The organism is Sedimentibacter sp. (genome assembly GCF_032080165.1).
GTDB lineage: Bacteria > Bacillota > Clostridia > Tissierellales > Sedimentibacteraceae > Sedimentibacter.
The window spans coordinates 305,540-414,149 of record NZ_DAMASY010000002.1 but is presented as its reverse complement, the minus strand read 5'-3'; the positions used below and the strand labels follow the sequence as shown (position 1 = coordinate 414,149).

The window sequence follows — 108,610 nt, the reverse complement described above, 5'->3', positions numbered from 1 at the left end:
TATTGACCTAGTTTTCGATGAGCCAGCTGACCTATTTTTAGATTAGCATAAACAGCTGTCAAACTTTACTAATAGTAAATAAATAAAATAAAAATTAAATTTAAATATTAACATCAAACCTCTGAGTAAATAACGATACTAAGTCAAGTATTGCATAAACCATGCCAACGAGAACACGAAAGATTTTAAAAGAGGGCACTTTCCTAACATTTTGAACGCATAAACGGTTTAAAAAAAAATAATAAAGGAAACAAATGCGATTCAAAATAGGAAAGTGAAGGTATAGTTAGTTCCTAACTATATTTAATTAAAATGGGGGAAGTCCCCCAAACCCCCTATAAAGAGCCAAGGTAAGCTTAACACTTCGACAAATTTAAACAGAGCTCCATCCGCTTCAAATAGATTATCAAATGTATTTAAAGGTTAACATTATTGTTACGTTACGATTACGCTGGGTTATCAGCCTGAGACCCGGAACGAATTTTTAAACTTTTAAAAGGAAAGATTAGGCGGAAAGCAAACAGCCATCCACCTTATTAATTTAATAAGATACGTTTCATACATTCTTGTAAAAATCAAGCTTTCGCTTAAATGCTTTTCTAAATCGTTTTATAAGACCTCTATACTCAACTGTAAATGGTTCATAAGCTTCATCAAATGAATTGTCCAGAATAACCTTATCCTTCAGATAAGAATCATCATAAGAAGTCATTATATGCTTTTTACGGAAATAAATAGATTGTTTGACAAGTCTCGGGCTTAATTGTCCTATATCTTCACCAACTAACTTACCGACGTTTTCTATCTCATAGTATTCTGTTATCTTGTTAAATAGTAATTTTCTTTCTATCCACATGAAGGAATCTGTAACATCACGTAAATAAGGTATTATACGGTGTGGGGATTGAGTAACATAATAAAGATTAATACCAAGATGTCGAGAACCATTATATTTTTTAAGTTCATCTTTATCAACAGATTTCCAATCCATATTAAAGAAATCAAGCCAAGCTTCATCAAAAATAAGAACAGAACCGGGCTCGAAATGCCCTGAAAGAAATCTATCTTTATCCATAACAAAAGTACGAACTTGAACCTTTTTAAAAAACCTTTTCGGATCTAAACTACGTACATAAGTCTTAATAGGATAACTACTATAAACTTTATAACCTGCTTTTAAATATCTAATCGCCAAACTTGTAGCATATTGATTCTTCCCGGAGCCGGGAAGTCCACATATACATTTAATCATTTTTTACAATCTCCTTTCACAAAGAAACATCCTTCCGGCTAAAGCTCGGAAGGATGTTCAAACTTATTATCTTCCTAAGAAACCGCGAGCCATGTGAACAACTATTGCAACAAACGATATTCCAAAGGTTAATAATAGTATGGGTTGACTTACAAACATTCCTATAACATCAGCGAAATAACCTGTTACAGCTGTAAATATAGAACCCATATCAGCCAATAAAGATGTTAACGTCATTTCTTCCATTCTCCTTTTCTCCTTAGATTTTATTTATTATTCAACTTGGAAACCAAGTTCAATACAAACATAAACATTTCATATATAAATTTAACTGTAAAAAGAGCGAGAATTATTGCAGCAACATATTCTAACATTACAAACTCTTCAGGAACTTGTCCTACCAACATACGAACTAAATCTAATGCCATTGACTAAATTCTCCTTTCAATTTTATGAACTGCAAAATCACATATATAGAACATAATAGCAACATAACATCAATTGTATTCTGCATCCTATCAAGACGTCCCATGACAGATATAGCGCTCTGTGATGTAGTTTCTACCAAAATTTCCTCATTTAATTTCTTAAACTGTTGATTTAAGTTATATGAATTAATCTGTATTTCTTCAAGAATATGAGTATAATCAATCTCATTTATTATTATTTCTTCCATCTACTTAATACCTTCTTTCTTAATCCAAAATACCGCCTATTTACATCCTTAACTGCTATATTCCTTTCAATCCTAAAGAACCTATATACAAAACTGTAAACAACTTGTACTATTAAAAATGTAACAAACAAACCGAGCAAAGACACATTAGTGTCTAAAACCTTTATATAGCGCAGACTATTTATAAAATTAACTATTTGCTGTATGTAAAATATTATAACTTCAATCATTTTCATCACTGCCTTTGTTTTTTTCCAAATAATCTAATTTAATTTTGCATGTATGACACACATCTGTATCAAATTCATAACATGTACAACCTAAAAATTTACAATAAACATTATAATCACTTAATCTTTCCATAATATCACCGACCTAACGCAAACTTTATAACAGCCACAGCAAAGCCAAATATTATTAATGCATACAATTCGGGGACACCTCGGAACATTAAAGCAATAGGTTCAATTAACAGGTACAAAAAAGACTTAATATTTTCAACAACATTTGAAATATCCGGTATAGTAATATCTCCAATAGTAGTACCTTGTCCCATATTCCAATCAGGAAGATTACCGCCTATTTCCTCATTGAGACCAGACCTATCATCTAAACCATCACCATCTTCGTCAACAAAATCAACTAAATTGTGATATGTAAATACTTCTGAAGTTAATTTTTCTCCTGTTTTTTTATTAGTCATTGTAAAGTATATCTGCTGATTTTCCGCTAAAGGAACTGAATAATTAGCTTTCATGTAACCTTGTATATACTTATTTTGTCCAATCTTTGTATTCCAAAAATCGTTAGAAATTACATTTAAACCCTTAATCGTATCCGAATGTGGTTCTATTATCCAATCAGACATCACCATAAATTCATTCTCTTCAAGATGAAACTGATATCCAACAGTTATAGCCCATTGATTATAGCTACCACTTTGCACAAATCCATTGCGTGGTTGACTTATAAACAACCTATCATCATAAGGAAACTCCGGGTCAACTGCATCCGGAAATACAATAGTTTGTCCACCTAAATCCCGAATAGGTATAGTGTTTTCTAAAATTTGAAAAGTAGAATTATGCCGAATAACACCAGCTATATTAGTTTGACAAACAATTGGTTCTTTTAAATTTAAAGCTTGACGTATTTGAGCAGTACTGTATTGTCTATCAACATAACTTATACGTGTATAAACACGTGGAATCAGTACAGTCCTATCTATAGGATTACCGCCATTGTCATAAGTTGTAATATAACTATTAACTCTATCTGCACCCCATAAATTATAGTTATTAACAGTATCACCGCTGAAATAATCAACGACTTCTTCCATATACTTAAATTCGCTATCTTCTTTAATGTAAGCCCAAACGTCATGTTCGGTTCTGTCCGGTCCTTGCAAATACAAAATATGCATATAGTATGGGTTTTCAGGTTCAGGTCCGTCGTTATAAACAATTGCATGAACATTTTGCAAACTGAACAAACAAACTAACATCAATACTATAAAAATAGTTTTTTTCACAATATCACCCCACTTAAAAAGGCATAGAAACTATGCCTTATTTTTTAATTTCAGGATACAACGTTTGAACTTCCGAAAGATAAGCCAAATCCTTTAATTTTAGAAGTATTTTACCTTGTGCATCTGATTTCATTTCAAAATCTGCCTCATACAATCCGGGCACTTTAATTATCTGTTTTCCTTTTTCAAGAGAAATAGAACTTTTTGAAAATCTAATGCCACGCTCATCATTTCCTACAACAGGAGACAAGTTATCAGTCAGCAAATAATGAATGCTAATTCCTTCATTATAGCCTGTCTTTGAATCATTCTCCATACGGTAACCCTTTACAAACGTTACAATCACATTTTGTTTCATAATTAATTCTCCTTTTATTTTTATTTTAATTCTCTATAAAATAAGCAATTTTTAAGCTTATCGTAATCATTTTGCTTTATGTCACTATTACAGATTAGTTTTTTATACCCTTCTTGTATTTTGCATGCCATGAAGTGAGAGCAGGGGGGACACTTTGTATTAATTAAAATTTTTATATCGTTACCACTCATATTTTACCTCCATAAATTGTGAAGCTTTAAATTGCGATATTTGCGATTTTTGACCTTAAATGGTATAATGTATCATTAATTTTATTTTAATAAGCCAAATAAAGAAAATAAAGGGTATATTAGTCTTATAGGACTAATATAATAATATAGTCTCATGGGACTATTGTCAAGAGAAAAAAGAAAGGAGGTAATTTTGTGTACAAGGAATTAAGAGAAAAACATAATCTTTCGCAATTAGATTTCGCCAACAAAATAGGAGTACAACAATCAGCAATAAGCAAAGTCGAACGAGGAGAAACAAAACCAAACTTCGACAGTCTAAAAGGAATATACAAAGTATTCGGAATTAAAGAAGTTGAAGAAATTCTAAAAAAAGAAGATTAAAAACCTTGTCGCAAAATAGTAATAGACGTTGAAAAATAAAATAAAAAAAACCTCTTGTAAATTCGCAAGAGGTAAACATATTTTATGTCGCAAAATAACTATTTTGCGACATATTCTCCAATAAACAAGGCGCAGATGGTCCAAATCGGCTCTGTTATTGAATTTGTGTGACTTTTAGCTTTTTTTCATCAATTGCAAAAATATTTTTTTATACTTAATAATTTTATTGCTTTTATTAACCTCATGTGTGATAAAAAAATTTAATATAAATATATTTAATTTTTTATATACCATTATATTAATTATTTTATAACTGGATTATTCCTAAAATTTAATAAATAGTATTAAACCTGCACTAACTTAAAATAATAATTATCTTCAAAAATTGCGAGGCTTTAAAATGCGTTTTAACGAAAGTTATTTTAATCTTTGACCCAATATACCTTGTAATATTTTGTAAAATTTTATAATTCTATACATATTAGCTTAACAGATATATTTATTAAAAAATATAGTACATTTTGATGATGTTCATGATATAGATTTCAAATGGAGATTTTTCACCGGCAGCCAAATATAAATTACATATTTTCTGTTTTGAAATGCTTCGTTTTATTCTAAGTGACGAACGCCGGAATTAAAATTAACAAAGGATAAACCCAATCGACCATATTTAAAAATAGCTTGTCTTTTTTTACAAATTTATATATAATTTATTAAGAAGATTTTGCGACATTTTATACTAAGGAGAAAATTGTGACTATAAATTATAATGACCTCTGCCCTGCTCCGCTTAGTGATTTTTTGGAGTATTCATTATCCATCAAAGGCAGATCAGAAAAAACTGTAAGTGAATATTATCTTGACCTTAGAACATTTTATAGATTTTTGGTAATTAGGTTTAAGCTATCCCCTAAGGTTAAGGATTTTGAAAATACTGATATTAACCTCGTCTCCCTTGATACGTTGAAAAAAATTAAAATAATGGACCTTCATTCCTTTATTGCGTATATAGATAGAGAAAGAAATAATTCAAATAGAACCAAAGCTCGTAAAATCGCCTGTTTGCGTTCGTTTTTCAAATATTTATACTCAATTGTTAAACTGATCCCTGAAAATCCTGCTTTGGATTTAGAAACTCCAAAGAAAAGCAGTCGTCTTCCCGTTGCATTAACTTTAAGCGAATCAAAAAATTTATTAACATCAATTTCCGGCTCTAATGAAAAACGTGATTATGCAATAATTACATTATTTTTAAATTGTGGTCTTCGTTTATCAGAACTTATAGGTATAAATATAGATAAAATCAAGGGTGATACACTAACCGTTGTTGGAAAAGGGAATAAGGAACGAACTATATATTTAAATGATGTTTGTGTAAAGGCAATTGAAGAATATTTGGAGGTTCGTCCGGATGCAAAGCCGGGTCATGAAAATGCTCTTTTTATCAGCAACAGAAAAACACGTTTTACTCAAAAAGGTGTGCAGCATATGGTTGATAAGTATTTAAAAGAGTCTGGCTTATCCGTAAGGAATTATTCGCCTCATAAGCTTCGCCATACTGCAGCAACATTGATGTATCAATATGGTCATGTGGATATACGTGCTCTGCAAGAAATTTTAGGACATGAAAGTGTTTCAACCACACAGATATACACACATATTGACAAGGAGCAGCTGCGTGATGCCGTTAAACAAAATCCATTAAATATTGAAGAGTCAGAAGCATAAAAAATTATGTAGATTCAATGAAATCATGGAATCTACATAATTTTATTATTGTCTTTCTTTTCTTATTTTTTGCAATTTTTTGAGAGCCTTTTTTGACCCTCTTGCAATATCCTTTTCTAACTTTCTATCTGCAAAGCTTGTAAATAATGAATTCAAATCATAACCTTCAGGATACAGTTCGGCTGCTTTGAATTCCAATTTTATTTGTCTTATATTCGCTTCAATAAATTTATTATCAGATAAAACCGTTACATTATTATATTCGTTTTTGGGTTTGTAAATTAACCCACTTTTTTTGTACTCTGTTAAATATACTTTATCGCCAATTTCAAAATTATCATTTTCAAATAAAGTATTTTCTATACTTATTTGTTCAGTTCTGATTTTATTTTTATTTACAGAAGTATAATTGTAATCCTTATTATTAATATAAAGCTCTGCCCTTTGTATCACATTTTCATCAATACCCATTTTTTTAGAAATCCATAATGCATTGCTCTTTCCTGATTCTCCAATTGATAATTTATATAATGGTTCCAAAGTATCACTGTTAAAAAGCATTGCAGCATTTTGAAAATCATTGTGTCTTAATGAAAAGTTCTTAATTTCTCCGTAATGTGTAGTTGCAATAGTTATAGCACCCCTGTGATATACTTCTTCTAATATTGAAATAGCTAATGCAGCACCTTCATTAGGTTCAGTTCCGCTTCCGATTTCATCAAAAAGTAAAAGAGTTGATTTATTTGCATTTCTAATTATTTCAGCAATATTTTTTATGTGAGAAGAAAATGTACTCAATGCATTTTCAATGCTTTGATCATCGCCTATATCTACAAAAATGTTACTAAATACTGAAATAACACTTCCTTTTTCACATGGCACATGAAAACCTGATTGCACGGCTAATGTAAATAACCCAACAGCTTTTAACACAACAGTCTTACCGCCGGCATTAGGCCCTGTTATAATAAGTGTTCTGAAATCCTTTCCTACGGAAAAGTTTAAAGGTACAACTTTCGCTTTTAGCAATGGATGTCGTCCATTTATTATGTTTATATAACCATAATCATTAATATCCGGAGAAATGCCTCCTATTGATATGCTGTATTTAGCTTTGGCTAAAATCATATCATATAAACCTATAACTTCTACATTCGTTTTAAATTCATTTATATACTCGCGAACTAAACCAGTTAAATAACACAAAATTTGATATTCTTCATTTGACTCTTCTACCTTTAGTTCCATAAGTTCGGATGTCAATTTACTCACTATAGATGGTTCAATAAAAACAGTTGATCCAGTAGATGAAGTATCCACTAAAGTTCCATCAACCTGATTTTTGTAGGATGACTTAATTGGTATAGTATATCTGCCATTTCTTTTTGTTATAAAAAAATCTTGAATAAAAGTTTTGATGCTTGATGATTTTAAAAATCCTTCTAATTTTTCTTCTATTTTAATTTCTGTGTTTTCAATGAGTCTTCTAATCCTTTTTAACTCCTTTGTTGCATTAGAGTCGATAATATTATTATGAATTGATTTATTGATTTCTTCTTCAACATTTTCAAGTTCTTTTATTGAACAACTGTAACTCATTAATATTGGAGCATGAAATTCTTTATCTTTCATGTAAAATTTTATTTTTCTGCATCCTCTTAGAAAATCAGAAACATTTCTTAATTGTTCTGGGTTGAGTATAGCTTCTTTTTCTATATTTATAATAATATTATCGATATTGACTATACCTTGTAATGGAACAATACTGCTTTCGAGCAAGAATTTTCCTTCTGATGTTTCAAGAAGCCTATTTTTTACAGTTTGAATATTTGAAGAAGGCAATAGTTTATCAATCATATTCTTGCCAAGATTGCTTACACAAAAATCTTTTACAATATTTTTTAATTCTTCAAATTGTAATTTAGTTAAAGTTGTATTATTCATTTTCGTTCCTCTCTTATTTAAATTTAAATAAGCTATGGAAGACATAGGTAGATTTATATAGTTGCACAAAAATAGCTGCGGATATTATCTCCACAGCTATAAATTTTCTTAATAAGGAAATATACATTATATAATATAATGCATTATAGTTTTGTGTGATTGTATCTTCCATAGACAATGATAATAAGCAAAATCAATCAAGCGTGACATTTTCGTTATCACAGCCTAAATGCTTATTATATATTAATTTAATCTATTGGTCAGATACACTCTCTAACATAAAAATCTCCTAACAATTACTTAAAATCTACCATTAATTTTATTATATTAATTGCAATGATAAATGTCAAGAAAAACTCTCTTTAATATGTGTTCATTCCACAGTCAAAGGAACTTTGATTACATCTCCAGGATAAATTGAAGCATTATGAATATTATTTGCTTTAGAAATTTCATATATAACTTGCCTTATTTCTCTATTGTCTGCGTAATCAGAAGCTATGGACCATAGAGTGTCCCCTTCTTTTACATTTATGTATTTAAACTGAGGTATGTCTTTGGAGTATGCATTTATAGTTAAAGTTGAAGCAAAAATTATAATGCTAATAAATAATACTGACATAAAAACAAATCTTTTAAAACGGCTAATATTAGTTATTCTGTATTTATTAAATATTATCATAATCCACCTCGAACAAATTTTCTGTTTTCATTTTAACAGAACATTAGTTCGATGTCAACAAGTTTTTGCAAAAAATTCAAACAAATGTTTGATTTATTTTTAGATGTATGTTAAAATATAGAAAAACTAAAAGAGGTGAACCAATGAAATATGATGGCTTAAGTGATAAGCAAATTAAAATACTAAAGTACATAAAAAATGAATTGACTCTCAGAGGTTATCCTCCATCAATCCGTGAAATCTGCCAGGCTGTCGGGTTAAGCTCTACTTCTTCGGTACATGCCCATATTAATACATTAGAAGAAAAAGGATACATAAAAAAAGGAAATAATAAAAGAAGAGCGCTCGAATTGATCGATGTTGATGACATATGCAGCAGTATGCCTAAAAAGGAAATTATAAATGTTCCTATTATAGGAACCGTTACTGCAGGAGAGCCGATTTTAGCAGTTGAAAATGTTGATGATACTCTGCCTATTTCAATAGATTTTGTTGGTAATAAGGAATCTTATGTATTAAAAGTTAAAGGCGAAAGTATGATTGAGGCCGGAATATTAGATGGTGATTATGTGATTGTTAACTCTCAGAATACAGCAAAAAACGGAGATTATGTTGTTGCTTTAATAGATGATGAAGCTACAGTTAAAACTTTTTATAAGGAAAAGGATCATATTCGATTACAGCCTGAGAATAAATTATTAGATCCTATCTTAGTAAAAAATCCGTATATATTAGGTGTTGTAAAAGCTGTTGTTCGAAAATATTAATATAATATTTAATATTCATTTATTGTATAATTAAGATATAACATTCATAAGATAAAGAATAGGTAGTCGGCTGAGCATGACTGACCTAAATCGTAAATTTAAATCAGTATGTAATTACTCTGCGCCACAGGGTAATTACTTAGCATTATGGATATATCCACGAGGATATGTCCTTTTTTATTATTTAATAAACTATCTTAGATAGATTATGTTTTATTTATAACATTAAAAATAGACAAGCTTTAAGAATAAATAATAAATTAAATCAGTTATTAGAAGCAGCATTAAAGTATCCAATTGAACAGGATGTATATGATAGTCATATTCATTCTTTATTAACCTTATCGGAGCTATTAGAACAGTATCAACAGCAATATTTTTCTTTACAGAATCACATATCTGAATCCATTTGCCATAGAAAGGATTACAACATATTATTTTCTATACCAAGGTATAGGAGACAATTTAGCTGCAACTATATTGTCTGAAATAGGAGATATACATAAATTTGATTCTGCAAAGAAGTTAATTGCATTTGCTGGAATAGAACCAAGCGTTTATCAATCTGGAAAGTTTAAATCATCACAGAATAAGATTAGTAAACGAGGATCCCATTATCTTCGTAGAGCACTATATATTGCTGTTTCTGCCCAATTAAGAAAAAGTAGTCGATGTGATGAATTTCGTGATTATTACTATAAAAAGAAGTCAGAAGGAAAACACCATAACGTTGCAATGATCGCATGTTCAAATAAACTTCTAAGAATGATATATGCTTTATTAACAAAACAAGAATATTATCATCAACAATAGATATAAAAAAATTTTTCAAATCTATCCTTGATATATTCTTTTTTAGTTTATAAAAAACAATATAAATTTAATCTTATATTTGCTCACTATAATTAGTAATCAACAAATTGGAATTTGTTGATATATTACACTTTCCGCACAGGTCTGATATACTTCCAATACCGTGTGCAATCATGATAGAAATAAAACACTCTGCCAGGGGTAGTATCGAGACAATAACCAGTAGCAGAATAATCAAATTCTTTCATTGCCTTTTCGATTTTTTCCTCCACGCTGCTGTTTTCTGTCTCAAAATCGAATGGTCCATGTTCAAAAACAATATATTCCGCTTCTGGAACATCAATCATACGCATTTGTGAGGGCGCTTCACCATCATAATCAAGCGGTAGACGTACACCATAACATTCCGCAAGTGGAATTCCCCAACTACAGATTCTACCAGTAGGTTCATTTATAAATGCCATAATTTGACCGCTGCCGCTATTCGCTTCACTTCCACCTACATCATCTAATTTCCCCTTGATACTATCCAGTAACCCACAAATTGTTTCACAATCCTGTCCTGGAACGAGATTCTGCTTTTGCCAGAAGTCCCAATACCCAATACTCTCATAGTTCTTAATATGCAAAAACTTATGTGTGGGAATCGTAATAAAATAAGTCTTTACATCCTCTGCTGATTTTAACATACCAGTTCCTCCAATTCCTAAAAGATAGCAGTCAAAGGGCCTTATTATTGTACGAAGCACGACTGGTATAGGATTTTGACGGTATTCACTTGGAGTAATACCATATGTTTCCTTGAACGCACGAGTAAAAGCTTCATGTGAAGAAAAACCATAATTCAAAGCAATGTCTAAAATACCATATTCGGTGTCCCGAACTTGTTTCAGTGCAAAAGCCAACCTTCTATAACGCAGATAATCTCTAAATTGCATACCCGAGATTTCTTTAAACTTTCTCGAAATATAGAATTCCGAATAGACCAACTTATGCGCAAGATACTTTAAGGTCAATGCTTCGTCATTTTGCTTTTTAATGCAACCGTCTATCTCATCAACAATTTTTTGAACATTCTTGTACCACTCGTACATCGTTACACCTTCTTTCAACTGCCATGTAATAATTATAAAGAACTGGAAAATAGGTTGCTTGATTTCACTTGCGAAAGATAACCAAATTCCTATTTATCAGTGCGAAATATATATTATTCCTTATTTCATAGCAAAATACAATTTCGAATCATTTTAATGTTATTATATCATAAATATGGAATGACTTACTATTATATTTTATCAACACAATAGTAAGTCTACAATTTAAAAATATTATTTAATTCTTCTAAATTCATGGTTTTTTGATTGATATACCTTATTATAGAACTAATAATAATAATATAGGATCCATAGTATTATATTAAACTATCTATCCTATATTTATTATACTATATTTAAATTAATGTTAGTGCTTCAAATGTAGACATAGGCCTCACCTCCTTTGAAAGAGTTTTACCTCTTTTCAATAGGATGGTCAGCCATACCCTGTTCTACCTATTCGTTAATATTTTACTATCTCAATTTTCATAATATTTAACTCTTGATGGGAGCTTCCTCAGCAACAATATTCCAGCTTATTCCGTATTTATCAGTAAGTCCCGCATGGAATGAGCTGTAAAATGTTTCGGTTGGCGGCAGTGTGATATGAGCATCAATACTTAATAGATCAAAGATTTTTTGTGCCTCTTTTGCTGAAGGTACTTTTGCAGTTAATTTAATCATGTTACCTTTAGTTACGGGTTCTGCTATTTCATCTGCAAACCAAAAAACTGTATCACAAATATTCATCTTGGCATGCAAAATCCAGTTCTTCAAGTTTGCCGGCGGTGCAGTAACACCCTCCGGTACATAATCCCCATATAACTGTGACATCAGAATGTTACTATTAAAAGCGGTCTTGTAGAACTCCAATGCCTCACTGCAATTTCCTGCAAATGTAATATAAGGTGTAACCATCTTGTTACCTCCGGCTATTTTAATTTTTATGAATTTACAATAAATTAATCTTATTTCTTATATCTTCAAATTCCATCATTTTTTCCAATGACAGCATTACTCCCAATTTAGCGTGATCATAGAATAATCCGCCTTGAATATAGGCAATGTATGGTGGTCTCATTGGAGCATCGGCACTGAGCTCTATGGATGAGCCGGATACGAAAGCGCCTGAAGCCATTATTACTTCATTGGTATATCCGGGCATATCCCATGGCACCGGTGATACGTGTGCATCTACCGGAGATGAAGCTTGAATTGCTTCGCAAATTTTAATAACCATATCCTTGTTGTTAAATTTTATCGCTTGTATAATGTCACTTCTGTTGTCTTCTATGGTTGGCGTAATTTCAAAACCGAGAGAATTGAAAACTCCTCCAAAGAGTAATGCACCCTTTAATGCTTCCGAAACTATGTGGGGAGCAAAAAATAATCCCTGCAATGTATTTCTTGTAGTTCCGTATGTAAGTCCTATTTCCTTCCCTACTCCCGGAGCCGTCAGACGGTTTGCAATTCTGTCTATTATAACCTTCTTCCCTGCTACGTAGCCGCCGGATAGGGCAATTCCGCCACCTGGATTTTTAATTAATGAGCCGACAACAACGTCTGCACCAATATCTGATGGTTCAATTTCTTCTATAAATTCTCCGTAGCAATTGTCGACCATTATATAAATATCAGGATAGACTTCTCTTATTTTTTCTATTGCATTTCTGATTTTAGATAATGAAAGAGCAGGTCTGAAGCTGTAGCCGGTTGAACGTTGAATCATTAACAGTTTTGTATTGGTAGTAACCGCTTTTACTGCATTTTCCCAATCTATGTCGTTGTCCATCAGAGGTACTTCCTTATAAAGAACACCCATCTCTTTTAAATTGCAAGGCTCATTTCCTTCCTCTCCAAGGACTGTAAGCATTGTGTCATATGGACGTCCTGATATTGCTATAACTTCATCTCCATGCTTTAGCAGCGCCGATAATGTAAGATATAAAGCATGTGTTCCTGAAGCAATGGATGGTCTTACTAACGCATCCTCTGTATGAAAAACAGATGCGAAAATTTTTTCTGCCTTTTCTCTTCCCGTATCATCGTATCCATATCCGGTATTCCAATAAAAGTGAGTATAATCAAGCTTGTGCTCCTGCATGGCACTTATCACCTTATATTGATTATATTCTCTGACTTTATCGATTCTTTCAAAATGTTTTTCTTTAATTTCCTTTTCAATATTTGTTACATAATTAAAAACAGTTCTGCTGATGCCAAACTGTTTACATAATATATCTTCTGTTGACATTTATTACTCCCCTGCTGTTTCGTTATTAAATAATCTTACCTGTTTAAAAGGCAGAATAGATGTAATGGCATGTTTGTATACTAATTGTTGTCCTTTATCTGTTTCGATGAATACAACATAATTATCAAAACCGATAACAGTTCCCGTAAGCTTGTAGCCATTATTTAAGAAAATTGTAATTGTTATTTTTTCTCTTCTAACGTTGTTTAAAAAAGAATCCTGCAAATTAATGTTATTCATTTTTTATCCTCCCCTTTTAAATTAAAGTTTTTAAATATTCAAAAATATTGTCTACAGTTGTGTCAATATCCTTTACATCTTTTACATCAAACCATTTTACTTTTTCATCTCTTAGAAACCAAGTATACTGACGTTTAGCAAACCTTCTGGTATTTCGTTTCAGAATACTGATTGATTCGTCCAAGCTTATGTTTCCGTCAAGATAATCAATGATTTCCTTGTAGCCAATCCCCTTCATGGAAACTAAATCTTTGTTATAACCCTTATTCAGTAATGATTTAATTTCTTCTACAAGTCCTTCATCAATCATTTTATCGACTCTTTGATTTATTCTTTCATAAAGCTGCTTTCTGTCCATACTAAGCCCAATCAGAATACAATCATATTTTTTGCTTGGTTTTCTTATATCGGTGTTGATTTCAGAAAATTTAAAACCGGTTATATCATAGAATTCCAATGCGCGTATAACTCTTTTTACGTTGTTTTTATGTATTTTTTCAGCTGCTTCAGGGTCAATTTTCTGAAGTTTTTCATAAAGTTTATCTTCTCCGTGTTCTTTATGATAATAGGTATAGTACTCTCTGATTTTTTCATTCGATTTTGCATTTCCGAAATCCAAATCATAGATGAGTGAATTTACATAAAGCCCGCTTCCGCCGACTATAATAGGAATTTTATCGTTTAAAAGCAAATTATCGATTATTTCTTCAGCTTTAATTTTAAAATCCGATACCGAGTAGTTTTCATTCGGATCTATAAGATCAATCATATGATGCTCGATACCGTTTTTTTCGCCATCTGTAATCTTTGCTGTTCCTATGTCCATATCTTTATAAATCTGCATAGAATCAGCGGATACTACCTCAGTTTTAAGTTTTTTTGCAAGTTCTACCGAAACATAAGTTTTTCCGACTGCGGTAGGACCTACAATAACGACTATTTTATTACTCATTTATTTTTCCTTTATTAATTTTGTATTCTTTCAAACATTTTTTCTATTTCATACTTAGTCATTTTAATTATGACGGGTCTTCCATGAGGGCATGTATATGGATTTTCTGCTTTGCTAAGGTCATTTAGCAAAGCTTTTACTTCCAATAAATGCAGCTTATCTCCTGCTTTAACGGATTTTACACATGCGTTTTTTATTATTTTATCCAATTCCAGGTTTATATTACTTGTATTTTTCAATGAATCAAGAATCGTATAAAAAATGTTCCTAATGTTTGAGTTCTTAAAAATAGATGGTATGCTATTTATCAGTATAGCATTAATTCCAAAATTTTCAATAAAAAAACCTAAATCCTTAAAAATTTCTGCATTGCTCATTGCTGTATGGTAATCATCATAGGATAAATTGATTACTTCAGGTACAATCATTTCCTGCAGCAGTATTTCTTTATTATTATATTGATTTAAAAATTTTTCGTAATTAATTCTTTCGTGGGCAGCGTGCTGGTCAATCATATACATTTCTGTCTTTTCAATATTTTCACATATTATATATGTATCCATCAGGATACCTGCTACCGAAAGCTCCGGAAGCTTATTTTCTTGTATAGCTTCTTCTTTTATATCAGCTTTAACTTCATTTTTATTTTCAATTAAAATGTCCGTATCCTTATTTTTATCAATTACTTCATCAAATATATTGACTTTCTCATTGTTAATATTAATTTCTGTTATTTTAATATTTGAATAATTTTCATTATTATAATCAAATATATCTTTTTTAGCATTGATCTTGCTATCGTTTTTCTCAAAAATCGCCAAGGAATTATTTTTGCTCATATCATTAGTGTAGTCATGAACTATTGTTTCCTTTTTGATTTCTTTCATTATATTGTTTGAATTAAGCGCTGAATAAACAGCTCTTTTAACTTCATTTAATATATTATCCTCATTTTGAAACCTTACCTCGGTTTTAGCGGGATGAACATTAACATCCACCAAGGATGGATTTATTTCTATTTTGAGAAAACAAGCAGGATATTTATTTTTTGGAAGCAATGTGTTGTATGCCGCTTCTATAAAATAGTTGATTCTTTTGTGTTTGATTACCCTTGAATTCACAAATACAATTTGCTGCTTTCTGTTGCCTCTGTAATAATTTAAATTAGTAGTATAACCGGTAATTATAATTCCGTTGTTTTCATAATCAACCTTTAATAAAGAATTATACAGAGCTCTTTCATATAAGCTTGATATTGTATTTAAAAAGTTATTTGTCTTAGGTGTTCTGAATATTACATTACCGTTATTTACATATTTAAAAGATATATTTTCCTTGCTGAGAGCCAATGAAACAACAATTTCATTAATATTACCGCTTTCGGATGCATCGCTTTTCAGGAACTTTTTTCTTGCAGGAACATTAAAAAATAAATCAGTTACAGTTATGATTGTACCGACGGGGCATCCTATATCCTCTTTTAATACAATTTCACCGCCTGTCAATGTTATTTTCGTTCCGTAGCTGTCATCGGCAGTACGTGTAATAAGCTCAACATGAGAAACTGAAGCTATACTTGCCAAAGCTTCGCCCCTGAAACCTAAGGTATATAATGAATTCAAATCGTCGGAGGTGGATATTTTACTGGTACAATGTCTTTTAAATGCATCCTCTACCTCATCTTTTTCTATACCTTTACCATTATCGGTTATTCGTATTAAGCTTTTACCACCATTTTTAATTTCAACAGTGATTTCGTCCGCTCCTGCATCAATTGAATTTTCAACCAATTCCTTTACAATTGATTTAGGACTTTCAATAACTTCACCTGCTGCTATTTTATTTATGGTTTCATAGTCCAACAAATGTATCTTAGCCATAATTTACCTTCTTAAATATGTCTTGCTTTATCAATTAATTCATTTAACAGTGTAAATGCCTTAACCGGTGTAATATTGTTAATATCTATATTTTTAATACTATCGGTCAATTCCTTGTAGTCTTTATTTTTACTGTTTTCAACAGGGTCCTCATTGAACAAAGATACCTGGAAATTGTCTGTTATTCTGTCTTTTTTCTTTTTGGCGAAAGGTTTATTTATGTCGCTTTCATCTAACTGAATAAGTATTTCCTTAGCCCTTGCTATAACTTCGTTTGGAAGTCCGGCTAAATTAGCTACCTGTATACCATAGCTTCTGTCCACGCTGCCTTCAGCAATTTTTCTTAAAAATATAATTTTATCATCAATTTCTTTTATCAGTATGCGATAATTTTTTACGCTTTTTAGTTTGCTTTCAAGTTCTGACAATTCATGGTAGTGCGTAGCAAACAATGTCTTTGACTTGATTTTTTTAGTTATATATTCCACGACACTCCATGCAATGCTTAATCCGTCATAGGTGCTTGTACCTCTTCCGATTTCGTCAAGAATCAATAAACTGTTTTCGGTAGCATTGTTTAAAATATTTGAAACCTCGCTCATTTCAACCATGAAGGTGCTTTGTCCCTGAGATAAATCATCGGAAGCTCCGACACGGGTAAATATTTTATCAAGTACGCATATTTCAGCCTCTTTAGCGGGTATAAAGCTTCCTATGTGCGATAGGAGTGCTATTAATGCAACCTGTCTCATATATGTTGATTTACCCGCCATGTTAGGTCCGGTTATGATTGACATCCTATGTTCCTTGTTGTCTATGTAGGTGTCGTTCGGAACAAACATTTCGTTTTTCATTATTTTTTCGATAACAGGATGTCGCCCTTCGGTTATTTTGATATAACCCTTAGAGTTCATGGAAGGTCTTGTATAGTTATTTTTAACTGCCGCAATGCTAAGCGAATTTAAAACGTCAATTACCGCAATGTTGTATGCAGTTTCCTGAATCCGATTAACCTGTTCCTTTATTTGATGCCTGATTTTCAGAAACAATTCATATTCAAGCTTAATCATCAGCTCATCTGCATTCAGTATTTTTGCTTCCATTTCCTTTAATTCAGGTGTCACATATCTTTCGCAGTTAGCTAATGTTTGCTTTCTTATGTAATAGTCGGGAACTAAGTTTAAATAGGATTTTGTAACTTCAAGATAATAGCCGAAGACCTTCGTATACCCTATTTTTAAATTTTTAATGCCTGTTTCTTCCCTTTCCTTGCCTTGAAGCTCTGAAATCCAATTTTTACCGTGTATAGTTATTTCTCTGATTTCATCAAGTTCAGTATCGTATCCGGATTTTATTATTCCGCCCTCTTTAATCGCGATTGGAGGTTCTTCAACTATTGAATTATCGATTAACTCATAGATATCATTCAAAGTATCCAGGCGTTCATATATATTTTTGAACAGCTGTGATGAGAGCTCGGATATTTCAATTTTTAAATCGGGCAATCCATATACTGATTGTTTCAGAGCGTTTAAATCTCTTCCGTTGCAATTGCCGTAAACAATTCTGCTTATGAGTCGTTCAATATCGTAAATGCTTTTTAAGCTTTCCTTAATGTTGTTAGATATCATAACATTATTATAAAGCTCTTCTACCGCATCTAAACGGTTATTTATATTATTTATGTTTTTTAAGGGCTCCTCAATCCATTTTTTAAGCAATCTTCCGCCCATTGCGGTCTGTGTATAATCCAATACATTGTAAAGAGTACCTTGTCCCTTTTTACCGCGTACCGTTTCAATAAGTTCAAGATTTTTTCTCGTACTTGAATCTAAATATAAGTACTCTCCCATGTTGTAAAAGTGGAGCTTGTTAATATGTTCAAGTGATGTTTTTTGTGTTTGGTTTAAATAATTAATCAATATGGCTAAGGAAAAAACCGCATTATTGTTGTCTGCCATACCGAAGCTGTCTAAAGAAACTACATTGAAGTGCTTTAATATAATTGATTTACATTCTGAGTAGCTTGGAGTGTTAACTACTGTTATCATAGAATCAATAAAATCATTTTCTGTCAGAGCATTTGAAATAACTTCTGAAGGATTTATTTTACTGATTTCTTCTTTAAGTAAACTGTATTTATTTTCATTGCTGATATCAAAATCGCTTAGTGAAATATTTTCTGTTACGTACAAATCCCCTGTAGAAATATCGACATAAGATAAGCCAAAACCCTTGTCGATATATATACAAGCTAAATAATTATTGCTTTTTTCATCAAGCATATTTTGATCTATTATAGTTCCGGGTGTTATAACCCTTACAACGTCGCGCTTAACTATACCTTTAGCTACCGAGGGGTCTTCTAATTGCTCGCATATTGCTACCTTATAGCCATTTTCAATTAATCTTGAAATATAACTGTCAACAGCATGAAAAGGAACTCCGCACATAGGAGCTCTTTCTTCCTGTCCGCAATCTCTGCCTGTCAGGGCGATTTCTAAAACCTTTGAAGCAGTAATCGCATCTTCAAAAAACATTTCATAAAAATCACCGAGACGATATAAAAGTATACAGTCTTTATATTGTTCCTTAATACCAAGGTATTGTTCCATCATAGGTGTATATTTAGCCATTAAAAAACCCCCTGTAACGATTGAATAGCAATTGTTCGTCCATTGCTAAATTATTGTCTGTCTATTGTAGTTGCCCTTCCATATGGAATGTTTTTACGTTTGTTATTTTTACATTAACTATTTTTCCTATTAAATCTTCACTTCCCGAAAAATGAACTAATCTGAAATGCTCAGTCCTTCCGGTTAAATAATTATCACTTGTTTTGCTTACGGATTCAACCAAGACAGGATAAACCTTACCTATGCATTCACTGTTTCTTCCTAAAACTATAGGATATAAAACATCCAATAATCTGTTGAAACGGTCATGTTTTATTTCATCAGTAACCTGATTATCCATTTCAGCTGCCTTAGTACCTTCTCTGACCGAATAAAGGAAGGTAAAAGCAGAATCATACTGCACATTTTTGACAATATCAACTGTTTCTAAGAAATCTTCTTCCGTTTCTCCGGGGAAACCCACAATAATATCTGTTGTAATTGCAACATCGGGTATTTCCTTCTTTAACTTATTTACAAGTCCCAAATAATGTTCTTTAGTATATTTACGGTTCATTCTTTTTAAAACGTCATTGCTTCCGGCTTGTACCGGCAGGTGTATATGGTTACAAACCTTGTGACATTCCTTTATTGCCATTATTAAGTCATCTGTCAAATCCTTGGGATGTGATGTCATGAAACGTATACGTTCTATCCCGTCTATTTTATTTAATTCATACAGCAATTTTGCGAAGGTAGTTTCATTTTCAAGATTGCCTCCGTAAGAATTAACATTTTGACCTAAAAGGGTTATTTCTTTACAGCCGTCATCTGCCAATAGCTTTACTTCATTGATTATTTCATTTGGTTCCCTGCTCTTTTCTCTTCCTCTGACGTAAGGAACTACGCAATAGGTACAGAAGTTGTTGCAGCCGTAAGTTATATTAACCAATGCCTTATATTTGAACTTACGCATTTTTGGCATGTTTTCGTATATTAATTCCGAATTATCTATTATATCAATACCTTTTGTCTTGTTTATTTCAACATCATAAATTAAGCCCGGAAGCTCCTGAATTGTGTTAGTTCCAAAAATAATGTCAACAAAAGAAAATGATTTTAACAGCTTCTGTCTTATTTCTTCCTTTTGCATCATACAGCCGCAAACTGCTACTAACATATCCGGCTTATTTCTTTTTAAGCCCTTAACTTCTCCAAGCTTTCCAAACACCTTAAGCTCTGCGTTTTCTCTTATGAGGCACGTGTTGAATATTACCAAATCAGCATTTTTCTCATCATCCGTTTCCTCATATCCGATTGAAGTAAGCATACCTCCTATTTTTTCCGAATCATGCTCGTTCATCTGGCATCCGTATGTCAATATGTGATAGGTTCTCTTCCTGCCGTTCATAATAAAATATTGCTCGTTGTTGTTTCTTAATTCTATAATTCTATCGCTTACTAAATTTGTATTTGCAGCGTTTTTTATTTCTGTATTTTTCATTTTAACCAACTTTCTATATCTGATATATCCCGAATATTATATCATTTTATAACTTCTTGTTCAATAATTATTTAAAATCCTGATATGTTGCAATTTTTATCCGTTTATATATAATAAAAATAGCTTTTATTTTTCCATTATATATTGTAAAATATCATGGTAGTACGGATTAAGCATAAGAAAGGATAATCATGAATAACATAGATTTAATTAACAAAAGAAGAATTTTTGGTATAATATCGCATCCCGATGCCGGTAAAACTACCTTGACTGAAAAGCTACTTTTGCATGGCGGTGCAATACGAGAAGCAGGAACCGTAAGAGCAAGAAAAAACTCCAAATTTGCCAAATCAGACTGGATGGAAATAGAAAAGCAGCGTGGAATTTCTGTAACATCTTCTGTTATGCAATTTGAATATAATGACAAGGTTATATCTATAATGGATACGCCCGGTCATAATGACTTTGGTGAAGATACCTATCGTATTTTAACATCAGTTGACAGTGCGGTAATGGTTATAGATGCAGCTAAGGGTATCGAGGCGCAAACAAAAAAATTGTTTCAGGTTTGCAGCATGAGAGGAATTCCCATATTTACATTTATAAATAAGCTTGACCGGGAAGCTAAAGATCCCCTTGAGTCAATGCAGGAGTTAGAAGATGTATTAGGACTTCCGTCAGTTGCAGTAACGTGGCCCATCGGTTGCGGAAAAGAATTTGAAGGTATATATGACAGGTTAAAAAATACAGTATATTTATTTAAGAAAAAAGAACAAATATACCTTGGGGAAGAAAAAATTCAATCTCCAAAGCTTGATGGTGTTCTAAGCCAGTCAAATTTAGAAAATTTAAGATATGCAATGGAGCTTCTTGACGGAGCCGGAAATGAATTTGATCTGGAATTAATAAAGCAAGGTAAATTATCCCCTGTATTTTTCGGCTCAGCACTTGCAGATTTTGGAGTAACTGAATTTTTAGAGCATTTCCTTCAGATATCCCCTCCTCCGTCAAAAAGAAAAACTACAACAGGATATGTTAATCCAACGGATGAGGAATTTACTGGATTTATATTTAAAATTCAAGCTAACATGGATCCTAACCATCGTGACCGCCTTGCATTTTTAAGAATATGCTCAGGTACATTCGTCAGAGGCATGAACGTAACATTATCAAGAAACGGAAAGCAAATGAAGCTTAGTCAATCCACACACCTTATGGCCAATGAAAGAGAAACGGTTGATACTGCCTATGCCGGAGATGTAATAGGTATATACGATTCGGGTAATTTTCAAATCGGTGATTCATTAACCAACAGTAAGGAAAGAGTGTTTTTTGAACCATTGCCTACCTTCCCTCCTGAATTGTTTTGCAGGGTAAGTGCTAAGAATTCTTTAAAGGGTAAGAACTTCCAAAAAGGAGTTGAACAATTAGCTCAGGAAGGTGCTATTCAGGTTTACAAAAATGAATATAACGAGGTTGTTCTTGGAGCTGTCGGTGTATTGCAATTTGAAGTATTTGAATATAGATTAGTAAACGAATACAATACTGATATTCGTATGGAGAGCATTGATTTTTCAGTAGCAAGATGGGTAAAAACAGATGATCCGGAAAGCTTAAAAAAATATCAGAATTCAAGATGCATGCTTGTTTACGATCATTACGAAAGACCTGTATTATTGTTTACAAATGCATATGCTTTAAAAAGCTTCCAGGAAAGAAATGAGGATATAGTATTAGTAGAAGCGCTTGACGTAATAGATGAAATAGGTCGCTGAAAATTTTTTCAGCAACCTATATTGGTGATAAAGTCATCAATCTAAACCGGGTAATCCGGTTTTTTTTATTGTATATTATACAATAAACCCCCGGCTATGCCGGGGGAACCAAAACGCTTTAGCTTCAAGTAGAAAAAGAAAACCTCCAATGTTAAAATAATGTAGGTTTGCCAACCACATTACAACAGAGGAGGATTCAATTGGATAAGAATACTTTATCACATACAACATGGGAATGCAAATATCATGTGATATTTGCGCCAAAATACAGACGACAAGTAATATACGGAAAAATTAAACAAGACGTAGGAAAAATATTACGAGATTTATGTGAAAGAAAAGGAATAGAAATAATTGAAGCTGAGTTATGTAAAGATCATATACATATGCTTGTGAGGATACCACCAAAATATAGCGTATCAGAAATAATGGGATATTTGAAGGGAAAAAGTTCCTTAATGATATTCGATAGACATGCAAATCTAAAATATAAATATGGGAATAGGCATTTTTGGTGTAGAGGATACTATGTAGATACAGTAGGAAAAAATGCAAAAAAAATTGAGGAATACATAAGAAATCAGCTCCAAGAAGACATAGCAAATGATCAAATAAGTTTGAAAGAATATATGGACCCGTTTACGGGTGAGCAGGTGAAGAAAAGCAAATAACCAACCGCTTTAGCGGTAGCAAGTAAATATATGCGGTTGGCAAATTATTCAGTGAGCCTTAAGGCTCAAGCAGGTAACATGCCCTTATAGGGCTAAAGCAAACCACCGGCTGAGCCGGTGGTCATGATTGTTTGCACTTACAGTATAATCGTCTGCTTATACTGTAGCTTTTGTACGGCCAAACAGAAATTGCATATACTTAAACAATACATATATTGTAATTGCCACAGCTATAATTTCCTGAAATTTAACTAAATAAATCAGCCAACTCACAGGAGCGTCGGTTTTTAATAAATATCCGTTTGTAAGTTTCATTGCTATACCGCTTATAATCAGGGGGAATGTAAATCCTGAAAAGCTTGGGTAAAACTTTAGTTTAATCAGCTTAGTCAGCATTATAATTGCGGCTGCATACATCACTAATGATATTGTCAATAACGAATAAATTATAAATAGGCTTTTAGTTTCAAATGAATTCATGTAGGCAGCTAATAATAAGCTTGATGGTGCTGCAAAAATAATTAAGGTCGGTTTTATCGGCTCAGGCATTTCTTTTATTATTACTACCCTATATATAACAACAGGAAGTAATATTACATAACTTATAAGTCCGAACCAAAATGATATTTGACCTATGATGTTCATTTTAAATGCAGGCGCAGTAACTCCTGCTACAGCAATACCTACATACACAATAAACCATGAAGGCATAATTTGCTTTATGTTGAATTTTAGAGTGTATTTTAAACTAAACCACAAAATGTAGATTAAATGAAGTATGACACCTGCAATCCACATATAAAAAGCCAAATCAGCAATTATAGGTTTTAAATATACCGATAAAAGCATTGTAGCCATAAAAAATGCGGGAAATACACTTGCAACTGCGGGGTTGTCTAAATTTTCCTTAAAGTTATCAGGAAATTTTATAATTTTAATAATTAATAAAACATAAAAAACAGCTGAGGTAATTCCAAATAAGCTTCTTAGAATCTCCCCATAAGATTGAATAAGGTTACCGGCGGAAGCCAGTCCTAAAACAAGCCCTGCAACAGGTACGGGATATTTTCTTAGTATTTGATCCATAGTTGTCTCCATATTAAAATTTTAGCTTACTCATTATAATATATACATCTTATATAATCAATTTATTAAGTATTGGAATTTACTATTGTTACTCTCTTAACGATTAGAATTTACAATAATGATACCTTTGAAAAAAGCTGTTTGTACATGCTATAATGAATAATACTTTAGTTTCGGAGGACTGTAATGACATTAGTTAATACTATGGAATATAACAAGGTAGAGCTTTTAGATAAGGTTCAGTCGGATGCTGAAAAACTGTTTAGAAGCGGGACATATTTTTGCAGCGAAGCTGTATTACAAACAATAAATGAACTTTTAGGTAAACCATATGATGAAAGTATTGTAAAATTAGCAAGCGGATTTCCTATAGGCATGGGGAAAGCTCAATGCTTGTGCGGTGCAGTATCAGGCGGTCAAATGGCCTTAGGTATAGTTTACGGAAGAGTTGAAGGCGAGCCGATGCAGGATAAGATGTTTGAAATATCAAAAAAACTCCATGATTATATAATAAATGAATACAAATCAACATGCTGCAGGGTTATAACTAAAAAATGGCAGGGTGATGATTTTAAAAGCCCTGAAAGAAAAGAACATTGTATTACAATTACAGGAATGGTTGCAAGATGGGTTGCAAATGAATTGATTCAAGATAATAAAGTTAAGGTTAAATAAGCGACTGACACCAAATTAAAAATTTGGTGTCAGTCACTTATACTGTAAGTGCAATCACAAAGGTTCTCATATATTTGAGAACCTTTGATTTTTAAGCTAATAAATCATCTGATGACTGTAGCAGCTTATTGCTCCATTTGCCGCATCTGTCACCGAAATAACCTATAACCGCATTATTTTCATAAATTTTAACTACCTCGCACTTATTAGGGCAGCCTTCACATTCAAAGCTTTTTGAAATTATATTACTGTTTGCAAGTTCTAATCCTCTGAAATTTGTTTTTCCTGATTTTCTTGCTGCTTTTTTAGCTATAATAGCAGCACCTATGGCACCCATCATATTAAAATGCTCAGGCACATAAATTTCAAACCCTAATGCATTTTCAAAAGCTGCTTTCATCCCCTTATTTGCTGCTACTCCACCCTGAAATAAAACCTTCGGTAAAATTGTCTTGCCTTTTCCTATGTTGTTTAGATAATTTCTTACCAATGCATCGCAAAGACCTCTGATTATTTCAGATTGGTTGTATCCAAGCTGCTGCTTGTGAATCATATCTGATTCTGCAAAAACGGCACACCTGCCGGCAATTCTCACTGTACTTTTTGCCTTAAGAGCGTAGTCGCCAAATTTTTCAATAGGAATCTCCAATCTTTCTGCCTGTCTGTCTAAAAAGGAACCGGTGCCTGCGGCACATACCGTATTCATGGCAAAATCAGATACTATCCCGTTATTGAGAATTATTATTTTTGAATCCTGCCCTCCTATTTCAATTATTGTTCTTACATCCTTATAAAATTCCAATGCTGCTGTTGCATGAGCCGTTATTTCATTTTTTGCCGCATCTCCTCCGATTATAGCGGAAGCTATCATTCTTCCGCTTCCTGTCGTTCCTGCAGCTGAAATTTCAGATTGATCGTATTTGTTTTTTAAAATCTTAAACCCATCTTGAACTGCCTTAATGGGATTTCCCTTTGTTCTTAAATAAATTTTTTCTTTTACTGTCATGTATTCATCTAACAATACAAGATCTGTACTTACTGATCCTACATCAACCCCTAAATAATACACTTTCTTTTCTCCTTTCAAGCAAGTCTATAAATGCTTCAATTCTTGTAATGTAACCTGCTTCCCCGGTCATATCATCTACCACCAGTGACATAACAGGAAAATCAAAATCCTTTGAAATGGTTGGAAGAATTGATTTTGATACTATTTCGGGCATACAGCCCATTGGAAATATTTGAATTGCTCCATCGTAACCTTCCTTGGATGCAGTCACCGCTTCACCTACACATTCAATAGCATGACCGCCTATTTGAAGAGGTAAATACTTTTTGGAATTCCTTCGTATGGTTAAAGAGTTAATTTTCAAGGGACTCAATAATGCATTTTTTACCCACCAGCTTGGAGTAAGACCTCTATGAGAAGAAACACCGTATTCCATTAATTTATCCTCTATGGAAAAATTCGTATATGGCTCAATAACAGTGTATATTTCTCCTATAATGGCGATTTTTAAAGGATTCTTATTTATATCAATGTGTACGTGCTTAATTTTTTCTTTATATTCCATCAGCAAATTAATCATTTCTTTTGGAGTCTTGCATTTTAATGCTTCTTCTTTACACTCATTTAATATATGTTTGCAGTCATTATTATTTTTTTCATATCCTGCAAACATATGAGCAGCTTCTTCTATTTCATCTATCAACTTTATAACTCTTAAACTATTGTTTAAAGCTTGAAGCTTTTCAACTGTTCTTTTATTGCTTTTTGAAGAAATTTGATTAATTCTCTTATATAATTCTTTTATTCCTATATCCTTTGGATAATCGATAACGATGAAGTTTAAATCATATCCCATGTTTTTCATTAAATTCATTTGAAGTTCGCAATACTCCCCGAATCTGCAGGGACCACAGCTGCCAACAATAATTACGGTATCTGCGCCTTCTTGAATTGCCTGAACATAGTTCCCTATCATCAATTTAAATGGGAGGCATATTTCTTCAGGAGAATGCAATGTACCAATATCAAGCGCTTCTTTATTATTTTTTGGTGGTATTACATAATCGATTTCAAGGCCGTCTAACAGAGCTTTTGCTGCTAAATATACATTACCCATGTGTGGAAATGTTACTTTCATTCTTAATTCTCCTTTCAAGCATGTCAGTAAATGCTTCTATTCTTGTGTCTATACCGGCTTCCCCGGTATGTTCGTCAACTTTCAGGGTTAAAAACGGAAAGCTTCCAACTTTGTCTTTTATTAACTCGATAATTACAGAATCTATACCACAGTTAAATGACGATATGTATATAATTCCGTCAACATTTTTTTCCTTTGCAGCATTTACGGCAAAACCGTAATTTTCTCTTGCATAAGTCCAAAATGGGCGTTTATATAAATTGTTAATTTCTAAGCTTATTAAAAATTCCTGTGTAAACTCCATAGTTTCTACACCCACACCTAATTTGTTCAGCTTATTTACTAAATTCATATTGACAAAATTATCGTATATGTTGTATGGATGCCCTACTAATGCAATTTTAATATCATATTCCTCGTTCAAAATTCCGGAGGTGTAGTTTAATTGTTCATCATAGGCTTTTAAAAATGCGTGCTTGATTTTAAAGTTATTGCCTGTAACTTTTTTCCCCGCAGATTTTGCCCAATGATAAAGCTTATTTTTAGTAAAAGCATAAATCGGTTCTGTTACAGCTAATGGCATATTATCTATACTGTTTAACACCATCTCCGGAAGTCCGCAAAACTTCGGACATATATACTCATTTTTTTTAAGCTGCATTATGCGGGGAATAACAATAAGATCACATTTGTCCTTTAAAACTGCTGCATGACCATGAAAAATTTTTATTGGAAGACATGCTTCGTCGACAGCATATTTTACTCCTAAATCTAGGATTTTTTTGTTTGTATCCTCTGACACAACTACATCTGCACCTAATTCTTTAAAAAAAGTAAATAAAAAAGGATGATATTTGTAATATAACAACCCTTTTGGAATTCCTACCTTCATAAACCCTCCATAATAAGTAGTAGAATGTATCAAATTTATTTGCTCGCTTCCGCTCGCATAAATTTGGCATTCCTTGCATTTGACCTACCATCCATTTCAACTGCGCTATCGCTTGTTAAAATGGGGTTAGGGCATAAAAAATATCACAAATTATATTATCTCCCATAATTTGTGATATTATTCCCCAATTACCATATATTAATAATCTTTGTTAATCTTGTAGCCATGAATAGTTTTGTTTTAAATATAATAGTATGTCTTCTATGTTTATCGTATCGGCAATTTTCATAGATTCTTCATTTGTTATTTTTATTTCATTTTCATTAATCTTTAACATTGTAAATAATAATTTATTAAGTGTTGTCGCTAATTTGTCGTATGTCATTTTAATTTCCTTTTCTTTCATACTATGAATTAACTCTGCTTCAGCGCCAACTGCTACTATTACAGCTAAATTAAGCTGATATTTAGTTATTGGAACATTGTAATCTTTTATTATGTTATAACAAATATCAACGGTCTTTGCAATTTTAATTTTTGTTAAGGTACGATACATCATCATTTCGTATAACATATCGCTAAAATATTGTTTTGAATTCATAGTTCTTATAAATAAAATGTTTAATGTTGCATAGTATGTAAGTCCGTTAATTTTATCTTTATAATTACAATCTAAATAATTTTTTATACCTGTTAATATATCTGAAAACATTTCAAGAATTATATCTTCTTTTTGCTTATAATAGTAATGCAAAAGTCCTTTATTAATAGATGATGTACTTGCTATTTCTCTGGTTGTTGTCTTGCTGTAACCATTATCTTTAAATAGTATAAATGAGTTCTTCAGAATATTTTCTTTTTGAATAAATGCACGGTTCATTTTAATCACCATCCGATTAATTTTAGTAAAAAAATGAATTTAGTTACGTCAATTATTATACAATAATAATGCAAACGCAACAATACTAAATTGCAGACAATCATAGCAGAAATTAAAAATAAAAAATAGGACAATCCTTAAGATTATCCTATAATAATTTTTTTGTTATTTATTAAGCAGGTTTCTTAATCTTGGGAACAATATATTATTTTCTAAATGAATGTGCTGGAATATGTCGGACTCTAACTCATGAAACTTTTGATATGTTAGGTCAAATGTTTCGCAGCCACCTTCAGGCATAGTAAAATCGTTTGTTATTTTTCTTAATTCTTTTAGAATGTCTCCCGAATTAGTATGCTCTGATTCCAATTCGTTAATAATATCAACTGCCTTTTTTAAGTCATTTTGTGAATTTGATTTTTCATATTCTTTAATAGCAGGATACTGAATAGTTTCTTCTTTTGTTAAGTGATCCTCTAATTCCATCTTCAATGTGTTAAACAATTTATGAACCTTTGAAAGCTCAGGATAATGAGGTCCGTGAACTCTTAAAATTGTAGTTGAAAGTTTACTGATTTTAGGTAGTTCTGACCATAAATAAGCATGATGCTTATTTAAAATCTGTTCTATTATTTCACTCGTTGAAGCTTCCACCCAGTTTTTATCTTTTGCATTTGCCTCATAGTTTTCATACTCAGAATTAATTTTATTCAGCAATTCTGATTCATTAATATTTTGTTCATTTATTGCTTCACTAAGAGGTCTGTTTCCTCCACAGCAAAAGTCTACCTTATATTCTTTAAATATATCTGCGGCCTTTGGAAACGCATTAACTATTTCACCTATTTTTTGTGTACTATTAAATTTATTCATCATATACCTCCATTTATTTGCTTTAATTTATTATGTTTAAATTATACAAATATATAAATGGAATTTATATGATTTAAATCAAATTTAAAAATTAGTTGCCGTGAAATTCAATAACTTTCATTAATTATTTTATTTAAATATTTATTACAAACTCTTTTTTTATTTTTGTGCTTTGCCTGTAATGTGCTCTATGTTTATTTTATATACATTCGCCGCATCTTTTGCTTTATTTATATAATCTTTTCCTTCTTCTATAAACTTATTGGAGTATTTTTTTATAAATTCAAATAATGCTTCTTCCTTTTCTTGCTTACTTACTTCTGTAGCTTTTCCAAATAAAATAACACTTTTATAATTTGTATCAAATTTGTCCGGTAACAACTCAACATCAGAATATACACAAAAAGAAACTTTATCACAGCTTTTAATATTATCAAGCTTTTGTCCTTTTTTTGCACTGTGAAAATATATGCTGTCATTGTAATATACATAGTTTAACGGAACACCGTAAGGATAACCGTTTTCGCATATTGTAGACAGAACACCAATTTCATTATTTTTTATTATTTCGATACTTTCTTCCATGGTTAACTGTTTATCTTTTCTTCTCATTTCTCTGAACATTTTTGTACTCCTTTAATTAATTTGTGAAAGCCGGATTATTGCTCTGCAAAAAAAAAACCTTAAAAAACCTTAATTAATTTTCATCTAAGATAGCAATCGCTCTAACAGGAGCGCCATCAGAATTTTCAAATTTTAAAGGAAGAGCACAGAATGTAAATAACTCCTGACCAACTTTTTCTAAATTTGTTAAGTTTTCAATAACTACAATGTCACTTTCTGCGAATAGCTTTCGGTGAATTGATAAATTTGCGTCTGAAATAGGATCAATACCGATTACATCCAGTCCAACGCCCTTTTTATTGCTTTTGATTAAATATTCTGCAACATCGTATGTAATATAAGGATATTCTCCAAAATATGTATTTGTACCCCAATACTTATCCCAACCGGTATAAAATAAAATGAAATCCGCTTTATCTGCTTTATCTCTAATATTTTCAATATATTTAAAAGTAATTTGCTGTCCTTCTACTAAATCACTACAATTAATGACCAATCCTTGTCCAACAAAATGTTCAACCGGAAATGAATCTAAAGTTGTTCTATGTGCAAATAAATGAGCAGGAGGATCCATATGAGTGCCTGTATGAGAAAACATTGTTAATAAAGTTTCTTTGAAACCATCTTTTGCATACGTATTTGCAACTTTTAGTTTAGGCCTTTCAGTGCCGGGATAAACCGGCATATCAACTGAAATTGTATGCGTTAAATCAATTATTTTCATAATAAACTGTCACTTCCTTATTTAATTTTTTTATTTGGAAATGAAAAGAACCGTACTCTAAAGTTTTAAAGTTGCTAAGACTGTTAAGTTAATTTCATTTCAAGTGTATTTGCTCTGAATCCTAAGGATTTATAAAATTCTATGGTGTTGGTATTTTCAATAGCTACTGTTATATTGATAGATTTACAACCATTATTTTTCAACCAATTTATGTGGCTTTCCATTAATTTTCTGCCTATTCCGTTATTTCGTTCATTTGCATCTACGTGCAGAGTATGTGTTTCTCCATTTGTTCCTTCATAGGTTGAAATACAATAACCTGATAATTTCCCATTGTTTTCTGCTATTGAAATTTTAATATGCTCTTTATCATATATACCAAAGGAATTTATTCTTTCTTCAAAAACCAAATCAGTATACAAAAATCCAAAATACTCAGAAATATTTTCATGATATTTTTTGTTCTTTTCCCATAATTCTTTAATAATTGAAACCTGATTAAATGGTATATCATTAATAATAATCATAAAAGCCCCCTGTTGTATCTCAGTAAATTAATTGGAAACAAAAAGAATCGTCCTCATCAAGTAGTTAATCAGCTTCTAATGGAATATAATAATCTAAAATTATATTTCCATTTTCATCAGGTGTAGTAAACCTTGGACAATTATATAACTCCATACACCATTTCATATTGTCGCATTTGTACCCATTTTCTATAAGTGCTTGCTCTGTCTGCGAATGGGCTGTTGAACAAACATCAGGTGTATTTTTACCTTTAATCCACCCAATCGCCACGTTTGTTTCTTGTATATCTGTACAATAATAACCTTTCGGCACATCTACTCCATTTTTCATGAGCATACCTATTACATATGAAAAATCTCCATCACCTTTGTCCCAATCAAGCATAACTCCAACATAATCTTTGTCATAAATAAAATCATCCTGTTTTTCAAGTGGCAAAAATATGTCATCTGCAAAACATTTAGCCCAGAAAGCAGGTATACGATTTTCTCCTTGCATATGTAAAGCCATATTGTACCTAAGTTCTTTTCCTACTAATTTAAGCTTCGGTAATCTTTTAACTTCAAGTTTTATAAGGTCTCCCATTTTACCCTCCTAATTCCTTTTTTTAATATTGTACCATGTTATTCAATAATAAAAAATATATATTAGAAAAAATTTACAGTAGATTAATTGGAAACAAAAAGGACCGTTCTAATAAAAAATTACACTTCATTACTATTTTAAAATTTATTTATAAATTTTGTAGTCCTTCAAAAAGTTCATTATAGGATTTATTATTTTTGCATCTGCCATATGAAAAAGCTTTAATTTCTCCAAATTCTAAAAGAAAACACTTTGCTAATTCCTCAACTGTTTGTTCCAATGCCATATAAAATTGAGTATAAGCAAATTCATACTCTGGAGTATCTTCTTTGAAATTCGCAGTAATTAAAGATTCAGTTACCTGATCAAGAGGATACATTTTTAAATGAAATAATTCATGAACTATTACTTCTTCAAGATTTTCATGTTTAGGATTAACTATATTAATTAGAACAATTGCTTTTTTATCATCACAATCAATTTTCAAATCACCTGTTTTTACCCAATTAGGATCAGTTATGAATTCAAGCTTAACATCCCAATATGAAAATACCCGCAATTTCTTGCACCAATAATCAAATAATTCCATTAATTTTTCACTATCAATCATTTTTAGTCCCCCTAACTATTTAGCATCTTTTGTACCCATTTACCCTGCTAATTCACTTGTTGAATAATATTATACCATATTATTCAATATAAAAAAATATGTATTTGAAAAGGTTTGCGGTAATAAGTTAGAAACAACAAGAAATGGTTTTCTTTCAGTATCTTCTATGATATAAAAAACCCGCTAAAGAAGCGGGTCTTGCGTTATAAAGCAATGAAATATATTTATTTTTCTATTACTGCCTGAACTAATTTAATGCATTCTAAAACGTCTGATTTGTTGAAAATTTCTCCCGAAGTGTGTAAATTCCTTGTGGGTATGGAAATAGCACCGCTTGGGACGCCTTCTCTTGATAAGTGAATCGGTCCTGCATCAGTACCGCCATGTTCAAGAACCTCATACTGATATTTAATATTTTTTTCTATGGCTAATTCAGTTAATAAATTTTTAACTTCCGGATGAGTAATAACGGATTTATCCATTATTTTAATTGCAGCGCCCTCTCCAAGCTTAATATCCATTTTTGTGCCGTTTTCGGTATCTCCGGTATCTGTTACATCAACAGCTATAGCTAAATCGGGGTTAATTTGATAAGCGGCTGTTTTCGCTCCTCTGCATCCTACTTCTTCTTGTACGGAAAATACATAATAAACATCATTATCGGTTGAAGGATGATTTTTAAGAGATTCTATAAGTATGTAGCAGCCGATTCTGTCATCTGCAGCTTTGCAAATTACGCAGTCTTCTGTTTCATAGTACTCTGATTTAAATACGCACATATCTCCGGTTTTAAAGTTATTTTTTGCAAAATCCTTAGAGGTTGAAGCAACATCAAGGAACAGTTTATTCATAGTTACTTTTTCTTTATCCTTGATTTCCTCGCTGCAGATAACACCCTCTAAGCAATTGTCAAATACCATTCTAAGTCCTAATATTTCCTTTGGATTAACTCCTCCTACGTTAGAAAATCTAAGGAATCCTTTTTCGTCAACGTGAGTTATAATTAAGCCGATTTGATCCATGTGAGCTGAGAATAATATTTTTTTACCGTTACCTTTTTTTCTTACTATTAAATTTCCTAAAGCGTCTACGTTTATTTCATCTGCATATTCTTTTATTTCATTTACAATTAATTCTCTTACATTATTTTCTCTGCCTGACGGAGAAAAACAATCTGATAATTTTCTCATTAATTCACTGTTATAATTCATTTTATTCCCCTTTCTGATTATCTAATACAACTAATTTAGCTAATTGAACAACGCTGTTATAATCATTTATGCTTGCAACATTTACCGATGAGTGAATATATCTGCATGGAATGGATATAGCTACAACCTTGGAGCCGTTCTTTGCTTTATGAATCGGCCCTGCATCATTACCGCCTGCAGATGATTTTCTTAACTGATAAGGTATATTATTTTCTAATGCGATTTTTTCTACTTTTCGAACCTCATCTATATCATAAAGCGTGGAACTGTCCATAAGGGAAATTGTCGCTCCCTTGCCTATTGAAGTTACTTTTGAGTGATCTTTTACTTCGGGCATATCTGCAGAAACTGTACCTTCCAACACTATACTGAAATCAGGGTCTAAGCTGTATGCTGCAGTTTGCGCCCCTCTGCATCCAACTTCCTCCATAACGGTGAATACTCCATAAAAATCTGCATCCAATTTCATGTTTAAAAGCTCTAACAAAGCGCTGCAGCCGGCACGGTCATCCAATGCCTTTGCTTTTATTAAATCTTCTCCGAATTCTACATAATCGCTTTTAAACGTTATATAATCGCCTATGTTAACAAGCTTTTCGGTTTCCGATTTTGAATCTGTACCTATATCTATATATAGCTTATCAATAGGGATTGATTTTTCTCTTTCGTCATGCTTCATTAAATGAACGGCTTTTGAACCGATGACTCCGGTAATTTTATTTTCGCCGATAATCACAACCTTTGAATTTAAAACTCTTTGGTCTATACCACCGACTGCCTGGAATTTAATAAAACCGTCGGAATCAATGTGCGATACGATTAAGCCTACTTCATCCATATGAGCGGCTACCATTATAGTTTTGTTTTTTTTGCCTTTATTGTGTGCTATAACATTGCCAAGTTTATCAACATAAAAATCGCAATCTATTTCTTTTAATTTATTTTTTATATAATTTCTTACTTCATATTCATTTCCTGATACGCCGGAAAGTTCAGTTAATTCTTTTAAAAACATAATATTTCCTCCAAATCAGAATTATCAAGTTCATTGATGAATCGGGCTATTGCCTTGCCTGTAGTTTCCACATCCTTTAAACTTATTGTTTCTACGGATGTATGCATATATCTTAATGGGATTGACAATAAAATACAAGGAACGCCTTCTCTGTTTATTTGAATACCTTCTGTATCGGTGCCTGTTGCAGCCGGTGCTACTTCATATTGGAAAGAGTAATTATAATTATTACAAACCTCAATAAATTTCTTTGTAAGCTTTGGATTTAATCTTCCTCCTATACAAACAGCAGGACCTTTTCCAAGCTGTGGTGCATCTGAAGGCATTTCAGGAGCTTTTCCATGAGTAACATCTAATGCAATAGCTATATCCGGATTTATTTTATAGCTTGCAGTAATGGCTCCCCTGTATCCTGTTTCTTCTTGTACTGAGGCAGTATAATATATATTACTTTTATGAGATAATTTTTTTAATTCTTTGGCTGCTTTTAGCATAACAGCTACGCAAGCCCTGTCATCAAAGGCCTTTGCGGTTATAAAATCACCCTGTAATGATACCAATTCTCTTTTTACGGTTGCAATATCTCCTACTCTTATTAATTTTTCAAGTATTTCTTTTGGATAACCTGTATCTATGTACAGTTCATTTAATTTTAATGTTTTATCTCTGTCTTCAGCGGGTGTCACGTGTGGCGGCTTGATTCCTATTATTCCAGACACGTTTTCTTTGCCGTAAATAATTACATCTTGAGCAACTAAGGAAGCAGAATTTATTCCTCCGACCTGAGTAAAGCTTAAGAAGCCGTCATCCAATATTTTAGTTATCATTAAGCCGATTTCATCTATGTGTGCTGAAAGCATTATTTTGGTATTACTTGTTCCGTTGGATTTAAATATGTAGCTTCCGATCTTGTCCTTTTCATATGTATCCGTATATGGTTCGAAATATTTAATTAATTTGTCGCCGTTAATATGCTCAAAACCGGAAACAAATTGTGTCTGGCATATGTCAATTAAAAATTCCTTTAGCATTTTACCCTCCATAACTATAAATTTACTTTCTAATTAGTAATTGAAAAACATAGAGAAAAAGCAATTGTTTGCGACTTAAATCAATCGCTCATCAATTGCTTATCTATCGCTAATTAACCGCTAATCTGTTGTATTAACTTACTTTAACAAATCCTCAAGAGCATCACCTATAGATTCGCCGATAGTAAAGTTTGTTTTTTCCGGCGTATAAGATGCCACATTATCATTATTTGTAGATTCATCGCCTTTATCTTCCAATATAAATGTCAAGCTTAGAGTTTTGCCCTTATTATCAATTCCAAGTACTTTAGCATCCTTTACTTCGCCAACTTTAACTACTTGTGCAGGTGTTCTTAATTTTTCTGTTGATACCCTTGCTATCGGAATAAAGCTGTCAATGTTTCCATTAACGTTCACATGTACTCCGTCTAATAAAATACGAGTAATTTCAACAGATATTACATCATCTTTTTTGATGTTTTTAGTATAAACGTCAAAAGGATGTTCAGTTAATTGTTTTAATCCCAAGCTTACTTTTCTGTCTTTTCTAGTAATATTTAAGATCTTAGCAGTTACCTCCTGACCTTCCTGTAATACATCTGTTACTTTTTCAGTTCTGGCCCAGTCAAGATCCTTAATATGAAGAAGGCATTCTATTCCGTCTATATCAACGAAAGCGCCAAAATCTACGATTCTTGTAACCTTGCCGGTTACTACATCACCTTTTTGATGCTTATCTAAAAATAATGACCAAGGACTTTTTATTGTTGCTTTGTAGCTAAGTGAAAGCTTTTTATTTTCTTTATCTATACTTTTTACCTTTACACTTATTTTGTCGCCTGTCTTAAGAACTTCAGAAGGATGTTTAATTCTTGTCCATGCGATTTCATTAATGTGAAGCAATCCATCTATACCGTTAATTTCAACAAATGCACCGTAATCCTGGATATTTTTAACTACACCTTCATATATTTCGCCTTCTTTGATATTTTCCCAGACTTCTTTATCTTTTATTTCTTTTTCTATTTTTTCAACAGCTCTTGATGTTAAAACTAATTGTCTTCTTCCTTTGTTGTTTTTAGTTTCTAATACATTTACTTTCAGTATTTTACCAACGTATTCTGACGTATCAACATTTCTTTTTATAGAAATTTGATTTCTTGGAATAAATCCTTTAATTCCTTTTACTTTTCCGTAAATACCGTATTGTGAAGCTTCAATTATAGTTGTTTCTATTACGGTATTTTCGTTTTTCATTTTTTCAAGCTCATTCCAGATTTTATTTTCTTCTAATGGTTTTCTTGTTAATACTACATTTCCGTCCTGGTCTGATACTCTCAGTACCTGAGCTTCAATTTCGTCTCCTTCTTTTACCATTTTCGTTAAATCTGTAACCTCTGATAAGGAATATTCGTCTCTCGTAATAATTCCGTCTGATTTATAATTGATGTTTACAGAAATGGCTTCAGGATTTACATATATAACGGTTCCTTTAACTCTTTCACCAGTTCTGATATAAGATACTCCACCATAGTTTTCAAGCAATTCGTGCATAGAACCCACGTTCTCTTGCTCGTTTTTTTCAACCTGTTCATTCATGTTGTTATTTAGGTTTTCCAACATATTAATAACCTCCTCAATTATCCTGTCAGGAGCTGATGCTCCTGCGGATACTCCCACAATAGTATTTTTATCAATATAGTTATAAGGTATTTCCTTATAATTTTCAATTAAGAATGTGTCAGGGCAGATTTTTTTACTAAGTTCATACAATTTTTTTGTATTTGAACTGGTCCTGCTGCCTACAATAAGCATTACATCACATTTTGAAGCAAGCTCAACGATCGCTTCCTGCCTTTTTCTTGTTGCATTACATATGGTATTATGTATTTCAATATTTAAGTATTTTTTTTCTTCTATCAAATCAACAATCTTTTGAAATTCTTCGGTGTTAAATGTTGTTTGTGATACAAGACAATACTTTTTACTAAAATCAATTTCAATATTTAAAAATTCTTCTGCGGTGCTTATTACTGTTGCTTCATTGTTGCACCACCCTAATATTCCAAGAACCTCCGGGTGATTTTTGTCACCGGTAATTATTATATTGTATCCGTTATTTTTAGATTCTTCAACTATTTTATGTATATTTTTGACTTTTACACATGTAGCATCAATAAAATCAACATTTTTTTCATTTAATTCATCAATAATTTGCTTTCCTACTCCGTGAGCTCTGATTAATAATCTTGCGTCATTTTTATCCGGTATATTATAAACTATTTCTAAACCCTTATTGCTTAATTCTTCGATGACATCTTTATTATGTATTATTTCACCATAGCTGTAAAGCTTTTTTTCATTATCAAGTGTTTTATTTGCCTTATCTACGGCTATTTTTACACCTGAGCAGAAACCGTTATATTCAGAAATGATAATTTTCATATTATTACCTGTCTTCCAATTTGTAAATATTTCTTAATATTTCTTTGCCTATTTCAACATATTTCTCAGTACTTGCTTTTCCGTCAAAATTTTCGAAATAATTTATTTCTTCGCCGAAAAATATTTCAATTTTGCCTCTGAATTTATATGTTCCTTTTATATAAAAAGGTAAAATATTAACCTTCGCTTTATTTGCGATAAGAGCTATCCCCGGCTTAGCATTGTCTTCATTATATTTGAGAACTCTTGTTCCCTCAGGGAAAATTCCAAGCACCTTTTTTTGATTAAGCACATGTAAAGAACTTTTAATAGCTGATAAGGATATTCCATGTCTGTCAACCGGGAAAGCCCCCAAGCTTTTAAAAATAAATCTCAAAAACTTATTTTCAAATAATTCTTTTTTACCCATAAAGTGAATTTGACGTTTTGAAGAAACGGCTAATATAACAGGGTCAATCATTGATATATGATTACCGCAAGCAATTAAGCCGTCTTTTGTGCCATTAATTCTTTCAGCGTTGTGTACTTTTAAATCAAATACGATAAATACTAAAAATTTAAGTATAGCAACTATTATTTTATAAAACATTACGTCCTCCGATGATGTCAGCTAACTTATTTACTGTTTCTTCTAAACTCATATCTGAGGTATCTATTAAAATAGCATCATCAGCTATCTTTAAAGGAGAAATTTTTCTTGAAGAGTCCTGTTCGTCACGTTTTTTTATATCTGTAAGAATATTTTCAAAAACGACGTCCTTGTTGCTTGCAACTAACTGATTATATCTTCTGACAGCTCGTACTTCTTCAGAAGCCGTAACAAAAAACTTATAATCGGCATTCGGAAAAACAACAGTACCTATGTCTCTTCCGTCTAATATTACATTTTTATTTTCTGCAATTTTTCTTTGTAAATCAACCATTTTATTTCGAACGTTACCTAAAGCCGATATTTTGGAAGCATTAATAGATACTATTTCATCCCTTATTAAACATTCCACATTTTGACCGTCTAAATAAATATTATTGTCATAATAATCTACTGTCGTTAAATTAAGCATTTCATTGATTTTATCAGAATTTTCTTCATTTATATCAATTTTGTTTATGTATGCCTTATATGCTAAAGCTCGATACATTGCACCGGTATCGATATATTCAAAGTTAAGTTTATTGCTCAGTAATTTTGCAACAGTACTTTTACCTGCTCCCGATGGACCGTCTATTGCAATTATCATATTTTTATTCCTCACATACTATTGAAATTAACACTTTATTATTATATATTAAATTGCAGAATATAACAACAAGTTTTTTGTGTACGACAAAGGGGGACAAAGAACCATCCCCCTAAAGTTTTCGTTATTCATTTTGGTAAATGCTATGGTTATCCCAAAGCTGTTCAAGCTTATTGTAGTATTCAACTATGTCGTCTTTTTCCTGAAGACCTATGTTTATAATCAAATTGTTTATTAAGCTGAGAGGTACAACTAATGAATCAATAAATGAAACTATATTGCTTTTTGCCAAAAGTGAAATATCAGCAAGATTATAAACCGGCGAGGACTCTGTATCGGTGATTGCAACAATTTTAGCATTGCGTCCCTTGATGAACTTCGTTGCTTCAATAGTTGTTTTTGAATATCTCGGATAGCTTATAACAATCAAAACATCTGTTTCTTTAATACGAATAATTTCCTCATAAAGGGAATTTACACCACTGTTATTTAAAACTTTAACGTTATCAAGTATTACATCGAGATAAAACCCAAGGTAATTAGACAATGTTGATGAAGTTCTGAGGCCAAGTATGTATACCTTATTAGCGTTCATGATTAAATCCGTTGCCTTATCAAGCTCTTTGGTGTCTATCGTTTCATACAAGCTTCGCAAAGTATTCATTTCGTTTTTAAGTATCCTTTTATGAAGCTTGTCTTTATCATTGACAATATCACTGTCTAAACTTATTCTTTGGACTGTCGTCAGCTTGTTTTTAATTAATACTTGAAGGGCTTTTTGTAATTCAGGGAAACCTGAATATCCAATGGTACTTGCAAATCGCACTACTGTTGATTCACTGACATCAACGGTTTCCCCTATTTTAGCGGCAGTCATAAATGCTGCTTTATCATAGTGGTCAATTATAAATTGAGCTATTTGCTTTTGTCCCTTGCTGAATTTATAGTAATTACTGTTTATTAAGTTGATTAAATCATTGCTGTTACTCATAAAATCATCCTTTTATTAATTTAATACCCTCTTCAAAAGCATCTAAGTTTTTATTAACGGTAACGGGAGGAACTCTGTGTGTAATTGAATTAATCATTACATCCTTACTGATAACATCCTCACCGATGAGTGCATATAATGCACCTACAGAAATTATATTAGAAACCATGCTTGTTCCTAACTTGCTTTGAGCCGTTTCTAATATAGGCAGCTTATAAATTTTATAATCAGCATCCATATTAACATTAACACATTCATCGACTATAAGTATACCATTTTTATTTAAAGTTGCAACATATTTATCATAAGAACTTTGTGTTAGACATAATAAAATGTTTGGTGTAACTACTTTTGGAAAGTTTATTTCGTTTTTACTGATGATAACTTCTGCCTTGCTGGCCCCTCCACGAGCTTCAGGACCGTAGGATTGAGTTTGAATGGCATTAATTCCTTGTTCTATTGCAGCATCAGCCAAAATTATGGCTGCAAGTATAATTCCCTGACCTCCGGAACCGCTTAATCTAATTTCTATTTTATTAAACAAACTAATCCCTCCTTAACTCTTTGAATTTATCAACAATTACCTGATAGCTTTCAGTGTATTCAGGTTTTGGTTCATTGAAAAATTCGCCGATTAAAATTTTATTTTCGCCTTTTTCAGGATTTTTTTCAACAACCTTTAAATCTACACAATTATCTTTAAAGAAGTTATGCATATTAAAGGCATTACCTTTTTTGTTCTTTCTTCCGTAATATGTCGGACATAGACTTAAGCCTTCTATAAAAGAGAAACCTTTATTTTGTAATCCTTTTTCAACAAGCTTTTGCATTAAAGGTGTATGATAAGCGGTTGCCCTTCCGACAAAGGTTGAACCCGCTCCCTTTGCCAATTTACATAAGTCAAACGGAACATCAATATTTCCGAATGGGGCAGTAGTGGCAAAATCAGCGGTTGGTGTTGTCGGAGAATATTGTCCTCCTGTCATACCATATATATTGTTATTAAATACGATTGTTGTAATGTCTATGTTCCTTCTGGCAGCATGAATTAAATGATTACCGCCTATTGCAGAGCTGTCGCCGTCTCCCATGATTACAATAACGTGAAGTTTGGGATTTGCCATCTTAATTCCGGTGGCAAAAGCAAGGGCACGACCGTGAGTTGTATGCAGAGTATTAAAATCCATGTATCCTGGCGCTCTTGAAGAACATCCTATACCTGAAACTACAACGACGTCATCTTTATTCAGTCCTAATTTATCTATAGCTCTGACTACAGCATTCATCAATGTTCCGTGACCGCATCCGGGACACCATATGTGAGTTAATTTTTCTACTCTGTAATATTTTTGTGTAATGTCGCTGCAATTCATTATTTTTTACCTCCTGTTACGGCATCAATAATTTCCTGTGGAGTAATCAATTCTCCGTTTACTTTATTAATTTTGTTAACTGTACAGTTCTTGCATGCAGCTCTTTCAACTTCTAAGCTATATTGACCCAAATTCATCTCAGCAACATATATTTCTTTTACTTTTTCTGAAACGCTTTTAATCTGTTTTTCTATGAACGGCCAAATGGTTATAGGTCTGAACATTCCTATTTTAATACCTTTTTCACGCATTTCATCCACTGCACTTTTTGCAGATCTTGATACTCCGCCGTAAGCAACAATTGCTATTTCGGCATCCTCCAATTTATATTCATCATAATAAGATATATCGTCTATATTTTTTTCTATCTTGTCTACTATTCTTTGTATAAGCTTACTTGAAATTTCATTGTTATTAGTCGGAAAGCCGTCTTCGCCGTGGGTTAATCCGGTTACGTGATAGCGGTAACCTTCTCCGAAGGATGCCATTTTAGGTATCATGTCTTCATCAGGCTTGTATGCCACATATTCTTCGGAACTGCAAGTAGGTTTTTTTCTGTCTAATATTTCAATTTCTGATAAATTTTTAAATTTTAACTTTTCTCTCATGTGGCCTACGGTTTCATCCATTAGCATAACAACCGGTGTTCTGTATTTTTCTGCTATATTAAATGCTTTTATCGTATATTCGTAAGTTTCCTGTACTGAGTTTGGAGTTAATGCAACTGCAGGATGGTCTCCGTGAGTTCCCCACTTTGCCTGCATAACATCACCCTGTGCAGGTGAAGTAGGCATGCCTGTAGAGGGACCACCTCTTTGTACGTTTACAATAACGCAAGGTATTTCAGCAATTGCCGCATATCCGATATTTTCCTGCATTAATGAAAATCCCGGTCCGCTTGTAGCAGTCATTGATTTTAAGCCGGCAAGTGAACCTCCGATAATTGCTGCTATACTTGCTATTTCATCTTCCATTTGTATAAATTTGCCGCCTATTATAGGTAATTTTTGAGCGGATATTTCAGCTATTTCAGTTGATGGTGTAATGGGATATCCTGCATAAAATCTCATGCCTGCCGCTAATGCTCCTTCAACACATGCTTCATTTCCTTGAATTAGTTTATAAATATTATTATTGCTCATTTTCTTTTCCTCCTGCTGTAATCCAAATAGCGTTATCTGGACATCGTAGCTCGCATTGACCGCAAAAAATGCATTTTTCCGGATAAGCAATTATGCATTTATCATTTTCGATTATTAATGTCTTTGTAGGACAAAAGCCTACACATACTCCACAGCCCTTGCACCAGTCCATATTTTGCAGAAGCACTTTATTATCATTTTTATTAGACATATAACATCCTCCTCTATTCCACTCCCTATCCTTATGATACCACAAAAAAAAAGCTTTGCAAGAAATATTTCAACAAATTGATTATTTGCAGGAATGAATTCATTATATGCAAAAACAATAAAAGAAAACGTATTACTTTAATAATAATTGTATGTAAAACAATAAAAATGCAGGACAGTTTTTTAACCTATCATGCATTTTTTTCTACGATGAAAATTTCTGGAGGACTGTTTGCTTTATTAATTAAGCTGATGTGAAGCACATTGTATTCAGAATTGTTTAAGTCAGTTAAAAATTCAGAGATTTTCGTATATTCCTCTCCTGTGTCGTGAGTAATATATGCGGTTATGTATATCCTTCCGTTTGTATTTAATAAGGAGAGCATGCTATTAATTGCAGCAACCGTCGTATCTCCGTCAGTTCTTATTTTTTTATCAGATTGCGGCAGATATCCTAAATTAAATATGCATACATCAAGAGAAGAAATATATTTATTGATAAACTCGTGGGAGTCGTTAATAATTTTGTAGTTGACGTAGTCCAAGCTTCTTTTCAATAAGTCATTTGTTCGTTCAATTGCCTCTTTTTGTATATCGAAACCAATAACATGACCCGTCTTGCCTGCCACATTACATAAAAACAATGTATCAAATCCATTACCGCAGGTTGCATCAACTAAATTTAAATTGTCCTGACCCATGTAGCTCAGCTTGATTAATGTATGAATAAAAGAAACTATTTTTCCGTACTTATCATTCATTAATTTTATTACCCCTTTTTAAGAAAATTAATTTCGTTATTGCTTAAATATGCCCATTCACCTGACTTCAGATTTGCTAAATTTATCTCACCAAATGATATTCTCTTTAAGGACAAAACAGGATGACCAACTGCGTCCATCATTTTTCTGACTTGTCTGTTTTTCCCCTCATAGATACTTATTTGTACAGTCGATTTATTATCTTTAAGCTCAATTAATTTCGCTTTTGCCGGGGATGTTTTATAATCCTCTATATGTACGCCGGTTCTAAGCTTTTGCAAGCTTTCTTCACTGACTTGTCCCCTGACGTCTGCTATATAGGTTTTATAAATGTGGTACTTTGGATGCATAAGCTTGTTTGCAAGCTCTCCGTCGTTAGTTAATAATAAAAGTCCTGAGGTATTGAAATCAAGCCGACCTATAGGATAAATCCTTTCTTTTACATTAATTAAATCCAAGACGGTCTTCCGTCCAAATTGGTCCTTAACCGTAGTTATATAACCTGTGGGCTTATTAAGTTTAATATAGACAAACTCATTTTTTTCGGTAATTCGTTTGTCGTTAACAGTGACAATATCCTTATCAGGATCGATTTTAGTACCAAGCTCGTTTATTGTTACACCGTTTACTTTAACATGACCGTTTAAAATCAATTCCTCTGCTTTGCGCCTTGAGGTTATTCCGCAGCTTGCAATATATTTTTGTAATCTTTCCAAATTAAACTCCTGTATATTTTTTCTGCTTACATTATATTATATATTGTTATTTACTGCAAATAAGAAAAAAACTTAGTAATTACTTACTAAGCTTCCGGTATGAATTAATTCATCACCTATATAAACTCTAAATGTACCGCATATGTTAGTTCGCCGATTATTTATAATGTGTGGAACGGTAATTTCGCTTTCGAGTCTTATTTTTTCTTTTTCTTCATCGGTTAGTATATAACTGAAGCTTCGGTCGATAAAGACAGGTGTTCCGTCCGTTGTCCTGCCTGCAAATTGTCCTTGTTCAACTATTTGATAGCTTTTATAATTTTCAAATGCCCAGTCAAATATTTTATAGCAGTCCTGAAACCAATTGTTATCGTTAAGTACAACTGCAATAATTTCAGTACCATCCTTTTCTGCAGATGCAACCAAGCACCGCCCTGCTGCTTTGGTATAACCAATTTTAATGCCGGTTCCGTATTCGTATTCATAAACTACTTTATTTTTGTTATAAAGATAAGTATTTAGGCTGTCTGCCTTATATTTCTCCGCAGAGGTAATTTCTTTGAATAGTTCATTTTTTATTGCATGGCTGCTGATTACCGCTAAATCATATGCAGTTGAATAATGATTATCGCTGCTTAATCCGTGAGGATTTACAAAATTACTGTTAAATGCGCCTAATTCTCTTGCCTTTGTGTTCATCATTTCGATGAATCCGCCATCATTTTTACTTCCTGCAAATTCTGCCAAGGTTTGTGCAGCATCGTTACCTGAACGCAGCATTGTACCATATAACAAATCTATAATTGATACCTTTTGATTTGGTTTTAAGTATATGCTTGAACCTTCTATTCCCACACAAGAAGACGGAACTTCAATTTTCTTATTGTAATCCTCTATATTTTCAATAGCTAAAATTGTTGTCATTATTTTTGTTGTACTTGCTATAGGTAATTTCATATTCGGATTTCTTGAACCTATAATTCGTCCTGATTTTGCATCCACCACTATGTATGACTGAGCGTAAACCTCAGGTATTGCTTCTGCTTTATAAATAAAGCTGCTATATAATAAAAAGCATGATACTAATAATAAAATTTTAAATCTCTTATAAATCACAATCTCTTTTCTCCCTTATTTCCTTTATGAATGCCATTATATTTAATATTGAAGACGTAATATCACCTGCAGTTGTTTCATTGTTAATATTTATTGTTCTCACGTCTTTATTATTTGTTTCATAAATCAGAATTTGCGGATTCAACTGTAAATTAACGTAAGCAGCTCCTGCAAAGGGCTTAAGGTCGACACTTCTGAATTTCTTGTCAATATCACTTCCTCCTATTACAAAATTCATATTAAGTTTGGAAATGGCAAGATAATTAGTATTATCATAGGTAATCTTGCTGCTTATAAGTTTTTCATTTTCAGTCAGATTATTGATATTATCTAAGGTTGTTTTTATAATGCTTTCAATATCGTTACTCATGGTATCCCCTTTCAAAGTTATATTTACATAATAAGTATGCCCTGAATTCAGGAGAAATATAACTAAATCATTGAACGGCGAGCAAGACCTTATTGAATTCATATTCGAAGCAAAGGTCTTTTGATTATTTTATTGACTATTGTAAATTCAATAGCAAAGGATGATAAATTATCGAAGCATTCGGGATAAATAAATATGTTGTTAATTATAAAAAATTTTCTGATCTTAGCTAATTTCTTTAAATAAGGAAAATATTTTTTTGTCTTGAAATCTTCGTATCTCTTTGAAAATTTACTTATAAAATCAAGGTAATAAATTTTTTTGTCTAATGTATATATTTTTTTTAAAATACTTAAACTTATATACAATCTCAAATAAGAGTAGGTCAAATTTATTTTGCATCCTATCCTAAGATTGAAATAAATAAAAAATAGTCCCCCAACTATAATTAAAATTATCCATATTCCCATTAAAACAAATAAAAGCAACGGTTGCTACGTTGCTTTTTCCTCCTCGGACTCAATATTTAAGCTTGGAAGCTCCTTTATGGAATTCAAGCCGAAATGTCTCAAAAATTCGTCAGTAGTAGCGTATAAGGTTGGTCTTCCCGGTTTATCCAGTTTGCCGACTTCCTTTATAAGCTCTTTGTCTAATAAACCCTTAACTACATTTGAGCATTTAACTCCACGAATTAATTCTATTTCAACTCTTGTTACCGGCTGCTTGTAAGCAATTATAGACAAGGTTTCCATGGCCGCGGTAGACAGGCTTTTGTTAACCGTCGTTTGAAGCAGATTTTGAATATACATATAGTTTTCTTTTTTCGTAGCTATTTGATATGAGTTGCCAAATCTTTGTATGATTAAGCCGCTATCCTTGTTATTAACCGAATGTTCAATCATTTCATCCAATATATCGGAAATATTTCTTTCCGGAGTATCTAATATTTTTGAAATTTCGCTTAGACCTAACGGTTCTCCCCATGCAAAAAGTAAGCTTTCCAAAACACTTTTAATGTTCATTTTCGTCTCCTATGAAAGTATAATTATGTCGCTGTATGTATCGTCTTGAAATATTTTAATGCCGTGCTTGTTTGAAAGCTCTAAAACTGCCAAAAATGTCGTTATAACATATTCCTTGGTTATTTGTTCAACTTCCTTAAATGTCGAAAATAATGATACACGGCCGTGAGTTTTAAGCTTTTTCAACAATGAATCAACACAATCTTTAACACTGTAATTTTCTCTGTAAACCTTAAGCTTTTCTTCGTCTACTACTTTCAAATTTTGATTTTTCAAAAGCGACATAAAAATATTGTACAACTCATAAATATTTAACTCATTTAATGAAAGCTGCTCAACCTTTACGTCCGAAGTTATTGCTAACTCTTCTCTTGGCTTAGAATAATAATAACTGCTTTCATCTTCATATTTTTTAAGTTTATCAGAAGCTTCCTTAAACAATTTATATTCCAAAAGTTTATTTATTAGATCTGTTCTTGGATCCTCTTCCTTTTCCTTTTGAGGAAGCAGCATTTGTGATTTAATTTCAATTAACGTTGAAGCCATCAAAATAAATTCACTTGCTACATTCATGTTAAACTGCATCATTTGGTTTAAATATTCTATATATTGATCTGTAATTTCCGATATGGGTATATCGTAAATATCAATTTCTTTTATTTCAATCAAATGATAAAGTAAATCAAAGGGTCCTTGAAATACGTTTAAACTTACGGAATAATCCATTGTTCAACCTCAGTTACTTAATATAATTTTTTAAAAAATTCTTGTGGTAAAATTTAAATAACCCTTCTTTTTCAATGTTTTTTTCAGGATAAAGCTCATATTCACCAAGTAGTTGACCATCCTTGTAGAGAATTGCTTTTCCTATTGCTACATCTTGATTTAATGGGGCTTTTAATTTTTCATCTATTACATATTCTAAATTAAAATCCTCTGCCTTGCAATTACTTTCTGTAAAATAATTTATATTTTCTTTGCTTACTACATTAAATGTTTCTTCCTTTCCGCAGTAAACCGGAGAAGTTGTTACTAATTCGCCCTTTTTATGAAACAATATATTTTTGAAGTTTGCAAAGCCCTCGTTTAACAGCTTGGTAGTTTCATTAAATCTGACCTTGGTATTGTCGCAGCCTAAAACAACTGCTATAAGTGTTGTATCATTTCTTCTTGCCGATGCTGATAAACAATATTTTGCTTCTGTTGTATAACCTGTCTTACCTCCTAAAAGACCTTCATAATTATTTATCAATCTGTTTGTATTAACCAATACTTGTTCTGAATCCTTTTCCTTGCCTACATATACGGAATCCATCCATGTTAACAGATATGGATTTACATAATTATATTTAAGTAACTCTTTAGACATTATAGCAATATCATTTGCTGTTGTTAAGTGCTCCGGCTCAGGCAATCCGGTAACATTTACAAAATGTGTATTGTTCATGCCAAGCTCTTTGGCTCTGTCATTCATTGCTTTAACACAGCTTTCAACAGAACCATACATAAACTCTGCCATAGCTACAGAAGCATCATTAGCAGATCTCATTGATATTGCTTTTAACATATTTTCTACCGTCTGAGTTTCATTTGCTTCTAAGTATATCTGGCTGCCTCCCATACCTGCTGCATTTTCCGATACAGTCAGCTCCTGGTCAAGAGTTATTTCACCGTTCTCCATTTTCTCTGAAATTAAAACTAACAGCATTATTTTAGTAATACTTGCCGGCTGCATTTTATCATGTGCATTTTTTTCAAACAATATTTTACCGTCATCAGCATTGATTAAAATAGCTGCTTTTGACTGTAAGCTTTCAGGTTCAATTCCATATACAGGTACTATCATTAAATTCAAAATTAACGCCATTAAAAAAAATATGGCTATTTTTTTCTTCATAAAAACTACCTCCTTTTTATGAATTATAATAACCATATTTGGTTGAGTTATACAATTGTCTTGCTTTCACGGTTCATATTTTTAATTATAATTTTTTTATAGAGGTTTACTTTTTGAAATAAATAATCTTTTTATATAATGTAAGACAAATTAATACGGTTATGATTAACAACCAGTATTGATATGTCTTGAAAAAATATATGGAGTGATTAATATGGGTTATATAAGTATAAATATCTCAATGGATGTAAAACAATATTATCAGAACGAAGAAGATTGGAAAGATTTAGTATTAAGAACAGGCGACGAAACATCTACCATAGGCAAATCAGGATGTGGTCTTACTTGCGGTGCTATGCTGGAAAAAAAATCACCGAAGATGCTATATGAAAATTATAATATGAAGGATTTGTTATGTGATTGGACTAAGCTTCCCACATATAGCATATCTCACGAAAGTGTTAGAGATGCTGAAGATGCTGCTTTCAAGCTTTTTATCCATGTAGTGCTAAATAAAAAACCTATTATCTTATTTGGGGATGATGGTGAAGGAACAGATTATAGCACGCATTTTGTAATTATTCGAGGATTTCAAGGTAAAGTAGCTGTTGATCCTGATGGCAATTATTTCCCTGCAGATTCAAGTCTTGCTCCATTTAAGGTTTATGATCCTTCAACTGTTCCTGGTTATGGAAATGCTACAAATGCTGATGAATTTAACAATAGATTTCCAATTAAGAGTTTTAGAGTTCCTACAAAAAAATAAGAAAAAATAATAGAAACTAGAAATAAACGGCTGCCTTTTAACAGCCGTTTATTTCTTAATTATTTTGGAGCCTTATTTGAGGTTCAAGCCACTTTTCGTCCGACAGCAACTGTTCAGGTAGGCTGCTTATAAAGTCCTCTTTAGTTAGTTGGTTTTCTGCGAAACATGTTGTCATATAGTAATCTCCGTTATGAAAGTCTTCAGATTTAAGGTTTGTCAGGTTTTTCAGCGAAGGGAGTGATGTCAGCTTGTTTTTTCTTATGTTAAGGTATTGAAGATTCTCCATTCCCTTAAACACAGTATCATCAATATATGCAATTTCATTGGAAAAAACATCCAGATATGTGAGATTTTTGAGTCCTTCAATATAATCATGGGAGAATTGCGACAGTTTGTTTTCATGAAGATACAGTCGCTTCAGACTGCTTAGATTTGAAAATATGCCGGGCGGCAATTCTGTTAGGTTATTCCTGCCGAGAGACAATTGCTCCAAGCTATTTAAATATAAAAAAGCGTCGCTCATCAGTTCGGACAGAAGGTTGCTTTCAAGTGAAAGTATTTTCAAGCTTGCAGCATCTTTAAAATCAATTTTATCAATCTTCGCAATAGCGTTATTATGCAAATTTAGCTCCTGAATATCAGGAAAACTGGTAAAGCTGATGTCTTGCAATGAACGTATTGAATTGGATGATAAAGTAAGCTTTTTAAGGTTCGGAATATTGGATACATTAAAAGATTTCAACTGATTGCTTGATAATTCCAATTCATTAAGAGAAGAAGCACCTGCAAAAGCATCTGGCTCTATGTTATTTATCTTGCTGGTATGTGCAGTAATTCGTTCAAGCTTGGTCAGTCCATCAAACGTATTGTTTTTTATACTTTTTATTTCGTTGTTGGTTAAACGTATATATTTTAAGCTGACGAGCCCTTCAAACAATCCTTTATCAAATTCAAAGTATAAGGCTCCGTCTAACAACAGCTCTTCAAGCGAATTTAAATTTTGTATTTGTATGTTATCCGGATTTTTAAAATTACTGCCGGATAAATCAAGCTCCTTTAATTTATTTAGGTTTTTGAGACTGATTTTCTCCATATTGTTATGGTTTAGTTCCAATTTTTCCAGATTTCTGAGGTTTCCAAGAGATTTATAGTGAATTGAAATAATATTGTTTTCACTTAATTTTAATTCTTTTACATCAGACAGGTTCAGCTTATCCAAGCCTTCTATAGTAGATATGTTTAGATTCCAAAGATTAAGCTCTGTCTCTCCTACAAAATCATCCCTAAACAGTGCATCCTTTCCGGAAATAGCCAGCAGTGCATTATATAGGTTTTTGTCAGGTATTCCATTTTTGTTGTTCTTTATCTCCATGCTTCCGCATCCTGAAACAGTCAATAATAATACAAATATAATAATAAAAAGTTTTTTTTTCTTTAACATAATTCCTCCAGAATAGATTTTATATTTATATATAAGACGATAATAACATATGAAAAGTTCCAATATTTACCGGACTTATATTAAACTACCCCTATTTTCTAAATAATCGACAGATTTCTCGCTAATTTGCTATATATACAATAGAAGGCAGAATTTAAAAATCTGAAGATAGGGATTGAGTGTATTGGAATATTTGTATCTGCACAAAACAACAATGAAGAAAGTAAGTTGTTATTGATAGAAAAGTTCAGAAATACTATAAAATATTATTCCAGAAAACTGAATTATGAATGCGCAGAAACAGATTTGAATATTTTTTTACTGACACTAATGAAAACTCTAAATTTAAGCAAGTTAAAAAAACTTGAAGAAAAAGCTTTTGAAAAGTATATTTATCTAAGTATAAAACATGAATACATTCGGCTATCTAAGAAGAATTTTTATATTAATTCTCATGAAGTATTGTCTGATATTGATATTATTGATTATATAGATCAAAAACAATTGGAATCGCCTACAAAAAATATAGAAATTATAAATACGCTTAACTGTTTAAGTAAAAAGCAAAAAAGAGTTTTTACATGTATTTTTATTTATGGTTATTCAGATACTGAAACTGCACAGATAATCGGAGTAAGTAAACAAGCAATAGGCAGGATGAGAAAAAGAATAGCAGCAAGAATAAAAGAAGAAAATAATTAAGAAAACTTTTAATACTATGCCTAATATATATTAAGCATAAATCAGTGTCCTGTTTGATAGACACCGATTTATGCTATTTTTAATAAAGTACACAAATGCTTCCGGCTACGTAAATACAGCTATCCGTAAATAATGCATTTTGTCGAATAAATATATATTTTGGCTATTTCCTGGATAATCACTTTAATATATTTCCTGCTGCACTGTTTCCGGCAGTTTTATTCTCTATTTTTAATAATTCAAGTATTGTTTTGCCTATGTCTGCAAAGGAATCAAGAATTCCAAGGTTGTTATTTTTCTTAATATGCTTCCCGTAAAATATTAACGGTATATATTCTCTTGAATGGTCAGTGCTTTCTGTTGTCGGGTCACAGCCGTGATCCGCTGTTATAATAAGAACATCATCATCCCTTAAGCTTTCAATTATTTCAGGAAGCTTATCATCAAAATATTTTAAGGCATCAGCATAACCTTCAATATTGTTTCTGTGACCGTAAATCATATCAAAATCAACAAGGTTGGTAAATATAAGCCCTTTAAAATCTTCTTTAATTGCTTCTATGGTTGCTTCTATGCCTTCTTCATTGTTATGAGTATGGTTTGATCTTGTTATTCCCTTATTTACAAATATGTCTTCAATTTTTCCGATTGCAAAGACCTCCATATTGTTGTTCTTTACATAGTCAAGCAATGTATCACTTGGTGGAATTAGTGAAAAGTCTCTGCGATTTCCTGTTCTCGTATAGTTGCCTTCCGTTCCAATGAATGGTCTTGCAATTACTCTTCCTACTCCATGCTCTCCGTGAAGCAGTTCTCTTGCGATTTCACAAATTTTATACAATTCATCAAGAGGCACTACATCTTCATGTGCTGCAATTTGAAATACGCTGTCTGCAGAGGTATAAACTATCAAGCTGCCTGTTTCAACATGCTCCCTGCCAAGTTCTTTAATTATTTCTGTTCCGGAGGCAGCATAGTTGCCTATAGTTTTTCTTCCTGCCCTATTTTCAAATTCTTTAATTAAATCTTCCGGGAAACCATCAGGATACGTCGGGAATGGGTTATCTAAAATTATGCCGCTGATTTCCCAATGCCCTGTAGTAGTATCCTTCCCCTTTGATTGTTCATTGCATTTAGCTATTGAGCCGGTATATGAATCTGTTTTTTTAATGTCCTCAAAGCCGTCAATATTTAACAGTCCTAATTTCTCTAAGTTGTGAAGTGAAAAATTATTTATATTTTTATATATGTTTTTTAGTGTATTACTGCCTACATCACCATAATTGGCAGCATCGGGAAGCTCGCCTGCTCCTACACTGTCAAGTACTATCAAAATTGCTCTGTTTATCATATCAATAACACTCCTTTGTTCTATTTAGTCTAATAAACAATTGCTCGTCCATCTCTAATCAATCGTTAATCAATTGCTCATCCATTGCTTATATTATACTCTCGGGAATGCTTTTTTAAACACTTCCAGTGATTTAAATTCTATGCTGTTTAAATAGTTTTGAGCTGCTGCTATACTGTTAAGTCCCATTAATTCCTGTATGGTCCCTAAATCTGCACCGTGGGATAACAGATGCACGGCAAATGAATTCCTGAGTATTTGAGGTGATAATTCCTTGCTGAGATTTAATTTCTTTTCGTAATATTTAAGCATTTTCCAAATACCCTGTCTTGAAATCGGTTCACCGGTTATATTGACAAATAAAAATTCATTTTCGTCGCTGCACCTCTTATGTCTGAATTTATCTACATAATTATTGATTGCATTTCTTGAGTATTGACTCAATGGCAATATTCGCTTTTTGTCTCCTTCGATATTTATGATATTAGCATTTAAATTTATATCATTTATTTTAATGTTAATAAGCTCTGTAACCTTAATTCCGGATGAATATAACAGTTCAAGGATTGCACTGTCCCTTGCACCCTTAAAGGAATTGACATCCGGCAGTTCCAATAATAAATTGACTTCCTGTTCAGTTAAAACCGAAGGTGTTTTTTTAATCTGCTTTGGACTATGAATGCTGATGGCCGGGTTGTCAGTAATAAGTTTGTCCCTTTTTAAGAATTCAAAAAAATTCTTCAATGATGATATGGTTCTTGCGATGGTTGAAGAACTTTTACCTGATTTTTGGAGATTAACAAGGTAAGTTAATATATGTGCTTTTTTTGTATTAGCTATATTTATGCTATATTCCTGGTTTATGTAATTATCAAAGCTGTTTATGTCATAGATGTATGAAGAAATAGTATTAACGCTTAAATTTTTTGAATTAAGATATGCTCTATAATTTTCAATATTTTTATCCATTATCTCACCAACAATCTGCTTAATATTAGTATATAATAACTATAACCTATACTGTACACAGTTACAATCAAAAGATATATTAATGATAATTTAATATAACTACTTATAATTATATCAAATTTACGAGTAATTTGCTCTAAGTTTTTTGTCTTTTTTGTATATTTGGATATAGTGCTTGAAATAAATGTAAAATAAAAGAGAAGCGGAAAAAATATAAAATAATCAGTAAATGTAAGTACAAAGTATAATACATCCATTTTTAATGTTCTGATTAAATATATAATTGATAAACCGAAATATACAGAAATCAATCCAAACAACCCATTTATTATTTTACTTTGTCCTATTATAGTTAATAAGATTATAGCTATGAAATAAATGAGATTTCTTTTTATAGTAACTACAAAAATATCTCTTACATTCATTGTGCTTATACTTTCGTAATTTATATGAGTAATGTTGCCTTGTCCGGTTATTATATAGATAAATGAAGAAAGTATAAGAGACAAAATAAATATAGCCAGTAAAAATATAAATCTTTTGTTCTCTGATGAAATTAATTTCTTTAGTGTATTGTTCATAAAAAAACCTCCTGAAAGCTTTATATAATATATGCTTGTTCAAGAGGTTTAATTATTAAATTTATGAATTTATCCAGTGAAGAATACCGATTATTGTCTTACTATCTAATATTCTGCCTGTTTCCAACATTTTTGCTGCTTCTTCTTTATTTACTGCAATTGTTTCTATACATTCATCTTCATCTAATTTAGTAGATGCGAATAATAAATCTTCAGCTTTGAATAAATAAATTTTTTCGTTTGTAAAGCCGGGCGAAGAATAAAATTCACAGACTTGTTTGATTTTTTTTGCTTCATATCCGGTTTCTTCTTTTAATTCTCTTAAGGCGCCTTCAACGGGTACTTCAGCTATATTCAATATACCTGCAGGCAGTTCGAACAAAAAATCCTCAACAGCTTTTCTGAATTGTTTAACCAATAATATTTCTCCATTTTCATTTATGGCTACAATGGCAACTGCGTTTCTATGCTCTACTATCTCACGCTTGGTATATTTTTGTTTCTCAAGCTCAACTGTATCTACTCTTAAATTTATTATTTTACCTTCAAATATTTTTTCACTTTTTACGGTTATTTCAGTATTCAAAATTGCCTCCTGTAATTCTTGCAATTTTTTATCTTCTTTGCAAAATTATTTATTATCGTGCTTATTGTAATAATAATAAATGTTTTTGTCAAGCTTATTTATGCCCTAACCCCATTTTTACGACCGAAGGGAGAGAAAAATGGCGGTAGGTCAAATACACTGAATTCCCAATTTATGCGATGTAAGGAGCAAATAAATTGGTGAATGAGACTGTTTACGGAATACCCTATAGAATTGAACTATTAAATAAATTTATGATACCTTTTGCTCTAAACGAAGTTTATCAGCTATCATTGCAATAAATTCCGAATTTGTCGGCTTACCTTTATTGTTATGTATTGTATATCCAAAAATATTGTTGATGGTTTCAATTTTGCCTCTTGTCCATGCCACTTCTATTGCATGGCGGATAGCTCTTTCCACTCTGCTTGGAGTAGTATTGTATTTAGCTGCTATCATTGGATATAACTCTTTAGTTATAGCACCTAAAATTTCTATATTATTAACAACGTCTATAATTGATGTTCTCAAATACTGGTAACCCTTAATATGAGCAGGAACTCCGACCTCATGGAGTATGTCGGTTATTTTAACTTCAAGTGATAATTCAGTGTTAACCTTTTCATTATAAACCATTTCTTTGTTTTTATTTTGTATTTTTGATGATTCCAATTCAGAAATTTGTAATAATCTTTCTGAAAAAGACTCAAAATTAAATGGTTTTACTATATAATAATCTACCCCCATATTAATTGCTCTTTGTGTAACCTTATCATGACCTACTGCAGATAATATAATAACCTTCGGGAATTTTTTCAATTCTTTTTTATGCAGCTTCTCTATTACTCCCAATCCATCCAAATGAGGCATGATAATATCCAATATAAGTATATCAGGTTCATGCTTTTCTACAGCTTCCAACGCTTTCAAGCCATCATCGGCCATATCCACTACATCAAATAAACTTTTACTTACTAAAAAATCTTTTAAAATTAACCTAAATTCCTTATTGTCATCAGCAATTACTATTTTTATTTTTTTCTGCATAATGATACCCCCTAATATATTCACTATATATATAATACGCACATATAACAAAAATCCCTTTTTTTATATAAAAAAATTTTTTAATTTTTGTATTATTTATATGTATATGATGATTTTACAATTTTATACTAAAAAAAAGTCACCTTAGAGCTAAAATTCTAAGATGACATAGTTTTATTGATTATTTCCGTATATTTCATCTAATATCCATTCGATATAAATACCATATCCTTTTGTCGGATCATTCATAAATACATGTGTTACGGCTCCTACAATTTTATTGTTTTGAATAACCGGGCAACCGCTCATCCCCTGTATTATGCCGTTTGTTAATTCTAATAGTTCATTGTCTGTAATTTTTATGACGAAGCTTTTTTCTCCGGGCTTATTTTGATAAAATACTTTGGTTATTTCTACATCATATGCTTTGATTTCATTATTTACACATGAATATATTTGAGCCGGTCCTAATCTTATTTCTTCCTTTTTTCCGATCTCTATCAAATTATTGCTGAAAAATCCTAAGCTTTCTTTGTTAATGTTACCGTAGATTCCAAAGTTGGTATTGTTTTCTACTGTACCAAGTTTATTTTCATTATTTAAAATATAGCCGATTATTTCTCCGGGCTCCCCTTTTTTACCAAGCTTGATGTTAGTAATATTGGCTTTAGAAATGGTACCTGACTCTATATCAATCAGCCCGGTATCTGAATCTGAAATACCGTGTCCGATTGCACTGAATTTGCCTGTCTTAGGGTCAACAAAGGTAATTGTTCCTATACCAGCTATATCATCTCTTGCCCAAAATCCAAACTTAATATTATCATTTTCCAAGGTTCTCACCGGAGTTATATTAAAATTTAATATTTTTCCTTCTCTTTCCACTGTAAAACTATAATCTTTAATACCATTATCCTCGGTATATTGTAATATATCATTAATTGTTTCTATATTTTGTGAATCTATGGTCAATATTTTATCTCCTATTTCCATACCTGAAATTTTAGCCGGAGATACTGATATTTCACCTGTGCTGATGATGTCTGCCAAACCAACCACTAATACACCTTTTGTTTTTAATTCTACTCCTATGGTTTGACCGCCGGGAATAATATATTTGCCGCCGGATTCTATAACTTCATTTCCATTCATTTTAGTAAAAATATATGGATTTGTTTTTAAATCATAGCCGAAGTAGACTGCTGTCACTAAAATTGCAATAAAAAAAATAAAGAATAAAACTCTTTTAGCGAAATTTTTCATTTTGCACTCCTTCAAGTTTTATCTTTAATTTCTCCATATAATGTTTGTATTATACTACTGTCTTATATTTCACAAGTACCTTTTTTGTGAAAAGATAGAATATGTTGCGGCGTATAAACAATTTTATTCAAATCAGATTAATGAAATGCTGCGCTTGAATCTATTAAATCTTTTGCATTGTTTAATGATTTTTCCGTTACTTTCATACCGCTTAACAATCTCGCTATTTCATAAATTTTATTTTCTTTATTTAATTTATTTACGATACTGTAAGTATTATTATTAATAATCTTTTTTTCAATTAAAAAATGATTTTTTGAAATTGAAGCAATTTGAGGTGAATGTGTAACACAGATTATCTGGTGCTTTGCAGAAATGTAATTCATTTTTATACCTGCCATCTGCGCTGTTTTGCCGCTTATTCCGGTGTCAATCTCATCAAATACCATAGTTTGAGTGCTTTCTATATCACTGACTATTTTCTTTAAAGCAAGCATTATACGTGAAGCTTCTCCTCCGGAAACAACCTTTTGAACAGAATTTAAATCACTGCCGACATTGGTAGAAATTAAAAACTCTACATCATCGACACCATCGTATGAATAATTTTCTTTCTTATTTATTGCAACCTTAAACTCAATATTTTTCATATTTAAATCATCAAGTTCATTCAATATTTCCGTTTCTAAAATTTCAGCAGCTTTTTTTCTTTTATCAGAAATCAAATTAGAGCACTCTTCAATCTTCTTATTATGCTCTGCTTTTTCTTTAATCATCATATTTAAATTCGATTCTGCTTTTAACAGTATATCCAATTCTTCATTTGCAGATTCTCTGTACTCTCTAATTTTTTCGACCGAAAAACCATATTTTCTTTTTAAGCGGTTTATCAGAGACATTCTTTTTTCAATAGTGTTTAATTTTTCACCGTCAAAATCTAATCGCTCTGAATAATCGTTCAAATCATAATTGAAATATTGTAATTCTTCCAATAAAATATCAAGCTTAGAAATAAAATCAGCTAAAGAATCATCATATCCTTTAATTTTATTAAGTAAATTGTAAACGCTGTTTAAGCTGTTATTACTTAATATGTTTTTAATTTCAAATAATGAATTTTGTATCTCCTGAATGTTTGAAAGCTTCTTAATCTGCTTTAAAAGCTCTTCTTCTTCAAATTCATTTAAATCCGCTTCGTCTATTTCATTAATTTCAAACTTAAGCTGCTCAATTTTCAAGTCTTTATTGTTTAATTTACCTTGTAAATTTTCAATTTCTTTTATTATTCTATTATACTCTGTATATAGGTTATAATAAGTTTCAAGAATTGGAGCTAAATCCTTTTGAATCAAGCTGTCTAATAAAATAATATGATTTTCTTTTTTAAATAAGCTTTCATGACCAAATTGACCGTAAATATCGATTAAATAGCTTCCTGCTTCTTTTATAATGCTTAGCGGCACAGTTCTACCGTTAATTTTACTGATGCTTTTGCCGTTTTCATATATTTCTCGCGAAATTATCAGATAATCCTCGGCATTCATTTCGATATTATTATTTTGTAAAAAACTATAAAAATCGCTGTTGTCAGATACATCAAAAATTGCTTCTAACAAAGCGCTTTTTTTCCCTTTTCTTATTAAATCCTTCGAAGCTCTTTCACCTAATATTAAAGATAATGCTTCAATTAAAATTGATTTACCCGAGCCTGTTTCTCCGGTAAATACATTAAAGTCGCTGTCAAATTCTATGGTTTGTTTTTCAAATACCGCAAAATTGCTTATATTTAAAGTCAAAAGCATTATATCACCGTTATCTTATATTCTTTTTAAACTCTTCCAATACTTTTTCTACATCTTCCATAGTTCTTATAGCTACAAAGACAGTGTCATCGCCTGCCAATGTTCCGACTATATTGTCAACTCCCATATAATCAATAGCTGAAGCACAAATTTGTGCCGCGCCGGGTATAGTTTTTAAAACTATAATATTTAAGGCATTATCGATTGAAACAACTGAATTTTCAAATATTTTGTTTAATCTGTCAGTAATTCCTTCCTGGCTCTGTCCGATTGTTGCATATTTGTATTTTCCGTTCTTAGACATTACCTTTACTAAACGAAGCTCCTTAATATCTCTTGATATAGTAGCTTGTGTTACATCAATGCCCATTGCTTTTAAGCCGTCGGCAAGTTCTTCTTGAGTTTCAATTTCTTTTTTTGAAATAAGTTCAAGAATTTTTGTTTGTCTCGTATACTTTTTCATTAGTCACCTCATAAAAATTATTTTATAAAAATTCAAAAGCTATTTTTATTAATGCTTTGAAATTAAGTTCCGAACTGTTTTGTACAGCTTTAATTTTTTTAATATGAGCTAAATACTCAATGTTTCCGTCTCCTCCCGTAATAGGAGAAAACGTTATATTCTTAATGAACAAATTATTATCTTCGCAATATTTTTTGATATTATTCAATACCGTAAGATGTATAATTTTATCTTTTACAATTCCATTTTTTCCGATATTTTCTTTACCGGCTTCAAACTGAGGCTTAATAAGGGCAATGATATCTGTACTATCATCAGTAATTTCACATATCTTTGGCATTAATAATCTAAGAGATATAAAAGAAACATCAATGACAATTATATCTATTGTTTCCTTAAAAACAGAAGCTTCAATATATCTGAAATTAGTGCCCTCTAAATTAACTACCCTGTTATTGTCTAACAGTGATCCATGAAGCTGGTTGTGTCCAACATCTATGGCATAAACCTTGTCAGCCCCTTTTTTTAAAAGAAAATCCGTAAAGCCGCCCGTTGAAGCTCCGATATCTACGGCTGTTTTATTTTCAACGTTAATATCGAATAAATTTATAGCTTTTTCTATTTTTATTGCTCCACGACCAACATATTCAAAAGAGTTTTCAATTCTTATATCGTCAGAATCCGTAACTTTTACAGAAGGTTTATTAATTAATTTGTTATTTACATATACGCACTCATTTAAAATTAACTGCTTTGCATTTTCTCTGCTTTGACTTAAACCGTTTTTATGCATATATACATCAAGCCGAATAGGTTCCATTCAATACCCTTTCATTACTTTTAATAATTATTCTGAAATTTTAAAAAAAATATGAACAATTCAATATAAATTATATCATAATAATTTATAAATATCAATTATTTATTTGTATAGAAGTTGTATTTATTCAATTCCCAATTTCTTCCGAGTTAGTTTCATTTATCAATTTTATTTTCTTCTGAGTATCGTCCAATTTATTTGAGCAGTACGTATAAGCTTTCATTCCTTCTTCATAGTTCTTTACCAATTCATCTAAGGAAATATTTTCGTTTGCTTCAAATTTATCAATAATGCTCTTTAAATGTTCAAATGCTGCTTCAAAATTTTCATATTCCATTATTCCACCTCTTTTATCTCTTTTGTTTCAGCAATTATTTCATATTCTTTAAAACGTATGTTTAATAAATCAAGCAATTGAATTTGATTTATATTTTTTATAATGTTCCCCTCATCATCGGTGACTAAAGTGAATCCTTTTTCGAATTGTTTATTATAATTATAACCGTTTAACTTTTCGCTCATAATGTTAAGCTGAAATTTTAGATTGCTTATTTGTTTGTTTAATATATTTTTCATTATGTTTTTATAATTCTCTATATCATTTTTAGTTTTATAAATATATTCAACAGGCAAGAAATTTTTAAGTATGTATCTATTGGATTTTAACTCGGATTTTTTTAAATTTATAATGCTGTAAGTATTTTGCTTTAATAATTGCAAGTAATTTCTTAACCTTTCCTCGACATCCTTATATCCTTTTATTATTCTTTCTGCTGCGGCAGTAGGTGTGTGACAGTAAATATCGGCCACATAATCAGTCAATGTTCTGTCTGTTTCGTGCCCTATGCCTGTAACTACCGGAACCTCGGACTTATATACCTCTTCTGCAACCTTCAAATCATTGAATACATTTAAATCTTCAAAGCTGCCGCCACCTCTGGATATCAATATAACGTCTGTGAGGTTTTCGTTGAAGTATTTGATACCATCAATTATATTATCCTTTGACTTTTCACCTTGAACCAAAGTGTTATATATGATAATTTCAAAATCAGCCCGTACACTTTCAAAGGTTTTTAAAATATCCTTTATGGCTGCACCTGTTTTTGATGTAATAATTCCTATTTTATTTGGATACAGCGGAATCTCTCTGTGACGATCAAACATGCCTTCATTTTTAAGCTTTTCTTTTAACATTTCTAAATCCAACAGTATTTTACCGAGTCCTACTCTCTCAATATTTCTTACTATGAGCTGATAAGAACCTCTTGCTTCATATACGGATAATTCACCTTCTGCAATAATTTTATCACCGTTTTTAGAAATATTGTCAGCAAAAAAAGCAACACAATTAATAATAGATGCTTCATCACCCAACGTAAAATAAGTATAGCCCGTCTTACTTAAGTGTATGTTGGATATTTCACCTTCAACCCTAAGGTTATTCAAAATTGAATTGCTCATCAAATATTTTTTAATATATTGGTTTAAAACTGATACTTTAATTGGCTTTAATTTCATTGTACCACCTGTCTATAATCGGAAGAAACGCAGTTCCCACAGCATTATCAGATGCATTTTCTTTTGTAGGCAATATTATTTTGTATTTGTTACTAAGATTATTCAGTATAAGTTTTCTGATTAATGAATTTGAAGCTACTCCTCCTGCTATTATAATTGTTTCTATGTCAGAACTTAATTTTATTTCATTGATTATGTGTATTATACAATCGGCAACATATGTAAAAAGTGAATTAATTATTGATTCCTTGTTGAATTTGTTTGAAACATATAAATCAGTAAAGTAGTTTTCCAGCCCCGATAGATTTATATATGCATCCCCGCTTATTTTAGGAGTTATTATTTTTTCAATATTATTGTTTTCATTTAAATAATTTTCCATATGGAAGCCGCAAGGGAACTGAAATTCGAGTAGTGCTCCTATCCTATCGATAAGCTGTCCAAAGGTTATATCCTTACTTCCACCGACAATTTCTGCATCATAACCCTTAGATGCCTTATTTACATCAAGAAATTCTGTCGTTCCTCCGGATATATGAATTGCAAGGATATTATTGCGTATTTCTTTATAATGATTTATAAGTGATGCGGCAATGTGATTTTCCTGATGGGAATATTCGATGTATTTACAATTTAAGGATTTCGCTATAATTTTTCCGTAATTTTGCCCAACAGTGAATACAGGCATATATGAGCCAACTACATTTCTTGGTTTCGAACTGATTGAAACCGTTTTAATGTTATTGAAATTTATATTTATTTCGGAGTAAAGCTCCTGAAAATTCTTTATATGTTGAAAAACAGCATCCTGCTGCCTCAATCCCTTTTGACTTAGAGGTACTGTTAATATTTTTCTTTTATTTACTAATATTTCTTTGCTTTCCTGCTCTACGATTGCGATTGATGTAGTATAAGCACTTGTATCAATCCCTAATATATAATCTTTCATTTTCCTATGCTTCTTACAACAGTGCCCAAAATTCCGTTTATAAACTTATGGGAATCTTCATTAGAATATTTTTTGCTTATTTCAACCGCTTCATTTATGGATACACTTTCAGGTATTTGCTCATTATACAATATTTCTGAGATAGCTACCCTTAATACAGCAAGGTCAACCTTTGCAATTCTGTTTATTTTCCAATCCTTTGAATTTTCTGTTATATATTTGTCTATTATTTCAATATTATCAACTAAATCGTCCATTGTTTTATTGAGATAATCTGTGTCGACGTCTTCAATTTCAAAATGATTGATAAATTTACATGGAAGGTTTTTGTCAAAATCTTTGTTGATATCCATACAGTATGCAATTTTTACTGCTTCTTCTCTTGTTTCTTTTCTCTTCATGCTGCCTCCGTAAAATTTCTCTTTAACGCAATTATAGATTGACAAAATTAAATTGTCAATCTATATAAGGGATATTTATTCTATTATATCAGCTTCAATTATGTCTTTGTCTTTGTCTTTTTCTTTATCTTTGTCTTTTTCTTGTATGATGTTAAGTACATGAACGTTTACTGCAGCTACTTCCATATCAGTCATAGTCTCAACCTCTTTTTTAACAGTAGCTTGAACTTCTTTTGCAACTTCGCTGATTTTATAACCGTATTCTACATTTATAAAAATATCTAAAACAGCTATATTTTCATTTATTTCTACCTTGATTCCCTTAGAATAATTATTTTTAGAAAACAAGTTTGAAATACCGTCAGCAACACCTGTACGAGTTGTACTTACGCCTTTAACTGAACTAGTTGCAATACCAGCAATAATAATTATTACATCATCAGATATTTTAACTTGACCTATATTTTCGTTATCCATATTAGCACCTCCGTAAATGATTATATCAGAAATTATATGTCTTTACAAATCAATATTATCAAATTTTACTATTTTTATTTGTGCCGGTTCATAATTTGTTTCTGATACAATAACATCTTTTATTTTGGTTGCATCAGCTTGTTCTATGGTGTCATTGGTTACAACTTTAATCATATCCGAATCTACAATTACTATAGTTTCATTATAACCTTTTGATTGAAACATGATTTCAATATTATTTTCGGTTTGAATATATTCATTTTTATTTAAAAGCAGGCTTTCAAATTGACTTTTTGTTTCAGCTGAAATAGATTCATTGCTTATGCTGTTTTCAAGATGATCAATAACATCCATATTGCCCTTGTCTCTGTTTAATTTAAAATTAGCAAAGTTTACATTTAATGTATTTAAAATTCCGTCGGATGAAGCTTCAACAGAATCCTTGTTTAAAATATCAGTAATGTCACCAAGAATTACATAGTCTAATTCTTCTTCAGCTTCTAAAATTCCTTCAGCAGTATTTTCGTTTTCAACAAGCTCCGGACCACTAACAGGCGGATTAGTGGAAATGTCTGATTTATCGGTTTGCTCGAATACTTCAACTAAATCAGGTTTATTTAATTCTGCCAGGTCACCTTCTATTATTTGCGCTAAATCTTCATCTAAGTTAACAGGTTTATTTGCTTCCTCTATTTGTGCTATATCGTTCAAATCAAACGGATTCTCCGGCACCATTGTCATATTTACGTAGCCAATTATAAATATTATTGCCAAAGAAGTTAAAAATACTAATGTTTCCTTTCTCATAATCATAATTACCCCCTTAGTTAATTTAAACCGCGTTTACTTCCAATTATTTGTTGGAAAGTATTACTTCAATATCATTTATATTGATATCTAATAAAGTTTTTACACAATTCATAAGAGTTGTATAAATATCTTTATCACCATTATATTTAGCAACAACCAACACACCTGATATTTCAGGGTATTCATATAATCGTTCCACGACTTGATTGCTGCCGCCAAGAATTACTTGGTTTTGTTTAGTTTCTCTTTTCACCTCTCTTTTAGTGCCATCTGTTCCGATTTCTATATTTGTTTCATTACTAGTATTTTCATCATAGACAGGTTTCATTTCAGGAGTTTTTTTAGTGTAGATCATTACATCGACACTTTGCATATTTTCAATTTTACCTAAGATTTTTTCTAACCTCTCTTCTAAAGAAAATACATAGTCATCTGTTGTCATTTCCTTTTTGTCCATCTTGTCTGTTATATTGTCAGTTGCTGTGCCGGTTATTATTGAAGTGTCAAATTTCAAAATCAAAGAAATTATAACCAGCAATATGAAAATATTTACGGCGTATTTTAAATTCTTGTTTTCTTTAAACATATTTAATAAATTATTCATGTGTTCCCCCATTATTCTATTCATGTATGCTGAACTCAAGTTATCGTATATAAATGTTTTCTGATTTTACATGAAAGATGTCAGCTATGTTGGTTTTTAATGCATTTACTTCATCAAAGCTTAGAAGTTTATTTAAGGTTATTTCAGCTTTTATGTCCATATCCTCCGTAAAGCTTAACGATATGTTTTTTACTACATTATCCCCTTCAAAATAATCTTTGTTTATGGATTCTATGAAATTTTCGTCAATACTGCTAAGAGTAACTTCTCTTTCATAAGTTTTTTCTAATGCCGGTAAATCATTTAGTATATTTATATTAATGCTTCCACTTAAAAATATATTATCCAGGATATAAATCATGATAAAAATTTTTATTGCGATTCGGCAAAATTTCTGTGTCTTACCTTCCGGAAAAATTATCATAATAATATTGAACATCAAAATTAGAATTAGTATATTTATAATTGTATTTTTCATTTGACTACCCAAAAATGTTATTCATATAATTTAATAGAATTGAATAATAAACTGTTACGATTATTATAGGTGTAATAAGACATATCAAGTAGATAAAAAACATGTCAGCCATTTCGTAAATCAGCTTAGATATATTTTCACTGAACGGCTCTGTTAACACTCCTACCGCTTTGTACAAAATCAGAGCAAGTGCAATCTTTATCAACGAACCGCCAAAGGCGGAGAACATAAATATAATTATTACTATACCTAAAACATCCTTTATCATTAGTATACTCTTTAAAAATACTCCAAAGAAACTGCTTACAGCATTTCCAATTACAGGAACTGCCGATGGTGATAATGCTTTTATGGAGCTTATAAAAATATTATCTGTTTTATATAATATATATCCTTGTACAGAAAAATTTATGACTATTATAATCATATATCCTGATAAAATTAAGAGTGTTGCCTTCTTTAAAAATTTATACAACAGCCGTGCATTTATCAGCTTACTCATATTATTTATCAAAATAACCGCTATCATAATGATGGTCATAATATCTGTAAATTGATATATGAGCTGCGTAGTCATACCAACAATATAGTTTAGGGATGTTTGAAAAAATTGCAGTATGCTTAATTTTCCGAAAGTCAGCATTGCCGCCATAAAAACAGCGTTAATTTCTTCAGTAATCGTTTTAAATGTTAAGAAATCATTCTTCAGCATATTTTTGAGGCTTAGAACATCCTTTAATATAATAGTAAATATAATTATGACCGAAAAAATCATCACAATATCCGATACACTCTGACTGCTGAATTCATCGGAGAAATATTTAATTATAGTTAACACCATACAAATAACTATAATATTAATACCGGTTTTTAAAATACTTTTAAAAAATCCCTGTTCATTATTAAATTCATACAGAAAATAATCCTTTAAGCTTATATCTAATCTGCCTTTAAATGCATTTACGATTAGATCTCTTAGCTTTAAGTTATTATCTCTGAAATACGGATTATTTTTGTTTAAATAGTCCTCCAAGGTATCTGTAGGAATTTCATTGATGGCATTATCTAATGTTCCTGCAAAAGCATTTATTGTATTCAGAGTTATTAAAATTATTAAAAAAAAAGTTATCTTTATTTTCATCTCATCACCCGTTAACAAGCATCAATATTTGATCAAGGAATATTTTAATTACATCGATAGAATAAATTAATATTATAAGTTTGCCTGCTATCTCAACCTTCTTGCCCACCGACTCGTAATTCAAATCCTTGCAAAGAAGTGATATGAAGTCACATAGATATGCAATGCCTACAATTTTTAAAATAGTGGTAAAATATTCAATTCTGATATTATATCTGATAAAAATATTGGTGAATTCTTCGATATATGCCTTTAGCTCGCCAAATAGCATAAACATGACCAATATGCCGAATATAACAGTAATATAAACCTTGAACTCTTTATTAAAATTTGAAATTGTTATGCCTAAAATAACAGTGATTACAGCAATGAATATAATTTTTGCAAGCAACATATATCATTCCTTTCATCAATACAAGTTGAATACTGACTTTACCTCCATAAACAAATCATTCATCATTCCTACGATGAGTGCCATTACAACAATAACTCCCGTAAGTGTTACAAACATTGCTTGTTCATCTCTTCCTGTTTTTGATAGAATCTGATTAAAAACGGCCACTACTATGCCTATTGCACCAACCTTGAAAATTAAATCAATGTCCATGAATAATCGTACCTCCTAAATTAAAATTACAGCAGCAAGGCATCCCACTAATAAGGAAATTCTGTTGTTCAGATTTTTTTTATCAAGGTGTTGCCTTTCATAATCTTTCATAGAGTATTCCATTTCCCTGATTGTAAATTTTAGCTTCGCATCAAGCACATCAGAATATGTGCTTCCGTAGTAATCAAGGATATCAATAAACTTTTTATTGAAATCATCAGGTGTGTGCAATAACTCTTCAATATAAACAAGATATTTACCTTTATTTTTTTTGTTTTCAATTTCGTCCATTAATTTATTGCATACCATTAGTATATTTTCATTGCTAAAATTATATTTTAAACATATTTCTTCATACGACATATGCATCTGACAGGAATAAATTCTCAGATAATCTGTAAAATCCAGTAATTCCTTCATATTGTCCATACGTCTGTCACCGTAATCATTGATAAATTTAAATATAAATCTAACTGTTACTATTGTAAGAATAAACAATGAAGATTTAATCCATATCATTAAATATCACCCTATTTCGTTCAAAATCGAAAACCTCTTTCACGGTACACGGCTTTTTACTGTTCTTAAGTATCAAAGCACGATGAAAAAAGTTATTTTCAATTATGTTTTTTAAATATATATTTTTTTTAACATCCTCCAAGTTGTAACCATGCGCGGTGGTAATTATATTAACTCCGCTTTTTAAAGCGTATTGAAGAATTTCATAGTCATCCTGAGAACCAAGCTCGTCTGATATTATGACTCTTGGAGAAAGGGCTCTGATGCTCATAAAAAATCCATCCCTTTTCATGCAATAGCTTAATACGTCGGTACGTTTTCCAACATACATTTGCGGTTCTCCGTTATAAACCGAAGAAATTTCGCCTCTTTCGTCAATTAACGTAACGTCGCTTCCTTCAAAAAATAGATTTTTCACTCCGTCACTTAAATTAGCCGACACATCCCTGATAAATGTTGTTTTACCAGAAAGAGGGGGGCCAATTATCAATGTGTTGTAAATACTTTTCTTGGAGCCTATAAAATATTTTATATAGTTTTCTGAGCATCCCGGGTATTCCCTCGCAATCCTTATATTTAATGAAGTAATATTTTTAAAGCCGTTAAAGCGGTTATGCTCATAGATGCAGTCTCCTCCAAGTCCAACCCTATGTCCACCTTCTATGGTTATGTAACCGCTTCTGATTTCCTTTTCAAAAGCATGAATAGAATTTTTAGTCAGATTAGAAATTGTTTCATCAATATCTCTTTTTTTTATTCTATAATTTTCTTCTAAAAAAACTTCAGCTTTAACCTTTTTTATTAATATCGGACTGTTTACTCTAAGTCGAATTTCAACAGTGTCACTGCTTAATAGATTTATATTCCGGGACACTATATTTCTTAAATTGCTGCTTAAAAGCTTTATTACGTTATTCATAAATTCCTCCCTCGTTAATCTTGTCCCCTTAATCTATAATATTATGAATATCTGAATTTATGATAAGTGTATATATTTTTTTATATGATGAGAGATTGTATAATACCATCACTTTTTTATCGAGTTTAAGCTTAGAAAAAATTTTCAAAAAACTGTTTACAACTATAAAAACTATGATATAATAATTTTGTAAATATCTTCAGGGCAGGGTTTAATTCCCGACCGGCGGTAAAGTCCGCGAGCCGAAAGGTTGAATTGGTGAAATTCCAATACCGACAGTAAAGTCTGGATGGTAGAAGAGTTACATAAGCTATAGCTTATAGTTCTATCGGTTTTTTGCCTCTGAAGATTTCAGAGGCTTTTTTGTGCGACACAAGGAGTATATAAATTTGTGAATTTGACTGCGAAGCCTCTTGTAATCTTTATATGGTGCTAAGGCACAAGGAGGAAAATATGAAAAATGAAATTTCTGTAAAAGGAAGAATGAACGCAAAAGTAATTGCAAAAATAGGAGTGTTGTCAGCAGTAGCAACCGTACTGATGCTGTTTGACTTCCCTTTATGGTTTGCTCCTAATTTTTATAAGTTGGATTTTAGTGAAGTACCGGTATTGTTAGGTACGTTTGCAATGGGACCTGTTGCAGGAATAGCAATAGAATTCGTAAAAATTTTAATTAATTTTGTTCTGAACGGAACAGATACAGGTGGTATAGGTGAATTGGCAAACTTTGCTGTAGGATGCTCTTTCATTATACCGGCAGGATATATTTATAATCATAAAAAATCATTTTCTACAGCAATTATCGGTTTAATTGCAGGAACAATTACATTGTCTACCATAGGAACTATTATGAACTACTATGTATTGCTTCCTGTTTATGCAAAGGTATATGGAGCACCACTTCAGGCATTCATTGATATGGGTAATTTAATAAACCCTGCCATAACAGATTTAAAAACATTCGTTATGTATGCGGTAGCACCTTTCAACTTATTTAAAGGTTTCGTGATTTCATCAATTACAATACTCATATATAAAAAAGTATCACCAATATTACACAGATAAGCAGATGACCAAAAAAAAGCGCCTGGGCGCTTTTTTTATTTTCATTTTTACTTGACGAATCCGCAAATTTCGGATATTATTTAGATAACGTTGTCATATCAAATACATAAAAAAGAAGGGATTTTCCTATGAAGCTGAAAATATATTCGATAATTCTATTTCTTAATTCTTTTTTAACCGGAATATTAACACCCGTAATTAGCTTACTTCTCCTTGATAAAGGAGCAACTTTAAGCAATCTTTCGTTAATTCTTGGTATTTATGCTTTTACCGTCATTGTATTAGAGCTTCCAACAGGAATTATCGCCGATGTTTTCGGCAGGAAAAAATCATTTTGTTTATCCATAATAGTTTCATTAATAAGTTTTACAATATTACTATTTGGAAAAGGTTTTATATTATTAAGTATAGGAATGATGTTCTACGGTTTTAGCAGAGCGCTCTCCTCCGGGTCTTTCGATGCATTATTTATTGATTATTACATAGATAATTACGGAAAAGACAAGCTTCATAATATAACTACAAGAATCAATGTATTAGAAGCTCTTGGAATGTCAGCAGGTGCCTTAACAGGCGGTATATTGCCTAAGCTTACGAGTACATATTTTTCTTTATCAAGCATATATGACTTAAATATAATTATAAGACTAATTTTGGCATCTGTTGTTGTAATACTTGGCCTTATTTTTATAACAGAAACAGCTAACAATAATAAAGAGAAACATATTACTATAAAACAGCATATTATAAACAGTTCATCAATAGTAGTAAAAAATTCTACAATTATATGCGTATTTATATCAGTTTTTTCAACGGGATTCTTTTTAAGCAGCTTAGAAACATTTTGGCAGCCACATTTCTTATCATTGCTGCCGAATGACGGTTTTATGGGACTTTTAGGTGTTATGGCATTTTTATATTTTGCTGCTGCCACATTAGGAAGTATCGGCTCAAATAAGCTGATAAAGAATTATAAATTTAATACATACAAAATGTATTTAATATTAAGAACACTGATTGCAGTATCGATGATAATCATGGCAATTCAAACTAATATACCTATTTTTATGTTTTTCTATTCAACAATATACTTATTATTCGGAATGGCCAATATACCGGAAGGTGTTATTTTGAACAGAGAAATTCCCAATGAAGTAAGAGCCTCGGTATTGTCGGTTTATTCTTTGGTTATACAAATAGGCGGCTTAACCGGTTCCCTGCTTTACAGCATATTAATAAATTATGTAACTATTCCTACTATATGGACGATTTCAGCAGGTATAATATTGATTACAATTATTGTCATAGCTAAAAAATTGATATTTGAAGCTACAGTTAAAAATACAGCTTGACCGGCTGAACGGTAACGAAGCATGGGGGCTTTTTCAGCAGCCTAAAAAGACGCCAAAGCGTCTTTTTAAATACTACCATCGTCTACAGCAGCGTCTTCCCCGTATTCCGCGCACTCTTGAGCATCTGCCGTAACCGATTCCAAGTAAGAACCATGGAAGTCTATGCATAATATCACCCCTTTTTTTGAGGTTGTACTATTATATGCTGTAGTCTCCAAAATTGTTACAATTTGTTTGCTCATATGGGGTTGTTGGCAGGGGAATGCAGCAAGTTAGGGCATAAAAAAACTCGCATTGCGCGAGTATTTTTTTATGTAATTGTGAGTAAATACATAAGCCGAGTTCTGTATTAAACAATCATCTATCTACGCTTGTCGTTACCAACAAGCTCCAGCGACCTACCATTTGGACTGTGACGAGCAGCCACTCCAAAGTCCTTTTTTGGTCTTGCTCCGGGTGGGGTTTACATGGCCAATTAGTCGCCTAATTGCCGGTGAGCTCTTGCCTCACCTTTCCATCCTTGCTCCTCACTCAATTGAGTAAGGGGCGGTTTCTTTCTGTTGCACTATCCTTAAGGTCACCCTCACCGGGTATTACCCGGCACCCTGCTCTATGGAGCTCGGACTTTCCTCATGCAAAGCATGCGACTGTATAATTTACTCTTTTACAATATTACAGTAATTTGTTTTTAAAGTCAAATGTATTATTAACCAATTAATGAAGTTTTTTTAACTTGAAAATTTTATACAAATTACAAAATCCAAACTGTTATCATGTAATAATTATATTACTTAGAAATGTTGTTATATCATGCTTAAAATATTTCAATTATCTTATTATTAATTTCTATTATTTTTTCTTCGTTCAACTTTCCAACTTTATAAAGTATTAAATTTTTATCTGCAGTAAATATTTTATTAGGTCTTACATTACTATTTTTATTAAGTGTACCATTTTCAAAATCTATAGATTCTATCTTAATTGAATACAAGTCATCAATATCTTGACTTGTAATTTGTGATAAAATTAAATCGTCTCCCTTCAAAGCAGCTACCACAAGAGCAGGTCTTTTTTTAGACCTTGATAAATCCGAAAATGGAAATGGAACTACAACTACGTCGCCTTTTATAAATCTTTCCAAGTTTCTTCCTCCTCAGGTCTTAGCCAATCTTTAGATAATGCATCTTCACTTGCTATTGTAATATCTTCCACTTTTTTAACCTCTTTATTTCTTTTAAATTCTACATAGTCAATATAATCAGCAACTTCTTCTAAAAGGTAAAATGGTAAGTCTTCTATTTTTTTTACTAAAAGGTCTCTATCAATCAATTATAATCACCATCCTTAAAGAAAATTAATATAATACATTAATCTATTTTTATTATAACATATTTTAAAAATATAAGAAATAATTTTAATTGGCTTAATACTTATTCCAAGGTGCAAGTACTTTTTATAGGATATTTTATTTTATAGCTTTAATATTTAGCTGCGTCCTGACAATATCTGCTACTTCATAAAACCATTGATACATATTATCAGGTTTTAGAGAAAGTAATTTATTAATATCAACATATATTATTCCATTAGAAATATATGTAACATCACTAAATGGCTGGTTATTAAGAATATTAATACTACTAATTTTTTCCCATTCTTCCGTAGTTATTTTCCCTTTTTCTATCAAAATTTTGAAAGTTTCAAAGTAGTATTTCTGCATAAAACTGACTTTTAAATCTGTTTTTGTTGTTAGCCTTTTATCTATGTACACCCATAACTCCTCAATTGCCTTTTGCCTTGAAATAAGACTATCCAAGTCAAAGTTACCGGTCGAAAGTATGTTTATAAGTACATCGTCCCAATTGTCAGGTTTCCATTCCAAAGTTCTGCTCATATGAATAAGCCATTTATCATGCGGAATATATTCTTCATTTGAAATGAACATCGCACTTATTAATGGCATAACTGCATTATTTAATATATAATGTCCTTGCAATATATCCTGCCGGTTTATCCATATATCTCCTGCCAAGCGATAATTCCACCATGCATCAAACATGAGTCCCTCAGCCTGAGAAAGACAAAATTTTATCCATATTTTTATTTAATTCACTAAGTAGCTCTTCTATAATATTATCTTGATTAATATTTGCAAACGGTCTGTTCGGTTTATTCTCCATTTTTACTCTCTTAATCTAAGGATTATCATATTTATGTGCAAAGTAATCACAATTCTAACCACATTACACTTGTTTCATCTAATTTATCTATTTCCTTAAAGTTATTTTCATTATACATATTTAAAGTTCCACGATATAACTTTTCCGGCTCATTTCTATTTTCGATTGGAATTGCGATTACAGCATCAAAACTCTGTGATTTAAAATCTTCAATGGCTTTTTTAAGTAAAAGTCTGGCAACTCCTTGCTTTCTATATTCCGGATGAATAACAAAACATATTATACATCCTACGTTACAGCCTTTGGTGTAAAATTTTAGTTCATCGTCAATTCTTAAATACTGTTTTATATCATTTGCATTACACCATCCGATACACTTATCCTGATCAAATGCCAAATATCCTTTCATATTACCGGCATTAATTTGTTCAATTGCTTCATTGCGATTTTCTGCACCGGTACGTTTTGACCATTGGTCATATGAACAGTTACTATGATAAAATCTGCAAAAGCAGGTGGACCAATGGGGAGTATTGCTAAAATCTACACTTTCTAAATACTCAACAAATGTTGCAGCCAATTCCTTATTTAGCGGCTCAATTCTATAATTCATATCTGCTCCTTTTAAAAATATACTCAAATTTAAAAGCGTTTTCAGATAAATATTTTATCATATAAAAATCAACTTGCAAAGGTATAATTTACTTCTAATAAAAAACACATGCTTTTGCAAGTGTTAATTTCATATGTAAAGAATATATATAAGCGGATTATGGTTTGCATATGCTGCAGGGGATGAATCCCTGTTTGACTGCATCTGCTCTATTTCTGAAAAGTTTTTTATTTGTATCCTTCATATTGATTACTGAACTGCAATCCAGATAATGAAATTTCATGGAATTTATGTTGCCTATGTAGTTTGTTTTATTTATATTTTTTTCTTCAGAAAATTCAGCTTTATCAATCTTTATTTGAGAACCATCGGATAAAGCTGTTATTGTACTCAGTTCATCTGTCCTGTATACACTTGCTCCCATGGCGTTTAATCTGTTTAGTGTCTTTTTATGCGGATGACCGTATGGGTTGTCTTTACCGACCGATATAACCGCATACTTTGGGGTAACAGCATCTAAAAATATTTGAGATGAACTGGTTTCTCCTCCATGATGTCCGACCTTCAGAAGATCAGAATCAATTTCATAGCCTGCTTTAACCATTTCTAATTCTGATACACTTTCAGCATCGCCTGTAAATAAAAATGAAGTGTCTTTGTAAACTAATCTTGTAACCAAAGAATATTCGTTCGTCTCTGAATACCACATGCTATTGGGTGCCAATACATCAAAGCTTAAATTACTTGAATCTATAATTGATGTTCCGGCTTTTGCTTTAATTAATTCTGTATTTTCATTATGAATTGCCTGAATAGTATTTTTATAAATTTGACTGTCTGCAGATACATCCGGCATATAAATTTTATCAACATCATAATTATTCAGCACATCCGGCGCTGAGCCTATATGGTCTTCGTGAGGATGCGTCAGTATAAAATATTCTATATCTTCTATCCCCAACTCGTCTAAGTAGTTGATTATGACTCCGGAATCTTCTCGATTTCCTGAATCTATCAACACTTCCTCGTCCGTCGGAAGCTCTATTAATATACAATCTGCCTGACCAACATCAATAAAATGTATTCTGAGTTCTTCATGTCCTGATTCTATTGTTGCATCTGTGCTCACATTAACCGAACATGAAGCTGACACAAGCAATAGCATGATAGTTGTAAATATAATTAAAATGTGTTTTTTCATATTGCCGTCCTTCTTACATTAAAATTAAATAAGCTGCTTATATATTATATGAAAATCAAAAAAACAAAATAACTGCCAAATATGACAGTTATTAATTATCAATAATGGTCATGATTATTTTAAATTGTTCAACTGTTCCAGCCACAATGCATAGGAAGCATCGCTCGGCATCTTCCAGTCACCCCTTGGAGATAAAGAAACTGATCCGACCTTAACTCCGTCAGGCATACAGGAGCGTTTAAATTGCTGTGTAAAAAATCTTTTATAGAAGTTTTTTAGTGTTTCAAGAATTACTTCATCACTAAATTCGTCCTTAAAAGTGATTTTAGCAAGAAAATATATTTTTTCCGGACTATAGCCGTTTCTAATCATATTAAATAAGAAAAAATCATTCAAATCGTATGAGCCCACTGATTTTTCGGTAAGCTGAGCAATATTGCCTGTTTTATCAGGCGGCAGAAGCTCAGGGCTGACTGGTGTATCATAAACGTCTAAAAGAGCTCTCCTGATATTACCTTCAGCTTTTTCTTCCGCATACCATTTAACCAGGTATTTTACCAATGTCTTAGGTATACCTGAATTTACTCCATACATTGACATATGATCCCCGTTGTAGGTGCTCCAACCTAAAGCCAATTCAGATAAATCTCCGGTTCCCACTACTATTGCATTTTCCTTGTTTGCATAGTCCATCAAAATTTGAGTTCTTTCTCTTGCTTGTGCATTTTCATAAGTAACGTCATGTATATTAATATCATGCCCGATATCCTTAAAATGCTGTATACATGCATCCTTGATTGAAATTTCCTTTGCTGTTACACCTAATTCTTTCATCAATATTATGGCATTATTATATGTTCTTGAAGATGTACCAAACCCCGGCATTGTTATAGCTATAATATTTTCTATAGGAAGATTAAGCTTTTTAAATGCTTCCACAGTTACTAATAAAGCTAAAGTGCTGTCGAGACCGCCGGATATTCCTATAACAGCCTTTTTAGTACCTATTTTAGATAATCTTTGATAAAGCCCGGCTGCCTGTATGTTTAATATTTCTTTGCATCTATGATTTCTTTCTTCCACATTTGAAGGAACGAAAGGATATTTATCTATGCATCTGTCCAATTGCAGGTTTTCCGAATATCCAAGTTCAAAATTAACATATTTATAATCCTTCTTTTCAATTCTGCCCATGTAGCTGTTGAATTTAACTCTATCGTTTTTAAGTTTTTCTAAATCTATATCTGCATAGATTATGCTGCTTTCGGCCGAAAATCTGTCCTCATTCAAAATTAAGCCGTTTTCCGCAATTAATGCATGTCCCGATGATACTACATCTGTTGTGCTTTCGGATTGTCCTGCCGATGCAAAACAATAGGAGGTCATACATTTTGATGACTGAATTCTTACTATATCTCTTCTGTATTCACATTTACCTACTGTTTCATTGCTGGCAGAAAGATTCAGAATTAAATTTGCTCCATGAATTGTATGATATGAGCTTGGCGGTATGCTTACCCACAAGTCTTCACAAATATCAAATCCTATACATAAAGATGATGATATATCATTAAAAAGCATGTTTTCATTAAAAGGAATATTTTGACCACACAATGTTACTTCGTCAGATATTCGTGAAAGAGACGAAGCAAACCACCTCTTTTCATAAAATTCATTATAATTCGGTACATATGTCTTTGGAACAACTCCAAGAATTTTGCCGTTTTTTAACATTATAGCACAATTAAACAATTGATTATCAATATATACAGGCATGCCTACAGCAACTAAAATATCAAGACATTCAGTTTCATTAAGCAATAATTGTAAAGCTTCCTCGGCTCCGTTTATAAGTGTTCTCTGATTAAACAAATCACCGCAGCTGTATCCTGTGATACAAAGTTCCGGGAATAATATAACCTTTGCATTTTTTTCTTTAAATGCCTTTTTTGTAAGCGAAGCAATCTCCTTTACATTATATATTGGATTTGCAACCTTAAGAGTTGGTATTGCTACAGCAGCTCTTATGTACTCGTAATTTTTATCCATATCTATCCCCTATAAAATAATTTCCTTTACTGTATTTACTTCCATTAATTTTACGTTTAATTCTTCTATTTCACAAAGTATATTTTTAATACTATGTAATGATTGATATTCCGTGCTATAGTGACCTGCATCTATTACACATAAGTCATTTTGCAAAGCAAATTGTGCCTGATGATATTTTATGTCGCCGGTTATGTATACATCGGCTTCTTTAGCAATGGCATCCTTTATAAAATCACTTCCGCTGCCCCCGCAAAATGCTGCTTTACTGACTGTTTTATCATTATTATTACAATATAATTTTATATGGTCCGACTTTAACAGTTCCTTTACTTTTTTAGCATATTCAACTATATTTACCGGCTCAATATGTCCTATTCCTCCATAGCCGCTGCCGTCGGGATTTACAGTATGAAGAACTTCATAAGAATTAATATTCAATATCTTTGATAATTGATAGTTTACTCCAAACTCGGCCATATCATAATTGGTATGCATGCTGTATAAATTTATATTGTTGTTTATTATGTATTTAATTAATTTACCTTCATATGTACTGAAATCAATTGATTTCAGAGATGAAAACAAAAATGGATGATGAGTAATTATCAATTCAATTTTATTATTAATTGCGTATTCTATTATATTTAAATCAACATCTAAAGTTAACATAATGTTATTTATGTCAGTGTTATAGTCACCAATCTGTAATCCGCTGTTATCCCAGGATTCTTGCGGCTTTAATTCTAATTTTTCTTTTAATGTTTTAATAATTGAATCAACTTTAATTTTTCATCAACTCCCTTATTTTTTCGTTTTTCATTTTTAAAGCTTCTGCTCTCTCATTATAATCGCTGCTGTTATTTTTTTCAATACTCCTGATTATATTTTCGTTCACATTTAATATTTTGTGTAGATATTCGAACATTAAGGGGTCCTTTTTTTCTAAGATTATTTTGCTTATTTCATAAAATATTTCGTCCGTTATTTCATCCTCGCCGGGCACAGCCTTAATAACAAAATAATAATGATGCAGCTCTTTTACAATGTTTTCATCTATTATTTTAAAACCATTTTCCTTTAAATATTGCCTTAGTTTATCCCCTGTGGTCATCGGCTGCAAAATAAGCTGAGAAGCCTTCAATGCAATATTTTTAGAGGCTTCGATTATATCTGCAATTAATTCTCCTCCCATACCCGCAATAATTATTGCATCTGCTTCATTTTCTTTTAATACGGTAAGTCCGCTTCCTAATCTGAAATCACATTTTTCGTGTAAATTTACAGATGTTAAATGCTTTATTGCTCTATCCAATGGTCCTTTGTTTAAATCGGTGGCAATTACTTTTTCGCATATATTTTCATTTAAAAGCATCTCTGCCACATAACCATGATCGGTTCCTATGTCTGCTGTTGTATGACATTTAGTGACCATGGATTTTATACATTCTAATCGATCCATATTTGGTACCCCCATTCTTATCATTATCAATTTTACTAAAAAAATAGAAGGCTTCACCCTTCCACATGATTTGAATAGCAATGGACAGCAATTGTAAATTTCTTTATCAATTGCTCATCTATTGCTTTTCCATTGTTTTATGTTATTCTAAATAATCTTTTAATTTCTTGCTGCGGCTTGGGTGTCTGAGCTTCCTTAATGCCTTAGCTTCAATTTGTCTTATTCTTTCTCTTGTTACATCAAATTCCTTACCAACCTCTTCTAAGGTTCTTGCTCTTCCGTCATCTAATCCGAATCTCAATCTCAGTACCTTTTGCTCTCTGTCCGTTAAAGTATGAAGTACTGATGAAAGCTGTTCCTTTAAAAGAGTGAAGGTTGCTACGTCTGATGGAGCCTGAACCTCATCATCAGGTATAAAGTCACCCAAATGGCTGTCTTCTTCCTCTCCTATGGGTGTTTCAAGTGAAACCGGTTCTTGAGCAATCTTTAATATTTCTCTTACCTTATCAGGTTCCATTTCCATTTCAAGAGCAATTTCCTCAGGTGTCGCATCACGTCCTAACTCCTGCAAAAGCTGTCTTTTTATTCTTATTAATTTATTTATTGTTTCTACCATGTGAACAGGAATTCTTATGGTTCTTGCCTGATCGGCTATTGCTCTCGTTATCGCCTGACGGATCCACCAGGTAGCGTATGTGCTGAATTTAAATCCTTTTGTGTAATCGAATTTCTCAACTGCCTTAATTAATCCAAGATTTCCCTCCTGGATTAAATCTAAGAACAACATACCTCTTCCAACGTAACGCTTAGCAATGCTTACAACCAATCTTAAATTGGCTTCTGCCAATCTTTTCTTTGCCTCTTCATCTCCATCCTGCATTTTTTTAGCAAGATCTATTTCTTCATTTGCTGATAATAAAGGTACTTTTCCTATTTCTTTTAAATACATTCTGACAGGGTCGTCGATATTTACACCCTTCAATATATCATCATCTGATTGGCTTACAAAAAAGTCAGCATCATCCTTAATTTCTGTGTCATCTATGTCGTCAACTTTTTCAAGAATCATATCATCTTGAAACCCAAGAATTTCAAGGTCGTTATCTTCCGCTTGCTTATAAAAATCATCAATAAATTCCGGGTTGATATCTAATTTTTCAAAAGACCTTAATACTTCCTTATATGTTATAAATCCGTTTCTTTTACCTTTTTCTATTAATTTATTTTTGATAGAATCAATCTTTTGCTGCATTTCTATATCTTTTTCAGATTCTTCTGCTGTTACGTTCTTATTTTCACCCATGGGTTAGTTAACCTCCTCTTTAGTTGACTTAATTTTTTTAGCGAGGATAAAAATTTCATTCATTATATCTTTGCTTTCCTCAGAGTTTTCAGATTGTGTTAAATTGTTACTCAGTATGCTTCTTTTCTTTTCATAATATTTTATTTTTAACCTTTTAATACAATCTTTGAATAATGACTCTAAATTATCATAATCAACATCGTCATATTGCAATAAAACTTTAGCATCCGGCTCATTTTTTATAATTTTTTTTAAGCTATCTTCGTCTATACTCATATTATTTATTTTGTATTCGTACATTTCTTTAAATATTCCATAAAATTCTAAATCCTTAAATGTATCTTCATTTACTATTTCTTTAAGCTGTAGCGCAAAATCATTTTCTATGAGTATTAGTTTGATTAACTCCTCTTCATGGGATGTTGTAATTTTTTGCACCTGCACTTGAGTTTTGACAGGATTTGTATCTTTTACAAAAGTTCTTTGCTTGATTTCTTTTTTATTATATTCTTTAATTATCGATTCTTTGGAAACCCCCACTTTACTTGATAATTTCTCAAAAATAAGCTCTTTTTCTATTTCACTGTTAATATTTACTATATTGTCAAAAATTTTAGATATATATTCAACTTTACTATAATTTTCATAGATTTCATTAAAATGATATTCTAAAAAATCATAATAATCAAGAGAATTTTCAATTAATTTGTCGAAATTTACTTTCCCGAATTTATTCAAATATTCATCCGGATCTTTTGCATCATTTATAAGTATTACCTTTGCATCTATGTTGTTCTTTTTAAACATGTTCAAAGCTTTTAAAGCGGCATTTTGACCTGCATTATCCGAGTCAAAGCCAATATAAAAGCTCTTGGAATATCTTTTTAAAAGTTTTATCTGATTATCGGTCAAGGATGTTCCCAAAGCTGCAACGGCTGTATTGTAACCATATGTATGCATTTTAATAACATCCATGTATCCTTCTACTAATATGAAGCTTTTGTCCTTTACTGCTTCCCTTGCTAAATTGAGACCGTATAAATTATTACCTTTATTAAATATTAAAGTTTCAGGGGAATTGAGATATTTAGGAAGTGAATCATCAATAACTCTTCCTCCAAATCCGATTATTCTTTTTCGTACATCAAATATAGGAAACATTACTCTGTTTCTGAAACGGTCATAACATGTACCTTTTTCTTGATTACTAATAATTAATCCGGCTTTTAATATATCCTCTTCTACATACCCCTTATCCGTTAAATGTTTTAGCAAATTATCCCATTGGTTTATAGCATATCCAATTCCAAATTTTTTTATTACATCATTATCAATTTTCCTTGATTTTAAGTAATTTATAATCTCAGGATACGATTTTAAATTTCTATAAAAATATGCCGCAGCATCACGGTTTATTTTGTAAAGCCTGTCCGTAAGCTCTTTATTTTCTTGCTGGTTTGAATAGTTATTAACTTCTTCTAAAATAATGCCCGCCTTTTTTGCAAGATATTCTGCAGCTTCAATAAAAGTATAATTTTTATATTTTGTAATAAAGCTTATACTATCGCCGCTTTCTCCGCAGCCGAAGCAATGAAATATCTGTTTATCCGGTGATACAATAAAAGAAGGAGTTTTTTCCTTATGAAAGGGGCAGTTTGTGCTGTAATTTGCACCTGCTTTTTTTAAAGGCAAAAATTCTTCTATAACGTCTACTATATTGTTTTCATCAAGAATTCTTTTGATTACATCAGAATCCAATCTATAGGGCATAATATCACCATTATCTATACGTTGAACACAGATTATAACACAACGAAATAAGCTTGTCAACAAAATATTTTTTCAACTATTGTCTCCAAGGTTTTGGAATATATAAATCCTCAAATACTTTCATTGCATAACGATCTGTCATACCGGCTATGTAATCTTTAATTATTTCGTTTTTTTCTAAATTGTTTTCATTGTATATTTGTAAATAAAAATCAGGTAAAAGCTCAAAATTTTTAGTATAATATTCAAATATTTTTTCTATTATAAATTTTGTTTTATCTTCTTCACTTTTTGCGGTTTTATTGTAATATACATTTTCAAATAAAAAACTTCTGAGTTCTTTTGTATAATGGGCAATTTCTTCACTCATGGTTATTTTGTCTTTATCCATACTGTTTTTTATCACATCTGTTATCATTGTATTAATTCTTTGTCCATGAGTATAACCTAAGGTTTTAAAGAATATATCAGGCATTTGGCTTAGGTTTATTATATTAGCTCTCATCGCATCATCAATATCATGATTTATATAGGCGATTCTGTCTGAAATACTTACGATTTGACCTTCTAAGGTTGAAGGATTATAGTTTAAAGGGTGGTTAAGAATTCCATCCCTTACTTCAAAGGTAAGATTTAAGCCCCTGTTACCGTTTCTAAGTTCTAAAAATTCTACAACCCTTAAACTTTGTTTATTGTGCTTAAAGCCGGTTTCACAAATTTCGTTGAGTATTTTCTCTCCTGTATGACCGAAGGGCGTATGACCCAAATCATGACCCAGCGCAATTGCCTCGGTTAAATCCTCATTTAATTTTAAACTTCTTGCAATAGTTCTTGAAATCTGTGATACTTCCAATGTGTGAGTAAGACGTGTTCTGTAATGATCGCCTTCAGGAGATAAAAAGACCTGTGTCTTGTGTTTTAATCTCCTGAAGCTTTTTGAATGAATTATTCTATCTCTGTCTCTTTGATACTCGGTTCTTATTTCGCAATTTTCTTCCGGAATTTCTCTGCCTTTTGAAAATCTGCTTTTAGCAGCGTGTGGAGATAAGTAATCAATCTCGAATTGTTCATATCTTTCTCGTATATTCACCATTATCACCCCTATATAACAGTTTATTTTTTTATTTCATTTTCGGCAATGTAGTCAAGAATAATTGAAGCGGTTTCTTCAACTGCTTTATTGGTTGTATCAATTATTTTACATTTTAAGTTTTTCATCACCTTTTCCGAATACTCAAGCTCCTCGAAAATTCTTTCCATATTAGCATAGTTTGCCGTATCCCTAAGCCCCATTGCTTTAAGGCGTTCTTTTCTGATTTTGTTCAGATTTTCTACATTTAGCGTTAACCCGATTATTTTTTTAGGAGAAATTAACTTTAATTCCTCAGGCAAGCTAACTTCAGGAACTAACGGAATATTTGCTACTTTTAAATTTTTATGAGCCAAATACATAGAAAGCGGTGTCTTGGAGGTTCTTGATACTCCAATTAAAACTACATCTGCTAAAAGAATTCCCCTTGTATCCTTTCCATCATCATACTTTACGGCAAATTCCACTGATTCTACTCTTTTAAAATATTTTTCATCAAGCTGACGTAAAAGTCCCGGCTCATTTTTAGGAGCTAAGCCCAATTGTTTAACTAAAGGAACTAAAATAGGGGTCATTATATCAATCGCGTCAATTTTGTGTTCTGAAGCTTTTTCAATCATATAATCCCTAAGCTCTTCAACTACCAAAGTAAATACAATAAATGCATTTTCCTTTGATGCCTTTTGTATTAAATTGTCTATTGATTCCTTATCATTTATATAGGATACTTTTTTTATATCAAAATCGGCCAAATCAAACTGTCTGATTACTGCTTTAGCTACCTGTTCGGCAGTTTCACCTAAGGAATCCGAAACAGCGTAAATATTAATCTTCACCATAAGTACCTCTTCATTTTGTTATTTCCAATAAAACTTTTGTTATATTAGTTTTTGAAATTCTTCCGATTGCCTTTACTTTATTGTTTGGCAAATGGGTTATAATCGGTATACAATCTATTTCATGCTCTATAATTTTTTCTGCTGCTTCTAAAATTGAATCCTCTTCCAAACAATATATAATTTTAGGCATCCTTGTCATTACTATACCCACAGGAATTGCACTTAAATCTTTTCCGCCCATAGATGCCTTCAATAAATCTTTCCTTGATATTACACCTTTTAATGCCTCATCTTCCACTACGAACAAAGTGCCTACATTTTCTAAGAACAAAGTTACTATTGCATCGTAAACGCTTGTGGATTCGGTTACATTTATAGGAAGCGATTTGATATCCGATACTTTTATCGCTGATAATTTCTCTATTATATCTTTGTTGCTTTTTTTATTTGATATATAATATCCAACCTTCGGTTTTGCATCAATTAAACCGCACATAGATAAAACTGCCAAATCAGGTCTCAATGTTGCTCTTGTAAGACCAATTTTTTCAGCTATCGTTTCACCTGTTACAGGTTGGAGTTTTTCTATTATTTCAATTATTTGATTTTGTCTGTCTGATAATTTTATATAGATCACCCCTTTGGACAATGGAATTACAGTTGATTTATTAAAACTTCATCTTTTCGTTAATATAATTCTCTAAATCATCTATTTTAACTCTGACTTGCTCCATTGTATCTCTGTCCCTTACCGTAACGGAATTATCTTCAAGAGAATCAAAATCGAAAGTTATACAATACGGAGTTCCAACTTCATCGTGTCGTCTGTATCTTTTACCGATGCTTCCCGCATCGTCATAATCAATATTAAAGCTTTTTTGCAGCTTGTGATAAACTTCTGCAGCTTGATCGTTTAATTTTTTAGTAAGCGGCAATACAGCAGCTTTATATGGTGCAAGAGCAGGATGAAGCTTTAACACAACTCTTTCAGTTCCATCTTCAAGTAATTCTTCATTGTACGCATCAATTAACAATGCAAGCATAACTCTGTCGGCGCCAAGTGATGGTTCAATACAATACGGTACATATTTTTCGTTCGTTACAGGGTCTTGATAGGACAAATCCTCTCCTGATGTAGTTATGTGCGCCTTTAAATCAAAATCTGTTCTGTCAGCGATACCCCAAAGCTCTCCCCAGCCGAACGGGAATAAATATTCTATATCTGTTGTAGCGTTGCTGTAATGAGATAATTCTGCAGGATCATGATCTCTGAAGCGTACATTTTCTTTTGTCATACCTAAGGATAATAACCAATTCATACAAAAATCCTTCCAATAATAGAACCATTCCAAATCCTTACCCGGCTCACAGAAGAATTCCAACTCCATTTGTTCAAATTCTCTCGTTCTGAAAGTAAAGTTACCGGGAGTAATTTCATTTCTGAAGGATTTACCAATTTGTCCAATCCCAAAAGGTATTTTCTTTCTTGTGGAACGTGCCACATTCTTAAAGTTTACAAATATACCTTGGGCCGTTTCCGGTCTTAAATATATTTCTGACTGGGAATCTTCGGTAACACCCTGGAATGTTTTAAACATTAAATTAAATTTTCTGATTGACGTAAAATTATGTTCTCCACATTCAGGACATTGAATATTTTTTTCTAATATATAAGATTCCATTTGAGAATTAGACCAACCGTCTACTATTTGCACCTCATCTTTTTCTCTCATGTAATCCTCGATTAATTTGTCCGCTCTGAATCTCGCCTTGCATTCCTTGCAATCCATTAAAGGATCGCTGAATCCGCCTACGTGACCTGAAGCCACCCAAGCTGTAGGGTTCATAAGTATGGCAGAATCAAGTCCTACATTATATGGACTTTCCTGTATGAATTTTTTCCACCAAGCTTTTTTTACGTTATTTTTTATTTCTACACCCAACGGACCATAATCCCAGGTATTTGCCAGGCCTCCATAAATTTCTGAGCCGGGAAAAATTATACCTCTTGATTTAGAAAGTGAAACAAGCTTTTCTAATTTGTTTTTTTCATTTTTTGCCATGATTGCCTCCAATTATATAATTATATAGACTGGGACTTATGATAATACAAAAAAATCTTCCATCCCGCATAGGGACGAAAGATTAATTCCGCGGTTCCACCCTATTTGATAAAGCGTTGCTTTATCCTCTTAAAATAATTGACTCAAAAGCTCCATTCAACTATATTTCCTTATCAGTTTCCACCACACCTGACTCTCTATAAATTCTTTATAGTTTACTCTTCTTTCTCATTGCCTCAACATTAATCTTAATGTAACAAAATTAAGAATTAATGTCAAGAATTTCTTTTAGAATTCGTCATTATCCTTATAATATGTGAAATCGTCCTTTTTATCATTATTCATTTCGTTAATATTGTTCGTAAAATCATTTTTAAATTCATTGGCACTGTTTGTAAATTCATTTTTAAATTTGTTAGCACTGTTCGAAAAATCATTTTTCAAATTTGTTGCACCTTGTTTTACATCTTGCATGGCATCTTTTACAATATCTACGCCTTGCTCTACCTTTTGCCCGATATTAACAATATTTCCGTCAGCTTGAGTTATTTCTACTGAACATTGTGTTAAAAGTGCAGCGGTTACACCGGCAGCAGAAAGAAACGGAGCATAAAAAGCACCGATTATTCCTGCAGTTACAGGTAAATTAACAATAATTTCATTGTTTTTCTTTATTGTAATTTTAGTAGCATTACCTTTTGCGAGTATATCTTTTAACTGGTTTAATATTTGTTCACCTCTGTTGTTACTCTTAGAATTCGAATTGTTTTTGTTTTGGCTTTCAATCAAAATTATTGCATCAAGAACATCTCCGTTTGCATCTTCAAGTGCTTTTTTAGCGGTTGAATAATCTGTATCTGTGCGCTTTAAAATATCATCGATTTTTTTTAAATTTTCATTTTCCATGGATTGTACCTTCCTTTTATAGTAATTTTAAAGTTGTAAAATTATCCTTGCCAATATAATAAAATAAGAAGTTTCTTATTAAATTTAATATATTGGCTGTCACGTCAATAGAACTTATATATTCGAATTTAGTTTTTAAAATTCTTTCCATTGTTAGTATTTCACTGTAGGTAACATTTATTCCACTTCCATAATTTACGCAATCACAGCAAAATAAGCCGCCCTCTTGGATTGAAAACTTTGCGTTTGCTTGTATTTCTTTGCTGCATGATATACAAAGCTTAAAATCAGGCTTATAACCAAGCATTGAAATTAGTTTTAATTCATATGCAGCTATTAATTTGTCGTAATCTTTTTTTATTTCACTTAAATATTTAAGTGCCGAAACAGTCATATCAAAAATACGGGAATCCATTTCATTTTCTCCGGCAACATAGCTTATCAACTCTAATATATAGCTTCCGTAGAAGAAAGCTTCCATGTTGTTCTTTAAACCGAAAAAATTATCAATCAGTTCCGCATGTGTTATGATGAACATATCCTTAGATTTTGCCATCGAGCATTTTGAATAAGCAAACAGCTGAGAAACATTGATTAAATGGGAATTACTTTTCTTCGCTCCCTTTGAAAGCAACTGAATTTTACCGTTTTCTCTTGACAAGGCATGAAGTATTTTATCATTTTCTTTATAAATTACTTCCTTTAGAATTAATACCTCATCAACTATCATGTCTCTTATCATATCCCAAAGTTCTTAATAAATAATTGTTATCACGCCAATTTTCGGAAATCTTTACAAACAGCTGAAGATTAACCTGGCTTCCCAACAATCTTTCGATATCTTCTCTTGCACTTTTACCTATTCCCTTAATTTTTCTGCCGTCCTTGCCTATTATAATGCTTTTGTGTGATTTTTTCTCACATAAAATATTGGCTCTTATATCAACAAGATCCTTGTTTTTTCTTTCCTTCATTTCTTCAATTTCAATGGCAATGCCGTGAGGTACTTCTTCGTTCAGGTACAGCAAAGCTTTTTCTCTGATAATTTCGGAAACAACAAAGCGTTCCGGTCTGTCCGTTATATAATCTGACGGAAAATACATAGGTCCCGGTTTTAAATATTTAATTATTAATTTAATTAAGGAATCCACTCCTACATTTTTAATAGCAGACATAGGTAAAATATCATCAAAAGCTTTATATTTATCAAATTCCTGAGCAATTTTCACTACAGCTTCCTGACTGAATTTATCGATTTTATTGATAACCAATATTTTCTTGGTCTTTAAATCTTTAATTTTCTCAATAATGAATTCATCCCCGGGTCCTACCTTATTAAATTCATCAGTAAGCATAATCAATACATCCATTTCTTCTATGGCAGAATCCACCTCGGTATTCATGAATTCACCAAGCTGATTTTTTGGTTTATGAATACCCGGAGTATCCAAAAATATGATTTGAGCTTCATCATCAGTATAGACAGTCCTTATTTTGTTTCTTGTTGTTTGCGGTTTATCTGACATTATTGAAATTTTTTCACCGATCATTGAGTTCATCAACGTTGATTTACCTACATTTGGTCTTCCTATTATCGTTACAAATCCTGATTTAAACATGTTTCTCCTCTTCTTTCTATTCCAGGTCCTCCGGACCAAAGCTGTTTGGCAGAAGTTCTTTTAGCGTATAAATTTCGTATGAATCTAAATTTTTTGCACATATAACCTTCATATCCTTGCCGAATTCGACCATAAACTGTCTGCACACACCGCATGGAAATGATGTTTTTATATTGCTGCCAACAACGGCTATTTTTTCTATATCCTTATAACCTTCTGATATACATTTTGAAATTGCAACCCTTTCGGCACATATGGTCGGAGTATAGGATGCAGATTCAATATTACAGCCGGTAAATACCTTGCCGCTTTTAGTGTATACAGCTGCACCAACCTTAAAATTTGAATATGGGCTGTATGACTTTTCTCTTGCTTCCATAGCAATTTTAATTAATAGTTTGTCTTCCATTATATCACCCTTTAATATTATTCATTTGTTACAGATTCGACGCTGTCTACAATCTGTATCCATGTATTGCCCGGATTTAATTTAAGTTCTTCATCATTTATGTAAAATCTTGTTCTGTCCTTTTCACTTTTCTTTGACCAGGTTATAAATACTCCCTCACCTTCCGTAAAGTAAATACCTTTACCTGTTCCCATTGATTCTAAATACAATCTTCCTACAGAATCCAATACACTTTTAGGCTGCTCCAGCACAATTATATTTTTAGCCGTTAACTGTTCCTTATTCAATTCATCAATATGCTCTTCCTTGTCTTTAAAACGGAAATATAATCTTGAATCATTATTGTATACATAATCTGTAGTATTATCTTTATTGTATTCAATATTTATTTTATTTGCCTTAAAACTATCCTTATAATTATCCGACAGCTTTGAACTCTTTTCATTAAAGTTATATTTTTCGAAGTTTGCTTCAGTTCTGAATCCCATTCTTTTTGCTTCGTCCCTGATTGACTTTAATGTAGTGTACATATTGTGAGGAGCATATTTCCCCGTATCATTGTATCGCCACATAGCACCGGAATACAAACCGTCAATTTCTGCCGCCTGCAATCTTTTTATTTCGCTGAAAGCATCCTCGCTTCCTCCCACATGAACAAATATGCCATCATTTTCTAAGGCATAATAAATAATATACGGTCTTGCACTTCGTACAGGACCTACCATTTCCGGCTGTTTAGCTAAATATATGGCCAAATATCTGGTATAAGGAAATTCAACCTGAAATTCAAAAACTATTTCAGCATCCTTTAAGCCCGCCTGCCACCTTGCACGGGGATGGTTGTCTAAAGAAACCGCAACAGGTCTTAAAGAAAGCTCTTCAGGGTAGTATTTTAACCCATCCAAAGGAGATACTATCTTATTAGGATCATCTTCTTCAATTTCTGTTTCAATTTCTTCGATATCTGATATATCTTCTTCCTTTTCTAATTCCGGATCAATGACCTGATTTGTTTTTTCAGAGCATGATGCAAGCATAAAAACAGCTAATATAAATATAAGTAATTTTTTCATTTGCTTTTCCTTATTTAAATATTTGAAGTTTCTTCATTATTTCTTTTTCTCTTGAACGCATTTCTGCCTTCTCGTCACCACTCATGTGATCGTACCCTAATAAATGAAGCATGCTATGGACAGTCAGGTAAGCCATTTCTCTTTCCAGGCTGTGACCAAAATCATTAGCTTGTTCGATTATTCTTTGAGTTGAAAGCACTATGTCACCTAACAGTACGACACCTTCAAACTCATCATCATCCAACGGAAAGGATAAAACATCCGTCTCGCTGTCAACATTTCTGAATTCTTTATTCAGCTCTTTTATTTCTTCATTGGTTACAAAAGATACGCTGACTTCAAAATCTCCCTCTAATTCCTCGGCTCTAATGACTTCCTCAATTGCTTTTTCGATTACTTTACAATTATCCTCAGTGATTTCCATAATATCTTGTCGATCGTCAAATAATACATTAATCATTTTTCTTATTCTCATACCTTTCATATGCTTTTATAATATCCTGAACCAATTTATGTCTTACTACATCTGTAGTATGGAAATACATAAAACCAATGTCTTCTACATCCTTCAATATTCTTTGTACAGTTTTAAGACCTGATTTTTTGCCTTCGGGCAGGTCAATTTGTGTTACATCACCGGTTATTACTGCCTTGGAGCCGTAACCGAGCCTGGTCAGGAACATTTTAATCTGCTCATTAGTGGTATTTTGTGCCTCATCAAGTATGATAAATGAAGAATCAAGAGTCCTGCCCCTCATGTAAGCCAAGGGAGCAACCTCAATTAGTTGCTTTTCCACATTTTTCAAATAATTTTCCGGTCCCATTATATCAAATAAAGCATCATAAAGGGGTCTTAGGTAAGGATCAACCTTATCCTGTAAATCCCCGGGCAAAAATCCTAATTTTTCTCCCGCTTCAACAGCAGGTCTCGTAAGTATAATGCGCTCTACTTCTTTTTTTCTGAAAGCATTTACTGCTGCAGCAACAGCTAAATACGTCTTGCCCGTGCCGGCAGGGCCGATTCCGAATGTAATATCTTTTGAATTTATTAAATCCATATATCTTTTTTGACCGATTGTTTTTGGCTTTATTACCCTTCCCGATGCAGTTGTTACAATAACTTCCTTTAATACTTCATTATAATCTATGTTATAATTTGATTTATTTGATTCAATTAAGTAAACAACTTTTTGGTCGGTTATTTCACCTTCTGAGTCAATTGTACTTATCATGTCTTTTAATATTTTAACAACAGCTTCAACCTTGATTTTATCTCCGGTAACCTTAATCATATCATTTCTTACAAGTATATTCACGTCAAAATAGCTTTTGATTATTTTAATATTTTTATCGTGAATTCCTAACAATTTAATAAGGTTTTTATCTTCTGTTATTAATATATTTTCTTCGTGTAATTCCATTAATCCTCCTGATTATCATTTGTTGTTTCCTTTTGTTCCGTTTCCGGTACCGGATATATTTTGACCTTTGTACCTATATCCTCAATTACTTCAATTTGAGCTCTTAAATAATAATAATTATCATCATCAGAAAAATTTAAAGATGATTTTAATATTCTTGCTTCCTTGCCGCACTTTTTCAACAAGTCATCATACATTCCTATTGTTAAGGTGTTTTTGGCCGTATTTTCATTTATATCGACTTTCTTTATCACCTGTTCATAATATGTACCCTTTATTATACTGATATCAGCCAAATTTGATAGTATAGGAATTCGAATAGTCCTTTCTCTATAATTATAATTTTCAAAAGGACTCTTGTCACTTAATATTTTATTACTTTTGCCATTTAAATGCAAGTAATAAACGCTTTTGCTTTTATTGGTGGATACTTCCACATCTTTCAGTTTTGGCTCCTTCGATTCAAAATTGTAATATGTCTTGCCATAAATAGTACCTTCTGAAGGAACCATCATAAATTCTTCGGAATTCTTATTTTTAACAATACCCATTACCAATGTCTGACCTTCATAAACCACATCGCCTTCTTTGACTACAGGTTGACCGCTCTTTGCAATTACTTTATTTATTATTGCATTTTTTGTGGAAATAATGCTTGTTGGTTCATTTTTCTTAATATCCGGGTTTTCAATTACCTTTTCTTTAACAAAGATTATTAAATTAGAGCCTTCAACATATACTTCTATAAATTTAAAATTTTCAAAGTTTTTGTAAAGAAGTGTTTCTAATTGTTTTGGTTTTACGTTAGTATGGGAAATTGGTGTTTTAATATTGTTATTTTCAAGAACTTTAATTATATTTTTGGCGGTTGTGTTGTTTGTTCCGATAACCTGTATATTCCAGATTAATGATGTGATTACATAGAGCGAGATAATTAAAGCAAACAGCCCTAATACGAAACCTTTTCTCACCTTTAATTTTGCTAAATTGTATGCGAGACCCTTTTTATTTACCGGTTCTATTTTAGTTTCTTTAATAATATCAGCATACTTTCTGTAATCTTCATAGGATATTTTAAATTTGATACCATCCTCTTTTCTTTCAACATCCCATATGCTTATACCTTTTTTTCGAAGTAAATTCATGACCTTTTCGAAGTTTGCCGCTCTCAGACGTACTACAACATATCCTGTCAATAAAGACATCAACTTGAAAATAAGCATAATTACTCCTTCTTAAATATTATTTCTTCAATATTACCCTTAACTATGACCTTGTAGTCATTTATTTCTTCTATTTTAAATTTAGCTCCCTTAACTATGATATTTACCTCTATAGCCTTTACCTCAATCAAATTATTTTCGTACACAATTATTCCTAAGTGATTTTCTATTATAACCTTCTTGTTGCCGTGCATCATTAAATTGAAATTATCTGAAAGAGCATCATTCGGAATTTCCAAATCATCTGCAATTCTGCTTCTAAAGTCATTAAATTTGCCCATATTGCCTCCCTTTGACGGGGACATTCCTTCTATCCATCAAAGACTTGCCTTTGGCAAAAAGAAGTGTGTCCCTCTTCCTATTATGACATTACTTATATCACAAAGACTCACCCCGATAAAAAAAGGTGTGTCCCCCCTCCTTTAATAATTATGCACGTATGACTGACTGTATGAATGCATTAAGCAGACTATAAAAAAAAGCCCCTGGACTCTATTAAGAATCGAGAGCTTTTTGTTCCCGCAACATCAGTCTGTAATTTTTTGACTATGACCTGTTGCGGGAACACATAATTTTATTAAAGCTATTACATTATTTCTTAACTAATTGAAGATCTACAGGCATCATGCTTTCAACCTGTTCTCCATTCATGATTTTTACTGCTGCTTCAACACCCATAGAGCCTATTTCCTTTGGAAGTTGTTCAACTGTTGCTGCCATTTCGCCGCTTTCTACGGCAGCTTTTGCATCATCAGTGGCATCGAAGCCTACAACCAGGATATCTCTCTTTGAAGCTTTTATAGCTTCTATTGCTCCGAGAGCCATTTCATCATTGTGAGCAAATACCGCATCTATCTCCGGCTGAGCCTGCAGGATGTTTTCCATTACAGTCAGTCCCTCTGCTCTGTCAAAGTTTGCTGTTTGTTTTGCAACTACTTCAATGTCAGTTCCGCTTATTGCTTCATTAAAGCCCTGTCCTCTGTCTCTTGCAGCAGAAGCTCCGGGGATGCCTTCCAGCTCAACGACTTTTCCTTTGCCTCCTAACAGCTCTATGACATATTCTCCAGCAAGCTTACCGCCTGCAACGTTATCAGAAGCAATGTGTGATACAACTTGACCTCCGTTAGCCCCTCTGTCAAGTGTTATTACAGGGATATTTGCTTTGTTTGCTGCTTCAACGGCACTTTTAACCGCATCAGAGTCTGTAGGGTTAATCATAATAATATCAACACCTTGGTTAATTAAATCCTCTACATTTGACATTTCTGTTGCAGAATCATCCTGTGAATCCAGCGTAACAAGCGTAACACCTAATTCTTGAGCCTTTGCTTTTGCGCCTGCTTCAAGGTCGACAAAGAAAGGATTATTTAATGTTGAAATTGCCAGACCTATGGTCTTTGCTTCCTCATTGGTTACATTTTCATTTGTACTGCATCCTGCAAACAGTGACAGTATCATTAGTGTGACAACAACTAAACTCAAAAATCTTTTCATAAAACCCTCCAAATTATTTTTGATTTTTATTTTTTATCTTGATAGTTTTTGTTTTCTATCAAGAAGTACTGCTGCTAATATAACTATACCCTTTGCTACATCCTGGTAATACGATGGTACCTTCATTAAATTCAGGGCATTGTTCAATATACCGATTATAAGGGCACCAATTGCCGTGCCTGCAATTGTTCCGACTCCTCCTGCCATGCTTGTTCCTCCCAGGACAACTGCCGCAATGGCATCAAGCTCATATCCTGCACCTGCCGTCGGCTGGGCAGAGCCTAATCTTGCCGTAATCAGTATTCCTGCCAAAGCCGCCGTCATTCCTGAAATTGAATAAACAAATAATTTGACGCGGCTTGTTTTAATCCCCGAATAAATTGTCGCTTCTTCATTAGAGCCGGTTGCATAAATATATCTTCCTATGCGGGTATGATTTAATATATAGTACGCCAAAATAAATACTACAATCATTATGTAAACGGGAATGGGTATAGGTCCGATAAACCCTGTACCGATTTTTCCAAAGGCTTCGGATGCACCGGTGCTTCCCGTGCTTATCGGTCTTCCCTTTGTAAATACAAGAATTAAGCCTCTTAACAGCGTTACCGTACCCAGAGTTGCAATAAAGGGCTGCAATCGTCCTGCGGTAATAAGTGTTCCGTTAAGGAAGCCTATAAAGGTTCCTAACATCAAAGCCGCAATTACAACGACAAATGCATTTATGCCTGATGAAATCATAGCTGCCGCTATAGCACCGCAAAAACCCAGAACCGAGCCCACCGATAAATCTATGCCTCCGATTAATATTGCAAAGGTCATGCCTGTGGCAATTACCGCATTGATGGATGTCTGCCTGAGAACAGTCAGAATATTGCCCCAGGTCAGAAATCTGGGATTGATAATCGCTACAACAACCGAGGCAGCAAGCAGCACTATTAAGGGCTTATTTTTGAGCAGTTTTTTAATGGTCGTCATTTTACACATCCTTTCCTACGGCAAGTGTCATGATAGCTTCCTGAGTAGCATCTTTTTGTTGTAAAAAGCCGGAAATCTTACCCTCGTGCATCACCATTATGCGGTCGCAAATTCCCAGAACTTCAGGTATATCAGAAGATACAACTATAATGCACATACCTTCTCTTTTAAACTTGTTAATTAAATCATAGATGTCCTTTCTTGCACCTACATCCACGCCCCTGGTGGGTTCATCCAATATAAGTATTTTTGGATTGGTATTAAGGTTTTTTGCAATGGAAACTTTTTGCTGATTTCCTCCGCTTAGGTATTTTAGCAATTGATGCGTACCGGCAGTTTTTATGGACATTGTTTCTATATAATTATTTGCCGAATCTTGCTCCTTATTTTTATTGATCAGACCAAGAGTACTTGTAAATTTTTTAAGGGAGGACATGGTTATATTGTCCCTCACACTCATATCGGTTATTATTCCGTTGGTCTTTCTGTCTTCTGAAACATATGCTATTCCAAAATTCAAGGCATCCATGGGAGACTGAATCTTTATTTTTGTACCGTTTAAAAAAATCTCTCCCTTATACGGATAAATTCCGTAAAGCGTCCTCATGAGCTCAGTCCTGGAGGACCCCATCAAACCGGCTACCCCTAATGTTTCGCTTTGTCTTAATGAAAATGAAATGTCTTTTACAAATTGGTTTGAAAGGTTTTCCACCCGCAAAACATCCTGCCCTATTGTAGTTTCAATTCTGGGATATTGCTCGCTTAGCTTTCTTCCCACCATCATCTCAATTACTTTATCTTCATCTGTTTCCGGAATCGCCCTTTCACCAATCAGCTCTCCGTCTCTCAATACGGTCACATCATCGCATATTTCAAATATTTCCTGCAATCTGTGAGATATGTATACAATGCTTTTTCCTTCTCTTTTTAAATCATTTATTACATTGAACAATTTTTGTGTTTCGGCAGGTGTCAAAGCACCGGTTGGCTCATCCATTATAATAATCCTCGCATCAATAGAAAGAGCTTTTGCAATTTCAACCAGCTGTTGCTTTCCGACGCTTAAATTCCTGACCAGCTCCCTGGGATTTTCATTTAGCCCTAACTTTTTCAGCCAATATTCGGAATTTTCATAAAGCCTTTTCCAAAGAATTCGTCCTCTGCCTGATATGGGTTCCCTTCCGAGAAATATGTTTTCTCCTATGGACAGGTCACCAACTAAATTTAATTCCTGGTGTATAATGGCAATTCCGGCTTCCTGGGATGAATGAGTATCATTAAAGCTGACCTCACTGCCATTCAGATAAATTTCTCCATCCGTTTTCAGATAAACACCGGTAAGAATTTTCATCAGGGTGGATTTTCCTGCTCCGTTTTCACCTACAAGTGCCATAACACGCCCCTTGTAAATATTGAAGCTCACATCTTTTAATACATTAATACCGGAAAAATTTTTCGTAATATGTTTCATTGATACTGCAATGTCTTTCAATTAATCACCACCCGCTAATTTTTTATATTCATCAGAATGTTACTCCGGATACAAGTATAATGTTAGCAAATGCTTTATATTCGCCGGTTCTTATCACCGCCTTGGTACCTGCTGTTCTTTTCTTGAATTCTTCATGGGCTACATATTCAACTTCAATTGCTCTTGATTCTTCTTTTTCGGCAGCTTTTATAATTTCTGTTATTTTATTGTTCAACTCGGGGTTGCTATGGACTATTTCTTTTGCAAGTATAACCTTTTCAATAAACAGCTCCTCCAACACCGCAGACAATACAGGAATAAATTCCGGCAACCCCTTTACTACCGCAAGGTCTATCCTTTGAACTCCTTCCGGAACAGGGAGTCCGCAGTCTCCTATAGTCAGTGAATCCGTATGTCCCATTTTACCTATAACATATGAAATTTCAGAGTTTAATAAATTTCCTTTTTTCATTCTGCCACCTGCTTTATAATTAATTGTTATATAGAATTTCTTTCGATTATTTCTGTACCCAGTGTTATTACTTCTGTTTCTTTAAAATTATTACTTTTCTTATCCGGATCATTCAAGGTTTCCAGCAATAACTCCATAGCCTGATAACCCATTTTGTAATTAGGCTGTCTGACTGTAGTAAGAGACGGCTCCACAAGCCCTGCCAGATATATGTCGTCAAAGCCCATTACACCCACATCACCGGGAATACTGAAGCCATTTTTCTTAAGCTCCTTAATAGCACCGATTGCAATCAGGTCATTGCCGCAAAATATGGAATCAAACTGCCGTTTTTCAGATAACAATTCATTAATGCCGTCTTTCCCCCATTCAATTTTGTATTCACCGTATTTAACAAGTTTTTCGTCATATTTCAGACCGTTGTCTGATAATGCCTTTCTATATCCCTCTAATCTGTCCCTTGCTGTGCGGGTCTTTAACGAGCCTGAGAGAAATGCTATTCTTGTATATCCTTTGTTTATTAAATGAGAAACACCCTTGTATGCTCCCTCTAAATTGTTAACCAATACCTTACCGCAAATTTTTTCTGAATAAAAATCTCTGTCGATTAAAATTATTGGAACTTTACATCTTTCCAATATTTCTGACATTTTTTCACTGCCGGAAGAGTGTGCAATTATTATTCCGTCCGCCATTTTTTTAGTGAGAGTTTCAATATACTTTTCTTCCACTTCGAGCTTATCGTCTGTATTGCAAAATATAATGCTGTAACCCGATTCATTTGCCTTGTCTTCAGCGCCTCTGGCAATACCGGGGAAAAAGGGGTTGGTAATATCAGGCAGTATTAACCCCACAATATGAGTTTTTTGAGTTACAAGACTGCCTGCCATTGCATTTGGAACATAGTTATATTTTTTTACCGCATCCAGAACTCTCATGCGGGTTGCATGAGTAATATTCTTATCTTTGTTATTTAAAATCATCGAAACCGTGGCAATAGATACTCCTGCCTCTTTTGCAATTTCTTTAATGGTAATTTTCATAATGAATACCTACTTAAACGTTTAACTAAATTATAATCCCGAACAACAAAAAAGTCAATAACAAAAGAAAACATTTGCAGGAGTATCATGTCCTTCCTGAAAGAAAAGTTGACTGGTTTCTGACGGAACATTGATTAATAAGGATGACGGCAGAGAGTATTCATACTTATATTGGGAAGGTATAGGAGAAAGTTCCTGGGATATGTCAAAAGGTTTTGTAGTAAAAGGAACAGATACTATACAATTTTTACAGGAGAAATTAGAGTATATGGGGTTGACTCCTAAAGAGCTGAATGAATTTATTGTTTATTGGCTTCCACATATGCAAAATAACAAATACAATTTAATCACATTCCAGACAGATATTTATGAAAGCAGTGCTAAACTGAATGTAAGCCCAAAACCGGACAGTATTTTAAGAATTTTTATGGTGTATAAAGCTTTAGACGAGTTTGCGGAAGTGCAGGAACCTGCATTAGACGCATTTGAAAGGAATGGATTTGCAGTTATTGAATGGGGAGGAACAGAGCTTAAATAGGATATATACATTTCGGGGACGTATTCTTGAAATCCATTTCAAGTCCGTCCCCAGAATATTGTCGGTCGCTTATACTGTAAGTGAAAAACCCCCTTGTATATCAAAGGGGCTCAAGTTAAAATTATTCGCTGAAGACTGCTGTCCTTGTATCATTATCCCACTCAACCTTAATATCAAGCATATATGCTCCTGAATTTTAGTATCTATTCAATATCAGTAAAATGATATAATCCGTCTTCTCTTAACTGTAACATATAGCTTGTATTATTTACACTTATAAAAACATTGCTTCCGTCATATTCTGTACTTTCAAAATAAATATGCCCACTATCGTAATATAAGGATTCAATAAATTGAAATCCATCAGGTATTTCTGCACTACTTATAATCGGTTTATATCCTATACCCTTTTCATTTATTGCTATGCTGAAAATATTGATACCGGTAATATTTGAAAACTTATAATCTGTTACATACATACTGTATAAGTTATCATTTAGTTTAATAACATCGTCAATTTGTATACTGCCGTTGCTGTCTATAATTTCTATTATATCGTTATACATAACTATATGATAACTGCCCTTTCCGCTGTTACCATAAAACTCAGGGTTTTCTACATATTCTATAATCCTGAAGCCATCTATGTCATAAACCTTAAATCTCTGTGATAAATTCATTATATCCTCAACAGAGATTTCAGGATTCTCAGCTAAATATTCTATAAAAGAATTCATTATCTCAATACTTTCCGTAGTATCGACATCTCCCGTTTCCCATTTATCAAACATAGCACGCAAGCTATTATCCATTTTCATTTTTAACAATAAGAATAATATAAGAACTACAAGCATTGTTATAGCAATATAAACTTTTTTCATTGGTCTTAACCCGTCCTCTTTTCGTCAATTTTTTAAGTATAATTTACAAAACCCAAAACCGGATATTTTCATTTTACATCAGTTTAGAGGTTTTCACAATCTTACATATTTAATTATTTATTTTTTCCAGCATTTCATTGATTGCTTTGGAGTCGGTCTTTTTTATAAAATTAACCTTGTAGCTGCCGCTTTCATCCTGTGCCATTCCCACTATACCTGTGCATTCTCCCTCTGTTTCTACAGTGTCTTTCATAAACTTTAACCTTACAGCATACATATACTCATGGTCCTCTGTTTCATTCAGCTCAATATTTTCAGTCCTTATATATATGTTGTTTTCATAAGCCAATTTATCCATATAAGTAACCAATCCTAAAGCAAACAATCTGTCGAGACCTTTTTTCGTAACAAAAGGAGCGTACTTATCTATGTATTGTCCGTATATTTCTTTAGCTTCTTCATCATTGTATTGCGTTATTCCCGACAAGTCAGAATTTACCATCTTCTCCTTTATTACGTATATCTACAGACCTCTCGTAATTTTCATAGTCATTAACTTCATACATACTCTTAAGGAAGGATATCGCCGTCTCCTTTTCATCATCCTTACTGCAGCCGACTATTGCTACAAGAATTGTAATTATAAGAAATAATGTTTTGATTATTATGTTTTTCATCGTTCCTCCTCAATTTAAACCTTAGCCGGTAATAATTTTCTTCTTATATGTTATTGTTCATAGTTGAGTTTTTTAAAAAATTCCCGGTATAACCTTAGCGATTTGATACCCTAAGAAAAAGGATGCTGCATTTGCAGCTAAAGCATACAATATGGCATATGATTTTTTAGCCAATCTGTCAGTACTTTGTTTAGTAAGCAAATTGGAATATATGGAAGCTTCTATTATAAACACAAAGATTTCTGCCAAAAAATAACTTAGTACAAACACCAAGCCTCCTAAAAAGTAATTAACCGTATTAAGCATAACGTTAAGAATTACCTGAGTTGCAATATTGGTTTTTAAAATAATACGCAACTGATTTTTATCTCGGTAGCCAAAAAACAGAGCAACTAAAACTTCAATTGCTATGGTAGTAATTATTCTTATAATAAGAGAAATAATTTCCCATGTATAATTATAATCTGTTTCCACCTTTATTCCTTCAATGATTGACAAAGGGAGCAGCTCCATATTAGTTGCATCAGCTTTGAAATAGGAATCAAAGGCATACTGCTCATAGATTTCGCTTACAACAAAGTTGTCCAGATCCGGAAAATAAACTAAAATTTTAAATTTTTGAGGAGGATAGTATCCCCATCGAAATTGTGATGTTCTTGTACAGTCTTCGAAGTATTGTAAAAAATAATATCCGTCTTCATCCTCATAGTCAACGAATTTTTGCCAAACTTCATAATCATCGTCATCTTTCTCATATCTGAGATCTCCCTGAAATCTTCCAACTGCACTGTAGGGTCCCGTAGAAGATGTTTCTGACAACAAAGTCGCATAGTAAGCTTCTCCCTCAAGACCTTTAAAGTTTATTACAACGGATGGCTTGGGTCCCATATCTCCATAAGCATATGCTGGTATAAAAACAAACATTATTGTAATGCAAAATATAATAATACATAGCTTCTTTTTCATACTGGTTCTCCTACAGTCCGGTCTTTGATATAATAACTGATATAACACTTATAACAATCAATACTATCAATAGAATTTTTATATGCCTGTTAAAATTTCTTCCATTTCAACCTCCCCCATAAATTATATTGTACGTCCTTTCAACGTATTTAATTATTAAGCAGACAGCCCAGCTTCCATGAATACAGGATCAATATCCGGTTCAACCGTATCATTACTATCTTCTGCTACGAAAATATCAAAATTCTGCGAAAGTGTTTCGACACGATCCCATCCGGCATATCACAACATTCATCACCCATGCGGAGATGAATGCAAAACGTACTTTTTGAAAAAACATTTGCCTTCCGGAATAATATAGCATTAATAATTCAGAACATAAAAGTAGGTAAAGAAACAGTTTTATATCATTAAAAGCATTTATAGGTTTTTCTATATTTTCTTCAATATTATTTTTGTTGTTTTTATCCCTTTCATTATTCATAATGACATCCACCTCTTATTAATATTCTTACTGCAGCCTAACTATTGCTGTCAAAATTATAATTAAATAATAATTTTATTCTTTTGTTTAGAATAATCAATTTACCACCTAAATTTTATTTATTACTTACTTTATTTTTTTTATTAAGTCCATCAATTTTGTTGCACTTATAAAAGATGCAGGAAGTATCACCACCACTATAAGAAACATTATTACAATATCAGCTAAGGCAGAAATTGGGAAATCAAATAGTGATAATATTTTAAAATATATAACAAAGAAAACCGCTGTTAAAAAGATAGAAATAATAGAATACATATTATTAAGCCTCCTGAATCATATGAATTAGATAAATCTCAGCATCAGAAATATATTATTTATCTTTAACCATCTTTTTCTTTATATAATTCATGGTGTTAGTATATAAGTGTGGACACTTAATTTGATGTCTATAAATGTGTTTTTTTGAAAGTATTTTTAGCAGTTCATCAAATGTATTTATGAAAGATGTAGCTTCGGTTACAGTACCAAACCCATACTTAGCATGAACGAAAGGTATACCAGCATATTTTGCTGCAACATAATCTCCTTGAGTATCTCCGATATAAACTGCTTTATCTAATTTGTTTCTTTCAATGATAAGCTTAATATTTTCTCCCTTGGATAATTTTGTTCTGCCGTGGTTCTCATAATCACTGAAATATTTATCTAATTTATGATATGTTAAAAAGATTTCTATATATCCGTCCTGACAATTGCTGACAATATATAAATTATACTTCTTAAGCAGCTTTTTTAATGTATTTTCTAAATTGGGATATAATCTGCCGCCTTTTTCTTCTAAATATATTAACTCTTTCTTGCAGCATTCCTCTATTATTTCCAATGCCCTGTCTTTATCAACTTCACTTAATATAATTGAACTTATTTCAGTAATTGTTTTTCCCATAAGTTTTTTGCTTTCTTCTATAGTTAGCGTATAATTAATTCTATAATTATTTCTAATAACTTCATTCCATGCATCGACTACTGGTTCGACAGAATCCCATAATGTTCCGTCTAAATCAAATATTATGCCTGTTTTCATATATGCTCCTTAATTTTAGTATCTAACGATATTCACAAAATGATATAATTCATCTTCCCTCAATTGTAAAATATAGCTTGTATCATTTATAGCTATCAAAATTTTACTTCCATCATATTCTATCTCTTTAAAATAAATAGGTTCTTATCATAATATAAAGATTCTATAAATTGAAATCCATAAGGTATTTCTTCATTATCAAAATTTTTCAGTATGTCAGATGATAAATTAGATATTTTTGCATAAGATATTCATAAGCGTTGTTGGCAATATCTATATTTTCTGATTTATCAGTTGAAATAGACTTTATTATACTACTCAAACTAAAATAATCCGTGGCAGTAGGTGCAAGATGCATTATTAGAGTATCATATACAGCATTGACTGTAAATGTAAAAAAATTTAGGGATATGATAATAAATACGGTTGAAAATATTAGAATCATTTTATTTGCTTTCTCACTTTTTCCCATTTTAGCCTCCTCCATATATAATAATGTTCGATAATATATTACATTTCATGAAATATATTATATCGTATAATTTCTCCAACTTTTTGAACCGTTAAGTTCACCTCATTTTTTCTTTAATTATACCATAAAACTATTGATTTTTCAATGGTTTATGGTATAATTGTGTTCGGTTTGTTCGGCGTTTTTGCACAGTCTGCCGTCCCCCCTGATACCTCTGACATATTCTTACACCTTCCTAAAAGAAAACAATGCTAAAATCATCAAATTCAATTTTTTCTTTATATTTTATCATAAAAATGTATTTATCTCTTGCAATATTATCAATTGAATATATTTCTATTGGATATCCTTCTATTTGTTTATCTGTAATACCAAAATAAATATTCTCAAAATTTATCATTCCCGATTTAGTATATACTTCACTACCCTTAAATACAATTCCACTTTTAATACTTTTGTGTTCATTGTAATAGCCATAGTCCTTGAAAAAGCCTCCAACATAAATCATATTATCAGGGTCAATTATATGTTCTTTTTCTATATACGGTATATGTGCAATATTAAAAGGTGCTATAGCTTTATTTTTTATTACACAAAAATATACAAATGATTCATTAAGGTATACAATGTACCTTGTATCTTTGGGAGCATCCGCATTTGTATATATGCTAAAGATTATTTTTCCGTCATCAATTTTATTAAGTAAAATCTCATCATAGTACATATTTGATGCAATACATATCATTATATACATCATCATAATAATTAAAATTATCTTATTTATATTAGCTTTCAATATGCGTATGCTCCCTTATATTTTATTAAATGCCTGGTATCGTAGATAGTTCACTAAAATATGGCAACGTAATAGATTTTGGATATCCACCAACTATATTATATTCTAATTTCCCAATTCTAAATTCTTCTCTCATAATATTATCATTGTGGTACCTTGTAGCTGGTCTATTAACATCAGCATAATATTGTGAAGCTAAAACTTGTGTTTTATCATGCGTTGCGACTCTTGGCATAAAATCACCCCTTTTGGCAATTTATACCATGTATAAGTATCTGTGTCAAGAGAATAAACCTAAAATTCATTTAATATTATCCATCATAATAAATTGTAGAGATGACAGTAACCCCGTCCCCCTGACACCCCTGACACCCCTGACACTCTTGACACTTTAATTTTACTGGGACTTTTTCATGGGTCTCGAACCGTCCTATCTGGGAATATATAGTATTTAACTGTGCTTTCTTCTTAACAAATAGATCATACACCCTAAGTAAAAAACAAATATTGATACAGAAACAATAAAATCTATAGATTGAAGTTTCCAATTTGATAATCCTAAGTAGAATATATAAAAACTTCCTCCAATTCCAGTAATTCCGCCTAAAATTTTATTTCTCGACAAAAGAATACCACTTATTAAAAAAATTATTAAAATTGCATAACCATCAATATTGATTACTAAGCCAATGCTCCAGCATAAAATCACTATAGATAAATAAAAAAAGAATGGTGTGTAATAAAATATTTTCTTCATAACTCCTCCGTTAATATAATATTTTATTATTTGTATTAGGAATTAAATCAAAAAACTGATTTTTATCATAGATTACAAACTTGCTATTCATTAACAATAAATTATTACTTTCTTTTTTGACTTCCCATACATTAAAGTCATTTGAATCTATTATATTATACGAATAATAATAAACAGTATCTATGTGAACATAGGACCCATAAATATTATTGTCATACATATAAAGTATTTGGTCAAAATTTACTTTTGAACCATTCAAGTGGTTTTGTGTGGAGCTTAAATCATTAAATTGAGTGTCTAAAAATTCTCCATATGATGATGTCATGGGTGTCATGGGGACGTGGGTGTCATGGGGACTGTCATGGGTGTCATGGGGACGTGTCATGGGGATGTCATGGGGACGGGGTTATTGACAACTACGCTTTCTGAATTACTCCTCTATTTATCCCTGTTAGTCTTTCAATTTGTCGTATCGACAAATTATGCTTTTCTTTCAATACTTTTATATAAATATTTCTTTTATCAATCTTAAGTTCTTGTATATCATAAGGATATTCAATTTTACAAATTTCTTTAATGATTTTCAATGCCTCATCATCTGTCATTATATTTTTTTCGGATAAATCCATACATTCATCATCATTATTCTTGTTAACATATTCTATGAAATTTTTTATTGCTTCTTCTCTGCTTGATATATTAAAAAATTTAAGAACAAAATCAGCTTCTGATCTTCTGCTACTTTTTAAATAATCATCATAATTAGTCCAATTATAATCTTTAATGTTTTTTGCTATTCCGGCTTTTATGGGGTTTTGAAAAATATATCGAAGTACTGTCAAAAAATATGTATCATCTTCTACCGGTTCGCTTTTAAAACGATCTTGAAATAAGTATCCTATCCTGCCATATTTCTTATTATACCAAAGAACAAAGCTTCCGCATATCCTTCGCATTATAGTTTCTAAGGGTTCTTTACCTTCTTTTAATAGTAAGTGTAGATGATTGTCCATTAAGCAATATGCAAATAGTTGGTATTCACAAATATTTTTATATTTAAGCAAGGTTTCAATAAATCTTAAATAATCTTCTCTGTCTTTAAAGATAACTTGTCTATTTATTCCTCTCATCATGATATGATATATTCCGCTTTCACTTCTTTTTCTTGCGACTCTTGGCATAAAATCACCCCTTTTGGCAATTTATACCATGTATAAGTATCTGTGTCAAGAGAATAAACCTAAAATTCATTTAATGTTATCCATCATAATAAATTGTAGAGATGACAGTAACCCCGTCCCCTTGACAGACGTCCCCTTGACAGACACCCTTGACATACGTCCCCTTGACATATAAATCTACTATCTGCTGTTTGAATTCATCCGTATAACGGATACCATTTTTGGACATTGTTTAACACGCACCTTTCTTTATTTTTATATTTTATCGTGTTAAACTTTTCGTGTCCACTATTATATACTAACACCAATCTCTTTAAATAATTTTATTTTTAATCAGTTTTTTCTTTATATAATTCACTACTATAAAACAAATATATACAACACAAAATGCGATGGTATATCTTGTTAAAATTTTACCTGACCCATAGAAATACGCAATTGTTGTAAAACCTATTATACCAATAAATACGGCTAACAATATTTTGATTCCCCATTTTATATTATTATTATTAAGCCAAAAAGATAATATAAAGAAACTTAAAAAATATACAAATATATATGCAAAAAAGTCAACACCTAAGTTAGAAGACTTATAAACTATAAGACTTACAATTAATGATATAAATATGAATTTAATAGATTCTTTTAATGCATTATTCATAGAAATCACCTCATTTATAGGTTAATTAAAAATCTAATTTTGAAAGGTTTTATCATATATGTGCGCTTGTAATAAGCTTATTTAATAACATATAATAGACTATGGACAAGAAAAACTTGTCCATAGTATTAATACCTATTATAATGCTGTTTTACCAGTGTCATAATATGGTCCATATACATGTTCCCCATCTCCATAAAAATCTGTATATCTCTGATAATGTAAGTATTCATCATCCGTTCCATATCGTATTTCAATATCTATTCCAACAATATCATATTTACCAGCTACAGCACCTGCAATAACAGCAGCTACTTTGACTGAAATCCAAGGTGCAAAAAGCAATATTAATCCTGCTATTATAACAGTTGTTAATCCGCCGGTTTCTATTTCTTGATATGATGATTGCCATGGACCCCAAGTAATTGACTCAATAGTATTGGATAAAGAATTTTCATCATACGCATATGCGTTATTAATAATTCTATTATTTATTAACTCTCCATCTAAATAAATATTTCCATTATTATTTATTAGGATATGTTGTACTGTTCCATCCATTGATTTAATAAAAACTGTTACACTACCATTTCCAATTACTCTTTCAAATGTATAATCCTCAAGGAGTTTATCTGCGTAGATTTCTATATTATTAGAAAGATCTACTTGTGCAGCATAAACATTGATTGGAAATAAACATATTAAGCAAATGGTTAATAAAAAAGTTAGAAATCTTTTTATTTTTTTCATTTTTAACACTCCTTATCTGTATTTTATCTTCTTAAAATTTTTATATAGCAATAAAATATTGAAAACACATCATAGTTGCTATATAATGTTACTAATAAGGCTCTGAATATCCTCTCATGTACTTTTTCGGAATTAAGTATTTATATGTTGAGGGATTAAAGAGTCTTTTAAGTTATTTGGCGACCTTATATGTATCATATCTCCACTCCTCTCTAAAATTTTTTATTATATAACGGAAAAAAATCCGCCATATTTAGAAAATTTTATTGTATTTATTTAACTATTTAACCTTATACATATTGTTTGATTTTAAATGTCTTTATTGTAATATGTAGCTAAAGCTGTAAATATTTTTAATAATACTGCGAGCTACTTGTCACGGTGGTACTTTCCGATTCCTGTCCGCTATAAGCAGTCACCGTTGATCTCACCCTGTATTCATAGCCTCTTGAAATATTATATATATCAATAAAATTTAGTATTTTTGTGTCGCTACTTTCATTCCATATTTTTATGGTTGTCCAGCTTCCGTTTTTATATTGCTGTAAAAATATTGTTGCCTTTATACTTG

124 protein-coding genes, 1 other RNA gene, 1 riboswitch and 1 other annotated feature (1 of these 127 only partly in view) are annotated in these 108,610 nt (G+C 31.9%); of the genes, 12 read left to right on the top strand and 113 right to left on the bottom strand.

Annotation, left to right across the window (positions count from 1 at the left end):
• Window positions 1-556: 556 nt before the first annotated feature.
• The 8 genes from RT412_RS04690 to RT412_RS04655 all read right to left on the bottom strand — a co-directional run bounded on the left by RT412_RS04690 (window position 557) and on the right by RT412_RS04655 (window position 4,008).
• On the bottom strand, window positions 557-1,252 hold the full coding sequence (locus RT412_RS04690) for a zonular occludens toxin domain-containing protein (RefSeq protein WP_313345703.1): 696 nt from the start codon (window positions 1,250-1,252) through the stop codon (window positions 557-559).
• Window positions 1,253-1,318: 66 nt separating this feature from the next.
• On the bottom strand, window positions 1,319-1,498 hold the full coding sequence (locus RT412_RS04685; RefSeq protein WP_313345701.1) for a hypothetical protein: 180 nt from the start codon (window positions 1,496-1,498) through the stop codon (window positions 1,319-1,321).
• Window positions 1,499-1,518: 20 nt separating this feature from the next.
• Window positions 1,519-1,680, bottom strand: coding sequence for a hypothetical protein (locus tag RT412_RS04680; protein ID WP_313345698.1), 162 nt, complete (start codon window positions 1,678-1,680; stop codon window positions 1,519-1,521).
• A complete protein-coding gene (locus RT412_RS04675; protein ID WP_313345696.1) occupies window positions 1,671-1,928 on the bottom strand; it encodes a hypothetical protein in 258 nt (85 codons plus the stop codon). Before RT412_RS04675 ends, RT412_RS04680 begins: the two co-directional genes overlap by 10 nt.
• A 222-nt stretch (window positions 1,929-2,150) precedes the next feature.
• Entirely contained in the window at window positions 2,151-2,291 is a 141-nt protein-coding gene (locus RT412_RS04670) for a hypothetical protein (protein ID WP_313345693.1), read from the bottom strand.
• Between the two features lie 4 nt (window positions 2,292-2,295).
• Window positions 2,296-3,459: a hypothetical protein gene (locus tag RT412_RS04665; protein WP_313345690.1), complete on the bottom strand. Its 1,164-nt coding sequence runs from the start codon at window positions 3,457-3,459 to the stop codon at window positions 2,296-2,298.
• A 37-nt stretch (window positions 3,460-3,496) separates the two neighbouring features.
• The gene (locus RT412_RS04660; protein ID WP_313345688.1) at window positions 3,497-3,817 is read right to left on the bottom strand and encodes a hypothetical protein; all 321 of its coding nucleotides are present in this window, start codon (window positions 3,815-3,817) and stop codon (window positions 3,497-3,499) included.
• Window positions 3,818-3,837: 20 nt separating this feature from the next.
• Entirely contained in the window at window positions 3,838-4,008 is a 171-nt protein-coding gene (locus RT412_RS04655; RefSeq protein ID WP_313413102.1) for a hypothetical protein, read from the bottom strand.
• Between the two features lie 195 nt (window positions 4,009-4,203).
• Between RT412_RS04655 and RT412_RS04650 the strand changes: the two genes are divergently transcribed.
• Together RT412_RS04650 and RT412_RS04645 are read left to right on the top strand one after the other, a co-directional pair.
• Window positions 4,204-4,392, top strand: coding sequence for a helix-turn-helix transcriptional regulator (locus RT412_RS04650; RefSeq protein ID WP_313345685.1), 189 nt, complete (start codon window positions 4,204-4,206; stop codon window positions 4,390-4,392).
• Between the two features lie 756 nt (window positions 4,393-5,148).
• Window positions 5,149-6,123 (top strand): tyrosine recombinase XerC, encoded by a 975-nt coding sequence (locus RT412_RS04645; protein WP_313345682.1) that lies wholly within the window; start codon window positions 5,149-5,151, stop codon window positions 6,121-6,123.
• Between the two features lie 45 nt (window positions 6,124-6,168).
• Here RT412_RS04645 and RT412_RS04640 read toward each other — a convergent pair whose 3' ends face one another.
• Both RT412_RS04640 and RT412_RS04635 read right to left on the bottom strand, forming a co-directional pair.
• The gene (locus tag RT412_RS04640) at window positions 6,169-8,067 is read right to left on the bottom strand and encodes an endonuclease MutS2 (RefSeq protein WP_313345680.1); all 1,899 of its coding nucleotides are present in this window, start codon (window positions 8,065-8,067) and stop codon (window positions 6,169-6,171) included.
• 373 nt (window positions 8,068-8,440) lie between these two features.
• The gene (locus tag RT412_RS04635; RefSeq protein WP_313345678.1) at window positions 8,441-8,749 is read right to left on the bottom strand and encodes a LysM peptidoglycan-binding domain-containing protein; all 309 of its coding nucleotides are present in this window, start codon (window positions 8,747-8,749) and stop codon (window positions 8,441-8,443) included.
• 143 nt (window positions 8,750-8,892) lie between these two features.
• On the opposite strand from RT412_RS04635, the gene lexA reads away from it, so the two are divergent.
• Both lexA and RT412_RS04625 read left to right on the top strand, forming a co-directional pair.
• Window positions 8,893-9,516, top strand: coding sequence for a transcriptional repressor LexA (gene lexA / locus RT412_RS04630; RefSeq protein ID WP_313345719.1), 624 nt, complete (start codon window positions 8,893-8,895; stop codon window positions 9,514-9,516).
• 363 nt (window positions 9,517-9,879) lie between these two features.
• Entirely contained in the window at window positions 9,880-10,329 is a 450-nt protein-coding gene (locus RT412_RS04625) for a transposase (RefSeq protein ID WP_398438912.1), read from the top strand.
• Between the two features lie 125 nt (window positions 10,330-10,454).
• Here the strand turns inward: RT412_RS04625 and RT412_RS04620 are convergent, their stop codons facing one another.
• The 8 genes from RT412_RS04620 to miaB form a co-directional block, all read right to left on the bottom strand.
• Complete coding sequence (locus RT412_RS04620; protein WP_313345716.1) at window positions 10,455-11,423, bottom strand: helix-turn-helix transcriptional regulator; 969 nt, start codon at window positions 11,421-11,423, stop codon at window positions 10,455-10,457.
• A 495-nt stretch (window positions 11,424-11,918) separates the two neighbouring features.
• Window positions 11,919-12,341 (bottom strand): VOC family protein, encoded by a 423-nt coding sequence (locus RT412_RS04615; protein WP_313345672.1) that lies wholly within the window; start codon window positions 12,339-12,341, stop codon window positions 11,919-11,921.
• Window positions 12,342-12,375: 34 nt separating this feature from the next.
• The gene (locus RT412_RS04610; protein ID WP_313345669.1) at window positions 12,376-13,677 is read right to left on the bottom strand and encodes a methionine gamma-lyase family protein; all 1,302 of its coding nucleotides are present in this window, start codon (window positions 13,675-13,677) and stop codon (window positions 12,376-12,378) included.
• 3 nt (window positions 13,678-13,680) lie between these two features.
• Window positions 13,681-13,917 (bottom strand): RNA chaperone Hfq, encoded by a 237-nt coding sequence (gene hfq / locus RT412_RS04605; RefSeq protein WP_313345666.1) that lies wholly within the window; start codon window positions 13,915-13,917, stop codon window positions 13,681-13,683.
• A 16-nt stretch (window positions 13,918-13,933) separates the two neighbouring features.
• Window positions 13,934-14,869, bottom strand: a complete 936-nt coding sequence (gene miaA, locus RT412_RS04600; RefSeq protein WP_313345663.1) for a tRNA (adenosine(37)-N6)-dimethylallyltransferase MiaA — start codon at window positions 14,867-14,869, stop codon at window positions 13,934-13,936.
• A 14-nt stretch (window positions 14,870-14,883) separates the two neighbouring features.
• Window positions 14,884-16,749 (bottom strand): DNA mismatch repair endonuclease MutL, encoded by a 1,866-nt coding sequence (gene mutL / locus RT412_RS04595; protein ID WP_313345660.1) that lies wholly within the window; start codon window positions 16,747-16,749, stop codon window positions 14,884-14,886.
• Between the two features lie 11 nt (window positions 16,750-16,760).
• A complete protein-coding gene (mutS, locus tag RT412_RS04590) occupies window positions 16,761-19,385 on the bottom strand; it encodes a DNA mismatch repair protein MutS (protein WP_313345657.1) in 2,625 nt (874 codons plus the stop codon).
• A 61-nt stretch (window positions 19,386-19,446) separates the two neighbouring features.
• On the bottom strand, window positions 19,447-20,868 hold the full coding sequence (gene miaB / locus RT412_RS04585) for a tRNA (N6-isopentenyl adenosine(37)-C2)-methylthiotransferase MiaB (protein WP_313345654.1): 1,422 nt from the start codon (window positions 20,866-20,868) through the stop codon (window positions 19,447-19,449).
• A 191-nt stretch (window positions 20,869-21,059) separates the two neighbouring features.
• Here miaB and RT412_RS04580 point away from each other — a divergent pair, with 191 nt between their 5' ends.
• Complete coding sequence (locus RT412_RS04580) at window positions 21,060-22,643, top strand: peptide chain release factor 3 (protein WP_313345651.1); 1,584 nt, start codon at window positions 21,060-21,062, stop codon at window positions 22,641-22,643.
• 200 nt (window positions 22,644-22,843) lie between these two features.
• On the top strand, window positions 22,844-23,314 hold the full coding sequence (gene tnpA / locus RT412_RS04575) for an IS200/IS605 family transposase (protein ID WP_398438896.1): 471 nt from the start codon (window positions 22,844-22,846) through the stop codon (window positions 23,312-23,314).
• 156 nt (window positions 23,315-23,470) lie between these two features.
• Here the strand turns inward: tnpA and RT412_RS04570 are convergent, their stop codons facing one another.
• Complete coding sequence (locus tag RT412_RS04570; RefSeq protein WP_313345648.1) at window positions 23,471-24,400, bottom strand: TDT family transporter; 930 nt, start codon at window positions 24,398-24,400, stop codon at window positions 23,471-23,473.
• A 186-nt stretch (window positions 24,401-24,586) separates the two neighbouring features.
• Here RT412_RS04570 and RT412_RS04565 point away from each other — a divergent pair, with 186 nt between their 5' ends.
• Window positions 24,587-25,075 (top strand): C-GCAxxG-C-C family protein, encoded by a 489-nt coding sequence (locus RT412_RS04565; RefSeq protein ID WP_313345646.1) that lies wholly within the window; start codon window positions 24,587-24,589, stop codon window positions 25,073-25,075.
• Between the two features lie 91 nt (window positions 25,076-25,166).
• Here the strand turns inward: RT412_RS04565 and RT412_RS04560 are convergent, their stop codons facing one another.
• The 28 genes from RT412_RS04560 to RT412_RS04425 form a co-directional block, all read right to left on the bottom strand.
• Window positions 25,167-26,144: an acyl-CoA dehydratase activase gene (locus tag RT412_RS04560; RefSeq protein ID WP_313345643.1), complete on the bottom strand. Its 978-nt coding sequence runs from the start codon at window positions 26,142-26,144 to the stop codon at window positions 25,167-25,169.
• Window positions 26,125-27,222, bottom strand: a complete 1,098-nt coding sequence (locus RT412_RS04555) for a 2-hydroxyglutaryl-CoA dehydratase (protein WP_313345640.1) — start codon at window positions 27,220-27,222, stop codon at window positions 26,125-26,127. The genes RT412_RS04560 and RT412_RS04555 overlap by 20 nt, the downstream gene beginning before the upstream one ends.
• Window positions 27,194-28,114, bottom strand: coding sequence for an acyl-CoA dehydratase activase-related protein (locus tag RT412_RS04550; RefSeq protein ID WP_313345637.1), 921 nt, complete (start codon window positions 28,112-28,114; stop codon window positions 27,194-27,196). The genes RT412_RS04555 and RT412_RS04550 overlap by 29 nt, the downstream gene beginning before the upstream one ends.
• 211 nt (window positions 28,115-28,325) lie before the next feature.
• On the bottom strand, window positions 28,326-28,994 hold the full coding sequence (locus RT412_RS04545; RefSeq protein ID WP_313345635.1) for a helix-turn-helix domain-containing protein: 669 nt from the start codon (window positions 28,992-28,994) through the stop codon (window positions 28,326-28,328).
• Window positions 28,995-29,159: 165 nt separating this feature from the next.
• Window positions 29,160-29,867: an iron-sulfur cluster repair di-iron protein gene (gene ric, locus RT412_RS04540; protein ID WP_313345632.1), complete on the bottom strand. Its 708-nt coding sequence runs from the start codon at window positions 29,865-29,867 to the stop codon at window positions 29,160-29,162.
• Window positions 29,868-30,026: 159 nt separating this feature from the next.
• Window positions 30,027-30,491, bottom strand: coding sequence for a pyridoxamine 5'-phosphate oxidase family protein (locus RT412_RS04535; RefSeq protein WP_313345630.1), 465 nt, complete (start codon window positions 30,489-30,491; stop codon window positions 30,027-30,029).
• 73 nt (window positions 30,492-30,564) lie between these two features.
• Window positions 30,565-31,215, bottom strand: coding sequence for a cyclase family protein (locus RT412_RS04530; RefSeq protein WP_313345627.1), 651 nt, complete (start codon window positions 31,213-31,215; stop codon window positions 30,565-30,567).
• Between the two features lie 83 nt (window positions 31,216-31,298).
• Window positions 31,299-31,742 carry a GNAT family N-acetyltransferase gene (locus RT412_RS04525; protein ID WP_313345625.1) on the bottom strand — a complete coding sequence of 148 codons (444 nt, stop codon included), beginning with the start codon at window positions 31,740-31,742 and terminating at the stop codon, window positions 31,299-31,301.
• Between the two features lie 64 nt (window positions 31,743-31,806).
• A complete protein-coding gene (locus RT412_RS04520) occupies window positions 31,807-32,328 on the bottom strand; it encodes a GyrI-like domain-containing protein (RefSeq protein WP_313345622.1) in 522 nt (173 codons plus the stop codon).
• Between the two features lie 148 nt (window positions 32,329-32,476).
• Window positions 32,477-32,938 (bottom strand): hypothetical protein, encoded by a 462-nt coding sequence (locus tag RT412_RS04515; RefSeq protein WP_313345619.1) that lies wholly within the window; start codon window positions 32,936-32,938, stop codon window positions 32,477-32,479.
• Between the two features lie 224 nt (window positions 32,939-33,162).
• Window positions 33,163-34,149 (bottom strand): M42 family metallopeptidase, encoded by a 987-nt coding sequence (locus RT412_RS04510; protein WP_313345617.1) that lies wholly within the window; start codon window positions 34,147-34,149, stop codon window positions 33,163-33,165.
• A gap of 1 nt (window position 34,150) precedes the next feature.
• Window positions 34,151-35,164, bottom strand: a complete 1,014-nt coding sequence (locus RT412_RS04505; RefSeq protein WP_313345614.1) for a M42 family metallopeptidase — start codon at window positions 35,162-35,164, stop codon at window positions 34,151-34,153.
• Complete coding sequence (locus tag RT412_RS04500; protein ID WP_313345612.1) at window positions 35,155-36,195, bottom strand: M20/M25/M40 family metallo-hydrolase; 1,041 nt, start codon at window positions 36,193-36,195, stop codon at window positions 35,155-35,157. The genes RT412_RS04505 and RT412_RS04500 overlap by 10 nt, the downstream gene beginning before the upstream one ends.
• Before the next feature lie 138 nt (window positions 36,196-36,333).
• Entirely contained in the window at window positions 36,334-38,640 is a 2,307-nt protein-coding gene (ispH, locus tag RT412_RS04495; protein ID WP_313345610.1) for a 4-hydroxy-3-methylbut-2-enyl diphosphate reductase, read from the bottom strand.
• A gap of 4 nt (window positions 38,641-38,644) precedes the next feature.
• Window positions 38,645-39,229 carry a lysophospholipid acyltransferase family protein gene (locus RT412_RS04490; RefSeq protein WP_313345608.1) on the bottom strand — a complete coding sequence of 195 codons (585 nt, stop codon included), beginning with the start codon at window positions 39,227-39,229 and terminating at the stop codon, window positions 38,645-38,647.
• Window positions 39,219-39,878 carry a (d)CMP kinase gene (gene cmk, locus RT412_RS04485; protein WP_313345605.1) on the bottom strand — a complete coding sequence of 220 codons (660 nt, stop codon included), beginning with the start codon at window positions 39,876-39,878 and terminating at the stop codon, window positions 39,219-39,221. The genes RT412_RS04490 and cmk overlap by 11 nt, the downstream gene beginning before the upstream one ends.
• Before the next feature lie 124 nt (window positions 39,879-40,002).
• Window positions 40,003-40,869 carry a MurR/RpiR family transcriptional regulator gene (locus tag RT412_RS04480; protein ID WP_313345603.1) on the bottom strand — a complete coding sequence of 289 codons (867 nt, stop codon included), beginning with the start codon at window positions 40,867-40,869 and terminating at the stop codon, window positions 40,003-40,005.
• A 4-nt stretch (window positions 40,870-40,873) separates the two neighbouring features.
• Window positions 40,874-41,413: a 2-oxoacid:acceptor oxidoreductase family protein gene (locus tag RT412_RS04475; protein ID WP_313345601.1), complete on the bottom strand. Its 540-nt coding sequence runs from the start codon at window positions 41,411-41,413 to the stop codon at window positions 40,874-40,876.
• 1 nt (window position 41,414) lies between these two features.
• On the bottom strand, window positions 41,415-42,242 hold the full coding sequence (locus tag RT412_RS04470) for a 2-oxoacid:ferredoxin oxidoreductase subunit beta (protein ID WP_313345599.1): 828 nt from the start codon (window positions 42,240-42,242) through the stop codon (window positions 41,415-41,417).
• Window positions 42,242-43,384 (bottom strand): 2-oxoacid:acceptor oxidoreductase subunit alpha, encoded by a 1,143-nt coding sequence (locus RT412_RS04465; RefSeq protein ID WP_313345597.1) that lies wholly within the window; start codon window positions 43,382-43,384, stop codon window positions 42,242-42,244. The genes RT412_RS04470 and RT412_RS04465 overlap by 1 nt, the downstream gene beginning before the upstream one ends.
• Window positions 43,374-43,595: a 4Fe-4S binding protein gene (locus RT412_RS04460; protein ID WP_313345594.1), complete on the bottom strand. Its 222-nt coding sequence runs from the start codon at window positions 43,593-43,595 to the stop codon at window positions 43,374-43,376. The genes RT412_RS04465 and RT412_RS04460 overlap by 11 nt, the downstream gene beginning before the upstream one ends.
• Window positions 43,596-43,785: 190 nt before the next feature.
• Window positions 43,786-44,355, bottom strand: a complete 570-nt coding sequence (locus RT412_RS04455) for a class I SAM-dependent methyltransferase (protein WP_313345591.1) — start codon at window positions 44,353-44,355, stop codon at window positions 43,786-43,788.
• An 8-nt stretch (window positions 44,356-44,363) separates the two neighbouring features.
• Window positions 44,364-45,071 carry a pseudouridine synthase gene (locus RT412_RS04450; protein WP_313345589.1) on the bottom strand — a complete coding sequence of 236 codons (708 nt, stop codon included), beginning with the start codon at window positions 45,069-45,071 and terminating at the stop codon, window positions 44,364-44,366.
• Window positions 45,072-45,143: 72 nt separating this feature from the next.
• The gene (locus tag RT412_RS04445) at window positions 45,144-46,187 is read right to left on the bottom strand and encodes a D-alanyl-D-alanine carboxypeptidase family protein (protein WP_313345587.1); all 1,044 of its coding nucleotides are present in this window, start codon (window positions 46,185-46,187) and stop codon (window positions 45,144-45,146) included.
• Window positions 46,177-46,557: a hypothetical protein gene (locus tag RT412_RS04440; RefSeq protein ID WP_313345584.1), complete on the bottom strand. Its 381-nt coding sequence runs from the start codon at window positions 46,555-46,557 to the stop codon at window positions 46,177-46,179. Before RT412_RS04440 ends, RT412_RS04445 begins: the two co-directional genes overlap by 11 nt.
• A gap of 494 nt (window positions 46,558-47,051) precedes the next feature.
• Window positions 47,052-47,579: an SMC-Scp complex subunit ScpB gene (gene scpB, locus RT412_RS04435; protein WP_313345581.1), complete on the bottom strand. Its 528-nt coding sequence runs from the start codon at window positions 47,577-47,579 to the stop codon at window positions 47,052-47,054.
• A 9-nt stretch (window positions 47,580-47,588) separates the two neighbouring features.
• Window positions 47,589-48,305: a segregation/condensation protein A gene (locus tag RT412_RS04430; protein WP_313345579.1), complete on the bottom strand. Its 717-nt coding sequence runs from the start codon at window positions 48,303-48,305 to the stop codon at window positions 47,589-47,591.
• Window positions 48,306-48,318: 13 nt separating this feature from the next.
• Entirely contained in the window at window positions 48,319-49,476 is a 1,158-nt protein-coding gene (locus RT412_RS04425) for a D-alanyl-D-alanine carboxypeptidase family protein (protein ID WP_313345577.1), read from the bottom strand.
• A 214-nt stretch (window positions 49,477-49,690) separates the two neighbouring features.
• On the opposite strand from RT412_RS04425, the gene RT412_RS04420 reads away from it, so the two are divergent.
• A complete protein-coding gene (locus RT412_RS04420; protein WP_313345574.1) occupies window positions 49,691-50,242 on the top strand; it encodes a hypothetical protein in 552 nt (183 codons plus the stop codon).
• 55 nt (window positions 50,243-50,297) lie between these two features.
• Here the strand turns inward: RT412_RS04420 and RT412_RS04415 are convergent, their stop codons facing one another.
• Complete coding sequence (locus tag RT412_RS04415) at window positions 50,298-51,683, bottom strand: leucine-rich repeat protein (RefSeq protein WP_313345572.1); 1,386 nt, start codon at window positions 51,681-51,683, stop codon at window positions 50,298-50,300.
• Window positions 51,684-51,911: 228 nt separating this feature from the next.
• Here RT412_RS04415 and RT412_RS04410 point away from each other — a divergent pair, with 228 nt between their 5' ends.
• A complete protein-coding gene (locus RT412_RS04410; protein ID WP_313413101.1) occupies window positions 51,912-52,385 on the top strand; it encodes a sigma factor-like helix-turn-helix DNA-binding protein in 474 nt (157 codons plus the stop codon).
• A 178-nt stretch (window positions 52,386-52,563) separates the two neighbouring features.
• Here RT412_RS04410 and RT412_RS04405 read toward each other — a convergent pair whose 3' ends face one another.
• The 22 genes from RT412_RS04405 to spoIIIAA all read right to left on the bottom strand — a co-directional run bounded on the left by RT412_RS04405 (window position 52,564) and on the right by spoIIIAA (window position 69,693).
• On the bottom strand, window positions 52,564-53,733 hold the full coding sequence (locus tag RT412_RS04405; protein ID WP_313345710.1) for a phosphopentomutase: 1,170 nt from the start codon (window positions 53,731-53,733) through the stop codon (window positions 52,564-52,566).
• 96 nt (window positions 53,734-53,829) lie between these two features.
• Window positions 53,830-54,705, bottom strand: a complete 876-nt coding sequence (locus RT412_RS04400; RefSeq protein WP_313345567.1) for a tyrosine-type recombinase/integrase — start codon at window positions 54,703-54,705, stop codon at window positions 53,830-53,832.
• Entirely contained in the window at window positions 54,705-55,286 is a 582-nt protein-coding gene (locus RT412_RS04395; protein ID WP_313345564.1) for a hypothetical protein, read from the bottom strand. The genes RT412_RS04400 and RT412_RS04395 overlap by 1 nt, the downstream gene beginning before the upstream one ends.
• Before the next feature lie 61 nt (window positions 55,287-55,347).
• The gene (locus RT412_RS04390; protein WP_398438887.1) at window positions 55,348-55,872 is read right to left on the bottom strand and encodes an NUDIX hydrolase; all 525 of its coding nucleotides are present in this window, start codon (window positions 55,870-55,872) and stop codon (window positions 55,348-55,350) included.
• Between the two features lie 252 nt (window positions 55,873-56,124).
• Window positions 56,125-56,919: a sporulation transcription factor Spo0A gene (gene spo0A / locus RT412_RS04385; RefSeq protein ID WP_313345561.1), complete on the bottom strand. Its 795-nt coding sequence runs from the start codon at window positions 56,917-56,919 to the stop codon at window positions 56,125-56,127.
• Between the two features lie 174 nt (window positions 56,920-57,093).
• Complete coding sequence (gene spoIVB / locus RT412_RS04380; protein ID WP_313345559.1) at window positions 57,094-58,182, bottom strand: SpoIVB peptidase; 1,089 nt, start codon at window positions 58,180-58,182, stop codon at window positions 57,094-57,096.
• 137 nt (window positions 58,183-58,319) lie between these two features.
• The gene (gene recN, locus RT412_RS04375) at window positions 58,320-59,984 is read right to left on the bottom strand and encodes a DNA repair protein RecN (protein WP_313345557.1); all 1,665 of its coding nucleotides are present in this window, start codon (window positions 59,982-59,984) and stop codon (window positions 58,320-58,322) included.
• Between the two features lie 10 nt (window positions 59,985-59,994).
• Window positions 59,995-60,447 (bottom strand): arginine repressor, encoded by a 453-nt coding sequence (locus RT412_RS04370; RefSeq protein ID WP_313345554.1) that lies wholly within the window; start codon window positions 60,445-60,447, stop codon window positions 59,995-59,997.
• A gap of 22 nt (window positions 60,448-60,469) precedes the next feature.
• Window positions 60,470-61,267 (bottom strand): TlyA family RNA methyltransferase, encoded by a 798-nt coding sequence (locus RT412_RS04365; protein ID WP_313345552.1) that lies wholly within the window; start codon window positions 61,265-61,267, stop codon window positions 60,470-60,472.
• Window positions 61,268-61,394: 127 nt separating this feature from the next.
• On the bottom strand, window positions 61,395-61,604 hold the full coding sequence (xseB, locus tag RT412_RS04360; protein ID WP_313345549.1) for an exodeoxyribonuclease VII small subunit: 210 nt from the start codon (window positions 61,602-61,604) through the stop codon (window positions 61,395-61,397).
• Window positions 61,604-62,788, bottom strand: a complete 1,185-nt coding sequence (xseA, locus tag RT412_RS04355) for an exodeoxyribonuclease VII large subunit (protein ID WP_313345546.1) — start codon at window positions 62,786-62,788, stop codon at window positions 61,604-61,606. Before xseA ends, xseB begins: the two co-directional genes overlap by 1 nt.
• Window positions 62,769-63,737, bottom strand: a complete 969-nt coding sequence (locus tag RT412_RS04350; RefSeq protein ID WP_313345543.1) for a hypothetical protein — start codon at window positions 63,735-63,737, stop codon at window positions 62,769-62,771. Before RT412_RS04350 ends, xseA begins: the two co-directional genes overlap by 20 nt.
• Window positions 63,734-64,138: a transcription antitermination factor NusB gene (gene nusB / locus RT412_RS04345; protein ID WP_313345541.1), complete on the bottom strand. Its 405-nt coding sequence runs from the start codon at window positions 64,136-64,138 to the stop codon at window positions 63,734-63,736. The genes RT412_RS04350 and nusB overlap by 4 nt, the downstream gene beginning before the upstream one ends.
• Before the next feature lie 75 nt (window positions 64,139-64,213).
• Window positions 64,214-64,615, bottom strand: coding sequence for an Asp23/Gls24 family envelope stress response protein (locus RT412_RS04340; protein WP_313345538.1), 402 nt, complete (start codon window positions 64,613-64,615; stop codon window positions 64,214-64,216).
• 42 nt (window positions 64,616-64,657) lie between these two features.
• Window positions 64,658-65,428: a SpoIIIAH-like family protein gene (locus RT412_RS04335; protein WP_313345535.1), complete on the bottom strand. Its 771-nt coding sequence runs from the start codon at window positions 65,426-65,428 to the stop codon at window positions 64,658-64,660.
• 40 nt (window positions 65,429-65,468) lie between these two features.
• A complete protein-coding gene (locus RT412_RS04330) occupies window positions 65,469-66,029 on the bottom strand; it encodes a hypothetical protein (protein ID WP_313345533.1) in 561 nt (186 codons plus the stop codon).
• 40 nt (window positions 66,030-66,069) lie between these two features.
• The gene (locus RT412_RS04325; protein ID WP_313370614.1) at window positions 66,070-66,507 is read right to left on the bottom strand and encodes a hypothetical protein; all 438 of its coding nucleotides are present in this window, start codon (window positions 66,505-66,507) and stop codon (window positions 66,070-66,072) included.
• Between the two features lie 4 nt (window positions 66,508-66,511).
• Entirely contained in the window at window positions 66,512-67,648 is a 1,137-nt protein-coding gene (locus RT412_RS04320; protein WP_313345529.1) for a stage III sporulation protein AE, read from the bottom strand.
• A gap of 4 nt (window positions 67,649-67,652) precedes the next feature.
• On the bottom strand, window positions 67,653-68,042 hold the full coding sequence (locus RT412_RS04315; protein WP_313345526.1) for a SpoIIIAC/SpoIIIAD family protein: 390 nt from the start codon (window positions 68,040-68,042) through the stop codon (window positions 67,653-67,655).
• 15 nt (window positions 68,043-68,057) lie between these two features.
• Window positions 68,058-68,255, bottom strand: coding sequence for a stage III sporulation protein AC (gene spoIIIAC / locus RT412_RS04310; protein ID WP_308137451.1), 198 nt, complete (start codon window positions 68,253-68,255; stop codon window positions 68,058-68,060).
• A gap of 15 nt (window positions 68,256-68,270) precedes the next feature.
• Window positions 68,271-68,774, bottom strand: a complete 504-nt coding sequence (locus RT412_RS04305; protein ID WP_313345522.1) for a hypothetical protein — start codon at window positions 68,772-68,774, stop codon at window positions 68,271-68,273.
• A complete protein-coding gene (spoIIIAA, locus tag RT412_RS04300; RefSeq protein ID WP_313345519.1) occupies window positions 68,761-69,693 on the bottom strand; it encodes a stage III sporulation protein AA in 933 nt (310 codons plus the stop codon). Before spoIIIAA ends, RT412_RS04305 begins: the two co-directional genes overlap by 14 nt.
• 191 nt (window positions 69,694-69,884) lie before the next feature.
• A riboswitch (FMN riboswitch) is annotated at window positions 69,885-69,998 on the top strand.
• A gap of 148 nt (window positions 69,999-70,146) precedes the next feature.
• Between spoIIIAA and RT412_RS04295 the strand changes: the two genes are divergently transcribed.
• On the top strand, window positions 70,147-70,758 hold the full coding sequence (locus RT412_RS04295) for an ECF transporter S component (protein WP_313345516.1): 612 nt from the start codon (window positions 70,147-70,149) through the stop codon (window positions 70,756-70,758).
• 128 nt (window positions 70,759-70,886) lie between these two features.
• Window positions 70,887-72,110 carry an MFS transporter gene (locus RT412_RS04290; RefSeq protein WP_313345513.1) on the top strand — a complete coding sequence of 408 codons (1,224 nt, stop codon included), beginning with the start codon at window positions 70,887-70,889 and terminating at the stop codon, window positions 72,108-72,110.
• A 317-nt stretch (window positions 72,111-72,427) separates the two neighbouring features.
• Here RT412_RS04290 and rnpB read toward each other — a convergent pair.
• From rnpB to RT412_RS04145, 29 genes are all read right to left on the bottom strand, one after another.
• Window positions 72,428-72,773: RNase P RNA component class A (rnpB, locus tag RT412_RS04285), an RNA gene on the bottom strand.
• 151 nt (window positions 72,774-72,924) lie between these two features.
• Window positions 72,925-73,251, bottom strand: coding sequence for a type II toxin-antitoxin system PemK/MazF family toxin (locus tag RT412_RS04280; protein WP_313345509.1), 327 nt, complete (start codon window positions 73,249-73,251; stop codon window positions 72,925-72,927).
• A complete protein-coding gene (locus tag RT412_RS04275) occupies window positions 73,236-73,439 on the bottom strand; it encodes a DUF2281 domain-containing protein (protein ID WP_313345507.1) in 204 nt (67 codons plus the stop codon). The genes RT412_RS04280 and RT412_RS04275 overlap by 16 nt, the downstream gene beginning before the upstream one ends.
• Window positions 73,440-73,575: 136 nt before the next feature.
• Window positions 73,576-74,142 carry a hypothetical protein gene (locus tag RT412_RS04270; protein WP_313345504.1) on the bottom strand — a complete coding sequence of 189 codons (567 nt, stop codon included), beginning with the start codon at window positions 74,140-74,142 and terminating at the stop codon, window positions 73,576-73,578.
• A 194-nt stretch (window positions 74,143-74,336) separates the two neighbouring features.
• Window positions 74,337-74,903: a GNAT family N-acetyltransferase gene (locus RT412_RS04265; protein ID WP_313345501.1), complete on the bottom strand. Its 567-nt coding sequence runs from the start codon at window positions 74,901-74,903 to the stop codon at window positions 74,337-74,339.
• A gap of 157 nt (window positions 74,904-75,060) precedes the next feature.
• On the bottom strand, window positions 75,061-76,104 hold the full coding sequence (locus RT412_RS04260) for a ComEC/Rec2 family competence protein (RefSeq protein ID WP_313345497.1): 1,044 nt from the start codon (window positions 76,102-76,104) through the stop codon (window positions 75,061-75,063).
• A gap of 114 nt (window positions 76,105-76,218) precedes the next feature.
• Complete coding sequence (locus RT412_RS04255) at window positions 76,219-78,153, bottom strand: NAD(+) synthase (protein ID WP_313345495.1); 1,935 nt, start codon at window positions 78,151-78,153, stop codon at window positions 76,219-76,221.
• 9 nt (window positions 78,154-78,162) lie between these two features.
• On the bottom strand, window positions 78,163-78,924 hold the full coding sequence (locus RT412_RS04250; RefSeq protein WP_313345706.1) for a Nif3-like dinuclear metal center hexameric protein: 762 nt from the start codon (window positions 78,922-78,924) through the stop codon (window positions 78,163-78,165).
• Between the two features lie 13 nt (window positions 78,925-78,937).
• The gene (locus RT412_RS04245) at window positions 78,938-79,615 is read right to left on the bottom strand and encodes a class I SAM-dependent methyltransferase (RefSeq protein WP_313345492.1); all 678 of its coding nucleotides are present in this window, start codon (window positions 79,613-79,615) and stop codon (window positions 78,938-78,940) included.
• 142 nt (window positions 79,616-79,757) lie between these two features.
• Window positions 79,758-80,918 carry an RNA polymerase sigma factor RpoD gene (gene rpoD / locus RT412_RS04240; protein ID WP_313345490.1) on the bottom strand — a complete coding sequence of 387 codons (1,161 nt, stop codon included), beginning with the start codon at window positions 80,916-80,918 and terminating at the stop codon, window positions 79,758-79,760.
• Window positions 80,919-80,921: 3 nt separating this feature from the next.
• A complete protein-coding gene (gene dnaG / locus RT412_RS04235; RefSeq protein WP_313345487.1) occupies window positions 80,922-82,688 on the bottom strand; it encodes a DNA primase in 1,767 nt (588 codons plus the stop codon).
• A 76-nt stretch (window positions 82,689-82,764) separates the two neighbouring features.
• Window positions 82,765-83,778, bottom strand: coding sequence for a deoxyguanosinetriphosphate triphosphohydrolase (locus tag RT412_RS04230; protein WP_398438909.1), 1,014 nt, complete (start codon window positions 83,776-83,778; stop codon window positions 82,765-82,767).
• A gap of 23 nt (window positions 83,779-83,801) precedes the next feature.
• Window positions 83,802-84,617: a pyruvate, water dikinase regulatory protein gene (locus RT412_RS04225; protein ID WP_313345482.1), complete on the bottom strand. Its 816-nt coding sequence runs from the start codon at window positions 84,615-84,617 to the stop codon at window positions 83,802-83,804.
• Window positions 84,618-84,627: 10 nt separating this feature from the next.
• Window positions 84,628-85,266, bottom strand: a complete 639-nt coding sequence (locus RT412_RS04220; protein WP_313345480.1) for a helix-turn-helix transcriptional regulator — start codon at window positions 85,264-85,266, stop codon at window positions 84,628-84,630.
• Window positions 85,267-85,285: 19 nt separating this feature from the next.
• Window positions 85,286-86,680 carry a glycine--tRNA ligase gene (locus RT412_RS04215; RefSeq protein WP_313345477.1) on the bottom strand — a complete coding sequence of 465 codons (1,395 nt, stop codon included), beginning with the start codon at window positions 86,678-86,680 and terminating at the stop codon, window positions 85,286-85,288.
• A gap of 67 nt (window positions 86,681-86,747) precedes the next feature.
• Window positions 86,748-86,921: a binding site (T-box leader), on the bottom strand.
• 47 nt (window positions 86,922-86,968) lie between these two features.
• On the bottom strand, window positions 86,969-87,586 hold the full coding sequence (locus tag RT412_RS04210) for a DUF4342 domain-containing protein (protein ID WP_313345475.1): 618 nt from the start codon (window positions 87,584-87,586) through the stop codon (window positions 86,969-86,971).
• A 16-nt stretch (window positions 87,587-87,602) separates the two neighbouring features.
• Window positions 87,603-88,328: a DNA repair protein RecO gene (recO, locus tag RT412_RS04205; RefSeq protein WP_313345473.1), complete on the bottom strand. Its 726-nt coding sequence runs from the start codon at window positions 88,326-88,328 to the stop codon at window positions 87,603-87,605.
• Window positions 88,306-89,205, bottom strand: a complete 900-nt coding sequence (gene era, locus RT412_RS04200; protein WP_313345470.1) for a GTPase Era — start codon at window positions 89,203-89,205, stop codon at window positions 88,306-88,308. The genes recO and era overlap by 23 nt, the downstream gene beginning before the upstream one ends.
• A 16-nt stretch (window positions 89,206-89,221) precedes the next feature.
• Window positions 89,222-89,614, bottom strand: coding sequence for a cytidine deaminase (gene cdd / locus RT412_RS04195; RefSeq protein ID WP_313345466.1), 393 nt, complete (start codon window positions 89,612-89,614; stop codon window positions 89,222-89,224).
• 17 nt (window positions 89,615-89,631) lie between these two features.
• Window positions 89,632-90,687: a DUF3048 domain-containing protein gene (locus RT412_RS04190; RefSeq protein ID WP_313345463.1), complete on the bottom strand. Its 1,056-nt coding sequence runs from the start codon at window positions 90,685-90,687 to the stop codon at window positions 89,632-89,634.
• Between the two features lie 10 nt (window positions 90,688-90,697).
• Window positions 90,698-91,147 (bottom strand): rRNA maturation RNase YbeY, encoded by a 450-nt coding sequence (ybeY, locus tag RT412_RS04185; protein ID WP_313345460.1) that lies wholly within the window; start codon window positions 91,145-91,147, stop codon window positions 90,698-90,700.
• Complete coding sequence (locus RT412_RS04180) at window positions 91,140-92,108, bottom strand: PhoH family protein (RefSeq protein WP_313345457.1); 969 nt, start codon at window positions 92,106-92,108, stop codon at window positions 91,140-91,142. The genes ybeY and RT412_RS04180 overlap by 8 nt, the downstream gene beginning before the upstream one ends.
• Window positions 92,108-93,331, bottom strand: coding sequence for a sporulation protein YqfD (locus RT412_RS04175; protein ID WP_313345454.1), 1,224 nt, complete (start codon window positions 93,329-93,331; stop codon window positions 92,108-92,110). The genes RT412_RS04180 and RT412_RS04175 overlap by 1 nt, the downstream gene beginning before the upstream one ends.
• A gap of 2 nt (window positions 93,332-93,333) precedes the next feature.
• Window positions 93,334-93,612, bottom strand: a complete 279-nt coding sequence (locus RT412_RS04170; protein WP_313345452.1) for a YabP/YqfC family sporulation protein — start codon at window positions 93,610-93,612, stop codon at window positions 93,334-93,336.
• Between the two features lie 310 nt (window positions 93,613-93,922).
• Window positions 93,923-94,825, bottom strand: coding sequence for a ribose ABC transporter substrate-binding protein RbsB (rbsB, locus tag RT412_RS04165; protein WP_313345449.1), 903 nt, complete (start codon window positions 94,823-94,825; stop codon window positions 93,923-93,925).
• A gap of 33 nt (window positions 94,826-94,858) precedes the next feature.
• Window positions 94,859-95,803 carry a ribose ABC transporter permease gene (gene rbsC / locus RT412_RS04160; protein WP_313345446.1) on the bottom strand — a complete coding sequence of 315 codons (945 nt, stop codon included), beginning with the start codon at window positions 95,801-95,803 and terminating at the stop codon, window positions 94,859-94,861.
• Between the two features lies 1 nt (window position 95,804).
• Window positions 95,805-97,274: a sugar ABC transporter ATP-binding protein gene (locus RT412_RS04155; protein WP_398438907.1), complete on the bottom strand. Its 1,470-nt coding sequence runs from the start codon at window positions 97,272-97,274 to the stop codon at window positions 95,805-95,807.
• Window positions 97,275-97,326: 52 nt separating this feature from the next.
• Window positions 97,327-97,746, bottom strand: a complete 420-nt coding sequence (gene rbsD, locus RT412_RS04150; RefSeq protein ID WP_313345440.1) for a D-ribose pyranase — start codon at window positions 97,744-97,746, stop codon at window positions 97,327-97,329.
• A 26-nt stretch (window positions 97,747-97,772) separates the two neighbouring features.
• Window positions 97,773-98,789 (bottom strand): LacI family DNA-binding transcriptional regulator, encoded by a 1,017-nt coding sequence (locus RT412_RS04145; protein ID WP_313345437.1) that lies wholly within the window; start codon window positions 98,787-98,789, stop codon window positions 97,773-97,775.
• Window positions 98,790-98,919: 130 nt separating this feature from the next.
• Here RT412_RS04145 and RT412_RS04140 point away from each other — a divergent pair, with 130 nt between their 5' ends.
• Window positions 98,920-99,327, top strand: coding sequence for a hypothetical protein (locus RT412_RS04140; protein WP_313345434.1), 408 nt, complete (start codon window positions 98,920-98,922; stop codon window positions 99,325-99,327).
• A 203-nt stretch (window positions 99,328-99,530) separates the two neighbouring features.
• Here RT412_RS04140 and RT412_RS04135 read toward each other — a convergent pair whose 3' ends face one another.
• The 14 genes from RT412_RS04135 to RT412_RS04070 form a co-directional block, all read right to left on the bottom strand.
• On the bottom strand, window positions 99,531-100,208 hold the full coding sequence (locus RT412_RS04135; protein WP_313345432.1) for a hypothetical protein: 678 nt from the start codon (window positions 100,206-100,208) through the stop codon (window positions 99,531-99,533).
• Window positions 100,209-100,317: 109 nt separating this feature from the next.
• Entirely contained in the window at window positions 100,318-100,710 is a 393-nt protein-coding gene (locus RT412_RS04130) for a hypothetical protein (protein ID WP_313345430.1), read from the bottom strand.
• A complete protein-coding gene (locus RT412_RS04125) occupies window positions 100,697-100,885 on the bottom strand; it encodes a hypothetical protein (RefSeq protein ID WP_313345427.1) in 189 nt (62 codons plus the stop codon). The genes RT412_RS04130 and RT412_RS04125 overlap by 14 nt, the downstream gene beginning before the upstream one ends.
• A 72-nt stretch (window positions 100,886-100,957) precedes the next feature.
• Window positions 100,958-101,851: a hypothetical protein gene (locus RT412_RS04120; RefSeq protein WP_313345425.1), complete on the bottom strand. Its 894-nt coding sequence runs from the start codon at window positions 101,849-101,851 to the stop codon at window positions 100,958-100,960.
• A gap of 238 nt (window positions 101,852-102,089) precedes the next feature.
• Window positions 102,090-102,335, bottom strand: coding sequence for a hypothetical protein (locus RT412_RS04115; protein ID WP_313345422.1), 246 nt, complete (start codon window positions 102,333-102,335; stop codon window positions 102,090-102,092).
• Between the two features lie 373 nt (window positions 102,336-102,708).
• Window positions 102,709-103,422: an HAD family hydrolase gene (locus tag RT412_RS04110; RefSeq protein ID WP_313370937.1), complete on the bottom strand. Its 714-nt coding sequence runs from the start codon at window positions 103,420-103,422 to the stop codon at window positions 102,709-102,711.
• A gap of 208 nt (window positions 103,423-103,630) precedes the next feature.
• Window positions 103,631-103,894: a hypothetical protein gene (locus RT412_RS04105; RefSeq protein ID WP_313346374.1), complete on the bottom strand. Its 264-nt coding sequence runs from the start codon at window positions 103,892-103,894 to the stop codon at window positions 103,631-103,633.
• Between the two features lie 235 nt (window positions 103,895-104,129).
• Window positions 104,130-104,690, bottom strand: a complete 561-nt coding sequence (locus RT412_RS04100) for a hypothetical protein (RefSeq protein ID WP_313346372.1) — start codon at window positions 104,688-104,690, stop codon at window positions 104,130-104,132.
• A 25-nt stretch (window positions 104,691-104,715) separates the two neighbouring features.
• Window positions 104,716-104,925 carry a hypothetical protein gene (locus RT412_RS04095; protein WP_313346369.1) on the bottom strand — a complete coding sequence of 70 codons (210 nt, stop codon included), beginning with the start codon at window positions 104,923-104,925 and terminating at the stop codon, window positions 104,716-104,718.
• Between the two features lie 216 nt (window positions 104,926-105,141).
• The gene (locus RT412_RS04090) at window positions 105,142-105,447 is read right to left on the bottom strand and encodes a hypothetical protein (RefSeq protein WP_313346366.1); all 306 of its coding nucleotides are present in this window, start codon (window positions 105,445-105,447) and stop codon (window positions 105,142-105,144) included.
• Between the two features lie 416 nt (window positions 105,448-105,863).
• The gene (locus tag RT412_RS04085; protein ID WP_313346362.1) at window positions 105,864-106,628 is read right to left on the bottom strand and encodes a transposase; all 765 of its coding nucleotides are present in this window, start codon (window positions 106,626-106,628) and stop codon (window positions 105,864-105,866) included.
• A gap of 313 nt (window positions 106,629-106,941) precedes the next feature.
• Window positions 106,942-107,289 carry a hypothetical protein gene (locus RT412_RS04080; protein ID WP_313346359.1) on the bottom strand — a complete coding sequence of 116 codons (348 nt, stop codon included), beginning with the start codon at window positions 107,287-107,289 and terminating at the stop codon, window positions 106,942-106,944.
• A gap of 138 nt (window positions 107,290-107,427) precedes the next feature.
• A complete protein-coding gene (locus RT412_RS04075; RefSeq protein WP_313346356.1) occupies window positions 107,428-108,039 on the bottom strand; it encodes a hypothetical protein in 612 nt (203 codons plus the stop codon).
• Between the two features lie 353 nt (window positions 108,040-108,392).
• Window positions 108,393-108,610: the 3' portion of a hypothetical protein gene (locus RT412_RS04070; RefSeq protein WP_313346354.1), read on the bottom strand. The gene runs 211 nt beyond the window's last position; 218 of the gene's 429 nt are visible here — the last part of the coding sequence; its start codon lies beyond the right edge, outside the window; the stop codon is at window positions 108,393-108,395.

Excerpts from the sequence above, each read along its gene's own strand:
- RT412_RS04690 (WP_313345703.1), bottom strand. The coding sequence starts at position 1,252 with ATGATTAAATGTATATGTGGACTTCCCGGCTCCGGGAAGAATCAATAT.
- RT412_RS04685 (WP_313345701.1), bottom strand. The coding sequence starts at position 1,498 with ATGGAAGAAATGACGTTAACATCTTTATTGGCTGATATGGGTTCTATA.
- RT412_RS04680 (WP_313345698.1), bottom strand. The coding sequence starts at position 1,680 with ATGGCATTAGATTTAGTTCGTATGTTGGTAGGACAAGTTCCTGAAGAG.
- RT412_RS04675 (WP_313345696.1), bottom strand. The coding sequence starts at position 1,928 with ATGGAAGAAATAATAATAAATGAGATTGATTATACTCATATTCTTGAA.
- RT412_RS04670 (WP_313345693.1), bottom strand. The coding sequence starts at position 2,291 with ATGGAAAGATTAAGTGATTATAATGTTTATTGTAAATTTTTAGGTTGT.
- RT412_RS04660 (WP_313345688.1), bottom strand. The coding sequence starts at position 3,817 with ATGAAACAAAATGTGATTGTAACGTTTGTAAAGGGTTACCGTATGGAG.
- RT412_RS04655 (WP_313413102.1), bottom strand. The coding sequence starts at position 4,008 with ATGAGTGGTAACGATATAAAAATTTTAATTAATACAAAGTGTCCCCCC.
- RT412_RS04640 (WP_313345680.1), bottom strand. The coding sequence starts at position 8,067 with ATGAATAATACAACTTTAACTAAATTACAATTTGAAGAATTAAAAAAT.
- RT412_RS04635 (WP_313345678.1), bottom strand. The coding sequence starts at position 8,749 with ATGATAATATTTAATAAATACAGAATAACTAATATTAGCCGTTTTAAA.
- lexA (WP_313345719.1), top strand. The coding sequence starts at position 8,893 with ATGAAATATGATGGCTTAAGTGATAAGCAAATTAAAATACTAAAGTAC.
- RT412_RS04620 (WP_313345716.1), bottom strand. The coding sequence starts at position 11,423 with ATGTACGAGTGGTACAAGAATGTTCAAAAAATTGTTGATGAGATAGAC.
- RT412_RS04615 (WP_313345672.1), bottom strand. The coding sequence starts at position 12,341 with ATGGTTACACCTTATATTACATTTGCAGGAAATTGCAGTGAGGCATTG.
- RT412_RS04610 (WP_313345669.1), bottom strand. The coding sequence starts at position 13,677 with ATGTCAACAGAAGATATATTATGTAAACAGTTTGGCATCAGCAGAACT.
- hfq (WP_313345666.1), bottom strand. The coding sequence starts at position 13,917 with ATGAATAACATTAATTTGCAGGATTCTTTTTTAAACAACGTTAGAAGA.
- miaA (WP_313345663.1), bottom strand. The coding sequence starts at position 14,869 with ATGAGTAATAAAATAGTCGTTATTGTAGGTCCTACCGCAGTCGGAAAA.
- mutL (WP_313345660.1), bottom strand. The coding sequence starts at position 16,749 with ATGGCTAAGATACATTTGTTGGACTATGAAACCATAAATAAAATAGCA.
- mutS (WP_313345657.1), bottom strand. The coding sequence starts at position 19,385 with ATGGCTAAATATACACCTATGATGGAACAATACCTTGGTATTAAGGAA.
- miaB (WP_313345654.1), bottom strand. The coding sequence starts at position 20,868 with ATGAAAAATACAGAAATAAAAAACGCTGCAAATACAAATTTAGTAAGC.
- RT412_RS04580 (WP_313345651.1), top strand. The coding sequence starts at position 21,060 with ATGAATAACATAGATTTAATTAACAAAAGAAGAATTTTTGGTATAATA.
- RT412_RS04570 (WP_313345648.1), bottom strand. The coding sequence starts at position 24,400 with ATGGATCAAATACTAAGAAAATATCCCGTACCTGTTGCAGGGCTTGTT.
- RT412_RS04565 (WP_313345646.1), top strand. The coding sequence starts at position 24,587 with ATGACATTAGTTAATACTATGGAATATAACAAGGTAGAGCTTTTAGAT.
- RT412_RS04555 (WP_313345640.1), bottom strand. The coding sequence starts at position 27,222 with ATGAAAGTAACATTTCCACACATGGGTAATGTATATTTAGCAGCAAAA.
- RT412_RS04550 (WP_313345637.1), bottom strand. The coding sequence starts at position 28,114 with ATGAAGGTAGGAATTCCAAAAGGGTTGTTATATTACAAATATCATCCT.
- RT412_RS04545 (WP_313345635.1), bottom strand. The coding sequence starts at position 28,994 with ATGAACCGTGCATTTATTCAAAAAGAAAATATTCTGAAGAACTCATTT.
- ric (WP_313345632.1), bottom strand. The coding sequence starts at position 29,867 with ATGAATAAATTTAATAGTACACAAAAAATAGGTGAAATAGTTAATGCG.
- RT412_RS04535 (WP_313345630.1), bottom strand. The coding sequence starts at position 30,491 with ATGTTCAGAGAAATGAGAAGAAAAGATAAACAGTTAACCATGGAAGAA.
- RT412_RS04530 (WP_313345627.1), bottom strand. The coding sequence starts at position 31,215 with ATGAAAATAATTGATTTAACGCATACAATTTCAGTTGATATGCCGGTT.
- RT412_RS04525 (WP_313345625.1), bottom strand. The coding sequence starts at position 31,742 with ATGATTATTATTAATGATATACCATTTAATCAGGTTTCAATTATTAAA.
- RT412_RS04520 (WP_313345622.1), bottom strand. The coding sequence starts at position 32,328 with ATGGGAGACCTTATAAAACTTGAAGTTAAAAGATTACCGAAGCTTAAA.
- RT412_RS04515 (WP_313345619.1), bottom strand. The coding sequence starts at position 32,938 with ATGATTGATAGTGAAAAATTAATGGAATTATTTGATTATTGGTGCAAG.
- RT412_RS04510 (WP_313345617.1), bottom strand. The coding sequence starts at position 34,149 with ATGAATTATAACAGTGAATTAATGAGAAAATTATCAGATTGTTTTTCT.
- RT412_RS04505 (WP_313345614.1), bottom strand. The coding sequence starts at position 35,164 with ATGTTTTTAAAAGAATTAACTGAACTTTCCGGCGTATCAGGAAATGAA.
- RT412_RS04500 (WP_313345612.1), bottom strand. The coding sequence starts at position 36,195 with ATGCTAAAGGAATTTTTAATTGACATATGCCAGACACAATTTGTTTCC.
- ispH (WP_313345610.1), bottom strand. The coding sequence starts at position 38,640 with ATGAAAATTATCATTTCTGAATATAACGGTTTCTGCTCAGGTGTAAAA.
- RT412_RS04490 (WP_313345608.1), bottom strand. The coding sequence starts at position 39,229 with ATGTTTTATAAAATAATAGTTGCTATACTTAAATTTTTAGTATTTATC.
- cmk (WP_313345605.1), bottom strand. The coding sequence starts at position 39,878 with ATGATAATTGCAATAGACGGTCCATCGGGAGCAGGTAAAAGTACTGTT.
- RT412_RS04480 (WP_313345603.1), bottom strand. The coding sequence starts at position 40,869 with ATGAGTAACAGCAATGATTTAATCAACTTAATAAACAGTAATTACTAT.
- RT412_RS04470 (WP_313345599.1), bottom strand. The coding sequence starts at position 42,242 with ATGAATTGCAGCGACATTACACAAAAATATTACAGAGTAGAAAAATTA.
- RT412_RS04465 (WP_313345597.1), bottom strand. The coding sequence starts at position 43,384 with ATGAGCAATAATAATATTTATAAACTAATTCAAGGAAATGAAGCATGT.
- RT412_RS04460 (WP_313345594.1), bottom strand. The coding sequence starts at position 43,595 with ATGTCTAATAAAAATGATAATAAAGTGCTTCTGCAAAATATGGACTGG.
- RT412_RS04455 (WP_313345591.1), bottom strand. The coding sequence starts at position 44,355 with ATGAATGATAAGTACGGAAAAATAGTTTCTTTTATTCATACATTAATC.
- RT412_RS04440 (WP_313345584.1), bottom strand. The coding sequence starts at position 46,557 with ATGAGTAACGATATTGAAAGCATTATAAAAACAACCTTAGATAATATC.
- scpB (WP_313345581.1), bottom strand. The coding sequence starts at position 47,579 with ATGAACATTAAAAGTGTTTTGGAAAGCTTACTTTTTGCATGGGGAGAA.
- RT412_RS04430 (WP_313345579.1), bottom strand. The coding sequence starts at position 48,305 with ATGGATTATTCCGTAAGTTTAAACGTATTTCAAGGACCCTTTGATTTA.
- RT412_RS04425 (WP_313345577.1), bottom strand. The coding sequence starts at position 49,476 with ATGAAGAAAAAAATAGCCATATTTTTTTTAATGGCGTTAATTTTGAAT.
- RT412_RS04420 (WP_313345574.1), top strand. The coding sequence starts at position 49,691 with ATGGGTTATATAAGTATAAATATCTCAATGGATGTAAAACAATATTAT.
- RT412_RS04415 (WP_313345572.1), bottom strand. The coding sequence starts at position 51,683 with ATGTTAAAGAAAAAAAAACTTTTTATTATTATATTTGTATTATTATTG.
- RT412_RS04400 (WP_313345567.1), bottom strand. The coding sequence starts at position 54,705 with ATGGATAAAAATATTGAAAATTATAGAGCATATCTTAATTCAAAAAAT.
- RT412_RS04395 (WP_313345564.1), bottom strand. The coding sequence starts at position 55,286 with ATGAACAATACACTAAAGAAATTAATTTCATCAGAGAACAAAAGATTT.
- spo0A (WP_313345561.1), bottom strand. The coding sequence starts at position 56,919 with ATGCAGAAAAAAATAAAAATAGTAATTGCTGATGACAATAAGGAATTT.
- spoIVB (WP_313345559.1), bottom strand. The coding sequence starts at position 58,182 with ATGAAAAATTTCGCTAAAAGAGTTTTATTCTTTATTTTTTTTATTGCA.
- recN (WP_313345557.1), bottom strand. The coding sequence starts at position 59,984 with ATGCTTTTGACTTTAAATATAAGCAATTTTGCGGTATTTGAAAAACAA.
- RT412_RS04370 (WP_313345554.1), bottom strand. The coding sequence starts at position 60,447 with ATGAAAAAGTATACGAGACAAACAAAAATTCTTGAACTTATTTCAAAA.
- RT412_RS04365 (WP_313345552.1), bottom strand. The coding sequence starts at position 61,267 with ATGGAACCTATTCGGCTTGATGTATATATGCATAAAAACGGTTTAAGT.
- xseB (WP_313345549.1), bottom strand. The coding sequence starts at position 61,604 with ATGGAATATGAAAATTTTGAAGCAGCATTTGAACATTTAAAGAGCATT.
- xseA (WP_313345546.1), bottom strand. The coding sequence starts at position 62,788 with ATGAAATTAAAGCCAATTAAAGTATCAGTTTTAAACCAATATATTAAA.
- RT412_RS04350 (WP_313345543.1), bottom strand. The coding sequence starts at position 63,737 with ATGAAAGATTATATATTAGGGATTGATACAAGTGCTTATACTACATCA.
- nusB (WP_313345541.1), bottom strand. The coding sequence starts at position 64,138 with ATGAAGAGAAAAGAAACAAGAGAAGAAGCAGTAAAAATTGCATACTGT.
- RT412_RS04340 (WP_313345538.1), bottom strand. The coding sequence starts at position 64,615 with ATGGATAACGAAAATATAGGTCAAGTTAAAATATCTGATGATGTAATA.
- RT412_RS04335 (WP_313345535.1), bottom strand. The coding sequence starts at position 65,428 with ATGATTATGAGAAAGGAAACATTAGTATTTTTAACTTCTTTGGCAATA.
- RT412_RS04330 (WP_313345533.1), bottom strand. The coding sequence starts at position 66,029 with ATGAATAATTTATTAAATATGTTTAAAGAAAACAAGAATTTAAAATAC.
- RT412_RS04325 (WP_313370614.1), bottom strand. The coding sequence starts at position 66,507 with ATGAAAAATACAATTATAAATATACTAATTCTAATTTTGATGTTCAAT.
- RT412_RS04320 (WP_313345529.1), bottom strand. The coding sequence starts at position 67,648 with ATGAAAATAAAGATAACTTTTTTTTTAATAATTTTAATAACTCTGAAT.
- RT412_RS04315 (WP_313345526.1), bottom strand. The coding sequence starts at position 68,042 with ATGTTGCTTGCAAAAATTATATTCATTGCTGTAATCACTGTTATTTTA.
- spoIIIAC (WP_308137451.1), bottom strand. The coding sequence starts at position 68,255 with ATGGACATTGATTTAATTTTCAAGGTTGGTGCAATAGGCATAGTAGTG.
- RT412_RS04305 (WP_313345522.1), bottom strand. The coding sequence starts at position 68,774 with ATGATATGGATTAAATCTTCATTGTTTATTCTTACAATAGTAACAGTT.
- spoIIIAA (WP_313345519.1), bottom strand. The coding sequence starts at position 69,693 with ATGAATAACGTAATAAAGCTTTTAAGCAGCAATTTAAGAAATATAGTG.
- RT412_RS04295 (WP_313345516.1), top strand. The coding sequence starts at position 70,147 with ATGAAAAATGAAATTTCTGTAAAAGGAAGAATGAACGCAAAAGTAATT.
- RT412_RS04290 (WP_313345513.1), top strand. The coding sequence starts at position 70,887 with ATGAAGCTGAAAATATATTCGATAATTCTATTTCTTAATTCTTTTTTA.
- RT412_RS04265 (WP_313345501.1), bottom strand. The coding sequence starts at position 74,903 with ATGAATTATAGAATTGAGCCGCTAAATAAGGAATTGGCTGCAACATTT.
- RT412_RS04260 (WP_313345497.1), bottom strand. The coding sequence starts at position 76,104 with ATGAAAAAACACATTTTAATTATATTTACAACTATCATGCTATTGCTT.
- RT412_RS04255 (WP_313345495.1), bottom strand. The coding sequence starts at position 78,153 with ATGGATAAAAATTACGAGTACATAAGAGCTGCTGTAGCAATACCAACT.
- RT412_RS04245 (WP_313345492.1), bottom strand. The coding sequence starts at position 79,615 with ATGGATCGATTAGAATGTATAAAATCCATGGTCACTAAATGTCATACA.
- rpoD (WP_313345490.1), bottom strand. The coding sequence starts at position 80,918 with ATGGGTGAAAATAAGAACGTAACAGCAGAAGAATCTGAAAAAGATATA.
- dnaG (WP_313345487.1), bottom strand. The coding sequence starts at position 82,688 with ATGCCCTATAGATTGGATTCTGATGTAATCAAAAGAATTCTTGATGAA.
- RT412_RS04225 (WP_313345482.1), bottom strand. The coding sequence starts at position 84,617 with ATGGTGAAGATTAATATTTACGCTGTTTCGGATTCCTTAGGTGAAACT.
- RT412_RS04215 (WP_313345477.1), bottom strand. The coding sequence starts at position 86,680 with ATGGCAAAAAATGAAAAAAACAAATTAGAAAAGCTTGTTTCACTTTCT.
- RT412_RS04210 (WP_313345475.1), bottom strand. The coding sequence starts at position 87,586 with ATGGAAAATGAAAATTTAAAAAAAATCGATGATATTTTAAAGCGCACA.
- recO (WP_313345473.1), bottom strand. The coding sequence starts at position 88,328 with ATGATAAGAGACATGATAGTTGATGAGGTATTAATTCTAAAGGAAGTA.
- era (WP_313345470.1), bottom strand. The coding sequence starts at position 89,205 with ATGTTTAAATCAGGATTTGTAACGATAATAGGAAGACCAAATGTAGGT.
- cdd (WP_313345466.1), bottom strand. The coding sequence starts at position 89,614 with ATGGAAGACAAACTATTAATTAAAATTGCTATGGAAGCAAGAGAAAAG.
- RT412_RS04190 (WP_313345463.1), bottom strand. The coding sequence starts at position 90,687 with ATGAAAAAATTACTTATATTTATATTAGCTGTTTTTATGCTTGCATCA.
- ybeY (WP_313345460.1), bottom strand. The coding sequence starts at position 91,147 with ATGATTAATGTATTATTTGACGATCGACAAGATATTATGGAAATCACT.
- RT412_RS04180 (WP_313345457.1), bottom strand. The coding sequence starts at position 92,108 with ATGGAATTACACGAAGAAAATATATTAATAACAGAAGATAAAAACCTT.
- RT412_RS04175 (WP_313345454.1), bottom strand. The coding sequence starts at position 93,331 with ATGCTTATTTTCAAGTTGATGTCTTTATTGACAGGATATGTTGTAGTA.
- RT412_RS04170 (WP_313345452.1), bottom strand. The coding sequence starts at position 93,612 with ATGGGCAAATTTAATGACTTTAGAAGCAGAATTGCAGATGATTTGGAA.
- rbsB (WP_313345449.1), bottom strand. The coding sequence starts at position 94,825 with ATGAAAAGATTTTTGAGTTTAGTTGTTGTCACACTAATGATACTGTCA.
- rbsC (WP_313345446.1), bottom strand. The coding sequence starts at position 95,803 with ATGACGACCATTAAAAAACTGCTCAAAAATAAGCCCTTAATAGTGCTG.
- RT412_RS04155 (WP_398438907.1), bottom strand. The coding sequence starts at position 97,274 with ATGAAACATATTACGAAAAATTTTTCCGGTATTAATGTATTAAAAGAT.
- rbsD (WP_313345440.1), bottom strand. The coding sequence starts at position 97,746 with ATGAAAAAAGGAAATTTATTAAACTCTGAAATTTCATATGTTATAGGT.
- RT412_RS04145 (WP_313345437.1), bottom strand. The coding sequence starts at position 98,789 with ATGAAAATTACCATTAAAGAAATTGCAAAAGAGGCAGGAGTATCTATT.
- RT412_RS04135 (WP_313345432.1), bottom strand. The coding sequence starts at position 100,208 with ATGAAAAAAGTTTATATTGCTATAACAATGCTTGTAGTTCTTATATTA.
- RT412_RS04130 (WP_313345430.1), bottom strand. The coding sequence starts at position 100,710 with ATGGTAAATTCTGACTTGTCGGGAATAACGCAATACAATGATGAAGAA.
- RT412_RS04125 (WP_313345427.1), bottom strand. The coding sequence starts at position 100,885 with ATGAAAAACATAATAATCAAAACATTATTTCTTATAATTACAATTCTT.
- RT412_RS04120 (WP_313345425.1), bottom strand. The coding sequence starts at position 101,851 with ATGAAAAAGAAGCTATGTATTATTATATTTTGCATTACAATAATGTTT.
- RT412_RS04115 (WP_313345422.1), bottom strand. The coding sequence starts at position 102,335 with ATGAATAATGAAAGGGATAAAAACAACAAAAATAATATTGAAGAAAAT.
- RT412_RS04110 (WP_313370937.1), bottom strand. The coding sequence starts at position 103,422 with ATGAAAACAGGCATAATATTTGATTTAGACGGAACATTATGGGATTCT.
- RT412_RS04105 (WP_313346374.1), bottom strand. The coding sequence starts at position 103,894 with ATGGGAAAAAGTGAGAAAGCAAATAAAATGATTCTAATATTTTCAACC.
- RT412_RS04095 (WP_313346369.1), bottom strand. The coding sequence starts at position 104,925 with ATGCCAAGAGTCGCAACGCATGATAAAACACAAGTTTTAGCTTCACAA.
- RT412_RS04090 (WP_313346366.1), bottom strand. The coding sequence starts at position 105,447 with ATGAAGAAAATATTTTATTACACACCATTCTTTTTTTATTTATCTATA.
- RT412_RS04085 (WP_313346362.1), bottom strand. The coding sequence starts at position 106,628 with ATGCCAAGAGTCGCAAGAAAAAGAAGTGAAAGCGGAATATATCATATC.
- RT412_RS04080 (WP_313346359.1), bottom strand. The coding sequence starts at position 107,289 with ATGAATAATGCATTAAAAGAATCTATTAAATTCATATTTATATCATTA.
- RT412_RS04075 (WP_313346356.1), bottom strand. The coding sequence starts at position 108,039 with ATGAAAAAAATAAAAAGATTTCTAACTTTTTTATTAACCATTTGCTTA.